78 protein-coding genes are annotated in these 81428 nt (G+C 68.1%); 17 read left to right on the top strand and 61 right to left on the bottom strand.

From position 1 onward, the window contains the following. The first annotated feature begins 168 nt into the window (after window positions 1-168). On the top strand, window positions 169-1092 hold the full coding sequence (locus tag QM591_RS11635; RefSeq protein WP_415132560.1) for a 5'-3' exonuclease: 924 nt from the start codon (window positions 169-171) through the stop codon (window positions 1090-1092). Window positions 1093-1126: 34 nt separating this feature from the next. Here QM591_RS11635 and QM591_RS11630 read toward each other — a convergent pair whose 3' ends face one another. From QM591_RS11630 to trpD, 3 genes are all read right to left on the bottom strand, one after another. Continuing rightward, window positions 1127-2116 (bottom strand): PHP domain-containing protein, encoded by a 990-nt coding sequence (locus QM591_RS11630; RefSeq protein WP_415132559.1) that lies wholly within the window; start codon window positions 2114-2116, stop codon window positions 1127-1129. A gap of 71 nt (window positions 2117-2187) precedes the next feature. Further along, window positions 2188-2679 carry an aromatic ring-opening dioxygenase LigA gene (locus QM591_RS11625; protein ID WP_415132558.1) on the bottom strand — a complete coding sequence of 164 codons (492 nt, stop codon included), beginning with the start codon at window positions 2677-2679 and terminating at the stop codon, window positions 2188-2190. 122 nt (window positions 2680-2801) lie between these two features. Continuing rightward, window positions 2802-3854: an anthranilate phosphoribosyltransferase gene (gene trpD / locus QM591_RS11620; RefSeq protein ID WP_415132557.1), complete on the bottom strand. Its 1053-nt coding sequence runs from the start codon at window positions 3852-3854 to the stop codon at window positions 2802-2804. A 130-nt stretch (window positions 3855-3984) separates the two neighbouring features. Between trpD and QM591_RS11615 the strand changes: the two genes are divergently transcribed. From QM591_RS11615 to QM591_RS11595, 5 genes are all read left to right on the top strand, one after another. Further along, window positions 3985-4620 carry a cytochrome c oxidase subunit 3 gene (locus QM591_RS11615; RefSeq protein ID WP_415132556.1) on the top strand — a complete coding sequence of 212 codons (636 nt, stop codon included), beginning with the start codon at window positions 3985-3987 and terminating at the stop codon, window positions 4618-4620. A 22-nt stretch (window positions 4621-4642) separates the two neighbouring features. Then, on the top strand, window positions 4643-5446 hold the full coding sequence (locus tag QM591_RS11610) for a c-type cytochrome (protein ID WP_415132555.1): 804 nt from the start codon (window positions 4643-4645) through the stop codon (window positions 5444-5446). A gap of 47 nt (window positions 5447-5493) precedes the next feature. Further along, a complete protein-coding gene (locus tag QM591_RS11605; protein ID WP_415132554.1) occupies window positions 5494-6573 on the top strand; it encodes a Rieske 2Fe-2S domain-containing protein in 1080 nt (359 codons plus the stop codon). Further along, window positions 6570-8420: a cytochrome b gene (locus tag QM591_RS11600; RefSeq protein WP_415132553.1), complete on the top strand. Its 1851-nt coding sequence runs from the start codon at window positions 6570-6572 to the stop codon at window positions 8418-8420. The genes QM591_RS11605 and QM591_RS11600 overlap by 4 nt, the downstream gene beginning before the upstream one ends. A gap of 81 nt (window positions 8421-8501) precedes the next feature. Beyond that, the gene (locus QM591_RS11595; RefSeq protein ID WP_415132552.1) at window positions 8502-8915 is read left to right on the top strand and encodes a rhodanese-like domain-containing protein; all 414 of its coding nucleotides are present in this window, start codon (window positions 8502-8504) and stop codon (window positions 8913-8915) included. Window positions 8916-8920: 5 nt separating this feature from the next. Here QM591_RS11595 and QM591_RS11590 read toward each other — a convergent pair whose 3' ends face one another. From QM591_RS11590 to QM591_RS11565, 6 genes are all read right to left on the bottom strand, one after another. Next, complete coding sequence (locus tag QM591_RS11590) at window positions 8921-9712, bottom strand: PP2C family protein-serine/threonine phosphatase (protein WP_415132551.1); 792 nt, start codon at window positions 9710-9712, stop codon at window positions 8921-8923. Between the two features lie 4 nt (window positions 9713-9716). Then, the gene (locus tag QM591_RS11585; protein WP_415132550.1) at window positions 9717-10151 is read right to left on the bottom strand and encodes a cytochrome c oxidase subunit 4; all 435 of its coding nucleotides are present in this window, start codon (window positions 10149-10151) and stop codon (window positions 9717-9719) included. Then, a complete protein-coding gene (gene ctaD, locus QM591_RS11580) occupies window positions 10152-11915 on the bottom strand; it encodes a cytochrome c oxidase subunit I (RefSeq protein ID WP_415132549.1) in 1764 nt (587 codons plus the stop codon). It abuts the gene before it with no gap. Continuing rightward, window positions 11915-12814 carry a cytochrome c oxidase subunit II gene (gene coxB, locus QM591_RS11575; RefSeq protein WP_415132563.1) on the bottom strand — a complete coding sequence of 300 codons (900 nt, stop codon included), beginning with the start codon at window positions 12812-12814 and terminating at the stop codon, window positions 11915-11917. The genes ctaD and coxB overlap by 1 nt, the downstream gene beginning before the upstream one ends. A gap of 115 nt (window positions 12815-12929) precedes the next feature. Continuing rightward, on the bottom strand, window positions 12930-13298 hold the full coding sequence (gene erpA / locus QM591_RS11570) for an iron-sulfur cluster insertion protein ErpA (RefSeq protein ID WP_067159526.1): 369 nt from the start codon (window positions 13296-13298) through the stop codon (window positions 12930-12932). Window positions 13299-13421: 123 nt separating this feature from the next. Continuing rightward, on the bottom strand, window positions 13422-14816 hold the full coding sequence (locus QM591_RS11565; RefSeq protein WP_415132548.1) for a dipeptidase: 1395 nt from the start codon (window positions 14814-14816) through the stop codon (window positions 13422-13424). Between the two features lie 48 nt (window positions 14817-14864). Between QM591_RS11565 and QM591_RS11560 the strand changes: the two genes are divergently transcribed. After that, complete coding sequence (locus QM591_RS11560) at window positions 14865-15431, top strand: DUF3043 domain-containing protein (RefSeq protein WP_067159519.1); 567 nt, start codon at window positions 14865-14867, stop codon at window positions 15429-15431. A gap of 21 nt (window positions 15432-15452) precedes the next feature. On the opposite strand, the gene QM591_RS11555 is transcribed toward QM591_RS11560, so the two are convergent. From QM591_RS11555 to dnaE, 5 genes are all read right to left on the bottom strand, one after another. Next, window positions 15453-16496: a quinone-dependent dihydroorotate dehydrogenase gene (locus QM591_RS11555; protein ID WP_415132547.1), complete on the bottom strand. Its 1044-nt coding sequence runs from the start codon at window positions 16494-16496 to the stop codon at window positions 15453-15455. Window positions 16497-16563: 67 nt separating this feature from the next. Beyond that, window positions 16564-17034, bottom strand: a complete 471-nt coding sequence (gene nrdR / locus QM591_RS11550; protein ID WP_415132546.1) for a transcriptional regulator NrdR — start codon at window positions 17032-17034, stop codon at window positions 16564-16566. A 9-nt stretch (window positions 17035-17043) separates the two neighbouring features. Further along, window positions 17044-18357, bottom strand: coding sequence for a histidinol dehydrogenase (hisD, locus tag QM591_RS11545; RefSeq protein WP_415132545.1), 1314 nt, complete (start codon window positions 18355-18357; stop codon window positions 17044-17046). A 45-nt stretch (window positions 18358-18402) separates the two neighbouring features. Further along, on the bottom strand, window positions 18403-19359 hold the full coding sequence (locus tag QM591_RS11540) for a hypothetical protein (protein ID WP_415132544.1): 957 nt from the start codon (window positions 19357-19359) through the stop codon (window positions 18403-18405). A 60-nt stretch (window positions 19360-19419) separates the two neighbouring features. After that, window positions 19420-22890, bottom strand: coding sequence for a DNA polymerase III subunit alpha (gene dnaE / locus QM591_RS11535; RefSeq protein ID WP_415132562.1), 3471 nt, complete (start codon window positions 22888-22890; stop codon window positions 19420-19422). Between the two features lie 171 nt (window positions 22891-23061). Between dnaE and QM591_RS11530 the strand changes: the two genes are divergently transcribed. After that, entirely contained in the window at window positions 23062-23535 is a 474-nt protein-coding gene (locus tag QM591_RS11530) for an NUDIX hydrolase (RefSeq protein WP_415132543.1), read from the top strand. A 40-nt stretch (window positions 23536-23575) separates the two neighbouring features. On the opposite strand, the gene QM591_RS11525 is transcribed toward QM591_RS11530, so the two are convergent. The 20 genes from QM591_RS11525 to QM591_RS11430 all read right to left on the bottom strand — a co-directional run bounded on the left by QM591_RS11525 (window position 23576) and on the right by QM591_RS11430 (window position 42753). Further along, window positions 23576-24202 (bottom strand): GNAT family N-acetyltransferase, encoded by a 627-nt coding sequence (locus QM591_RS11525; RefSeq protein ID WP_415132542.1) that lies wholly within the window; start codon window positions 24200-24202, stop codon window positions 23576-23578. A 49-nt stretch (window positions 24203-24251) separates the two neighbouring features. Next, on the bottom strand, window positions 24252-25172 hold the full coding sequence (locus QM591_RS11520) for an RluA family pseudouridine synthase (RefSeq protein ID WP_415132541.1): 921 nt from the start codon (window positions 25170-25172) through the stop codon (window positions 24252-24254). 1 nt (window position 25173) lies between these two features. Further along, window positions 25174-25770 (bottom strand): signal peptidase II, encoded by a 597-nt coding sequence (gene lspA / locus QM591_RS11515; protein ID WP_415132540.1) that lies wholly within the window; start codon window positions 25768-25770, stop codon window positions 25174-25176. 10 nt (window positions 25771-25780) lie between these two features. After that, on the bottom strand, window positions 25781-26392 hold the full coding sequence (locus QM591_RS11510) for a DivIVA domain-containing protein (RefSeq protein ID WP_415132539.1): 612 nt from the start codon (window positions 26390-26392) through the stop codon (window positions 25781-25783). Window positions 26393-26512: 120 nt separating this feature from the next. After that, window positions 26513-26815 carry a YggT family protein gene (locus tag QM591_RS11505; RefSeq protein WP_415132538.1) on the bottom strand — a complete coding sequence of 101 codons (303 nt, stop codon included), beginning with the start codon at window positions 26813-26815 and terminating at the stop codon, window positions 26513-26515. A 2-nt stretch (window positions 26816-26817) separates the two neighbouring features. Then, on the bottom strand, window positions 26818-27276 hold the full coding sequence (locus tag QM591_RS11500) for a cell division protein SepF (protein WP_067159494.1): 459 nt from the start codon (window positions 27274-27276) through the stop codon (window positions 26818-26820). Between the two features lie 31 nt (window positions 27277-27307). Beyond that, on the bottom strand, window positions 27308-27994 hold the full coding sequence (locus tag QM591_RS11495; RefSeq protein WP_415132537.1) for a YggS family pyridoxal phosphate-dependent enzyme: 687 nt from the start codon (window positions 27992-27994) through the stop codon (window positions 27308-27310). Continuing rightward, window positions 27995-29131 carry a cell division protein FtsZ gene (gene ftsZ / locus QM591_RS11490; protein WP_415132536.1) on the bottom strand — a complete coding sequence of 379 codons (1137 nt, stop codon included), beginning with the start codon at window positions 29129-29131 and terminating at the stop codon, window positions 27995-27997. 221 nt (window positions 29132-29352) lie between these two features. Beyond that, window positions 29353-30336, bottom strand: a complete 984-nt coding sequence (locus QM591_RS11485; RefSeq protein ID WP_415132535.1) for an FtsQ-type POTRA domain-containing protein — start codon at window positions 30334-30336, stop codon at window positions 29353-29355. A gap of 3 nt (window positions 30337-30339) precedes the next feature. Further along, the gene (gene murC / locus QM591_RS11480) at window positions 30340-31758 is read right to left on the bottom strand and encodes a UDP-N-acetylmuramate--L-alanine ligase (protein ID WP_415132534.1); all 1419 of its coding nucleotides are present in this window, start codon (window positions 31756-31758) and stop codon (window positions 30340-30342) included. An 83-nt stretch (window positions 31759-31841) separates the two neighbouring features. After that, window positions 31842-32933, bottom strand: a complete 1092-nt coding sequence (locus QM591_RS11475; protein ID WP_415132533.1) for a UDP-N-acetylglucosamine--N-acetylmuramyl-(pentapeptide) pyrophosphoryl-undecaprenol N-acetylglucosamine transferase — start codon at window positions 32931-32933, stop codon at window positions 31842-31844. Further along, entirely contained in the window at window positions 32930-34174 is a 1245-nt protein-coding gene (ftsW, locus tag QM591_RS11470) for a putative lipid II flippase FtsW (protein WP_415132532.1), read from the bottom strand. The genes QM591_RS11475 and ftsW overlap by 4 nt, the downstream gene beginning before the upstream one ends. Then, window positions 34140-35705 carry a UDP-N-acetylmuramoyl-L-alanine--D-glutamate ligase gene (gene murD / locus QM591_RS11465; protein WP_415132531.1) on the bottom strand — a complete coding sequence of 522 codons (1566 nt, stop codon included), beginning with the start codon at window positions 35703-35705 and terminating at the stop codon, window positions 34140-34142. The genes ftsW and murD overlap by 35 nt, the downstream gene beginning before the upstream one ends. Continuing rightward, complete coding sequence (gene mraY, locus QM591_RS11460; protein WP_415132530.1) at window positions 35702-36811, bottom strand: phospho-N-acetylmuramoyl-pentapeptide-transferase; 1110 nt, start codon at window positions 36809-36811, stop codon at window positions 35702-35704. The genes murD and mraY overlap by 4 nt, the downstream gene beginning before the upstream one ends. After that, a complete protein-coding gene (locus tag QM591_RS11455; protein WP_415132529.1) occupies window positions 36808-38220 on the bottom strand; it encodes a UDP-N-acetylmuramoyl-tripeptide--D-alanyl-D-alanine ligase in 1413 nt (470 codons plus the stop codon). The genes mraY and QM591_RS11455 overlap by 4 nt, the downstream gene beginning before the upstream one ends. A gap of 27 nt (window positions 38221-38247) precedes the next feature. Continuing rightward, the gene (locus tag QM591_RS11450; protein ID WP_415132528.1) at window positions 38248-40065 is read right to left on the bottom strand and encodes a peptidoglycan D,D-transpeptidase FtsI family protein; all 1818 of its coding nucleotides are present in this window, start codon (window positions 40063-40065) and stop codon (window positions 38248-38250) included. Window positions 40066-40069: 4 nt separating this feature from the next. Next, the gene (locus QM591_RS11445; RefSeq protein WP_415132527.1) at window positions 40070-40654 is read right to left on the bottom strand and encodes a hypothetical protein; all 585 of its coding nucleotides are present in this window, start codon (window positions 40652-40654) and stop codon (window positions 40070-40072) included. Beyond that, window positions 40651-41613, bottom strand: coding sequence for a 16S rRNA (cytosine(1402)-N(4))-methyltransferase RsmH (gene rsmH / locus QM591_RS11440; protein WP_415132526.1), 963 nt, complete (start codon window positions 41611-41613; stop codon window positions 40651-40653). Before rsmH ends, QM591_RS11445 begins: the two co-directional genes overlap by 4 nt. A gap of 107 nt (window positions 41614-41720) precedes the next feature. Continuing rightward, window positions 41721-42152, bottom strand: a complete 432-nt coding sequence (gene mraZ / locus QM591_RS11435; protein ID WP_067159458.1) for a division/cell wall cluster transcriptional repressor MraZ — start codon at window positions 42150-42152, stop codon at window positions 41721-41723. 217 nt (window positions 42153-42369) lie between these two features. Then, window positions 42370-42753, bottom strand: coding sequence for a DUF3040 domain-containing protein (locus tag QM591_RS11430; RefSeq protein ID WP_415132525.1), 384 nt, complete (start codon window positions 42751-42753; stop codon window positions 42370-42372). Window positions 42754-42820: 67 nt separating this feature from the next. On the opposite strand from QM591_RS11430, the gene QM591_RS11425 reads away from it, so the two are divergent. After that, window positions 42821-43912, top strand: a complete 1092-nt coding sequence (locus QM591_RS11425) for a polyprenyl synthetase family protein (RefSeq protein WP_415132524.1) — start codon at window positions 42821-42823, stop codon at window positions 43910-43912. A gap of 6 nt (window positions 43913-43918) precedes the next feature. Here QM591_RS11425 and QM591_RS11420 read toward each other — a convergent pair whose 3' ends face one another. Further along, the gene (locus QM591_RS11420; protein ID WP_415132523.1) at window positions 43919-44266 is read right to left on the bottom strand and encodes an Rv2175c family DNA-binding protein; all 348 of its coding nucleotides are present in this window, start codon (window positions 44264-44266) and stop codon (window positions 43919-43921) included. 184 nt (window positions 44267-44450) lie between these two features. Here QM591_RS11420 and QM591_RS11415 point away from each other — a divergent pair, with 184 nt between their 5' ends. Continuing rightward, entirely contained in the window at window positions 44451-45506 is a 1056-nt protein-coding gene (locus QM591_RS11415) for a LysM peptidoglycan-binding domain-containing protein (protein WP_415132522.1), read from the top strand. Window positions 45507-45570: 64 nt separating this feature from the next. Next, window positions 45571-47511: a Stk1 family PASTA domain-containing Ser/Thr kinase gene (gene pknB, locus QM591_RS11410; RefSeq protein ID WP_415132521.1), complete on the top strand. Its 1941-nt coding sequence runs from the start codon at window positions 45571-45573 to the stop codon at window positions 47509-47511. 1 nt (window position 47512) lies between these two features. Here pknB and QM591_RS11405 read toward each other — a convergent pair whose 3' ends face one another. From QM591_RS11405 to QM591_RS11395, 3 genes are read right to left on the bottom strand one after another with little or no spacing between them, the layout of a single operon-like run. Further along, window positions 47513-48850 (bottom strand): class II 3-deoxy-7-phosphoheptulonate synthase, encoded by a 1338-nt coding sequence (locus QM591_RS11405; RefSeq protein WP_415132520.1) that lies wholly within the window; start codon window positions 48848-48850, stop codon window positions 47513-47515. A 58-nt stretch (window positions 48851-48908) separates the two neighbouring features. Beyond that, window positions 48909-49595, bottom strand: coding sequence for a lysophospholipid acyltransferase family protein (locus QM591_RS11400; protein WP_415132519.1), 687 nt, complete (start codon window positions 49593-49595; stop codon window positions 48909-48911). A 3-nt stretch (window positions 49596-49598) separates the two neighbouring features. After that, window positions 49599-50534, bottom strand: coding sequence for an ROK family protein (locus tag QM591_RS11395; protein WP_415132518.1), 936 nt, complete (start codon window positions 50532-50534; stop codon window positions 49599-49601). A gap of 160 nt (window positions 50535-50694) precedes the next feature. Here QM591_RS11395 and QM591_RS11390 point away from each other — a divergent pair, with 160 nt between their 5' ends. Beyond that, window positions 50695-52527 carry an AMP-dependent synthetase/ligase gene (locus QM591_RS11390; RefSeq protein ID WP_415132517.1) on the top strand — a complete coding sequence of 611 codons (1833 nt, stop codon included), beginning with the start codon at window positions 50695-50697 and terminating at the stop codon, window positions 52525-52527. A gap of 91 nt (window positions 52528-52618) precedes the next feature. On the opposite strand, the gene def is transcribed toward QM591_RS11390, so the two are convergent. From def to QM591_RS11375, 3 genes are all read right to left on the bottom strand, one after another. Beyond that, window positions 52619-53110 (bottom strand): peptide deformylase, encoded by a 492-nt coding sequence (gene def / locus QM591_RS11385; RefSeq protein WP_415132516.1) that lies wholly within the window; start codon window positions 53108-53110, stop codon window positions 52619-52621. Beyond that, window positions 53110-54417 (bottom strand): MinD/ParA family ATP-binding protein, encoded by a 1308-nt coding sequence (locus QM591_RS11380; protein ID WP_415132515.1) that lies wholly within the window; start codon window positions 54415-54417, stop codon window positions 53110-53112. The genes def and QM591_RS11380 overlap by 1 nt, the downstream gene beginning before the upstream one ends. A gap of 68 nt (window positions 54418-54485) precedes the next feature. After that, window positions 54486-57893, bottom strand: coding sequence for a pyruvate carboxylase (locus QM591_RS11375; protein ID WP_415132514.1), 3408 nt, complete (start codon window positions 57891-57893; stop codon window positions 54486-54488). 112 nt (window positions 57894-58005) lie between these two features. Here QM591_RS11375 and QM591_RS11370 point away from each other — a divergent pair, with 112 nt between their 5' ends. Next, the gene (locus QM591_RS11370; protein ID WP_067159421.1) at window positions 58006-58815 is read left to right on the top strand and encodes a ParA family protein; all 810 of its coding nucleotides are present in this window, start codon (window positions 58006-58008) and stop codon (window positions 58813-58815) included. Window positions 58816-58836: 21 nt separating this feature from the next. On the opposite strand, the gene QM591_RS11365 is transcribed toward QM591_RS11370, so the two are convergent. The 3 genes from QM591_RS11365 to QM591_RS11355 form a co-directional block, all read right to left on the bottom strand. Continuing rightward, window positions 58837-59382, bottom strand: a complete 546-nt coding sequence (locus QM591_RS11365; RefSeq protein WP_067159418.1) for a MerR family transcriptional regulator — start codon at window positions 59380-59382, stop codon at window positions 58837-58839. Window positions 59383-59479: 97 nt separating this feature from the next. After that, complete coding sequence (locus QM591_RS11360; RefSeq protein ID WP_415132513.1) at window positions 59480-60157, bottom strand: MerR family transcriptional regulator; 678 nt, start codon at window positions 60155-60157, stop codon at window positions 59480-59482. Continuing rightward, window positions 60154-60636, bottom strand: a complete 483-nt coding sequence (locus QM591_RS11355) for an FHA domain-containing protein (protein WP_415132512.1) — start codon at window positions 60634-60636, stop codon at window positions 60154-60156. Before QM591_RS11355 ends, QM591_RS11360 begins: the two co-directional genes overlap by 4 nt. A gap of 230 nt (window positions 60637-60866) precedes the next feature. On the opposite strand from QM591_RS11355, the gene QM591_RS11350 reads away from it, so the two are divergent. Both QM591_RS11350 and lpdA read left to right on the top strand, forming a co-directional pair. Then, window positions 60867-61472: a copper resistance CopC family protein gene (locus tag QM591_RS11350; protein WP_415132511.1), complete on the top strand. Its 606-nt coding sequence runs from the start codon at window positions 60867-60869 to the stop codon at window positions 61470-61472. Window positions 61473-61481: 9 nt separating this feature from the next. Then, window positions 61482-62882 carry a dihydrolipoyl dehydrogenase gene (lpdA, locus tag QM591_RS11345; RefSeq protein ID WP_067159409.1) on the top strand — a complete coding sequence of 467 codons (1401 nt, stop codon included), beginning with the start codon at window positions 61482-61484 and terminating at the stop codon, window positions 62880-62882. Between the two features lie 138 nt (window positions 62883-63020). On the opposite strand, the gene QM591_RS11340 is transcribed toward lpdA, so the two are convergent. Then, complete coding sequence (locus tag QM591_RS11340) at window positions 63021-63653, bottom strand: CYTH domain-containing protein (RefSeq protein WP_415132510.1); 633 nt, start codon at window positions 63651-63653, stop codon at window positions 63021-63023. 1 nt (window position 63654) lies between these two features. Further along, window positions 63655-63882, bottom strand: coding sequence for a response regulator (locus tag QM591_RS11335; RefSeq protein ID WP_415132509.1), 228 nt, complete (start codon window positions 63880-63882; stop codon window positions 63655-63657). A gap of 71 nt (window positions 63883-63953) precedes the next feature. On the opposite strand from QM591_RS11335, the gene QM591_RS11330 reads away from it, so the two are divergent. After that, window positions 63954-64685 (top strand): glutamine amidotransferase, encoded by a 732-nt coding sequence (locus tag QM591_RS11330; RefSeq protein ID WP_415132508.1) that lies wholly within the window; start codon window positions 63954-63956, stop codon window positions 64683-64685. 10 nt (window positions 64686-64695) lie between these two features. Here the strand turns inward: QM591_RS11330 and QM591_RS11325 are convergent, their stop codons facing one another. Both QM591_RS11325 and QM591_RS11320 read right to left on the bottom strand, forming a co-directional pair. Next, window positions 64696-67170, bottom strand: a complete 2475-nt coding sequence (locus tag QM591_RS11325) for a glycogen/starch/alpha-glucan phosphorylase (RefSeq protein WP_415132561.1) — start codon at window positions 67168-67170, stop codon at window positions 64696-64698. Window positions 67171-67276: 106 nt separating this feature from the next. Then, complete coding sequence (locus QM591_RS11320) at window positions 67277-68335, bottom strand: YihY/virulence factor BrkB family protein (RefSeq protein WP_415132507.1); 1059 nt, start codon at window positions 68333-68335, stop codon at window positions 67277-67279. A 167-nt stretch (window positions 68336-68502) separates the two neighbouring features. On the opposite strand from QM591_RS11320, the gene QM591_RS11315 reads away from it, so the two are divergent. Continuing rightward, on the top strand, window positions 68503-70170 hold the full coding sequence (locus tag QM591_RS11315; protein ID WP_415132506.1) for a GspE/PulE family protein: 1668 nt from the start codon (window positions 68503-68505) through the stop codon (window positions 70168-70170). Between the two features lie 96 nt (window positions 70171-70266). Here the strand turns inward: QM591_RS11315 and QM591_RS11310 are convergent, their stop codons facing one another. From QM591_RS11310 to QM591_RS11250, 13 genes are all read right to left on the bottom strand, one after another. Then, entirely contained in the window at window positions 70267-71505 is a 1239-nt protein-coding gene (locus QM591_RS11310; RefSeq protein ID WP_415132505.1) for a type II secretion system F family protein, read from the bottom strand. Then, window positions 71505-72650 (bottom strand): type IV pilus twitching motility protein PilT, encoded by a 1146-nt coding sequence (locus QM591_RS11305; RefSeq protein WP_415132504.1) that lies wholly within the window; start codon window positions 72648-72650, stop codon window positions 71505-71507. The genes QM591_RS11310 and QM591_RS11305 overlap by 1 nt, the downstream gene beginning before the upstream one ends. Next, window positions 72647-73393, bottom strand: coding sequence for a hypothetical protein (locus QM591_RS11300; protein ID WP_415132503.1), 747 nt, complete (start codon window positions 73391-73393; stop codon window positions 72647-72649). Before QM591_RS11300 ends, QM591_RS11305 begins: the two co-directional genes overlap by 4 nt. A 3-nt stretch (window positions 73394-73396) precedes the next feature. After that, entirely contained in the window at window positions 73397-74041 is a 645-nt protein-coding gene (locus QM591_RS11295; RefSeq protein ID WP_415132502.1) for a hypothetical protein, read from the bottom strand. Then, window positions 74038-75105 (bottom strand): pilus assembly protein PilM, encoded by a 1068-nt coding sequence (gene pilM, locus QM591_RS11290; RefSeq protein WP_415132501.1) that lies wholly within the window; start codon window positions 75103-75105, stop codon window positions 74038-74040. The genes QM591_RS11295 and pilM overlap by 4 nt, the downstream gene beginning before the upstream one ends. A gap of 28 nt (window positions 75106-75133) precedes the next feature. After that, on the bottom strand, window positions 75134-75958 hold the full coding sequence (locus QM591_RS11285; protein WP_415132500.1) for a prepilin peptidase: 825 nt from the start codon (window positions 75956-75958) through the stop codon (window positions 75134-75136). Then, the gene (locus tag QM591_RS11280; protein ID WP_415132499.1) at window positions 75955-77607 is read right to left on the bottom strand and encodes a type IV pilus modification PilV family protein; all 1653 of its coding nucleotides are present in this window, start codon (window positions 77605-77607) and stop codon (window positions 75955-75957) included. Before QM591_RS11280 ends, QM591_RS11285 begins: the two co-directional genes overlap by 4 nt. Then, on the bottom strand, window positions 77598-78134 hold the full coding sequence (locus QM591_RS11275) for a type II secretion system protein (protein ID WP_415132498.1): 537 nt from the start codon (window positions 78132-78134) through the stop codon (window positions 77598-77600). The genes QM591_RS11280 and QM591_RS11275 overlap by 10 nt, the downstream gene beginning before the upstream one ends. Beyond that, window positions 78131-78541: a type IV pilus modification PilV family protein gene (locus QM591_RS11270; protein ID WP_415132497.1), complete on the bottom strand. Its 411-nt coding sequence runs from the start codon at window positions 78539-78541 to the stop codon at window positions 78131-78133. The genes QM591_RS11275 and QM591_RS11270 overlap by 4 nt, the downstream gene beginning before the upstream one ends. A gap of 94 nt (window positions 78542-78635) precedes the next feature. Further along, on the bottom strand, window positions 78636-79043 hold the full coding sequence (locus QM591_RS11265) for a type IV pilin protein (protein ID WP_415132496.1): 408 nt from the start codon (window positions 79041-79043) through the stop codon (window positions 78636-78638). Window positions 79044-79323: 280 nt separating this feature from the next. Continuing rightward, on the bottom strand, window positions 79324-79620 hold the full coding sequence (locus tag QM591_RS11260; protein WP_415132495.1) for a DUF1905 domain-containing protein: 297 nt from the start codon (window positions 79618-79620) through the stop codon (window positions 79324-79326). 43 nt (window positions 79621-79663) lie between these two features. Beyond that, a complete protein-coding gene (locus tag QM591_RS11255) occupies window positions 79664-80647 on the bottom strand; it encodes an aldo/keto reductase (protein ID WP_415132494.1) in 984 nt (327 codons plus the stop codon). A 44-nt stretch (window positions 80648-80691) separates the two neighbouring features. Continuing rightward, on the bottom strand, window positions 80692-81428 hold a 737-nt coding region (locus QM591_RS11250; RefSeq protein ID WP_415132493.1), incomplete at its 5' end, for an HNH endonuclease signature motif containing protein.

The raw sequence follows: 81428 nt of genomic DNA, 5'->3' as shown, positions 1-81428 counted from the left end.
GGATGGACCCGCGTCCCCGGACTACTCGACATCCCCGCCCACACCACCCGCATCACCATCCTCGAAGCCCACACCGCCCTCGTCCAACACACCTGCCACGAAACCCCCCACGCCCCCGGCTGCTAACACCCACTCCATCGGACAGGACCGCCGTGACAGGATGACTGCGTGACCGACCGCCTCATGCTCCTCGACACCGCGTCGCTGTACTTCCGCGCGTTCTACGGCGTCCCAGACTCCGTCGTCGGTCCCGACGGACGGCCGATCAACGCCGCGCGTGGGCTCCTGGACATGATCGCGAAGCTCGTTGCGCTCTATGAGCCCACCCACCTCATCGCCTGCTGGGACGACGACTGGCGCCCGCAGTGGCGGGTCGACCTCATTCCCAGTTACAAGGCGCATCGCGTGGCCGAAGAGGTTCTGACGGCTCCCGACGTCGAAGTCGTCCCCGACCCGCTCGAGCACCAGATCCCCGCGATCCGTGAGGAGCTGCGCGCGCTTCGCATCCCCGTGGTCGGTGTCTCCCACCACGAGGCCGACGATGTGATCGGCACGTACGCGACCATCGCGACGATCCCCGTCGACGTGGTCACGGGTGACAGGGACCTGTTTCAGCTCATCGACGACGATCGCGACGTACGGGTCATCTACACCGGTCGCGGGATGAGCAACCTCGAGGTCCACACCGGCGACACGACGACCGCGAAGTATGGCATCGCACCTTCCCAGTACGCCGATTTCGCGGTCCTGCGCGGTGATCCCTCTGACGGGCTCCCCGGAGTGGCCGGCATCGGCGAGAAGACGGCCACCACTCTGCTGGCCCGATACGGCGACCTCGCCGGCATCGTCGAAGCCGCGTCGGGCGACGAAGGAATGAGCGCCGGCGTTCGCGCCAAGCTCCTCGCCGCAGCTGACTATCTCGCCGTCGCCCCGCAGGTGGTCGCCGTCGTGCGCGACCTGGCGCTCCCCGTCGGGATAGACGAGGCTCGGATCACCCGCGCCAACGATTCGGCGATCGCGTCCGTCGCCGACAAGTGGGGACTCGGCGCATCCCTCACTCGCGCGACGGACGCGCTCGCAGCTCGAAGCTGACGTCGCGTCCGGCCGATGCGCCGCGTCGAGGCAATCAGTGGGACTCGGTCCATGCACGCAACCGTTCGCGTGACCACGTCGTGACGATGCGATCCGGCGGCACGCCGAGCCGCTCCGCACGTGCAGCGCCTTCGTCGAGCAGGCCCAACTGGCCGGGTGCATGCGCATCGGAGTCGATGGCGAACAGGCACCCCGCCTGCATCGCCGTTCGGATGAGCTCGTCGGGCGGGTCCTCCCGCTCGGGACGCGAGTTGATCTCAACGGCCACACCATGCGCCGCGCACGCGGCGAAGACCTCGGCGGCGTCGAACTCGGAGGGCGGCCTCGTCCCTCTCTCACCCCGCACGAGGCGGCCCGTCACATGGCCGAGCACGTCGACCTGCGGCTGGGACACCGCGCGCACGAGCCGTGCCGTCATCCGCGACCGCTCCATCTGGAGCGACGAGTGGACGGACGCGACCACGATGTCGAGCTCGTCGAGGAGCCCGGTGTCTTGGTCGAGCCCTCCGTCATCGAGGATGTCCACTTCGATTCCGCTGAGCAGGGTGAAGTCGTCGAACCGGAACCCGGCGACCACGGTGAGCTGTTCGCGCAAGCGTTCCGCGGACAGCCCGCGGGCAACCCTCAACCGGGGCGAGTGATCGGTGAGGGCGAGATAGTCATGGCCGAGTGCCCGTGCGGCCTCGACCATCAGGTCAATGCCCGTCTGCCCGTCCGACCACTCCGAATGAGCGTGCAAGTCTCCCCGCAGCATCCCGCGGAGGCTGGACTGCGGCCGCGAGTCCGCGTCTCTCAGCTCTGCCAGATACCGGGGCACGCCCCCCTCGAGTGCCTCGCGGATGACGGCGAGGGAGGAGTCGCCGATCCCCTTCCGGCGGCGAAGCGCAGCCGTATCGGCGAGCTCCTCAGGCCTGAGGCCTTCGATCGCACGCGCCGCCGCGCGAAATGCCTTCGATCGATACCGCGAGGCTCTCTCGCGCTCCAACAGCGTCGCGATCTCGTTCAGCGCGTCGATCGGCTCCATCGCCGCCTCCTCTGATCGGTGGGAAAAACCGAACGGGCCCGCGCCATCAGCGCGGGCCCGTTCGGTCGGGGTCAGCTCGTGACTGCGGAACGCCTGACGACGACCGGGACTCGGGCCAGGCGGTAGAGCGCCGCACCGAAGATGATCGACAAGAATCCGATCCCCATCGCGAAGGCGGCGACACCGAAAGAGACGACCGACGTGAACAAGGATGCGCGCAGGAACGACGCGTTCATCATCGTCGCGCGCACCGGGTCCTCACGGTCGAGCTCGGCGTAGGTCTTGCCGCCCGAGGCCTCGAGCGCGTGGTGCTGAATGATGTCGGCCTGCACGAACGCCGTGAGCGGGCCGGCGACGACCTGCCCCTGGAAAGCGGCGGCATCGTCGGGAACCACGATGTTCTCCGCGCGCAACTGGCTCGACACCATGGTCCACACCACGACGCCGACGACGATCAGAGCGATACCTCCCAGGATGCCGAGGACTCCGGCGACCTTGACGAACCCGACCTTCTTGGCGGGCGGCTCGAGGGTGTCGACCGTGGCGGCTGATTCTTCGGACATGGGGGAAGGGTCCTCTCTGGAGATGACTCGTCCGGGTCACCGGACGGTGATCTCACGGTAGCGGCCCCCGTCTCGGACGACCAGAGAGCGCTCCCGGGAAAAACCCCTGCCGAAAGGAGGGGTCAGCGGCGGGTCGCCTCGACCCATGCCTCGAGGGTCGCGCTCGCTCTGCCCGTGTCGATGGCCTCCGCCGCGCGGTCCTTCGCGACAGCGAGTCGCTCGATGATCGGGGTCTGCACCTGGGTCGCGTCCTGGAACAGTTCGAACGCGACGATGCCCGCGGCGGCGTTCAGCAGCACGATGTCTCGCACCGCACCCTGCTCTCCGCCGAAGACGTCGCGCACGATGCGAGCGTTGTGCGCAGCGTCACCTCCGAGGAGGTCGTCGATGTCGGCGAGCGGGATGCCGATGTCGCGCGGATCGAGGTCGTGCTCATGGATGTCGCCGCGAGAGATCTCCCAGAGGCGACTGTGTCCCGTCGTCGTGAGCTCATCCAGGCCATCATCTCCGCGGAAGACGAGTGCCGTGGCCCCTCTCGTCCGGAACACGCCGGTGATCAGGGGCACTCGGTCCAAGTGCGCCACGCCGACGGCGTTCGCCTCCGCACGAGCCGGGTTGCACAGCGGGCCGAGGAAGTTGAAGACGGTGGGGACTCCGAGCTCGGTGCGCGTCGGTCCCGCGTGCCGGAATCCCGGGTGGAAGGCCGACGCGAACGCGAACGTGATTCCGACCTCCTCGAGGACCTCGGCGACGCGCTCGGGCGGAAGGCTCAGATCGATGCCGAGGGCACCCAGCACATCCGAGGATCCCGACGACGAGCTGGCGGCGCGATTGCCGTGCTTGACGACCGGAACGCCCGAGGCCGCGGCGACGATCGCCGACATCGTGGAGATGTTGACCGTGCCGAAGCGGTCCCCGCCCGTACCCACGATGTCGAGCACCGCAGCGGGCACCGGGAGCGGGAGCGCCGCCTCCAGGATGGCGTCGCGGAAACCGACGATCTCATCGACGGTCTCCCCCTTGGCGCGCAGGGCCACCAAGAATCCGGCGAGCTGCGACGGCGTCGCCGCACCCGACATCACCTGTCGCATCGCCCAGGTCGACTCGGAGACGCTCAGGTCGCGACGCGCGAGGAGGTTCGTGAGGATCTCGGGCCACGAGTACAGCTCCGCCATGAGGACCGATCCTATCGGCAGTCTCACGGCAGCTTCACGGCGGGTATCGATCCGATTCCGATCCCCTCCGAAAGTCGAACCCACCTTCAGGGATGAGGAAACCACTCCCGGAATCAGCCATAATGAATGCGTGACGACCACTCCAGCGACCTATTCCCAAGCCTTGCGCTCCGTCAAGCGTCCGGACCCGGTCGCCGTCGGAACCATCGTCTGGCTCGGCAGCGAAGTCATGTTCTTCGCCGGCTTGTTCGCCATCTACTTCACGCTCCGCAACGCATCGCCGGAGCTGTGGGCCGACCGCACCGAGCTGCTGAACATCCCGTTCGCCGCCGTGAACACGATGATCCTGGTGCTCTCCTCCTTTACCGCTCAGGCCGGCGTCTTCGCCGCCGAGCGCTTCCAGCCCTACCGCAAGGGCTCGATCTGGCAGTTCCGTCAGTGGGGCATGGTCGAGTGGTTCTTCCTCACCTTCATCATGGGTGCGGTGTTCGTCTCCGGCCAGGTGTGGGAGTACGCAACCCTCGTCGCCGAGGGCATGCCCATCAGCGCCGACTCCTACGCGTCGGCCTTCTATCTGGCCACCGGCTTCCACGCCCTCCACGTCACTGGTGGTCTGATCGCCTTCCTCCTCGTGATCGGTCGCGCCTACGCGGTCAAGAACTTCGGACGCAAGGAGATGACCACCTCGATCGTCGTGTCGTACTACTGGCACTTCGTCGACGTCGTCTGGATCGTCCTGTTCATCGTCATCTACTTCGTCAAGTAACAGAGCGGAGCTGAGTACCTCCATGGCATCGAAGACCACGCGTCGCCAGACCGGACGCCGCAGCAAGTGGGCCGCCGCCGCCTTGATCGGCATCGGCCTGCTCGTCAGCGGTGGCGTCTACGCCGGCGCGTCCGCCGCGATGGCCGCCACTGAGCCCGCCACTGCCGCATCGACGACCCTGACCGTCGATGACGGCCAGAAGCTGTTCCAGGCCAACTGCGCCACCTGCCACGGCCTGAACATGGAGGGCACCCCGGACGGGCCGTCTCTCTACGGCGTGGGTGAGCTGGCCGTCGAGTTCCAGATGTCCACGGGACGCATGCCGCTGCAGATGCAGGGACCGCAGGCTCCGCAAAAGCCGGTTCAGTTCACCGAGGAGCAGATCAAGGCGATCGCCGCCTGGGTGCAGTCGACCTCGCCCGGCCCCTCCTACCCGGCCGAGAGGATCCTCGATGGCGAGGGCGACGTCGCCAACGGCGCCGAGCTCTTCCGTATCAACTGTGCGATGTGCCACAACGTGGCCGCTGCGGGAGGCGCCCTCACCGAGGGCAAGTACGCCCCGGCGCTCACCTCCACGAGCCCGCTGCACATCTACGCCGCGATGGTCACCGGTCCGCAGAACATGCCGGTCTTCAACGACATGACGCTCACGACGGATGAGAAGCGTGACATCATCTCGGCGCTCATGTGGATGCAGCAGAACGAATCGGCGGGCGGCTTCTCGCTCGGCTCGCTCGGCCCGGTCTCCGAGGGCCTGTTCATCTGGATCTTCGGCATCGGCGCGCTGATCGGACTCACCGTGTGGATCACGGCGAAGTCGAACTGAGCGACGGCCACGACAACACTTCACTGACGCAACGTACGAGGAGCACCATGGCACACGAGGAAGACGCGCTCGAGCACGAGAGGGCTTCGTGGAAGCCCTCCACCGGGCTCGCGGTCGCGGTTCCCGACCCCGTGCAGAACCCCGGTCTGCCGCCGCATCGGGCACGCACGACCGACAAGGACCCCGCCGCCATGAAGCGCGCGGTCCGCACGGTGTACACCCTCTTCTATCTCTCCCTCGCGGGCAGCATCTGGGCTATTGCGGCCTACATGCTCTTCCCCATCGAGAGCGGACAGATCGTCGACATCCGTCACAACAACCTGTTCGTCGGCCTCGGTATCGCCCTGGCCCTCTTCGCGATCGGCGTCGGCGCCATCCACTGGTCGAAGGCGATCATGTCGGACAAGGAGCACATCGAGCCCCGTCACGCCACCCGCGGACGCGACACCACTCGAGAGGGCGCCGTCCAGGCATTCCGTGAGGCGAACGAGGAGTCCGGATTCGGTCGCAGAGCCGTCATCCGCAACTCGCTCATCGCCGCGCTCGTCGCGTCGGTCGCGCCCGGCATCGTGCTCTTCCGCGGCCTCGCTCCGCAGAACACACCCAAGAACCCGATCGCCGGCGACCCGGTGGCCCTTCTCAGCCACACCATGTGGAAGAAGGGCATGCGCCTGGCTCACGACCCGAGCGGCGAGCCGATCCGGGCCGCAGACCTCACCCTCGGCTCCGCCGTGCACGTGATCCCTGAGCCGCTCGCGAAGATGAGCCACCACGAGGGCTACCTCGAGGAGAAGGCCAAGGCGATCGTGCTCCTCATGCGTCTCCTGCCTGAGCAGCTGCCCGCAGAGCACAACAAGCTCGAGTGGTCGTACGACGGCATCGTCGCCTACTCCAAGGTCTGCACCCACGTCGGCTGCCCCGTGGCCCTGTACGAGCAGCAGACGCATCACCTCCTGTGCCCCTGCCACCAGTCGCAGTTCGATGTCTCGCGCTCCGCCGCGGTCATCTTCGGACCCGCCGCGCGCCCCTTGCCGCAGCTTCCGATCACCGTCGACGCGGATGGCTACCTCATCGCGCAGGACGATTTCCACGAACCTGTCGGCCCGAGCTTCTGGGAGCGCCATTGAGCACCGCCACTGTCACTGAGACAGGAACACAGAACCCCGGCGCGCAGAACAGCTCGACGGAGAAGCCGCTCGGCGGTCGATTCGTCGCCGGCGCGGCCAACTACATCGACGAACGCACGAGCCTCTCGGGACTCGTGAAGGAGCTGGGTCGGAAGATCTTTCCGGATCACTGGTCCTTCATGCTCGGCGAGATCGCGCTGTGGAGCTTCGTCGTGGTCCTGCTGTCGGGAACCTTCCTGACCTTCTTCTTCCAGGCCTCCATGGTCGAGACGCACTACGAAGGCGCCTACGTCCCCATGGTCGGTGTGGAGATGTCGGCGGCACTGGATTCGACGCTGCGGATCTCGTTCGACATCCGAGGCGGACTCCTCGTCCGTCAGATCCACCACTGGGCGGCTCTCGTATTCGTCGCGGGGATCGGCGTGCACATGCTGCGCGTCTTCTTCACCGGCGCCTTCCGCAAGCCGCGCGAGCTCAACTGGGTGATCGGCTTCATCCTCTTCATCCTTGCGATGGGTGAGGGCTTCACTGGCTACTCGCTCCCCGACGACCTGCTCTCGGGCAACGGCCTGCGGATCATCGATGGCATGATCAAGGGCATTCCGCTGATCGGTACCTGGACATCGTTCCTCCTCTTCGGCGGCGAGTTCCCCGGCACCGATATCGTCGGTCGCCTCTACGTCCTGCACATCCTGCTGCTCCCTGCGATCCTCGTGGCGCTGCTCGCCGTTCACCTCATGTTGATGATCGTGAACAAGCACACGCAGTTCGCCGGTCCCGGCCGCACGAACAGCAACGTCGTGGGCTACCCGATGATGCCGGTCTACATGTCCAAGATGGGCGGCTTCTTCTTCATCACGTTCGGCGTTATCGTCCTCATCGCCGCTCTGTTCACGATCAACCCGATCTGGAACTACGGACCGTACGACCCGTCACCGGTGTCGGCCGGCACGCAGCCCGACTGGTACATCGGATTCGCCGACGGCGCCCTGCGTCTCGTGCCGCCGCACCTCGAGTTCGTGCTGTTCGACCGCACGTGGTCGTTCAACATCCTGATCCCGCTCGGCGGCCTCGGACTGTTCATCGTCCTGGTCATGCTGTACCCGTTCATCGAGGCGTGGATCACGGGTGACAAGCGCGAGCACCACATCGCTCAGCGCCCGCGCCACGCGCCCACGCGCACCGCGATCGGCGTCGCCGGAGTGATCTTCTACGCCGTGCTGTGGGCTGCGGCCTCGTCGGACATCATCGCCACGCACTTCCATCTGACGATGGAAGGAGTCATCCACACGCTGCAGGCACTGCTGATCCTCGGTCCGATCTTCGGGTACTTCATCACCAAGCGCATCGCACTCGCGCTGCAGAAGAAGGATCGTGAGATCGCCCTGCACGGCTACGAGTCGGGCCGCATCGTGCGCCTCCCCGGAGGCGAGTACATCGAGGTGCACCAGCCGGTCGACGAGTACGAGCTCGTCAAGCTGGTCGACTTCGAGACCAATGCTCCTCTCGTGGTGCGTCCGAACGACCGCGGCCGCATCCCGTGGCACGAGAACCTGCGGGCCTCGCTGTCGCGCTGGTTCTTCGAAGACCGGCTTGTGCCTCTCACCCAGGCCGACATCGACGAGGCACGCGCTCACCAGCACCACACGCTCGACCACATCGCCGAAGAAGAGGCGGCCGAGCTCCAGGGCGCGCACGAGCGTGCCGGCGCTCCCGACGCACCGCTTCACCCGATCGACGACGGGCACAACAGCGAGACGGCCAACCGGCCCTCGAACGTGATCGTCCCCGACGAGGACGGCGAGGGCACCAAGAAGTCAAAGAAGAAGAAGGACAGCGACGACTGATCTTCCGACGCGGCAGGATTGCGGCGAGGAGTGGCCGAGAAGCCCTCCTCGCCGCTTTCTCTTTGGCCGTAACGTCGAAGCATGTCTGATGCCTTGACGCACTTCGAGAACAAGCTCCAGCACGAGACCGACGCCTCCGATCTCTACGCCGCGCAACGCGCCGGCGACGCCGTGATCGTCGTCGATGTCCGCAGCCGTGACGCGTGGGATCAGGGACACATCGTCGGGGCCCACCACATCCCCTACCGAGAGATCGCCTCTCGCGCTGCGTCGGAGATCGACCCGACCGCTCGCGTCGTCGTGTACTGCTGGAGCCCGGGGTGCAATGCGGGCGCCAAGGGCGCCGCTGAGTTCGCGCGGCTCGGCTACGACGTACGCGAGATGATCGGCGGCTACGAGTACTGGGTGCGCGAGGGCTATCCGACAGAGGGGGCGATGGGACCACTCCCCCGCATGTTCGACCCGCTCGTGATGTGGGTGCGTCCCGAGGCCTGATCGATTCAGCCCGCGGCGAGCTGCTCTTGGAAGCGCGTGGCTGCGGCGCCCGCCCAGACGGGCGGCAGCAGGCTCGGAACGCCGTCGACCACGTCGCAGACGAGCGCAGTCACGTTGTCCCGGGAGCCGGCCTCCAGCGCGACCTCCACGAGACGGTCGGCGACCTCCTGCACGCGCGCCGTCGTGTCACTCACGACCTCGGCGATGGCATCGTCGTTCAGGTAGTCGCTGACTCCATCGCTGCAGAGGACCCATCGATCTCCGCTCACAGGCGCTCGCTCGACGACACGCACGACGTCGGCGGCGTCACCCCGCAGTGAAGCGGTGATGATGTTGCGACGCGGATGAGTCATCGCATCGGCGGGAGCGACGATTCCTTGGTCCACCAGATTCTGTACGAAGGAGTCGTCACGTGTCTGGCGGATGAGGTGCGACTGCCTCAGCAGATAGGCGCGGGAATCGCCGGTATGGGCGAGCAGAAGGGCACCCGACGCGTCGAACCAGACACCGGTGAAGGTCGTCGCCATGCCGGCCAGGGCAGGATCCCGACGCACGTGTGCGCCCAGATCCCAGTTCGCGCCGCGAAGGCGCATGGCGAAGTCGTCGACGCCACGAAGCTCGGGACCGAACGCAACCAGCCGATGCAACAATGCCGCGGAGGCAAGATCGCCAGCGGGACCCCCACCCACACCATCGGCCACCGCAGCGCCCCACGGCGCGGCGAACGCCGCATCCTGGTTGTCCTCGCGATGCGGCCCCACGTCGGAGCGGACACCGACTCGGAGTCGGAAGGTCATCCGATCAGCGAGCGAAGTAACCGCGGTAGTACTCGTAGACCCAGCCGACGATCGCCACGACGAACACGGCGACACCGATCGGCAGGAGGAACGTTCCCACCGCGAGTCCGACGATCGCCAGCGCTGCGGAGAAGGCGAGCACGAGCGGCCACCACGACCAGGGGCTGAACTCACCGAGCTCGGGATCGCCGTCGTCGATGTCCGATGTGAGCACATCTTCGGGGAGCTCGCCACCCTGTGCCTTGTGCACGCGGTCGACGTAGAACGCGATCATCGCGGACATGAAGACGGTGAACAGCAGCGCGGTGGAGCCGACCCACTCGATGGCGTTGTACCACGGCACCTGGGAGTGCTCGATGATGTTCCAGCCGGTGTAGACCACCGTGATCAGCAGGAAGAAGACGCCGAGGACCCACCAGAGGTTGACGTTGGTCTTCACTTACTTCACCTCTCCCTCGGCGAGGTCGACGACCGGGGCATCGGGCGCATCCTTCGCCGGACCGACGCCGACCGGCAGTCCTGCCTCGGGATGATTGAGGTCGAACGCCGGACGCTCGCTGCGGATACGCGGGATCGACGTGAAGTTGTGCCGCGGCGGCGGGCAGCTTGTCGCCCACTCCAGCGAGCCGCCGTAGCCCCACGGATCGTTCACGGTCACCTTCGGGGCCTTGCGTGCGGTGAGCCACACGTTGAGGAAGAACGGAATCATCGAGGCGCCGAGGATCATCGCTCCCACGGTGGAGATCTGGTTACCCAGGGTCCATCCGTCCGCAGCCGAGTAGTCGGCGTAACGACGGACCATGCCGTCGACACCCAGCCAGTGCTGGATCAGGAACGTCATGTGGAATCCGATGAACAGCATCCAGAAGTGGACCATACCGAGACGCTCGTTGAGCATCCGTCCCGTCCACTTGGGCCACCAGAAGTAGAAGCCGGCGAACATCGCGAACACCACGGTGCCGAAGACGACGTAGTGGAAGTGGGCGACAACGAAGTACGAGTCCGAGGTGTGGAAGGTCAGCGGCGGCGAGGCCAGGATGACGCCGGTCAGACCACCGAAGACGAACGACACGAGGAACCCGAGCGTGAACACCATGGGCGTCTCGAAGGTCACCGAGCCACGCCACATCGTGCCGATCCAGTTGAAGATCTTCACGCCCGTCGGTACCGCGATCAGCATCGTCATGAACGCGAAGAACGGCAACAGCACGGCGCCGGTGACGTACATGTGGTGCGCCCAGACGGAGACCGAGAGCGCAGCGATCGCGATCGTCGCGTACACCAGCGTCTTGTACCCGAAGATCGGCTTGCGGCTGAACACCGGCAGGATCTCGGAGACGATGCCGAAGAACGGCAGCGCGATGATGTAGACCTCAGGGTGACCGAAGAACCAGAAGAGGTGCTGCCACAGGAGCACTCCCCCGTTGGCAGGGTCATAGATGTGGGCGCCGAGCACGCGATCGGCGGCGGCAGCGAAGATCGCCGCCGCGAGCACAGGGAACGCCATCAGGATCAGGATGCTCGTGACGAGCGTGTTCCACGAGAAGATCGGCAGACGCCACATCGTCATTCCGGGTGCACGCATCGTGATGATCGTCGTGATGAAGTTCACGGCACCGAGGATGGTTCCGAAACCGCTCATTCCGAGGCCGAGCATCCACAGGTTCCCGCCGGCGCCCGGCGAGAAGCTGGCATTGGCCAGCGGCTGGTACGCGAACCAGCCGAACGCGGCCGCGCCCTGAGGTGTCAGGAAGCCGGCGATCGCGATCAGGGATCCGAAGATGAACAGCCACAGCGCGAACGCGTTCAGCCGCGGGAAGGCGACGTCGGGAGCTCCGAGCTGAAGCGGCAGGATCGCGTTGGCGAAGCCCGCGAACAGCGGTGTCGCGAACATCAGCAGCATGATCGTGCCGTGCATCGTGAACAGCTGGTTGTACTGCTCCTTGGTCGGGAGGACCTGCATGCCCGGCTCGAAGAGCTCTGCACGGATGATCAGGGCCATCACGCCACCGAGCAGGAAGAACAGCACGGAGGCGATCAGGTACATGTACCCGATCGTCTTGTGGTCGGTCGACGTGATCCACTTGACGATCACGTTGCCCTTCTGCTCGACCCGGGACGAGCTCAACAGAGCCGCCTGACGCGGGGGCAAGGTGGTCGGACGGCTGAGCGTCTCACCCTGGGGCGGAAGCGTCGTCGCCATCAGTGGTCTCCCTCGGACTCGGAGTTCCCGCTCGTACCGGGAAGGTTCTGGAGGCGGTCGTAGGCGTCGTTGATGTCGCCCGTCTGCCCGGCCTCACGCAGCGATGCCAGATAGGCGTCGTACTCGGCCTGCTCGACGACCTTGACCTTGAACAGCATCATCGAGTGGTACTGGCCGCAGAGCTCGGCGCACTTGCCGTCGTACTCGCCGACGCGGGTCGGCGTGAAGGACCAGTAGTTGTCCTTGCCGATGTACATGTCCTTCTTGTAGAGGAAGTCGATGATCCAGAAGGAGTGGATGACGTCGCGCGAGACGAGCTTGAGCTTCACTTCCTTGTCGACCGGAAGGTACAAGGTCGGCAGTTCGCTGGTGACGTCGCCCTTCTCGTTGGTCTGCGCCTGGACGCCCATGGTCCAGACCGCGTCGGACGCGTCTTCGCAGTCGCTCCCCGTGTACTGGAAGTCCCACGCCCACTGCTTTCCGATGGCGGTGATGCAGGCGTCGGGGTTCTCGTACTGGTCCTCGAGGATCGCCTGGTCGCGGGCGGTGAAGGCGAAGAAACCGACGACGAGGATCAGCGGCACGATCGTGTAGAAGATCTCGATCGGCATGTTGTAGCGCATCTGCACGGGAAGACCCGACTGACCCCGGCGCCGGCGGTAGGCGATCGCCGCGAAGGCCATGAGCGCCCACGTGATGACACCGACGACCAGGAGCACGATCCACGAGTTGACCCACAGGCCCGAGACCATCTGCGTGTGGTTCGTCGCCTGGGTTCCGTCGTCGGTGAAGCCGGGGAGGTACCCGTTCAGCTCGGTCGGCGTGCAGGCCGCGAGGGCGATCGCCGAAGCGACTCCCAGCGGGATTGCGGCCCAGCGGAGGCGACGTTTGACGCGCACGGTGCACCTTTCGGGGTCATGAAGGTCGAACATCAGCCAGTCTAGGGCAACCTCCCACGCGATTCAGGCCATCCGCCCAGGATGTCCCGACTCTCGGAGGGGGCGCCGCGCGCGATCAGTGGAAGCTGTCGCCGCACGCGCAGCTGCCCGCCGCGTTGGGGTTGTCGATCGTGAACCCCTGCTCCGAGATCGTGTCCTTGAAGTCGATGGTCGCGCCCTCCAGATAGGGCACCGACATGTCGTCGACGATGACCTCGACGCCGTCGAAATCGACCGCCTTGTCGCCGTCGAGGAAGCGCTCGTCGAAATAGAGCTGGTAGATGAGTCCGGAGCATCCGCCCGGCTGGACGGCGACGCGAAGACGCAGATCGTCGCGGTTCTCCTGGTGCAGCAGGTTCTTGACCTTCGCGGCCGCGGCGTCGGTCAGCGCGACTCCGTGCGCGGGGGCCGTGTCGGATGCGGTGGTCGTGGCGATGTCGGTCATGGCTCTCCCGATGGTCGGGCCGTCAGTGCCTTTGAGAGGCGGGGACGGCGGGATGACTCGATTCTACGCGGCCCGGTCCTTGCGAGGCCCGAGCGACGCCGATCACCCCTGGGCGCCGGCCTCTCAGAGCGTGGTCGACTCGAGCCCCTCCAGGAGGAGCGCTTCGGACACGAGCGCGTGGCGGAAGGTGTCGATGTGGAGCGACTCGTTGGGGCTGTGTGCGCGGGCGTGCGGGTCCTCGACCCCGGTGACCAGGATCTGCGCGCCGGGGAACTCCCGCACGAGATCCGCGATGAAGGGGATGGAACCACCGACGCCGATGTCGACCGGGGAGACGCCGTACCCCTCGGCGAGGGCCTCACGGGCCTGCGCGACCGCCCATCCGCTCGTGTCGACGAGGAAGGCATCACCGAGATCGACGTCGTGGAAGGAGACCTCGGCGCCGAACGGAGCGTTCTTCGTGAGGTGCGCCTGCACGGCCGCGAACGCGTCCTCCGCCCGCTGCCCCGGCGCGACACGCACACTGATCACGACCGACAACTCCGGGGTGAGCGTGTTGGAGGCGTTGCGGACGGAGGGGAAGTCGATCCCCGTGACCGTGACGGATGGCTTGTTCCAGATGCGGCTGAGGATCGTCCCCCGTCCGATCGGACTCACGCCGTCGGGGATCCCGGCCTCGTCGCGCAGCGTGGCCTCGTCGTATTCGGGCGTGTCCGCGTCGCGCTCGTGAAGGCCCGCGACGGCGACGGCGCCGTCGTCGTCCCAGATCGTGGCGAGGAGCTTGACGGTGGCGAGCATCGCGTCGGGCACTGCTCCCCCGAACATTCCGGAGTGCGATGCATGGTCCAGGGTCTTCACGTGCATGCGGAATCGCGCGTTGCCGCGCAACGACACCGTCACGGCGGGTGTGGCGGCATCCCAGTTGCCGGAGTCGGCGACGACGATCACGTCGGCGCGGAGGGCGTCGGCGTTGTCGGCCAGGAACTGAGCGAACGACCCGGAGCCGGCCTCCTCCTCCCCCTCGATGAAGAGGTTGATGCCGAGGTCGAAGTCCGTTCCGACGGCATCGATGAAGGCGCGGAGCGCACCGACGTGCGCCATGACTCCGGCCTTGTCATCGGCGGCGCCCCGACCGTAGATGCGGCCATTGCGCACCGTCGGCTCGAACGCCGGGGACTCCCAGAGCTCTTCGTCACCGATCGGCTGCACATCGTGGTGGGCATAGAGGAGGATCGTCGGACGACCGTTGCGCGCACGTCGCGTGGCGAGGACGGCGGGCATCCCTTCCTCGCCGGTCGCTGCCACGCGCGCGGTCTTCACCTCGACCGTGTCGAAGATACCGATGCCCTCGACGAGCGTCTTGACCGCCTCGGCCGAACGCTCGACCTCGGCGCGCTCGAACCCGGGGAAGGCGACCGACGGAATCCGCACGAGCGCACCCAAATCGGCGAGGGCAGAGGGGACGGCAGCGTCGGCAGCGGAGCGCACGCGCTCACGCCGGGAGAGTTCGGAGGTCATACGGGTAATCTTAGAAGGCACACTCTCCACCGAACCGAGGTTGCTCCCGTGGCCAAGACTCCCGCCGCTCCCACGCCCGACACCGAGCCCAGCGCTCCCGCAGGGCCCGGCAAGAACCGCCCGACCCCGACGCGGGCCGAGCGGGAGGCCGCACGCAAGCGTCCTCTCGTCGCTGACACGAAGGAGGCGCGCGCCCGAGCGAAGTCCGAGCTCGCCGCCCAGCGCGAGAAGGCCCGAATCGGGATGGCCAACGGAGACGAGCGCTATCTGCCCGTCCGAGACAAAGGACCGCAGCGCCGGTTCGTGCGCGACTTCGTCGACGCCGGCTGGCACATCGGAGAGCTCGTGATGCCGCTGATGATCGTCGTGATCCTGTTGAGCCTCATCCCCAACCCGGCGATCGTCTACTACGGGTTCATCGGGCTGTGGGTGTTCATCCTCTTCGTCATCGGCGACATGATCATCACCGGAACGCGCGTGAAGAAGCTCGGGACGCAGAAGTGGGGCGACCGACGCGAGAAGGGCCTGGGCTGGTACGCGGCGATGCGCACGATCCAGATGCGCTTCATGCGTCTGCCGAAGCCTCAGGTCCGCCGCGGAGAGCGACCGGCCTGATCCGGACGGTCGCCAGCAGCCCTATCGCGTGGCGGCGACGTTGCGTTGCCGGCGAAGTCCGCGATTGATCTGACGCGCCCACAGCGGGCCGCGATAGATGAAGCCGGTGTAGCCCTGAACGAGGTCTGCGCCGGCGTCGAGACGCTCCTGCACGTCGCTGGCCGTCTCCACTCCTCCCGCAGCGATGATGCAGAAGTCCTCGGGGACGACCGACCGCACCCGCCGCAGTACCTCGAGGGCGCGGGCGCGAAGCGGAGGGCCGGACAGTCCTCCGGCGCCGGCGCGCTCGACGACGGCCGGATCGGTCTCCAGTCCGTCGCGCGAAATGGTCGTGTTCGTCGCGATCAGTCCCGCCAGCCCCAGCTCCGCCGCGAGCCGGGCGATCGACTCGACCTCATCGTCCGAGAGGTCCGGCGCGATCTTCACGAGCAGCGGCGTGGCAGCGGCGGCATCACGCACGGCGGACAGCAAGGGCCGCAGCGTCTCGACGGCCTGAAGCCCCCGCAGTCCCGGGGTGTTCGGAGAGGAGACGTTGACGACCAGGTAGTCGGCGAGAGCGGCCACGAGGGCGGTGCTCGCGACGTAGTCCGCGGTCGCTGCGTCGACGTCGACGACTCGGCTCTTGCCGATGTTGACGCCGATCACGGGACGCCTCCGGCGGCGGCGGAGCCGTTCGAGCCGGACGGCGACGGCGGCGGCCCCGTCGTTGTTGAACCCCATCCTGTTGATGAGCGCCCGGTCGGGAATCAAGCGGAACAGCCGCGGACGAGGGTTCCCCTCCTGCGCGATGGCCGTGATCGTGCCGATCTCGACGTGTCCGAAGCCCAATGCACGCAACCCGGTCACCGCCACCGCGTTCTTGTCGAACCCTGCGGCGACACCGAACGGGGAGTCGAAGGTCAGTCCCAGCGCGTGGGTCTGAAGAGCGGGATCGGGACGCGTGATCGTGCGCACGACCGGAGCGACCGGCCACACACCGAAAGCACGGATCACCGGCATGACGAGGTGGTGAGCCCTCTCGGGATCCATGTGGGCGAAGACGGTACGGAAGATGAAGGGATACATCGGCTCTCAGCCTAGGCCTCGCGCCCGCCGCGAACGGACAGACGTGGGCCGGGACAAACGCTGGTGCTCACTCCCGAGGCGACCGTGCACGCACGTGGTCCGCGCGGAGTTGCGCGATCGACGACTCGAAATCCTCGAGGGAGTCGAACGCCTGATAGACGCTCGCGAACCGGAGGTAGGCGACCTCGTCGAGCTCCCGCAGCGGCCCGAGGATGGCCAGGCCGATCTCGTTCGTGTCGATCTGCGACGAGCCGGTCTGTCGGACCGCCTCCTCGACCGCTTGCGCGAGCACCGCGAGATCCGAGTCGGTGACCGGGCGACCCTGGCAGGCCTTGCGGACCCCCGACATCACCTTCTCACGGCTGAACGGCTCGATCACACCGGAGCGCTTGATGACGTTGAGGCTCGCGGTCTCGATGGTCGAGAAGCGGCCTCCGCACTCCGGGCACTGGCGACGACGGCGAATGCTCAGGCCATCGTCGCTCGTTCGGGAGTCGATCACGCGGGAATCGGGATGACGACAGAACGGGCAATGCATGAGTTCAGCCTACGGCGCGCTCGCCGCGTCGAAGCGCGTCGTCACAGCGGCACCGTGCGCCGGCAATGCCTCCGCGGTCGACAGGGCGACGATGTCGTCCTGCACCTGTGCGAGCGCGTCGCGGTCGTAGGCGATGACCTGCTGGGGACGCAGGAAGGTCGATGCCGAGAGACCCGACGCATAGCGCGCCTGTCCCCCCGTCGGGAGCACATGATTGCTCCCGGCCAGATAGTCGCCGAGGCTGACCGGCGAGTGATCACCGACGAAGACCGCTCCGGCGTTGACGAAATCATCGACACGAGGGTCCCTCAGGTGCAGCTCGAGGTGCTCGGGAGCGTACGCATTGCTGAAGGCGGTCGCGGTGGCGAGGTCGTCGACGAGGACGATCGCCGACTGCGGACCGACGAGTGCCTGGCTGACACGCTCTCGGTGCTCGGTGCCCGTCGCCAACGCCTCCACCTCGACGGCGACAGCGTGAGCCAGTTCTTCCGACGCGGTCACGAGCACCGCCGCGGCCTGCTCATCGTGCTCGGCCTGGCTGACGAGGTCGGCGGCGACCCACCGCGGTTGAGCGCTGTCATCAGCGACGATGAGGATCTCGGTGGCCCCCGCCTCCGAGTCGGTGCCGACGCGACCGGCCACCACGCGCTTGGCGAGTGCGACGAAGTTGTTGCCCGGCCCGGAGATCACATCCACCGGCGCGAGTCCGATGCCGTCGACGCCGTAGGCGTATGCACCGATCGCGCCCGCGCCTCCCATGGCGTAGACCTCCGTCACCTCGAGCAGCCGCGCGGCGGCGAGGATGACAGGGTGCACGCGACCACCGTGATCCCGCTGCGGCGGGGAGGCGAGCGCGACCTCGGCGACCCCCGCGACGTGGGCGGGAACGACGTTCATCACGACGCTGGACGGGTAGACCGCCTTGCCACCCGGCACGTACACCCCGACGCGCTGGACGGGACGCCAGCGCTGTTCCACCCGCGCGCCGGGCGCGATCTCGGTGACGACCGGTGGCGGCACCTGCGCCTCGGAAGCTCGGCGGACGCGAGCGATCGCTTCCTCGAGTGCGCGTCGCACGTCGAGGTCGAGGTCCGCCAGCGCCTCGTCGAGGTGCGCCTGCGGCACCCGGATGGCGTGCCCGGTGACGCCATCAAAGCGCTCGGCCTGCTCTCGCAGCGCCGCCTCGCCGCGTCCGGCCACATCGTGGACGATACGGGCGGCCGTGGCGAAGGCCTCGTCCCGCGCCGCAGCGGCGCGAGGAACGGCGGCACTCAGATCGGTCGGCGTGAGAACGCGACCGCGCAGATCGATCGTGCGGAGCATCGTTCCAGCGTAGCGGCGCGACGAGACAGGACGCGCCCGCGGGCGTCAGCCGCGCGTCACACCAGACACGTCGGTGAGGACTCCCACGCGCCCGTCTTCGTGCCGGATGACGAAGCTCGAGCCACGGTCTTCGATCACCAGCGCCCACGCGGTCGGTCCGACGGTGAAGATCGGGAGTCCGTCTTCGTCCACGACCTCGCGCTCCTCAGGGGCAAGGGCCCAGAACGCCTGGCTGGCCGGTGGAGCGGTCTCGACCGCGCCCGTGTCTGTCTGGGGCGCGAACGCGTCGTACGACGCATGCGATTCTGCGCTGGCCACATCGGCGACCACCGGGGCCACGATCCGCTGCTGCGCCGGCCGCGGGACGACCGCGCGGACGGGCCGAGCGTTCCTGTGGGCAGGCACCTCGGTTCGCTGGTGGAAGTCCTGGTCGAAGGGGCGGATGAACGGGGCCAGAACGGTCAGGAAGACCCCCGCCGTCATCAGGAAGAACTCGACCCAGACGACCCAGCTGCTCAGCCAGACACCGGTCTGAATGCCCCGCGTGATATTGGTCCACAGGATGCCCAGCCACACGACGGCCGAGACCGAGAAGGCAACGGAGGCGAACTGATCGACCGCCAGCGAGCCGACTCGACGAATCCCATCCGGCGAGAAGCGCCGCAGGACGATGAGGAACACCGCGACCGTGGGCACGCCGATCGTCAGGATCCAGTCGATCCCCGAGCTCCAGACCGAGCCGAACGGCAACGCGACCGAGGACAGGCCGGTGTCGACCCACACGGAGAAGAACGAGAAGATGAACGCGAGTGCCCAGACGCCCAGCAGGACGACCTCCCGCAGTGAGAAGGGTCCAACTCCATAGATAGGCTCTGACTCCGAGTCCGTGGTCGTCGACGTGTCGTCGACGCCGAGATCCTGATCCGGGTCGGACGCGACGGGCTCGTCGATGCGGTCGCCGGCTTCGTCTTCGTGTCGGGGGGAGGTGTGCTCGTCGCTCACGACATGGTCCTCTCGGGGGTCGACTGTTCGGTCCAGGAGATCCTACTCGGGGTGTGCTGCTCAGCCGAGGCACTGCGGGCCGAGGAGACCCTTGAGCTCGCCGTAGAGGTCCACCGTCACCGAGACGGGGTGCGGCACTTCGAACACCTTTGCCGTGCTCCCCTTGTGCAGCTTGAGCGTGACCTCCGTGGTGCCGGGGTGGCGTCCGAGGACCTCCGCCAACTGGGAGATCGTCGTCTCGGTCGCGCGGTGCTCCGGCATCATCAGGATCAACGGTCCGGACTCGTCGACTGCGCCGAGATCGGGGACGAAGGCAGACTGTCCGTGGAGATTCAATCCGTCGTCGCGGCGCGACACGCGACCCCGAACGACGAGGATCGCGTCGGACTGCAGCAGCGACTGGAACTCCGTGTAGGTCTTGCCCATGAACATCACGGTGACCTCGCCGTCGAAGTCCTCGACGGTGATCATGCCGTACGGATTTCCGCTCTGTTTCGCCACGCGGTGCTGCACGCTGGTGACCAGACCCGCCACCGTCACCTGGTCTCCGTCGTTGACGTCGTCCGATGACAAAAGGTCGTGGATCGAGGTGCTGGCGTGCTTCGCCAGGGGGATCTCCAGACCCGCCAAGGGGTGATCGGATACGTAGAGACCGAGCATCTCGCGCTCGAAGGCGAGCTTGTCCTTCTTCGTCCATTCGGGACGCTCCGGCACCTTCTGGACCTGTTGCGGCTCGTCGTCGCCCCACAGGCTGTCGAAGTCGAACCCGACCTCCCCGTTGGCCTCTCGGCGCTTGTCGAGCACTGCCTGCTCGGTCGCGTCCTCGTGGATCTCGATGAGCGCACGGCGGGTCGCGCCGAGCGAATCGAAAGCGCCGGCCTTGATGAGCGACTCCACGGTGCGCTTGTTCGTGACGTGAGGGGGAACCCGGGCGAGGAAGTCGTGGAAGCTGCTGTAAGGCGCCTCGGCGCGCGCCGCGACGATGCCATCGACGACGTTGGCGCCGACGTTTCGAACCGCGCCCAGGCCGAAACGGATGTCCTCGCCGACGGCGGCGAAGAAGCGGATCGACTCACTGACGTCGGGCGGCAGCACCCGGATTCCCATGCGGCGGCACTCGTTGAGGTAGACCGCCATCTTGTCCTTGGAATCGCCGACGCTCGTCAGGAGCGCAGCCATGTACTCCGCCGGGTAGTGCGCTTTGAGGTACGCGGTCCAGTAAGACACGAGACCGTACGCCGCGGAGTGCGCTTTGTTGAAGGCGTAGTCCGAGAACGGCAGCAGGATCTCCCACAGCTTGGCCACGGCTTCATCCGAGTAGCCGTTGGCTCGCATCCCGGCCTGGAAGCCCTCGAACTGTTTGTCGAGCTCCGACTTCTTCTTCTTGCCCATCGCGCGGCGGAGGATGTCTGCCTGTCCCAGGCTGAAGCCGGCGACCCGTTGCGCGATCGCCATCACCTGCTCCTGATAGATGATGAGCCCGTAGCTGGTGTCGAGGATGTCGGCGAGGGACTCCTCGAACTCTTTGTGGATGGGCGTGATCTCCTGGAGGCCGTTCTTGCGGAGGGCGTAGTTGGTGTGGGAGTTGGCCCCCATGGGTCCCGGGCGGTACAGCGCGATGACGGCGGAGATGTCCTCGAAGTTGTCGGGCCTCATCAGTCGCAGGAGCGACCGCATCGGCCCGCCGTCGAGCTGGAACACGCCCAGCGTGTCACCGCGGGCGAGGAGGTCGTAGGAGGCCTTGTCATCCAGCGTGAGATCTTCGAGGACCAGCTCCTCGCCACGGTTGGCTCGGATGTTGTCGAGGGCGTCATCGATGATCGTGAGGTTGCGCAGCCCCAGGAAGTCCATCTTGATGAGGCCCAGCGCTTCACATGACGGGTAGTCGAACTGCGTGACGATCTGGCCGTCCTGCTCCCGCTTCATGATCGGGATGATGTCGATGAGCGGCTCGCTCGACATGATCACGCCGGCGGCGTGGACGCCCCACTGCCGCTTGAGGTTCTCCAGCCCGACCGCGGTGTCGAAGACGGTCTTGGCCTCGGGGTCGGTCTCGATGACCGCGCGGAACTCGCTGGCCTCTTTGTAGCGCGGGTGCTGAGGATCGAACATCCCCCCGAGAGGCATGTCCTTGCCCATGACCGCCGGAGGCATCGCCTTGGTGAGCTTCTCCCCCATGCTGAAGGGGAACCCCAGGACACGACCGGCGTCTTTGAGTGCCTGCTTCGCCTTGATCGTGCCGTAGGTGACGATCTGCGCGACGCGCTCGTCACCGTACTTCTCGGTCACATACTGGATGACTTCGCCACGGCGACGGTCGTCGAAGTCGACGTCGAAGTCGGGCATGGAGACGCGGTCGGGGTTGAGGAAGCGCTCGAAGATCAGACCGTGCTGGAGCGGGTCGAGGTCGGTGATGCGCATGGCGTACGCCGCCATGGAACCGGCCCCCGAACCACGCCCGGGGCCGACGCGGATGCCGTGGTCCTTGGCCCAGTTGATGAAGTCGGCGACCACGAGGAAGTAGCCCGGGAACCCCATCTGCACGATGACGCTCGTCTCGTACTCCGCCTGTTTGCGCACCTCGTCGGGGATCCCCGCGGGATACCGGTACTCGAGGCCCTTCTCGACCTCCTTGATGAACCAACTCTCCTCGGTCTCGCCGTCGGGAACCGGGTAGCGCGGCATGTAGTTCGCGGAGGTGTTGAACTCGACCTCGCAGCGTTCGGCGATCAGCAGAGTGGAGTCGCACGCCTCGGGGTGGTCGCGGAAGACCTGACGCATCTCCGCGGGCGACTTCACGTAATAGCCATCGCCGTCGAACTTGAAGCGCTTGGGGTCGTCGAGGGTCGAGCCCGACTGCACGCACAACAGGGCCGCATGACTGGTCGCGTCGTGCTGGTGCGTGTAGTGGAGGTCGTTGGTGGCGACGAGCGGGATGGAGAGGTCCTTCGAGATGCGGAGCAGGTCACTCATCACGCGACGCTCGATCGACAGCCCGTGGTCCATGATCTCGGCGAAGTAGTTGTCCTTGCCGAAGATGTCTTGGAACTCGGCGGCCGCTGCTCGCGCGGCATCGTACTGACCGAGCCGCAGCCGCGTCTGAATCTCGCCGGAGGGGCATCCCGTCGTGGCGATCAATCCTTCGCTGTAGGTCTGCAGGAGCTCACGGTCCATGCGGGGCTTGAAGTAGTACCCCTCGATCGACGCCTTCGAGCTCAGCCGGAAGAGATTGTGCATCCCCGTCGTGGACTCCGACAACAGCGTCATGTGCGTGTACGCGCCCGAGCCCGACACGTCGTCGTCGCTTTGGTCCGGACCGCCCCACCGCACTCGCGACTTGTCGCTGCGGTGCGTCCCGGGCGTGACATACGCCTCGATCCCGATGATGGGCTTGATGCCGGCGTCCTTGGCGGCGCGGTAGAACTCGAAGGCCGCGAAGGTGTTGCCATGGTCGGTGACGGCGATGGCCGGCATTCCCAGCCGCACAGCCTCTTGGACCATCGATCCGATGCGCGCGGCCCCGTCGAGCATCGAGTACTCGCTGTGAACGTGCAGGTGAACGAAGGAGTCGGATGCCACGTACCGAGTCTACGAAGAGCGTCCGACAACGCGGCCGATCGGGCGCGGTGGCCGTCGAGCTCGCCTTACCTTCGAGTTGACGGTGAAGGTTGGCGAGCGCCGGCTCGGCCTACGCTGTTGTCCATGACCACCCCCGACTTCGTCCTGTCCCTGCGCGAGAAAGTCGGTCACGCTCCCTTGCCGCTCGTCGGCGTCACCGCGGTGGTGTTCAAAGATGAGAAGGTGCTCCTCGGTCGCCGTGCCGACAACGGCGCCTGGCAGTGCGTCTCCGGGATCGTCGAGCCGGGCGAAGAGCCCGCCGACACCGCCGTGCGCGAATGCCGCGAGGAAGCCGGTGTCGACGTACGGGCGACGCGTCTCGCGCTGGTCCAGCAGCTGCCCCGGGTGACGTACGCCAACGGCGACCACGTGGACTACCTAGACCTCGTGTTCCGATGCGACTGGGTGTCGGGTGAGCCTCATCCCGCCGATGGAGAGCTGACCGACGTCGGGTGGTATGGGCTCGGCGAGTTGGTCGAGGTCGACCAGCAGCACGTACGCAAGATCGCCCTGGCGATCGCCGAAGACGATCCCGCTTCGTTCCACGGTGGCCGTTGACCGGTGATCGGTCGGGCACTCTCGTCTGCCGACGACCTCGTCACGTCAGCGAGAGACGCATGACCACGCGCGGAAAGCCGTTCAGCACCGAGGTCGTCTCCGCCACGGCCTGAAAGCCGGCCTTCTCGAAGAGCGCGCGCGTGCCGACGTACGCCATCGTGAGGTCGACCCTGCTCCCGTGGTTGTCGACCGGGTACCCCTCGATCGCCGGCGCACCCTGGGCACGGGCGTAGTCCACAGCCCCCGCGAGGAGATCGTGAGAGATGCCCTTCCCTCGCCATCCGGGTCGCACGCGGATGCACCACACGCTCCACACATCGAGGTCATCGACGTGTGGGATGCGACGATTCGTCGCGAAGCTCGTGTCGGCTCGCCGATGCACGGCGGCCCATCCGACGACCTCGTCGGCCGCGTACGCGAGGACTCCCGGCGGGCCCTCCCTCAGAAGCTCTCGAACCCGGTCGCCGCGCGCGGCACCCCGTAGTTGCCGATTCTCCTTGTTCGGGATCCGATAGCTCAGACACCAGCAGACGTTGGAAGTGGGCTTCTTCGGGCCGACCAAGGTCGCGATGTCGTCGAAGCGCTCTGCCGGCCGCACGACGATGCCCGATCCCTGCGCTGCCGAGGCGCCGACAGCGCCACCTGTCACCTCGCCGCATTCCTCCATGTCGGCATCCTCCCGCGGGCCACCGACATCGCGGCCGGGTCGTCGAGCGTCAGTCTCCGCGCAGGGTCTCCAAGGCATGGGCGAGATCTGCGGGATAGTCGGAGACGAATGACACCCACTCCCCCGTTGCGGGGTGGTGGAACGAGAGCTCTCGCGCGTGCAGCCACTGGCGAGTGAGCCCGAGTCGCGCCGACAGGGTCGGATCCGAGCCGTAGAGCGGGTCACCGACACACGGGTGCCGATGCGCCGCCATGTGCACCCGGATCTGGTGCGTGCGCCCGGTCTCGAGGTGGATCTCCAGAAGCGAGGCCCCGGGGAACGCCTCCAGCGTCTCGTAGTGGGTCACCGACTCCTTGCCATCGGGGACGACCGCGAACTTCCAAGAATGCGACGGATGCCGCCCGATCGGAGCGTCGATCGTGCCGGCCAGCGGATCGGGGTGGCCCTGAACGACGGCGTGGTAGATCTTGTCCACCTCGCGTTCCTTGAAGGCCCGCTTGAGCGCCGTGTACGCGGTCTCGCTCTTGGCGACGACCATGAGCCCGCTCGTGCCGACGTCGAGACGATGGACGATGCCCTGTCGCTCCGCGGCGCCGGTCGTCGCGATCCGGAAGCCCGCCGCCGACAGCGCACCCAGCACCGTCGGTCCTTCCCATCCGACCGAGGGATGTGCGGCAACTCCCGCGGGCTTGTCCACGACGACGAAGTCGTCATCGTCGTATGTGATTCCCAGGTCGGGCACCGCGGTGGGAACGACGACGGGATCCCGACGCTCGGTCCACTCCACCTCGAGCCACGAACCCGCGCGGAGCCGGTCGGACTTGCCCACCGCGTGGCCATCCATCACGACGCCACCCTGCTCGGCGACCTCGGCTGCGAAAGTGCGCGAAAATCCGAGCATCTTGGCCAGCGCAGCGTCGACGCGCGAGCCGTCGAGGCCGTCGGGAACCGGCAGCGATCGTGCAGGCACGTCAGTCCCGATCGCTGCCGGCGTCGACCGACTCACCGGCGACGACGTCGTCGTCCGTGGCGCGCCTGGTACGCACCTCACGGGTGCCGTCCAGTCGCAGTCCGACGAGAACGAGAACGGCGACGCCGATCATCATCGTCACGATGAACATGTCGGCCACGTTGTAGATCGCGGGCATCATCCAGGGAGTGTGGATGAAGTCGATGACGTGCCCGACGGGGAATCCAGGCTCTCGTACGATCCTGTCGGTGAGGTTGCCGAGGATGCCGCCGAGGAGAAGTCCCAACACGACGGACCACCAGCGCGAGCGAACGCGTGTGACGGCGAGCACCACGATCGCCACGGCGGCGGCCGCCAGCACGATCGTGAAGACCCACGTGACCTCCTCACCGAGTGAGAAGGCCGCTCCGGGGTTACGCGTGAGGTAGAACTGCAGGAAGTCTCCCCACACCCGCACGGGCTCCTGGTACGGAAGGTCGCGCAGAGCGGTGTTCTTGGACAACTGATCGGCGGCCAGCACCAGCACCGCGAGAAGAGCGATGGTGATGCCGGCCGCCGCAGCACGACCCTGGGAGGGTCGGAGATCGGGGACCGTCAAAGGGCGCGGCCTAGTGACCGGCGGACGAGACGGGCGTCGCACCCGAGGACGAGCCGGCCACGTCGAGATCGCGCAGCTTCTCCTCGATGAAGCCGCGGAGCTGCGAGCGGTAGTCCCGCTCGAACTGACGGAGCTCGCTGATGCGCGTCTCGAGCGTCGTGCGCTCGCTCTCCAGGCGCGCCATCTCGTCGCGGCCCTTGGCCTCGGCCTCGGCGACGATCGCCGCAGCCTGGGCCTGAGCCTCCGAGATGAGCTTGTCGCGCTGAGCCTGACCCTCGGCGACGTGCTCGTCGTGCAGACGCTGAGCGAGTTCGATGATGCCGGCAGAGGCCGCTGCCGGAGCGGACTCCGAAGCGGGGGCCTCGGCCACGGGAGCGGGGGCAGGAGCAGGCACCTCCTCGACGACGGGCGCCTCCTCGGCGACGGGAGCGGCCTGCGTCGGCGCTGCGCCCGACTCGTAGGCGGCGAGCTTGGCCTTCAGCTCCTCGTTCTCGGCGATCGTCTTGCGCCATTCGACGACGATCTCATCGAGGAAGTCGTCCACCTCGTCGGGGTCGAACCCCTCCTTGAAACGGACGTGCTGGAACTGCTTGGTGACGACGTCTTCAGGAGTCAGAGCCATAGTGTTTCCTCTTTCAAAGCTTCACGACGGGGCCGTATGCGGGCGACCCGCGGTCGGCGAGCCGTACCCGAACAGCATAGTCCGGGACCTCCCACGGTGCGAAGAAGGCCGGGTGGGTGCTCACGCACGCATGAGCACCCCGGTGATCGACAGCAACACGAAGCAGCAGAGCATCGTGAGGGGGAATCCGAGGTCGAGGGCCACGGGGCCGAGCCGCAGTGGCGGTACGAGTCTGCGAAAGAACTTCACGGGCGGATCGGTCACGGTGTACACGATCTCGGCGAGGACGAGCACGAATCCCCGCGGGCGCCATTCCCGGTTGAACAGGGGAATGTACTCGAAGATGACGCGCGCGAGGAGCGTGAGGATGTAGATGACCAGCAGCGTGTTGGCGATGCCGGCGACGAGGCGGACGACCTCCACGACTACGGGACGAAGGGCGCCGATTCGGGATCGGCCTGAGCCACCGCTCCCTCACCGGACACCGCGATGTTCTCGGGCGAGAGGAGGAAGACCTTGCTGGTGACGCGCTCGATGCGCCCGAAGAGCCCCAGCGACAGACCACTGGCGAAGTCGACGAGCCGCCGAGCGTCGGCGTCGCTCATCTGCGAGAGATTGATGATGACCGGCACGCCGTCCCGGAATGCCTCCGCGATGCCCTGAGCGTCACGGTACTGCTTGGGATGCACGGTGAGGATCTCGCTGACGGTGCCGGCGGCCGGCTGTCGAACGACCGCGGGGCGGTGGATCGGAGTCACCGGAGCGGTCTTCTCGACAGGCTTGTCTCGCCGCGGCGCGGGCGTTGCCGCAGCCGGCTCGTCATAGACCTCTTCCTCGTCGGCGAGGCCCAGGTACACCATGGTCTTCTTGAGCGGGTTCGACATCGCATCCTCCGTTTGCTCGTCTGTTTCGAGGTTAACCGCGCACCGGGCGCGGTCCCGTGATTGCCGAGCCGATCCGCAGGTGTGTCGCACCCGCGGCGATCGCCTCGGTGAAGTCTCCGGACATGCCCGCCGAGATCGCCGACGCTGCCGGCACGACGGCGCGAACGCGAGCGGACACCTCCGCCAAGCGTTCGAACGCGCGCGCCGGAGACTCCTCCAGCGGCGCGACCGCCATGACGCCCAGCAACACCAGCGAAGGGCAGTTCCCGGCGATGTGCTCCGCGAGCTCGGCGGCGGCGGCGGGGGCGACACCCCCGCGAGCGGAGTCGTCGGTGAGGTTCACCTGGACGAAGACGCCGAGTGGCGACTCCGCCTCCGGGTCGGCGGCGTGCAGCGCGTCGGCCAGCCGGGTGCGGTCGACGGAGTGGACGACGTCGGCCGCCGCGCGCACCGCGCGCGCCTTCTTCGTCTGCACCTGCCCCACGAAGTGCCACGTGAGGTCGGTCATCTCGGGAAGCACCGCCCGCTTCTGCGAGAGCTCCTGCTGGCGGCTCTCGCCGACGTCCCGCACTCCGAGAGTCCGCAACGCCGCGATGAGCTCCGGCGGGTGGAACTTGGTGACGACGACCCTCGTGAGCTCACTCGGGTCGCGCCCGACCGCCCTCGCCGCCTCGGCAATGCGGGCGTCGAGGGCGGCGAGGCGTTCGGCGAGCTCCACTTACTTCAGGAAGTCGGGTACGTCGAGGTCGTCGTCGCCGAACACGGAGTCGTTGGACGTCGAGGCCGTCACGCTGACCGACTGCTTCTCCTCGAGGACGGGAACCTCTCGCGCCGCTTCGTCGGCGGGGACGGCCGGGATCACGGGGGTTGCCCGCTCGACCGACATCGGTTCGATGCGCGCCTGCGGCTCACCGCCGTCGAAGCCGGCCGCGATGACGGTGACCCGCACCTCATCACCCAGCGTGTCGTCGATGACCGTTCCGAAGATGATGTTCGCCTCGGGGTGTGCGGCCTCCTTGACCAACTGCGCCGCATCGTTGATCTCGAAGATGCCGAGGTTGGAGCCACCCTGGATGGACAAGAGGACGCCGTGGGCGCCTTCGATCGACGCTTCGAGGAGCGGCGACTCGACCGCCAGCTCGGCTGCCTTGATGGCCCGATCCGCGCCCCGCGCCGATCCGATGCCCATGAGCGCGGACCCTGCCCCCTGCATGACCGACTTGACGTCGGCGAAGTCGAGGTTGATGAGACCCGGCGTGGTGATGAGGTCGGTGATGCCCTGCACACCGGCCAGCAGCACCTGGTCGGCCGTGGCGAACGCCTCGATCATCGAGATGCCGCGGTCGCTGATCTCCAGGAGACGGTCGTTGGGGACGACGATGAGCGTGTCGACCTCTTCCTTCAGCTTGGCGACGCCCGCCTCTGCCTGACTTTGGCGACGGCGTCCCTCGAAGGAGAAGGGCTTGGTGACCACACCGATCGTCAGCGCACCGATCGACTTGGCGATCCGCGCGACGACGGGCGCCCCCCCGGTTCCGGTTCCACCGCCCTCGCCTGCGGTGACGAAGACCATGTCGGCCCCCGCGAGCGCTTCCTCGATCTCCTCCGCGTGATCCTCCGCCGCGCGGCGGCCGACCTCCGGGTCGGCTCCCGCGCCGAGCCCGCGGGTGAGTTCACGGCCCACGTCGAGCTTGACGTCGGCGTCGCTCATCAGCAGCGCTTGCGCGTCGGTGTTCACCGCGATGAACTCGACGCCTCGCAGGCCGAGCTCGATCATCCGGTTGACGGCGTTCACGCCGCCACCGCCCACACCGACGACCTTGATCACGGCGAGGTAGTTCTGGTTCTGGCTCATGCCGGCCTCCGTATCGTCCCGAACCTCTGTCTCGGCGCATCCTGGTCGCACACGGGGCGAACGGCTCTCGCCACCACGGTGCTCAACCTTCAACCTCAACCAGAGGTTTAAAGAATTGCCGAGTATGTATTTCTTGAATTGAAGGTATGCGTCAGGAGCAGCCTGCACCGCGAGGCGGCGGGCGTGTCGCGAATCGCGAGGAGAAAACTCGCGCGGCCTCGTCAGCGCACCACGACGGCGCGCGGGGAGGACACGTCGTAGAGCGACACCTCGGAGGGCGGCCTCTCGATCATGATTCGTTCGAGAGTCAACGCCTTGAGAGCGGACTCGCTGGCGTTGCCCCACACGACGTCGGTGTCGGTGGCGCCGAGGGTCAGCGTCACGTCGTTGGGGGTCGTCGCCGTGAGAGCCGTGACCTGGCTCCGCACGTCCTCGGGGAGCGACCGGAACACCGTGCCCACCGCCTCGAAAGCAGCCGAGGTGACGCCGCCGGGAACGCTGATCGTCGGATGATCCTTCGGGCGGTCAGGCGTCGTGGACAACGCGACGCCCGCGGCATCGACGAGCGTGTAGCCGGCGGCGGACTTGATCGAGCCGATCGGCAGACGCTCGACGATGCGCACCACGAGCTCGTGCGGCGGCCGGGCCTCGAGCGTGTAGGTTTCCACGAGAGGGAACGCGACCAGCGCCGCCTTCACCTCACCGGAGTCGACGAGCGCGAGCGGTCTGCCGATCTGACTCGCCAACGCCCGCTCCACGGCGCCCGCGTCCAGCTGCGAGGCACCGACGACCTTCACGCGCTCCACCGCGAACAGGGGACTGTACGCGGCCCCGACCGACAGGGCGACGAGGAGCAGGACCGCGGACACCAAGACGATCCACGCCATCCGACGACGACGCTGACGGGCCGTGAAGCGACGGACCTCCGCACGCAGGGCGCGTCGACGGGCACGCGCAGCCGCCCAGACATCACGGACACCGAGCGGCGGGTCGGCGGCGGACTCCTCGTCCTCTCCCGGCGTGGGCGCGAACGGGACGATCTCTGCGAGATCGTCCTCGGCGACGAAGCCGTCGCTCTCCTGGGCGTCCGGAGAGTATCCGTCCGCAGGTGCGGCCCCCGGAGGAGTGAGGCTTCGGACATCCAGATCGACATCGCGAGGGCGTGACTCCCGCTCGGGCGGGGGTAGCGGCGTCGGCCGGCGCACGTGTCAGTCCTGCTCGCCCGGCGAGGATCGGGTCGACTGCAATGCCTGCAACACCTGAGGGATGATCAGGTAGACATTCCCGCACCCGAGCGTGACGACATAGTCGCCCTCACGCGCCACCGACGCCGTGTAGTCGGCCGCGTCCTGCCAGTCGGCGACGTACCTGACCTTGGAGGAGTCAGCGAACGCCTCGGAGACCAGTTCGCCCGTCACACCCGGGACGGGGTCTTCGCGGGCGCCGTAGACGTCGAGCACCACGGTGTGATCGGCGAACGACTCGAGCACCTCCGCGAACTCCCGATACATCTGTTGTGTACGCGAGTAGGTGTGAGGCTGGTGGACGGCGATGATGCGTCCGGACCCGACGACGGTGCGCGCTGCTTCGAGCGCGGCGGCCACCTCGGTCGGATGGTGGGCATAGTCGTCGTAGACGCTCACGCCGCGTTCGACGCCGTGGAGCTCGAACCGGCGCACGGTGCCGCCGAACGACTCGACCGCGCGCGCCGCTGCCTCGAGCCCGTGTCCGAGGGTGAGGAGGACAGCGATCGCCCCCGCCGCGTTGATCGCATTGTGGGCTCCCGGAACGGCCAACTGGACCTGCGCGCTCTCCTCGCCGTGGAGCACGGTGAAGGAGACGGGCCCGTCGGTGGTCACCGCGGCGATCCGGACGTCGGCCTCGGCGGAGGAACCGAAACTGACCACGCGGGAGTGGGTGAGCTCACGAGCGACCCGTCGCGCCCCCGCATCGTCGGCGGAGATCACGACGGCCTCTCGTGCCGCGTCAGCGAAGCGCACGAAGCCCTCGAAGAAGGCGTCGCCGCTCCCCCAATGGTCCAGATGATCGGGGTCGACGTTGGTGATGAGAGCGACCGAGGTGTCGTACAGCAGGAAGGTCCCGTCGGACTCGTCGGCCTCGATCACGAAGAGCTCATCGGAGCCCGTGCCGCTGGAGACTCCCAGGTCGGCGATCACGCCGCCGTTGACGAACGTCGGCGCGGTTCCGAGGGCTCGGAGGGCGGTGACGATCATGCCCGTCGATGTGGTCTTGCCGTGCGCACCGGCGACCGAGACGAGCCGGCGTCCACCGATCAGCCAATACAGGGCCTGGGAACGGTGGATCACGGGGAGCCCCCGCTGCTTCGCGAGCACGAACTCCGGGTTCTCCGGCCAGATGGCGCCGGTATGGACGACGGCATCGACATCATCGGGCAGGTGTGCCGCGTCATGTCCCACGAACACCTCGGCGCCGCGCGCCGCGAGCGCCTGCAGCGCGGCGCTGTCCGCGCGGTCAGAGCCCGACACGCGGATGCCCCGGTCCAGGAACATTCCCGCGAGGCCGGACATCCCCGACCCCCCGATGCCGATGAAGTGCGCAGCGGTGATGGTCTCGGGAATCGGGAGGCTCAGGTCGGGTCGAATCATGGCCCGTCAAGTCTAGGTCGCCCTCGTCGGCGGACGGCGGCGCGGCGCGCTGGCACACCGTCCCGCGCGGGGGCCGGTTTCCGTCAGCGCGCGAGGGCCTCATCGATGAGGGCGATGACGTTCTCGGTGCCCTCGCGTGTTCCGACCGCGGCGCTGGCGGCGGTCATACGCGAGAGGGCCTCCGCATCGCCGAGGAGCGGAACCAGCTCGGAGCGCAGTCTCGCCGCGGTCAGCTCGCCATCGGGGATCACCCGCGCCGCGCCGGCGCGCACGGCGGCGGCGGCGTTGAGCGCCTGCTCCCCGTTGCCGACGGCGTAGGGGACATAGACCGCGGGGAGGGACAGAGCGCTGATCTCACTGACCGTGGCCGCCCCCGCCCGGGAGAGCACGACGTCGGCGAGGGCGAACGCCAGATCCATCCGATCGATGTAGGGCACAACGCGATACCGCGCATCGCCCGGATCGACGATCTCGTCGCGCTCCCCCGCCGCGTGGAGGACCTGCCAGCCCGCGTCGACGATCGCGGACCAGGCGCCGTCCATCGCCGCGTTGAGTCGGCGGGCGCCCAGTGACCCCCCGAACACCAGGAGGGTGGGGCGGGCCGGATCGAGGCCGAAGTGTTCTCCCGCCTCCGCGCGCCGCCCGCTGCGATCGAGGTCAACGATCTCGCGCCGCAAGGGCATCCCGACGACGCGTGCGCGCGCCAGCGGGGTGCCTTCGAAGACCACTCCGGTCGCGGCGGCCCGCCTCGCGCCGAGCACGTTGGCCAGCCCCGGCTTAGCGTTGGCCTCGTGCACGATGAACGGCACGTGCTCACGACGCGCGGCGACGTAGGCCGGAGCGGACGCGTATCCGCCGAACCCCACCACCACGTCCACGTGGCGCTCACGGATGTACCGACGCACCTGCCTCACCGCGCGGGAGAAACGAACCGGGAAACGCGCCGCCGCGAGGTCGGGTCGGCGGGGGAAGGGCACCTTGTCGACGATCAGCAGCTCGTACCCGCGCTGGGGAACGAGGCGAGACTCAAGACCCTCCCGCGTGCCGAGAACCAGGACGACGTCGTCGGCGGATCGGGCCCGGAGGCCGTCAGCGACGGCCAAGAGAGGGTTGACGTGACCCGCGGTGCCCCCGCCGGCGAGGAGATATGTCGTGGAAGAAGAGCCCGTCGTCACCGCACCGAGCCTACCGGGCGCCCCGACGGCCGAACGGACGGCGTCGCGGGCAGCGATCGGCTGAACGAGAGGAGGACGCCGCAGGCCATGAGCACCGAGAGCAGCGACGTGCCCCCCTGGGACATGAACGGCAGCGGCACACCGAGGACCGGGAACACGCGCAGCACGACGCCGATGTTCACGAGGGCCTGGCCGACGATCCAGACGGTGATCCCTCCCGCAGCGATCCGGATGAACGGGTCGTTCGTCTTCCGGATGACGTGGAAGGTGCCCACGGCGAAGAGCGTGAACAGCCCCAGGACCACGATGCAGCCGATCAGCCCGAGCTCCTCCCCCACGATCGCGAAGATGTAGTCGTGCTCCGCCGCCGGAAGCCAGTCGTACTTCTCGCGAGAGTTTCCGAGGCCCAAGCCGAACAGCCCTCCGCCGGCGAGGCCCCACACACCGTGCAGCGCCTGGTAGCAGTCGCCCGTCGCGGCCGAGTAGCACGCGAGCGAATCGACGTTGAGGAAGCTCATGATTCGGCGCATGCGGTCGGGGCTCGTGACGGCGAACACCGCTGCCGCCACGACGACGCCGATGAGCGGCAGAAGGAAGATCCGGAGCTTCACCCCGGAGAAGAACAGGCATCCCAGCAGCACAGCCATGAGAACGAGGCCGGTCCCCAGGTCGCCGCTTCCCACCGCGACGAGTCCGATCACGAGCGCGCCGACCGGCACCACCGGGATGAAGACGTGACGCCACAGCCCGAGGAGGGTCTGCTTCCGGTACAGGACGTAGCCGAGCCACAGGGCGAGGCTGAGCTTGAGGAACTCGGACGGCTGCATCTGCGCTCCGGCGATCGAGATCCAGTTCGTGTTGCCGTCGTTGTAGATGCCGATGCCCGGCACGAAGACGAGCATCTGCAGACAGATCGCGCCGATCAATGCCGGCCAGGCGATCCGTTTCCAGAACGTCACCGGGAATCGGCTCAAGACGAACATGAGCGGAACGCCGAGGAGCGCGAACATCCCCTGCTTGATGACGACCTCGAACGGGGAGGAACCGGCCGAGATCGACTTCGCCATCGTGGCGGAGAGCACCATCACGAGACCGAAGATCGTGAGGATGAGCGCCGTCGATGCGATCAGCAGGAACTCGTTCGGCACCGGCGCGAAAGCTCGGCCGAGTGACACCCTGGCCGCGAATCCGCGAGAAGCGGCGGTCTCAGTCGTGGTGGAAGGGCGGTCGGTCGTCGTCACCAGCACCCTCCTGCTTCTGTTCGGCCCGAGCGAGCCATGCGTGCACCGCGGCCGCGAACCGGTGACCACGGTCGGCGTACGACGTGAACTGGTCGAACGATGCCGCCGCGGGAGCGAGGAGGACGGTGTCCCCCGTTCCCGCCACACGTGCCGCCAGCTCGACGACCTGCGCCATGACGTCTTCAGTCTGAACGTGGTCGACCTCGTAGAGCGGAACCGCTGGCGCGTGTCGCTCGAACGCTGCGACGATCTCGGCCCGCTCGACGCCGATCACGATGGCAGCCTTCGCCGCGGGTCCGCGCTGCGCGACGAGGTCGGCGATGTCGACGCCTTTCAGCAGGCCGCCGACGACCCAGACCGCGCCGGGGTAGGCCGCGAGCGATGACGACGCCGCATGCGGATTGGTCGCCTTGGAATCGTCGACCCAAGTGACGCCGTCCGCGACGGCGATCACCTCGATGCGGTGGGGATCGAGGCGGAACGACTGCAATGCGGCGCGGATGGCCCCGGGGGCGACGCCGCACGAGCGCGCCAGTGCCGCGGCGGCGAGGATGTTCGCGACCACGTGGGGCGCGGACAGACCCCTCTCGTGAAGTTCGGCGAGCGTCGTCAACTCGAGCGCGCTCGTGTGTCTGTCGTCGAGGAAGGCGCGGTCGACGAGGATGCCGTCGACGACGCCGAGATCACTGGGTCCGGGCACGCCGAGATCGAATCCGATCGCGCGGCAGCCCTCGACGACGTCGGCCTCCTCGACCATCGTGCGCGTGGCGAGGTCGCTCTTATTGTAGACGCAGGCGACCCGCACGTTGTCGTACACGACGGCCTTCGCCGCACGATACGCCTCGAAGCTGCCATGCCACTCCAGGTGGTCCTCCGCGAGATTGAGGCACACGCTGGCGTGGGGCGACACCCGGCGGACGCCGGCCTGCTGCCCGAGATACCAGAGCTGGTGGCTGGAGACCTCCACCACGAGGACGTCGAAGCCCTGCGGGTCGCGCACGGCGTCGAGGACGGGAATGCCGATGTTTCCGCAGGGAGCCGCGCGCAGGCCACCAGCGGCGAGCATGGACGCAGTCAACTGCGTCGTCGTGGTCTTGCCGTTGGTTCCGGTGATGAGGATCCAGTCGGCGGGCTCCCCGTCCGCACGGGTGACCTTGTCCCGCACGCGCCACGCGAGCTCGATGTCACCCCAGACTGCGATGTCCGCCTCGCGCGCCCACGTGATGACGGGGTGATGAGGGGGGAAGCCGGGAGAGGCGACGATGACGTCGGGAGCGAACATCCGCAGCTCGTCCGGCACCTGGGCGAGGTCACCGGTCCACAGGCGCGCCCCGATGACCGGGAGAAGCCGCCGATACTCCTCGTCGGCCGTCTCGGTGACCACGAGCACGTCGGCACCCAGTTCGGCCACCGTGTCGGCGACCGAGAACCCCGTGACCGAGAGCCCCAGGACAGCCACGCGGAGCCCGCGCCAATCGGCGTGCCAGCTCGTGAGTGCGTCGAGGCGCTCGTGACGGGAGTCCGCGCTCATAGCGCCGCGAGCCAGGCCACGTAGAAGAGGCCGACGCCGGTGACGGCAAGCATTCCGGCGATGATCCACATCCTGACGACGATCGTGATCTCCGGCCACCCGCGCATCTCGAGGTGATGGTGGAACGGGCTCATGAGGAAGAGGCGCTTTCCGCCGGTCGCCTTGAAGTAGTACCGCTGCAGGATCACCGAGCCGGGGCCGATGATGAAGACACCCGCGATGATGACCGCGAGGATCTCGGTGCGGGAGAGGACCGCCATCGCCACGACGACACCGCCGATGGCCATCGATCCGACGTCACCCATGAAGATCTTCGCCTTCGGCGCGTTCCACCAGAGGAAGCCCACCAGCGCCCCGACGAACGAGGCGGCAATGATCGTCAGGCCCATCGGGTCGCGCGTGGGATAGCAGGCGTTGGCATAGGCATCGACGAGGGCCGCGGTGTGGCAGCGCTGCTGGAACTGCCAGAACGTCACGAGGCTGTAGGCGGACACGGTGAAGATGCCGGCACCGGTGGCCAAGCCGTCGAGGCCATCCGTGAGGTTCGTCGCGTTCGACCAGGCGACCGACATGAAGGAGATCCACGCCAAGTAGAGGATCCAGCCCACCACTGCGCCGAGCGCCATGAACGACAGGGCCGGGATGTCGCGGAAGAACGAGATGTAGGGAGAGGCCGGGGTCTCTCCCCAGCTGTTCGGGAAGTTCAGGGCGAGGATGGCGAACGGCACGGCGACGAGGATCTGGCCGACCACCTTGCGCCATCCCGAGAGGCCGAGGCTCCGCTGCTGGCGCACCTTCATGTAGTCGTCGATGAAGCCGACGAGACCGAGACCGACCATCATCCAGATGACGAGGAGACCTGACGTCGTGGGCGGGGTTCCTCCGGCGAAGCTGCCGACGAAGTAGCCCGTCAGCGATCCCAGGATGAAGACGATGCCACCCATCGTGGGCGTTCCGCGTTTGGTCTGGTGATTCGGATTGTGGCCGTCTTCCGGCGTGCGGATGACCTGGCCCCAGCCGAGCTTCTCGAACAGCCGGATGAACAGCGGGGTGAGAAAGAGCGTGAAGGCCAGGGAGATCGTCGCGGCGGCAAGCAGTGATCTCACGAGAACGATTCTCCCAGACGATCGCCGAGGTGACGGAGCCCGGCCGAGTTCGACGACTTCACGAGCACGCGGTCACCCTCGCGGAGTTCGGTGAGGAGGTAGTCGTACGCTTCGTCCTGCGTCTCGAAGAACACCGCCTCACCGTCCCAGGAGCCCTCCCCGATCGCGGCGAGATAGAGCCGTCGCGCCGCGGCGCCGATCACGACGATCCGTTCGAATCGCAACCGCACCGCGAGCAGACCGACTCGATCGTGCTCCTCGCCGGCCTGCTCTCCGAGCTCGCTCATCGCGCCGAGCACGGCCACCTTGCGCTCCCCCGGTCCGGCGATCTGCGCGATCGTGCGGAGGGCGGCGGCCATCGAGTCGGGGCTCGCGTTGTAGGCGTCGTTGATGATCCGTACGCGCTCCGAGCCCAGCGGCTGCATCCGCCACCTCTCGGCGACCTCGACCGTCTCCAGCCGCGCGATCGCGGTGGCCAGCGGCACGCCGAGCACCCCGGCGACCGACAAGGCGGCCAACGCGTTCATCACGTGGTGCTCCCCCAGCACCTGCAGCCGGAGAGGCAGACTCTCGGTCTCCGTCACGATCGTGCACGACGTTCCGGCGGGGGTCACCTCGACGTCGTCGGCGCGCATCTGTGCGCGCGCCGACCTCCCGAACCATCGCACCTCGACGCCGCGGGCAGCGGCGACCTCGGCCATCGCGGCCACGCGCGGATCGTCGGCGTTGAGCACGGCGACACCGCCGGGCCGCGTCGCCTCGACGAGCTCGGTCTTGGCCCGCTGGGTCGCCTCGACGCCGCCGAAGCCTCCCGCGTGCGCGAGTCCCACCATGAGGACGGCACTGACGTCGGGAGTGACGAGCCCGGCGAGCTCGGCGATGCGTCCGATGCGCGAGGCCCCGAACTCGCTGACCAGGAAGCGTGTCGACTCGGTCACCCGGAGCATCGTGACCGGAGCGCCGACCTCGTTGTTGAACGAGTTGCGAGGAGCCACCGTCTCGCCTTCGCCCCCGAGGATCCGGGCGAGCATGTTCTTCGTGGTCGTCTTGCCGTTCGACCCGGTGATCCCGACGACCCGCAGAGCGCCGTGCGCGCGCACCCGCGCAACGACCTCGCGCGCGAGGGCCGCCAGAGCGGAGACGGCATCGGCCACGACGATCTGGCTGACGGGGACGTCGACACGGTGTTCCACGATCGCGACCGCGGCACCGGCGGCGACTGCTGCCTCCACGAAACGGTGGCCGTCGGTCGTCTCGCCGCGCTTGGCGACGAACACACCGCCGGGAGTCATCTCCCGCGAGTCGGTGTCGACGACGCCGGAGACGATCGTCTCCGCGTCGTCGCCGCCGGCGGGATGCAGGGTCCCCCCGACCGCGGCCGCCATCTCGGCGAGCGTCATCGAGATCATGTGCTGTGCTCCTCGTCCGCGCCCGAGCTACTTCGTGACCGGGAGCAGGGGTGTCTCGGACCCGGACGGCATGATGCGGTAGTGCGTGAGCACTTGAGTCATCGCCTTGGTGAAGACCGAGCGGTTGGCCGACGACATCCGCTCCTTCTTGGGCTCGTCGAAGACCGTCAGTACAACGTACTGCGGATCCTCGGCGGGGGCGTAACCGACGAGGGACGTGAAGTACAGGTTCTTCTTGTACCCGCCCTTGCCGTCGTAGATCTGCGCCGTGCCCGTCTTTCCCGCCATCCGATACCCGTCGATCTTCACGTCGTCGGCGAGCGTGCCCTGCGCGAACACGTTCTCCAGCATCTGGCTGACCTGACTGGCCGTCTCCTTCTTGATCACGCGGACAGGCTCAGGGAGATCGGGGGTGACCACCGTGCCGTCCGCCTTCGTGCACGACTCCACGAGTTGCGCCGGCATGCGGACACCACCGTTCGCGATCGTCTGATACACACTGGCGACCTGCGTCGCCGTGACGGTGAAGGCCTGACCGAACGTGGTGGTGTAGTAGGTCTGGTTGTCCCAGTCGGCGGGCTTGAGGCGGAAGCCCAGCTGCTCGGGCTCCCCCGACCAGTTGAGGCCCTGGGGCTGTCCCACGCCGAACTTCGTCAGATAGTCGAAGCGCGTCTGCGGGTCGACCTTCGCACCGAACTGCGACATCGCCACGTTCGAGGAGCGGACCAGTCCACCGGTCAGGGTCAGTGTCTCCGTGGCGTGCTGGTCGGAGTCGTTGATGACGGCGCCGTTGGGGAAGGTCATGCGCGAGGGGGTCTTGACGCTGGACAGCGGTGTGAGCCCCGCGGCCTCGATGGCCGTCGCCGCAGTGACCGGCTTGAAGGTCGAGCCGGGCTCGTACGAGAACCGCGCGAGGCGCGACGCACGGTCATCGGCGTCCGAGGCAGCGGGATCATTGGGGTCGACCGTCGGAGTCTCGGCGAAGGCACGGATCTTGCCCGTGGCCACCTCCATCACGATGATGCCGCCCCAGTTGGCGTTGTAGCGCTTGGTCTCCTCGGCGATGAGCTGTTGCATGTACCACTGGAGATCGGAGTCGATCGTGAGGGTCAGGGTACCGCCGTCCACGGCGGGCTTCTCGACTTCGGTGCCCGGGATTCGAACGCCGTCACGGCCGCGCTGGAAGGTGACCGATCCCGCCTTCGGATCCAGGCAGCTGTTCTGCAGCTTCTCCACGCCTTCGAGAGGCTTTCCGTCGGAACTGACGAACCCGATGACGTTGCCGGCCACGGCACCGTCGGGATAAGTCCGCGACGCGACGGGCGGGAAGCTCAGGAACGGCAGGCCGAGATCGGCGAGAGCGCGATAGGTCTCGGTGGATACGTTGCGCGTGACGGGCGCCCAGCGCGCCTTCGGGTTCTTCGCGAGGGCGTCCACCACGATCGCGGTGACGTCTTCGGGTGACTGCCCCGTGACGGCGGCGATGCGGGCGGCGAGCTCGGGCCAGGCGACCTTCTCGTTCTTTCCGTCCGCACCCTTGACGATGTCGCCGTTCTCGTCACGCTTGTCGATCCCGTTCGCCGCGAGCATCGGGTCGATCTCGACGTCGTAACGCAGGGTGCTGGTGGCCAGCACCCTGCCCCCTTCGTCGACGATGTTGCCTCGCGTACCGGCCAGAGTGATGCTCGTCTGCGTCGCCTTCTCCTTCTGGGCGGCGATGTGCCCTTCGGCATTGACGACCTGGATGTCGACGAGACGGACGACGAAGACCGCGATGACCGCCAGCACGACCATCAGTGCGGTCACGGTGCGGCGGCGGGGGCTGCGGGTGGCGCGAGTGGTCATAGTCTCAATGCGTGTTCGGGGTCGGCAGACCGTCGGCGATGGCAGGAGGGGATGCGGGGTTCACGACGACGCTCTGCTCGGAGGCCTTGTGGGCACCCAGACTCGCGTCGGGGTCGGTGACGAGCGGGATGCCGCTGAGGAGTTCGTTGGAGACGGCGGCCTTCTTGAGCGCCTCGATGCTGGAGGTCGTCGTGGCCTTCTTGCCGCTGCCGACCAACGCGCCGTCGCTGAGCCGGAGATAGTTGGGGGCTTGTCCGGTGACCATTCCGAGCGCGGCGGCATTCGCCGCCAGGTACTGGGGGGAGCTGAGGCCCGCGACCTCGTCCTGCAGGATCTGCTTCTGCCACTGCACGCTCCGCTGCTCCGTGGTCAGCGAGCGCAACTCGTAGGAGCTCTGCGTCGTCAGGATCGAGAGCCCCATCTGCGCGCCGGCGATCGTGAGAGCGCCGAGGACGGCGACGAGGCCGTAGACCAGGCGCGGCTTCCGGCGCGGGGCCGCCTGCGAGACGGCGTGGAGCCGGCGCTCGGGCCCAGGAAGCGGAAGGGGATGTGCGCCGAAGACGTCTTCCTCTGCGAGGTTGGTGCTCATGCCGCGGCCTCCCGGACTCGTTCCGCCGCGCGCAGCCGTACCGGCGTCGCGCGCGGATTGCGGGCGCGTTCCTCGTCTGAGGCGAGCTCCGCGCCCCTCACGAGCAGCCGGAAGCGGGGGGCGTGCTCGGGCAGCTCGACTGGCAGGTCGCGCGGAGCCGTCGAGGCGGTCGCCGACGCGAACACGCGCTTGACGAGACGATCCTCGAGCGACTGATACGAGAGGACGACGATGCGCCCGCCGACGGGCAGGAGCTCGAGCGCGGCGGGGATCGCCGCCTCCAAGGCGGCCAGTTCCCGATTGACCTCGATCCGCAGTGCCTGGAAGACCCGCTTGGCCGGGTGGCCCGACTTCTCGCGCTGGACGGCGGCGGGGGTGGCGGCGATCAAGACGTCCACGAGGTCCGACGACCGCAGCAGCGGCCGCGACTGTCGAGCAGCGATGATGGCGCGCGCGTAGCGCCCCGCGAGCTTCTCTTCGCCGTAGCGTTCGAAGATCCGTCGAAGGTCGCCTTCGCCGTATCCCGCGACGATGTCAGCCGCGGTCGTGCCGCTGGTCTGGTCCATGCGCATGTCCAGCGGCGCGTCCTGCGCGTACGCGAACCCACGATCCGCTTCGTCCAGCTGGAGTGAGGACACCCCCAGGTCGAAGAGGATCCCGTGCACCCGAGAGACACCGACCGAGGCGACGGCCTCGGAGATGCCGTCGTAGACGGTGTGCACCAGCTGTACCCGGTCGCCGAAGCGGGAGAGGCGCTCCCCCGCGATCCGCAGAGCATCGGTGTCGCGGTCGAGTCCTATCAGGCGGGCGTGCGGGAAGCGCTCGAGCAAGGCCTCCGAGTGTCCGCCCATCCCCTCAGTGGCATCGACGATGACCGCGTCGTCGCGGTCGAGCGCCGGTGCGAGGAGCTCGACGCACCGTTCGAGGAGGACGGGGGTATGGATGTCGCGCGGGTTCATGATCGTCGACCTGTGCTGCGTCCGACCCGGAGCCCGGATCCCCATCCGCTCCGACCTGGCACCGGGGAAGTGTGTCAGGGCGTGCGGCTGGGAGTCGGGGCCACGGCTCAGAAGAGCCCGGGGATCACCTCCTGCTCCATCTCCGAGTAGCTGTCTTCGTTTCCTTCGGCGTAGGCGTTCCATGCCTCGGCGTCCCAGATCTCGGCGTGCGCACCGACGCCGGTCACGACGAGTTCGCGTCCGAGGTTGGCGTAGGTGCGCAGGTGCGGCGGGATGGTGATCCGGCTCTGCCCGTCCGGCTTCTCGTCGCTCGCTCCCGAGAGGAACATGCGCTGGAAGTCGCGGGCCTGCTTGTTGGTCAGCGGCGCTTCGCGGATCCGTTCGTAGACGCGCTCGAACTCCTTCGTGCTGAAGACGTAGAGGCACCGTTCCTGTCCCCGGGTGACGACGACGCCGTCTCCCAGATCGGTGCGGAACTTCGCCGGCAGGATGACGCGGCCCTTGTCGTCGAGCTTCGGGGTGTACGTGCCCAACAGCATCGCGTCCCACCCCCTTCTCCGCCCGGCCGCCTGAAGTACGCGCCACTTTACTCCACTTTCCTCCACTTTCCTATCGATTCGTGGCCGCGCCGCACCCGCGCCCTCCCCCGACGGCGGAGGTCGCTGCACGACGGGTGACGTCGAGGTCGCTGCGCGCACAAAAAAAGCACCGACCCGAAGGTCGGTGCTGTAAGGGGTTCTCCGTCGGAGAAGGATCTCATCCTTCGCCGCGGCGTCGATCCCATCGATCGTTCATGCGATCCATGAAGCTGCCGCCGCTCGCCCTCGTCGGACCCGTGGCGGTGGGCTTGCGCGTTCCCTGGGAACGGGGTCGCGCGGAGCCACCACGCGTGGGGGTGGCCGCCAGCACGACGCCCGCGACCATCACGAGGAAAGCGATCACGCCCACGATGATGAGGGAGGTCGAGACGCCGACGACGAGGCCGGCGACACCGACGAGCACGAGAACGCTGCCGTAGACGATGTTGCGGTAGCTGAGGGACTGACCTTCACGAGGCGCGCTGACGACATCGGCGTCGTTGTGCATGAGATGGCGCTCCATCTCGTCCAGCAGACGCTGCTCCTGCTCTGACAGTGGCATGCATCCCCCTCTTGAAGTGTCGAGTGGTCTCGATTGTACGCGGGTGCCCGAGAACTAGGCTAGGCCCGTGATGCCTTCGGTGGACCTGATCGAGCTCGTTTCCCAGCGGATGGAGAGGTTTGCCGAAGACCGCATCGAGGAGGCTGCTGAGCTGGGCCCCGACGCCGTCGCATTCGTGCGTACTGCCGCCGAGACGATCACAGGTGGCAAACGTCTGCGCGGCCGCTTCTGTCTCACCGGCTGGTGGGCCGTCGCGGGGGTGTCGCGACGCGGCGTGACCGAGGTCGACCCCGCCGCGGTCGCGGCAGCCGCGGCGCTGGAGATCTTCCATGCCGCGGCCCTCGTGCACGACGATCTGATCGACAACTCCGACACGCGCCGAGGTCGCCCCGCCGCACACCGGGCGCTCGAATCTGGACATGGCGCACGGGGATGGAACGGGGACGGAGCAACCTACGGACGTTCGGCGGCGATCCTCCTCGGAGACCTCCTGGTGGCGTGGAGCGACGACCTCCTCGAGGAGGGCATCCGGCACAGCGACACCGCCGCAGCGGCCAGGCTCGAGTACGCGCGCATGCGCCGCGAGGTGACGGTCGGCCAGCTGCTCGACCTCGCCGAGGAGGCCGCGGCCCTGTCGGTGGACGACGCGGAGCACGCCGATCGCGCCCTCCGCGTCGCGACCTACAAATCCGCCCGCTACAGCGTGCTGCAGCCGCTCCTGATCGGCGCCGAACTGGCGGGTGCCACGCAGCACCAGCGGGAGGCGCTGGGCCGATTCGGCCTGCCGATCGGGCTCGCCTTCCAGCTTCGCGACGACGTTCTGGGGGTGTTCGGCGACAGCTCCGTCACCGGAAAACCCTCGGGAGACGACCTCCGCGAGGGGAAGCGCACTCTCCTCATCGCGTTCACGCGCGAGACTCTGGCCACGGGTGCTCGACACACCCTCGACGAGCTGTTGGGCGACCCGGACCTCGACGAGGAACAGATCTCGTCCCTCCAACGCACGATCATCGACTCCGGCGCGCTCGCACGCGTCGAGGACCTGATCTCGGACTACGCCGTGGAGGCCGATCGCGCCCTGCGCGGCGCAGCCCTCGACAACGCCGCAGTGGGCGCGCTCCGCGACCTCGCCCGGGCCGCCGTTGCTCGAACGTCCTGAGGTCGCTCAGGCGAGCGCTTGAGCGATGCGTCGCACCTCGCTCTTGCGACCCGCGCGGAGCGACTCGATGGGTGCGTGACCGAGGGACTCGTCCTCGGTGAGCAACCAGTCGATCAGCTCGTCGTCGGAGAAGCCTGCGTCCTGGAGCACGATCACGGTCCCGCGGAGCGACGTGACCGGGCGGCCGTCGAGGAGGAAGGCAGCGGGCACCTGGGGAGCACCGTGGCGACGCGAGGCCACCAGGTGCTTCTCGTCGAGCAGCCGGCGGATGCGCCCGAGCGGTTCCCCCGTCAGAGCGACGAGGTCGGGGAGGGTCAGCCAGTCGGTGGGAAACGTCGGAGTCGAGCCGGTCACCCCTCCACTATCGCATTCCGAGCAGTGACGAAGCGCTCGCCGCTCGGGAACGGTCGCTCGACCGCACAGGCCGCACCGGTCGGGAACATTACAGAAATCACATCTTTCACTTGTGCCACTTTGATTGACTCACTTTCACTTCCGTGACAGCGTTTTCGAGGTCCACGAGGAGGGAAGATCACCTATGAGACGCTTGCCGGCGCTGTCCACGTCCACCGGATCCGTCGCCGTCTGGGGCACGATCGCTCTCTCCGTCAGCGGCTCCCCCGGCGCGGCCGCGGCGGTCTCCGGCGAGACCACGGATACGGCGACCCGGACCATCGCCGCGGTCGGCAGGGCCGTCACGGCCTCCGCGTCTGCGATCGCGACGGCGCCCACGGCTCGCACGCCGCGCACCTACACCGTCGTTCGCGGCGACACCGTCAGCGCCATCGCCGCGGCGCACGGACTCCGTACCGCCGACGTGCTGGCCTGGAACGGTCTGGGGTGGCGATCGATCATCCACCCCGGTGACGTCCTGCGGCTCACCGCGGCGGAGAACGGGACGGGGTCGGCGGGCGCCGCGAAGCCCTCGAAGAGCTCGACGCAGGCATCGCACACCTCCTCCACCTCGCACACCGTGCGCCCCGGAGACACCCTTTGGGCGATCGCCGCACGACACGACTGCTCGCTTGCGGCGCTTCTGCGGGCCAACGATCTCACGACCGGCGCGATCATCTACCCGGGCGAGAAGCTCACGATCCCGGGACGCAGCTCGTCGGCCAAGCCTGCGGCGGTCCGTCCCGCGACCGCGCCCACCCCGTCCTCGCCCAAGGATGCGATGCGCGGGACGCGACTGGATGCGGAACAGACGAAGAATGCCCGCGTGATCATCGCCGTCGGACGCGAACGCGGAGTCTCCGACCGAGGGATCGCGATCGCCCTCGCCACCGCGATGGTCGAGTCGTGGCTCCGCAACCTCGACTACGGCACGTACGACTCCCTGGGGCTGTTCCAGCAGCGTCCGAGCACGGGATGGGGAACGCCGGATCAGGTGCGCGATCCGCGACGTGCGGCGGCGGCCTTCTTCGGCGGCTCCGACGATCCCAACGGCTCGGATACCCGCGGGCTGCTCGACATCGCGGGGTGGGAGGAGATGGGGTTCAGCGAGGCCGCCCAGGCGGTGCAGCGCTCGGCCTACCCGCACCGCTACGGTCAGTGGGAGTCACAGGCCTACGAATGGCTGGCACGGTTGGGCTGACCGGCTCTCGCCGCGGGGCGAGCCGCTGCCCGGACTCCTCGCTCGGGCTCCGTAGACTCGACGCGTGAGCACGGGCCAGCAGACGGATCCGCTGATCGGCCGCCTGGTCGACAGTCGGTACCGCGTACGCGCCCGCATCGCGCGCGGCGGGATGGCGACCGTCTACGTCGCCACCGACCTCCGCCTCGAGCGCCGCGTCGCGCTCAAAGTGATGCACGGTCACCTCTCCGACGACACCGTCTTCCAGAGTCGGTTCATCCAAGAGGCCCGCGCGGCCGCCCGCCTGGCCGACCCCCACGTCGTCAACGTCTTCGACCAGGGGCAGGACGACGACCTGGCCTACCTCGTGATGGAGTACCTGCCCGGCATCACGCTCCGGGAGCTGCTCCGCGAGCAGCGTCGCCTCTCCATCCCCCAGACGATCACGATCATGGATGCCGTCCTCTCCGGCTTGTCTGCGGCGCACCGGGCAGGAATCGTCCATCGCGACGTGAAGCCGGAGAACGTGCTGCTCGCCGAGGACGGGCGGATCAAGATCGGCGACTTCGGTTTGGCGCGGGCGACCAGCGCGAACACCGCGACCGGCCAGATGCTGCTCGGGACGATCGCCTACCTCGCCCCCGAGCTGGTCACGCGCGGCACGGCCGATGCTCGCAGCGACATCTACGCCCTCGGCATCATGCTGTACGAGATGCTCACGGGCGAACAGCCCTACAAGGGCGAGCAGCCGATGCAGATCGCCTACCAGCACGCCACCGACTCGGTCCCGCGCCCGAGCGTGCGCAATCCCGGCGTTCCGGAACAGCTCGACGAGCTGGTGCTGTGGGCGACGGAGAGACAACCCGACGAACGTCCGGTCGACGCGCGAGAGATGCTCGACCGCTTACGTGACATCGAGAAGGAGTTGGGGATCCATCCCCAAGTGGTGCGGTCCACCGCCGTGGGGGTCACCGCCGGAGACGGAACGGCTCCGTCGGGCGAACTCACCAAGGTGCTGCCCGGATCCTTCACGGCACCGGTCGTCACGACCGACGTCGACAACGCCACGAAGCTCCGACGGCGCGCGCGTCGGCGCGCGGTCACGGGCGCGTGGCTGCTCGTGCTCGTCCTGCTCCTTGCCGCAGCGGGTGCCGGAACCGGGTGGTGGTTCGGTTCGGGTCCCGGTGCCCTCGTGAGCGTGCCGGATCTTCGCGGCAAGAGCTTCGACGAGGCCGCCGCCGAGCTCCGCAGCCACGAACTCACCGCCGTGCAGGAGGGGCAGAACAGCCTCGACGTCGCCGAGGGCGACACCATCCGCACCGACCCCGAGCCGGGGACCCGAGTGGAGAAGCGGGCACCGGTGACCGTCATCGTCTCACTCGGACCGGCCGAGGTCACGCTTCCGACGCTCGAGAACAAGACCGTGGAGACGGTGACGCAGCTGCTGCGCGACGCGCACATCAACGTCGCGCTCTCGAACCCCTACTTCACGTCGTTCGACGAGGATCACGTGGTCCGCGTGTTCATCACGCAAGCGGGCGTCGAAGACCCCATCCCGTGCGCGCAGGGCTGCACCGTGCTCCAGGGATCCAGCGCGGAGATCCGTTACTCGCTCGGGCCCGTTCCCGATGTCGTGGGCGATACCGAGGCCGATGCGACGTCCACCCTCAAGAAGGTCGACCTGAAGGTCACCACGACGCAGGAATACAGCACGTCGGTCGAGAAGGGCCGCGTCATCCGGATGCAGGAGCGCAAGGGCGGCGGATCGTGGCGGCCCGGCGAGACGGTCACGCTGGTCGTCTCGCGCGGACCGCAGCTGTTCGAAGTCCCCGACGTGCGCGGGATGACCCGCGACCGCGCCGTGCAGACGCTGACCGACGCCGGCTTCGAGGTGAGCGGCGTGGTCTTCCCGTGGAACATCGCGCAGAACGACCTGACGGAGGTCGTCTCTCAGAGTCCTGACGCGAAGACGCTGCAGCAGCGCGGCACCACGATCACCATCTCGATCGACGTCCGCCGCGGCTGAGTCAGCGCTTCTCGAGCTCCTCCGCGACGAGGAACGCCAGTTCGAGCGACTGCATGTGGTTCAAGCGCGGGTCGCACAGGGACTCGTAGCGGGTGGCGAGGGTCGCCTCGTCGATCATCTCGGAACCCCCGAGGCACTCGGTGACGTCGTCGCCAGTGAGCTCCACGTGGATCCCGCCCGGGAAGGTTCCCACCGCACGGTGCGCCTCGAAGAAGCCGCGCACCTCGTCGACGACGTCGTCGAAGCGCCGGGTCTTGTATCCCGTGGGCGTCGTGATGCCGTTCCCGTGCATCGGATCGGTGACCCACAACGGCGTCGCGCCGGAATCCTTGACCGCTTCGAGAAGCGGCGGCAGGGCGTCGCGGATCTTGCCGGCACCCATGCGGGTGATGAACGTGAGCCGACCGGGCTCGCGCTCGGGGTCGAGCTTGTCGATCAGAGCGAGAGCAGTGTCGGTGGAGGTGGTCGGACCGAGCTTCACCCCGATGGGGTTGCGGATCTTGGAGAAGTAGTCGACGTGCGCTCCGTCGAGATCGCGGGTGCGCTCGCCGATCCAGAGGAAATGAGCCGAGGTGTTGTACGGGGTCCCGGTACGCGAATCGATGCGGGTCATCGGTCGCTCGTAGTCCATCAGGAGGCCCTCGTGGCCGGTGTAGAACTCCACTCCGCGCAGCTCGTCGAAGTTGGCGCCGGCCGCCTCCATGAACTTGATCGCGCGGTCGATCTCCGTCGCCAGCCGTTCGTAGCGCACGTTGGCCGGGTTCTTCGCAAAGCCCTGGTTCCAGCTGTGCACTTCGCGCAGGTCGGCAAAACCACCCTGCGTGAACGCGCGGATGAGGTTCAGCGTCGACGCCGCCGTGTGGTAGCCCTTGAGGAGCCGGCCGGGGTCGGCGGCACGGGAGGCCTCCGTGAAGTCGTATCCGTTGACGATGTCGCCGCGGTAGGCGGGAAGGGTGACATCTCCCCGGGTCTCGGTGTCGCTCGATCGCGGCTTGGCGAACTGGCCCGCCATCCGTCCCATCTTCACGACCGGCATCGATGCGCCATACGTGAGGACGACCGCCATCTGCAGCACCGTCTTGATGCGGTTGCGGATCTGCTCCGCCGTGGCCCCGGCGAACGTCTCGGCGCAGTCGCCTCCCTGGAGGAGGAAGGCACGACCGCTCGCTGCTCGCGCGAGCCGCTCCCGCAGGTTGTCGACCTCGCCCGCGAATACGAGCGGCGGGAGCGAGGCGATCTCGTCAGAGACCGCGGCCACCGCGTCGAGATCTGACCAGGACGGCTGCTGCTTGATCGGGAGCGAGCGCCAGTTGTCGAGCGCATCGAGCGTTACGGGCATCCGCTCAGTCTAGTGGCGTGCGCGACGCGGTCCGCCCCCTGTGACAGGCCCCACGACCTCAGGCCGAAGCCGGGCGTCGGTCCTTCACTGTCGAGGCGTAGACGTCGTCGTACTCCTGCTCGCCCAGGCGCTGCAGGGCCACCATGATCTCGTCGGTGATGGAGCGGAGGATGTAGCGATCCCCTTCCATCCCGTGGAAGCGACTGAAGTCCAACGGTTCACCGATCACCATGCCGACCCGCCCGATCCTCGGGATCGACCGACCGATCGGCATCACGGTGCCGGTGTCGACCATGACGACCGGGATCACCGGCACCCGCGCCTCGAGCGCCATGCGGGCAAGCCCCGTCCTCCCCCGATAGAGCTTGCCGTCGGGGCTCCGCGTGCCTTCCGGATAGATCCCGAGCAGGTCACCGCGACCGAGCACCTGCAGCCCGGTGTTGAGCGAGGCCTCGGAGGCCTTGCCTCCGGTACGGTCGATCGGGATCTGGCCCGTCGCCTTCATGAACATCCGGGTCGACCAGCCCTTGATGCCCTTCCCGGTGAAGTAGTCACTCTTGGCGAGGAACGACATGGGGCGATCGATCATGAGAGGCAGGAAGATCGAGTCGCTCACCGACAGGTGGTTACTGGCCAGAATCGCCGCGCCGGAACTCGGGACGTTGCTGCGTCCGACGATCCACGGCCGGAAGATCGCCTTGACGATCGGTCCGATCACGACGTACTTCATGAACCAGTAGAACATCCATCACCCCCGAAGACGGGCGAGGTCGGCGACGCCGATCATTCCGGCGTCGTTGCCGAGAGTCGCGATCGCAAAGCCCGCGACGGGGCGGTCGCCATAGCCGGGAAGCGACGTCTCGTACGCGAGGCGAACGGGGTGGAGCAGGCGCTCACCGAGGTCCGCCACGCCCCCGCCGATCACGAAGAGCTCGGGATCGAGGACCGCCTGGAACTCGCCACAGGCCTCACCGAGGGCCGTCGCGACGCGTCGGACGGCTTCGAGTGCTCCGGGGTCGTCGTCCGCGACGAGCCTTGCCATCTCCGCACCCGGGACGATGCCGCGAGCGTCCTGCGCCTCGGCGAGACGCGCGCCGATACCGCCCGCCGCCGCGATGTCGGCGATCTCGCGCTGGAGGGCACGGCCGGACGCGTACTGCTCGAGGCATCCGTTCTGGCCGCATCCGCACGGACGGCCGCCGCGGATGAAGCGGATGTGGCCCAGCTCTCCGCCGATGCCGTTTCCTCCGACCAGCAGAGTGCCATCGATGACGACGGCACCTCCGACGCCTGTGCCGAGGGTCAGCATGACCAGGTTGGCGCAACCGCGGCCGGCTCCGAAGCGGTACTCCCCCCACCCCGCGGCGTTGGCGTCGTTCTCGAGGGTCACCGGGCGCCCGATGCGCGCCTCGAGCTCGGCACGAAGCGGCTCGTTGCGCCAGTCGATGTTGGGAGCGTGGATGATGATCGATCGCGTCGCGTCGATGAAGCCCGCTGCCGCGACGCCCACGGAGTGGATCTCGTGCCGTTGCGCGAGGTCCCGCACCATCACTGCGACCGCGTCGGCGAGCTCCGCCGGCCGGTCGGGGGTGCTCACGCGCAGCTGCTCGATGATCGAGCCATCCTCTGCGACAACGCCCCCAGCGATCTTCGTGCCGCCGATGTCGATGCCGACGCTGTGCACGCTGCTCCTCTCGCGCCGGCGCGGACCGCACGGCATCCGCAGAAGTCTAGTCCGCGCCCTGACGCCGCCGCGCGCCGCTGGACCGGGTATCAGCGCAAGCTACACTCGATCCCAACCCGTCACTTCCGACGCTGTACCGGTACCGAAGGAGTTGCCGCCCATGAGCGCCGTCCAATTCGAAGTCCCCGCGGTCGTCCCCGCCGACCCGGAAGCAAACACCACCGATCTGCTCGTCGAGCGAGTGAAGGCCACTCCCTCTCTCGCGCTGTTCGCCGTTCCCGACGGCGACGGCTGGCGCGACATCAGTGCCGCTGAGTTCCAGCGCGAGGTCATCCTGCTCGCGAAAGGGCTGGCCGCCGCAGGAGTGCAGCCGGGCGACAAGATCGGCTACATCGCGCGGACCACGTATGAGTGGACGCTCGTCGACTTCGCCCTCTTCTTCGCCGGGGCAGTCATGGTCCCGATCTACGAGACGAGCTCTGCCTCCCAGATCAGCTGGATCCTCTCGGACTCCGGCGCGGTCGCCGTGATCGCCGAGTCCGAGGAGCATGCTGCCCGCATCGCCGAGATCCGTGAGGAGATCCCGCTCGTGCGCGAGTTGTGGACCTCCGCGGCGGGCGATCTCGATACCCTGCGTGGCCGCGCGGGGGAAGTGACCGACGAGGAGATCGAACGTCGCCGCAATCTGGCCGTCGGCTCGGACATCGCCACCCTGATCTACACGTCGGGCTCCACCGGACGGCCCAAGGGATGCGTCCTCACCCACAGCAACTTCGTCGAACTGGCGCGCAACTCCGCGAAGGCCCTCGCCGAGGTCGTGGAGACCCCGGGCGCCTCGACCCTGTTGTTCATCACGACGGCGCACGTCTTCGCTCGATTCATCTCCATCCTGGACATCCATGCGGGCGTCAAGACGGGTCACCAGCCCGACACCAAGCAGCTGCTGCCCGCGCTCGGCTCGTTCAAGCCCACGTTCCTCCTGGCCGTGCCACGCGTCTTCGAGAAGGTGTACAACTCCGCCGAGCAGAAGGCAGAAGCGGGCGGCAAGGGCAACATCTTCCGCGCGGCGGCCCGTACCGCCATCGAGCACTCGCGACTGCAGCAGGACGGGGCGAAGATCCCCTTCCTCACCAAGATCAAGTTCGCCCTGTTCGACAAGCTGGTCTACAGCAAGCTGCGAGAGGCCATGGGCGGACGGGTGACCTACGCCGTCTCGGGCTCGGCTCCGCTGGGAGCACGGCTCGGCCACTTCTTCCACAGCCTCGGCGTCACGATCCTCGAGGGCTACGGTCTCACCGAGACCACGGCGCCGGCGACGGTCAATCTCGCGACCAAGTCGAAGATCGGCACCGTCGGTCCCGTCCTTCCCGGCGTCGGCATCCGCCTGGGCGAGGACGGCGAGATCGAAGTGCGCGGCATCAACGTCTTCAAGGAGTACTGGCGCAACCCCGAGGCGACCGCCGAGGCCTTCGACGACGGGTGGTTCCGCACCGGTGACATCGGATCCTTCGATGCCGAGGGATTCCTCACCATCACGGGCCGCAAGAAGGAGATCATCGTCACCGCGGGCGGCAAGAACGTCGCCCCCGCCGCGCTCGAAGATCCGATCCGAGCGAACCCGATCGTGGGTCAGGTCGTGGTCGTCGGCGACCAGAAGCCGTTCGTCTCGGCGCTCGTCACTCTCGACCCGGAGATGCTGCCCACGTGGCTGTCGAACAACGAGCTGCCCGCCGACATGTCGCTCGCGGACGCTGCGAAGGACCCGAAGGTGCGCGCTGAGGTCCAGCGGGCGATCGACATCGCCAACAAGTCGGTGTCGCGAGCGGAGTCGATCCGCAAGTTCGTGATCCTCGACACGGAGTGGACCGAGGCCAGCGGGCATCTCACGCCCAAGATGAGCATCAAGCGGAACGTGATCCTCGCCGACTTCGCACCGCAGATCGAGGAGCTCTACAGCGTTCCGGTCACCACGACCAACGTTCCGCTGGGCTGATCAGGCCGACAGGTCGGCCGACAAGACAACGGGCCGAAGAGGGAGATCTTCGGCCCGTTGTCTTGTACGCCTGCTCCGACGGGAACGGGGACTAGAACCAGTCGGACTCCCGCACTTGGCGCATCGCGACCCGGCGCGTCTCGGGGTCGAGGCGCTGCAGATACACCATTCCGTCGAGATGGTCGGTCTCGTGCTGGAGCGCCTGCGCGAGCAGTCCGTCACCCTCGAGCACCACCTCGTTGCCGTCGAGGTCGATCCCGACCACTTTGGCGTGCGGGTACCGGGGGGTGTCGTGCCAGAGCCCGGGAACCGACAGGCACCCCTCCCCGGTCGGCTGGGGCTCCCCCGAGACCTCGACGAGCTCGGGATTGAGGATGTAGCCGATGTCGCCGTCGATGTTGTAACTGAAGGCGCGCACCCCGACCCCGATCTGTGGGGCGGCGACACCCGCGCGTCCCGGGAGTTCCACGGTGTCGAGAAGGTCCTGGACCAGCGCACGCACGCCGTCGTCGATCTGCTCCACCGGCGAGGCGACGGCACGCAGAACGGGGTCGCCGAACAGGCGGATCGCTCGAACCGTCATCAGACGGCCGTCGCGATGCGCAGGCCTTCGACGACAGTGGCCGCGAGCTCGCGGGCGGCCAGTCGCGTTGCGGGCTGAAGGTCGCGGAAGGAGATCGCGCTCCCGGCCGCGAGGTGCGCGTCGTAGGGCATACGGACGACGGTCCGCACGCGGGTGCCGAAGTGGGACTCCAGCTCGGAGGCCCGCACAAGAGGCGTCCCCGGGCGCGCCGTGTTGAGGACGACGACGGCGTTTCGGACCTGATCCTCGAAACCGTTCGTCTCCAGCCACGTCAGCGTCTCCGACGCCAGGCGCGCCTCGTCGACGCTGAGTCCGGCGACGACGACCAGCACATCGGCGAGCTCGAGGGTCGCCTCCATGACGGAGTGCACGACGCCGGTGCCGGTGTCGGTGAGGACGATGGAGTAGTAGTGCGCTGCGACGGAGGCGACGTCGTGGTAATCGCGGTCGTTGAACGCCTCGGAGACGCGCGGGTCGGCATCGGACGCGAGGACGTCCAGACGGGTCTCGTCCCGCGCGACGATGCCCGAGAGGTCGTTGAACCCGACGACGTCGCCGCGCGTGCGGACGAGGTCCCGGACCGTCTTTCCGCTGGAGCGACCGATGCGATCCGAGAGGGTTCCCCGGTCGGGGTTCGCGTCGATCGCGATCACGCGGTCGTCCCGCGCGTCCGCGAGCGCCATCCCCAGAAGAGTCGACACGGTCGTCTTTCCGACGCCGCCCTTGCGCGAGAGGACCGGGACGAACTTCGCACCGCCACCCAGCGGCGCCGCGATGCGACGATCGAGGGCCTTGCGCGCGCGAGCGCGCTTGCTGTCCCCGAGGTTCAGGCGGCGCGCCGTCGCAGAGTAGACGAACCGCTGCCATCCCCCCTCGGGCTCCGGGCGCACGACATGCGCGGGGTCCAGAAGCCGGTCGGCGGTCAGCAGGTCGGAGGTCTCCCGTCCTGCCTCGAACTCGCCGAGTCGACGAGACTGCAGCGGCACGTCGGCGGTACGGGGGTGGACCCGTTCCACCGCGTGCTTCGCGTCGTGGTCGTCGAGGTGGTGGGCCTCGCGCCGGGTGGACGGCGGTCCGTCGGAGTCGACGGCGTCGTCGAGCACCTCGGCGTCGATCGGTGCGGCAGCGATCGCCACGCCCTCGTCGGGCAGCAGGTCGTCGTCCTCGTCGCTCAACGACGGCAGGCTCACGTCGACCTGTGCCGTCGCACCACGGACCAACCCGATGCCGGCGGTGTCGATGCTGCCGGTGGTCAGCACACCGTTCTCGAGGTCGTCGGGCGTCTTGTCGTTGCGGTCAGGCGTCACTGCTGTTCACTCCAGGTGGTCTCCGGGCCGCAAAACGCGCAGATCGCGTCGCGGCCCAGGGAGCAAGGCTACTCGGAGGGCCGGATGACGACCAAAAGATCGCCGGCCTCCACCTGCGCGGTCGCCGCGATCACGAGGCGCTCGATCACCCCGCCGACGGGAGCGGTGATGGCCGCCTCCATCTTCATCGCCTCGATCGAGGCGACCGGCTGACCGGCGGTCACGACGTCGCCCTCCGCGGTCTTGAGCGTCACGACGCCCGAGAAGGGCGCCGCGACCTGACCGGGCCGCGACGTGTCGGCCTTCTCCGCCTGACGGGCTTCGACGGCGATGCTGCGGTCCCGAACGAAGACGGGGCGGAGCTGACCGTTGAGGGTCGCCATGACCGTGCGCATGCCCTTGTCGTCGGCCTCGCCGATCGCCTCGAGCCCGACGTACAGCTGCACGCCGCGGTCGATCTCCACGACGTGCTCCGACCCGGGGAGCAGGCCGTAGAGGTAGTCCGCGGTGTCCAGCACGCTGAGGTCGCCGTAGGTGGCACGGGTATCGCGATAGGTACGCGTGGGTCCGGGGAAGAGCAGTTCGTTCAGCTTGCCGCGACGGGAGGCCGAATCGCCCTTCAGGGCGGCCTGATCCTCCGCCGTGATGTCGGCGACGGCGATCTTGGCCTCGCGCCCCTGGAGCACCTTGCTCCGGAACGGCTCCGGCCACCCGCCCGGAAGGTCCCCCAGCTCCCCCGCCATGAATCCGACGACCGAGTCGGGGACGTCGTACTTCTCGGGATTGCGCGCGAAGTCGGCCGGGTCGGCCTTGACGGCCGCCAGGTGGAGCGCCAGATCACCGACGACCTTCGAGGACGGGGTGACCTTGGGGACCCGGCCGAGAATCTCGTTGGCGGCCGCGTACATGTCCTCGATCAGCTCGAAGTCGTCGGCCAAGCCGAGTGCGATCGCCTGCTGTCGCAGGTTCGAGAGCTGCCCGCCCGGGATCTCGTGACGGTAGACGCGTCCGGTGGGGCCCGGAAGGCCGGACTCGAAGGGTCGGTACAGGTGACGAACCGCCTCCCAGTACGGTTCGAGGTCGGACACCGCGCGCAGGTCGATTCCCGTGTCGCGCTCGGTGTGCGCCAGCGCGGCGACGAGGGCCGACAGCGACGGCTGACTGGTCGTTCCCGCCATCGGAGCGGCAGCGGCATCCACCGCGTCGGCGCCGGCCGCACTCGCAGCGAGCAGGGTCGCGAGCTGTCCGCCCGCCGTGTCGTGCGTGTGCACGTGTACGGGCGCGTCGAACCGCTCCCGCAGAGCGGTGACCAGGCGCGTGGCGGCCGCAGGTCGCAGGAGACCGGCCATGTCCTTGATCGCGAGCACGTGCGCGCCGCTCTCGATGATCTGCTCCGCCAGTCGCAGGTAGTAGTCGAGTGTGTAGAGCTCTTCCGCGGGGTCGAGGAGATCACCGGTGTAGCAGAGCGCGACCTCGGCAACCGCACGGCCGGTCTGCAACACGGCCTCGACCGCCGGACGCATCTGCGACACGTCGTTGAGCGCGTCGAAGATGCGGAAGATGTCGACGCCGGAGGCGACGGCCTCGTCGATGAAGGCATCGGTGACCGCCGTGGGGTAGGGCGTGTATCCGACGGTGTTGCGTCCGCGCAGCAGCATCTGGATCGCGACGTTGGGAAGCGCGGTGCGCAGCGCGTCGAGACGCTCCCACGGATCCTCCCCCAGGAAGCGCAGCGCGACATCGTAGGTGGCGCCGCCCCAGGCCTCGACCGACAACAGCTGCGGCGTGGCGCGGGCCACGTAGGGGGCCACCTTCACGAGGTCGCGGGTGCGCACCCGCGTCGCGAGAAGGGACTGGTGGGCATCGCGGAACGTGGTCTCGGTCACGGCGAGGGCCGTCTGCGCGCGGAGGGCGGCGGCGAATCCCGCCGGGCCGAGCTCGAGCAGCCGCTGGCGGGATCCCGCGACGGGCTCGACGCCCAGGTCCACCGCGGGGAGCTTGGACGCAGGGTCGACGGTGAGCGGGTTCTCACCGTTCGGACGGTTCACGGTGACGTCGGCCAGCCACGCCATGATCTTCGAGCCGCGGTCCTTGGACTCCCGGCCGGTGAGGAGCTCCGGCCGTTCGTCGATGAAGGCGGTGCTGAGGTCGCCGGCGACGAACGCGGGATCGTCGAGCACCTGCTGGAGGAAGGGGATGTTCGTCGTGACGCCGCGGATGCGGAACTCCGCCAGGGCGCGACGAGAGCGGATGACGGCCGCCTCGAAATCCCGTCCGCGGCAGGTGAGCTTGGCCAGCATCGAATCGAAGTGAGGGCTCACTTGGGAGCCGGCCGCCGTGGTGCCGCCGTCGAGGCGGATCCCGGCGCCTCCCGGCGAACGGTAGGTAGTGATCTTGCCGGTGTCGGGGCGGAAGCCCTGAGTCGGATCCTCGGTCGTGATCCGGCACTGGAGCGCCGCACCACGCAGCCGGATCTGCTCCTGACGCAGCCCCAGGTCATCCAGCGACTCCCCCGCGGCGATACGCATCTGCGACTGCACGAGGTCGACGTCGGTGACCTCCTCCGTGACCGTGTGCTCGACCTGGATGCGCGGGTTCATCTCGATGAAGACGACCTCGCCAGTGCGTGGCCCCGCCGTCTCGAGGAGGAACTCCACGGTCCCGGCGTTCTGGTATCCGATCGAGCGGGCGAAGGCCACGGCGTGGCGGTGGAGAGCGTCTCGGACGTCGTCGGCCAGGTTGGGGGCCGGGGCGATCTCGACGACCTTCTGGTGTCGGCGCTGCACGGAGCAGTCGCGCTCGAAGAGATGGACCGTGTGCCCGGCGCCGTCGGCGAGGATCTGCACCTCGACGTGACGGGGGCGCTGGACGGCCTGCTCGAGGAAGACGCGCGAGTCGCCGAAGGCGCTGCCCGCTTCGCGCATGGCCTCCGCGAGAGCGGGGGCCAGCTGCTCGGGCGCCTCGACTCGTCGCATCCCCCGCCCGCCGCCGCCAGCGACCGCTTTGACGAAGATCGGGAAGCCGATCTCGTCGGCCCGCGCGACGAGGGCGTCGACGTCGTCGGAGGCCCCGGTGGAGCGGAGGACCGGAACGCCCGCGGCGATCGCGTGCTCCTTGGCGGTCACCTTGTTGCCCGCCATCTCCAGCACGTGTGACGGCGGTCCGATGAAAGTGATCCCGGCCTCGGCGGCGCGCGCGGCCAACTCGGGGTTCTCGGAGAGGAACCCGTAGCCGGGGTAGATCGCATCGGCTCCGCTCTCCAGGGCGACGCGAATGATCTCCGACACGTCGAGGTAGGAGCGGACGGGCTGGCCCTTGGTGCCGATCTCGTACGCTTCGTCGGCCTTCAAACGGTGGAGGGAGTATCGATCTTCGTACGGGTAGACGGCGACCGTGCGGGCACCCAGTTCGAAGGCGGCGCGAAACGCGCGGATCGCGATCTCGCCGCGATTGGCAACCAGGATCTTTCGGAACATACGCACCTCACGTGTGATGACCGGGGCGCACAGTTCATCGGACGCCCGAATGCCGCAGACGCCGGGGCGCCTGAGTGTGCTCACAGCCTAGGGGAAGGTAACGTAGAGCCTCGTGCACGTACTCTCCGTCAGCTCACTTAAGGGGGGGGTCGGGAAGACGACCGTGACACTCGGACTCGCCTCCGCGGCGTTCGCTCGAGGTGTCCGAACCCTCGTCGTCGACCTGGACCCGCAGTCCGACGTGTCGACGGGGATGGACATCCAGGTCGCCGGGCGCTTGAACATCGCCGATGTGCTGGCCAATCCCAAGGAGAAGGTGGTCCGTCAGGCGATCACCTCCAGCGGCTGGGCGAAAGTGCACCCCGGCACGATCGACGTCCTCATCGGCAGCCCGTCCGCGATCAACTTCGACGGCCCGCACCCCAGCGTCCGCGACGTATGGAAGCTCGAGGAGGCGCTCGCGACGATCGAGGCCGACTACGACCTCGTGCTCGTCGACTGCGCTCCCTCGCTCAACGCACTCACGCGCACGGCGTGGGCAGCGAGCGACCGCGTGATCGTCGTCACGGAGCCGGGTCTCTTCTCGGTCGCCGCCGCTGACCGAGCCCTTCGCGCGATCGAGGAGATCCGGCGCGGCCTCTCTCCCCGCCTCCAGCCCCTGGGCATCGTCGTCAACCGCGTGCGTCCGCAGTCGATCGAGCACCAGTTCCGCATCAAGGAGCTGCGCGACATGTTCGGCCCGCTCGTGCTGTCACCTCAGCTTCCCGAACGTACGTCGCTTCAGCAGGCCCAGGGCGCCGCCAAGCCCCTCCACATCTGGCCCGGCGACTCCGCGCAAGAGCTCGCGGGCGATTTCGACGCGCTGTTGGACCGCGTCATGCGGACCGGGCGCATTCCGGTCGCGGGCGAAGCGCGAGCCTGAGGGGCGAACGGCTCCGGTGGCTTACGCCGACCGGACCGCGCGACGAGCGGCGAGCTCGTCGACCGGGTCGGGCACCTGCGGGTCGAAGTCGAGGAGCGTCGACTCCACTTCGTGCAGGACCTTGCCCACGGCGATGCCGAAGACGCCTTGCCCGCGGCTGACCAAGTCGATGACCTCGTCGTTCGAGGTGCAGAGGTAGACCGATGCGCCGTCGCTCATGAGCGTCGTGCCGGCGAGGTCGCGGATGCCCGCCGCCCGCAACTGCTCGACCGCGGTGCGGATCTGCTGCAGCGAGATTCCGGTGTCGAGAAGACGCTTGACGAGCTTGAGGACGAGGATGTCGCGGAAACCGTAGAGACGCTGCGAGCCGGACCCGGAGGCGCCGCGGACGGTGGGCTCGACGAGCTCGGTACGCGCCCAGTAATCGAGCTGACGATAGGTGATGCCTGCGGCACGAGCGGCGACGGCGCCCCGATATCCGACCTCGTCGTCCATCTGCGGGAGGCCGTCGGTGAAGAGCAGTTCAGTGGTGAACTGCGGCTCGCCGATCGCGTCGTGCGCGGTCATTTCGCCTCCTGCGTTGTGGTGGTTCGCTTCCACGCTAGAGGAGGGAGGGGCACCCGGCAACGACATCGGGCTCTCACGCCTCGGCGTGTCGCGGCGGTCAGGGAGCCAGACGCTCCAGTGCGGCCTGCACGAGGCCGGCGCGCAGCTCGTCGATTCGGCGCACGAGCTCCGGAGCCACCTCGTGTGCGCGAGCGCGCGAAGCCGGATCGGATTTGCGCAGGAGCGGTGCCAGCGCGCTCTCCACGAGCGCGACGTCACGCTCGGCGGCCTGCCGCAGTGTGCGTAGATGCCGCGGCTGGATTCCGTGGGCATCGAGCGCCACGAGAGCGCGCAGGGTTGCCAGAGCCCGCTCGTCGAACGTGTCTGCCGCAGGCAGGAGTCCGGCGCTGATCGCCTCGCTGAGAAGCGACGTGCTCGCCTCCGCCTCGGACACGAGCTCGTCACGACGATACCGACGCGCCGCGTGCACGATGGAGGCGGGCATGCTCGCCAGCTCCCCCGTCGGGTCGTCGAGGTACTCACGAATGCGCGCCAACGGAATGCCGTAATCCCGTTGCATCGTGAGGGTCGTGCGGAGGCGCTCGACGTCGGTCGGAGAGAACTTACGGTAACCGGAGTCGGTGCGCACCGGCGATACGATGCCCTGCACTTCGAGGTAGCGGAGTTTGCTCGCGCTCAGCAAGGGGAACTCCGGCGTCAGGCGCGCGAGAACCTGACCGATGCTGAGGTGTCCCGCCGACGCCGCGCGACCGCGAGAAGCTGCGGCCGGGCTCACCCGGCGTGCTCGCGATCGACCGGCGACGCGAAGAAGTTGAGACGGAACTTGCCGATGCGTAGCTCGGCTCCATCGGTGAGGACCGCCCGGTCGACGCGCTCGCCGTTGACGTAGGTACCGTTCAGGGACCGCTGGTCCACGAGCTCGAAGACCGTTCCGGAACGATTGAGCTCCGCGTGACGGCGGGACACCGTGACGTCGTCGAAGAAGATGTCCGCCTCGGGGTGGCGTCCCACGGTGGTGACATCGGTGTCCAGTAGATATCGCGCTCCGGCCGTCGGGCCCGAGCGGACGAGCAGCATAGCGGAGCGGGACGGCAGCGCTGCGATCGCTTCGCGCTCGACCTCGCTCAGCTCGCTTCCGAACGGGATGAAGGACAGATCCGAATCGTGGCCAAACGTCTGCGTCGTGTCGTGAGAGACGCGCTCGTGCGGTTCGGCTCCACGCCGGATGTCGTCGGGTCGACGGTTCTCGTCCACGGTGGCCTCCTCCTCATTCACCCTAACCGATCGGCCGCTCCCCCTGAGCGTGAGTTCGTGCTCGGGACACTCTCGAGCGGGGTCCGCGGGCGCTCCCCCAGCCTGACGGATTCGCGGCTCGACGACAAGCCGCAGAACACCTCCCTCTGCCGCCGCGACGGACTCCGCCCAGGGGAGGAGTGGGCGGACTCGCCGCGACTCCCCCAGAGTCGATCGGTAGGGTCGATCGGGTGACGACCCCTGCTGCTCTTGCTTCCTCCGCCTCCCCCGCCCGAACCGGACGACGACTCCGCCTGGCAGCCGTGCTCGCGCTCGCGGCGGCGCTGGTCACAGGTTCCGCCGCGTCGCCGGCGTTCGCACACGACGAGCTGGTGGGGTCCGACCCCGCCGTGGGATCGGAGGTCGCCGAGATGCCTGCGGAGATCACGCTCACCTTCAGCGGTGTGCTCCTGACCGGAGACGGGACCACCGACGTCGTCGTGACCGACGCCTCAGGAACGGAGCTGACCACCGAACCCCCCGTGGTCGACGGAGTCCGTGTCATCCAGCCCATCAGCGGCTCCGCGTCCGGAGAGATCACTGTCACCTGGCGTGTGGTCTCCAGTGACGGACACCCCATCTCCGACCAGTTCGGCTTCGTGGTCGCGGGCACGAGCACCGGCTCCACGACGGAGCCCGCCGACCCCGTCTCCCCGTCTCCGAGTGCGCAAGGCACCGACGCGGGGACGGACGGCATGGAGCTCCTGCCGGTGTGGATCGTGGTGGGCGTGGTGGCGGTCGTGGCGGTGTTCTTCGTCGTGCTCCTGACGCGGAGACGGGGCCCGCGCGAGGACTAGGCTGGGAGCATGCCTCATTTCAATGTCGTCGTCCTCGGTGCCGGCCCTGGTGGCTACGTCGCAGCGGTCCGCGCCGCACAGCTCGGACTGTCCACGGCCATCATCGAAGAGAAGTACTGGGGAGGCGTCTGCCTCAACGTCGGCTGCATCCCCTCTAAGGCGCTGCTGAAGAACGCGGAGATCGCGCACACGCTGAAGCACAAGGCCGACTTCTTCGGCATCTCGGGTGAGTTCACCCTCGACTTCGGCGTCGCCTGGGACCGCAGTCGTGAGGTCGCCGACGGACGCGTCAAGGGCATCCACTACCTGATGAAGAAGAACAAGGTCACCGAGTTCGAGGGACGCGGCTCGTTCACGGGCCCCAAGGCGATCACGGTCACCAAGTCCGACGGCCAGGTCGAAGAGGTCACCTTCGACAACGTCATCATCGCGACCGGTTCGACCGTCCGCCTCCTTCCCGGCGTCACCCTGAGCGAGAACGTCGTCACCTACGAGGAACAGATCCTCTCCCGCGAGCTGCCGTCGTCGATCGTCATCGTCGGCGCGGGCGCGATCGGCATGGAGTTCGCCTACGTGCTCTCCAACTACGGCGTCAAGGTCACGATCATCGAGTTCCTCGACCGCGCGCTGCCCAACGAGGACGCCGACGTGTCCAAGGAGATCGCGCGCCAGTACAAGAACTACGGCATCGACCTCTTGGTCTCCACGAAGGTGGAGACCGTGGTCGACTCGGGCGACAAGGTGACGGTCACCTACACGGACAACAAGAGCGGCGCGAGCGGCCAGATCGAGGCGGACAAGGTCCTCATGTCGATCGGCTTCGCTCCCCGCATCGACGGATTCGGGCTCGAGAACACCGGCGTCAAGGTCAGCGACCGCGGCGCCATCGAGATCGACGACCACATGCGCACGAACGTCGAGGGGATCTACGCGATCGGCGACGTGACCGCCAAGCTGCAGCTGGCTCACGTGGCCGAGGCTCAGGGTGTCGTGGCGGCGGAGACGATCGGCGGCGCTGAGACCATGACGCTCGGCGACTACAAGATGATGCCCCGTGCGACGTTCTGCTCTCCCCAGGTCGCCTCGTTCGGCTACACCGAGGCGCAGTACAAGGAGACGGGCCGCGAGTACAAGGTGGCGACCTTCCCGTTCATGGCCAACGGCAAGGCGCACGGTCTCGGCGAGCCGGTCGGCTTCGTCAAGCTGATCGCCGACGCCGAGCACCTGGAGCTCGTCGGTGGCCACCTCATCGGACCCGATGTGTCGGAGCTCCTCCCCGAGCTCACCCTCGCGCAGAAGTGGGACCTCACGGCGCTCGAGCTCGCACGCAACGTCCACACCCACCCGACGCTGTCCGAGGCCCTTCAGGAGGCCTTCCACGGCCTCGCCGGGCACATGATCAACTTCTGATCGAATGGCCCCGCGTCCCGAGAACGGGTAACCTGGGCCTCCACCCACTGACGCCGCCCCACCGAAGCCGGGGGCGGCGTCAGTGTCGTTCGGGCAAAGTGTCGCCTGGCCGGACCTCTCTCCGCCCGCAGCACCGCGTCAGTGACCGAGGGCGCGGCCGAGTTTGGACGACGACGAGGAGACGCGGCCTCCGGCGGCGATGACCAGGGCATCGGCGGCGCGGAAGAACTCATCGCGCGCGGAGCCCTCCTGCGGACCCCGCGGTCCGAGCTCGAGCTCCCACTCGCGCCACCGCGTCTGCCGAGCCGCATGGAGGTCGTCTGCGAGGACCCGATCATCGACGAACTCGGCGACGAGCTCGCCATCGGCATCGACCAGTGCGAAGGCACGCCTCTGATTGCGCACACGCGCGATCGGAGCGAACGGGGGCTCCGCCGACGACGCGACCTCTGCGACGACCTCCGCGGGCACCGGCTCCGCGGAGCCGCCTCCCTCACCGCCGATCGTGAGCGGCCACCGTGTCTCGAGCTTGCCCTCGGGAGTGGACCGCTTCACGTGCCAGCCGCTGTCCGGGCCGCCCTCGCGGCGTCGGACGGCGATCGCCGACCGCGCGAGCGCACCGTCGATCGTGTCGAAGTAGGTGGCATCGAGCGAGCGCGACTCCGGCTCCCGCACCAGAGCGACGCCCGGGAGAGCGCTCCAGTCAGGGAGCGGGCTGTCGTCGTCGACGTCGTACTTGCGCTCGATCTCCAGCGAGTGCTCGGCGACCAAGTCAGTCGTCGCGACCGTCGGGATCGGGGTCGATGTCGTCCTGCGCCTCGACGTAGCGATAATCGGCGGACGTGGGGCCGTCGCCGTCGCCCGTGTTCTCCGCCTCGCCCGCGCGCTCATAGACCACCTGGGTCTCACTGTAGGGCAGGATCAACTGGTCCTGAGTCACGTCGTCGACCGGGATGAGCTGTCCGTCGAGGGGACCGCCGTGCAGGCGCGCAATTGCCATGATGACCTCCGCTTCCCACCCTAGCCCCCGCGTCACGGCTTCCCCGTCGCGACGCATAGACTCGACAGCCGATGAAACCCTTCCTACTGCTGGCCACCCGCGCCGAAGACGTCCCCGCCGACGAGGAGTACGCCCTCTTCCTGCGCTTCACCGGGCTGAGCGAGGACCAGCTCGTCCGGATGCGCCTGGAAGCGAGCCCACTCGGCCCCATCGACCTCGACGAGTGGTCGGGCATCTTCGTCGGGGGCGGTCCCTTCAACGCGTCGGACCGCGATGAGGACAAGAGTGATGTGCAACGACGCGTCGAGGCCGAGTTCCGCACGCTCCTGGACGACGTCGTGGCCCGAGACTTCCCCTTCCTCGGAGCCTGCTACGGGGTCGGGACTCTCGGCGCGCATCAGGGCGCCGTGATCGATCGCACGTATCGTGAGCCGATCAGCGTCATCGAGATCGAGCGGACGCCCGAGGGCGCCGCCGACCCGCTCCTTGCCGCACTCCCCGACCGGTTCACCGCGTTCGTCGGTCACAAGGAGGCGATCACGGTGCTCCCGCCCTCGGCGACCCTGCTCGCGCGCGGCGACGCCTGCCCCGTGCAGATGTTCCGGGTGGGACAGAACGTGTACGCGACGCAGTTCCATCCCGAGCTGGACGTGGCGGGGATCACGACCCGCATCCACGCCTACGCCGACCACGGCTACTTCGGCGCCGACGAGCTCCACCTCACCCTTGCCGCCGTCCGCCGCGCTCCCGTGACGCACACGTCCTCGATCCTCCGGGCCTTCGTCGAGCGTTACGCCCGGTGAGCCCCGGACGTCAGAGGACGGGTGGGGTGTGCCAGATGCGCTCGATGTAGTCGCGCATCGAACGGTCCGAGGAGAAGAACCCGCACCGGGCGACGTTGAGGATCGCCGAGCGCGTCCACGCGTCCTGGTCCTGGTACGCGGCGTCGACCGTGGCCTGCGCCTGGATGTAGGACGAGTAGTCGGCGAGGACCATGAAGCGGTCGTCGTACAGGAGGTTCGAGACGATCGGCTCGAACACGCGCTTGTCGCCGCCGGAGAAGGCGCCCGAGGCGATGAGATCGATCGCCCGCCGCAGGCCCTCGTCCGCCTGATAGAAGTCGGCCGGCCGGTAGCCGCGGGCCCACAGCGCTTCGACCTCCGGCTCGCTCATGCCGAAGAGGAAGAAGTTGTCGTCGCCGACCAGCTCGCGGATCTCGACGTTGGCGCCGTCATCCGTGCCGATCGTCAAGGCGCCGTTGAGCGCGAACTTCATGTTGCCCGTCCCCGACGCCTCCTTGCCGGCGAGCGAGATCTGCTCGGAGAGGTCGGCGGCGGGAATGACGCGCTCCGCGAGGGTGACGTTGTAGTTCGGCGGGAAGAGGACCTTCAGCCGGTCGGCGACGCGAGGATCGGCGTTGACGACCGAGCCGACCGCGTTGATCAGGTGGATGATCTGCTTGGCCATGACGTACCCGGGCGCCGCCTTGGCGCCGAAGATGAACGTGCGCGGCTGGATGTCGGCGACGTCGACGCGCCCCGACACGATCCCTTCGTACGCGGTGACGATGTGGAGCAGCTTGAGCATCTGACGCTTGTACTCGTGCAGACGCTTGACCATGACGTCGAGCATGTGCCCGTCGCTGACATCGAACCCGTCGCGGACGTGGAGGACGTGGGAGAGCCGGCGCTTGTTGGCGGCCTTGACCTCGCGGAACCGCGCGCGGAACTCCGGATCCTCCGCATAGGACTCGAGCTCGCGGAGGCGCTCCAGGTCGGTGATCCAGCCCGTGCCGAGCGCCTCGGTGATCAGGCCCGACAGCTCGGGGTTGGCGAGCCGGACGAACCGGCGCGGCGTGACGCCGTTGGTGACGTTGGTGAACTTGCCCGGGTAGAACTCGTTGAAGTCGGGCAGGACCTTGTCGCGCAGGAGCTGGGAATGCAGTTCCGCGACGCCGTTGACCTTCGCCCCGGCGACCGTGGCGAGGTAGGCCATCCGCACGGAGCGGACCGGCACCTCTCCGATGATCGACATGTTGCGGATCCGCATCTCGTCGTCGCCGAAGCGCTCCCGTACGGCGGCGAGGAACTCGTCGTTGATCCGGTAGATGATCTCCAGATGCCGAGGAAGCAACCGGCCGAGCAGGTCGACCGGCCACACCTCGAGCGCCTCGGGAAGCAGCGTGTGGCACGTGTAGGCGAAGCAACCTTGCGTGATCTTCCAGGCCTCGTCCCACTCGAGCTTCTTCTCGTCGACCAGCACGCGCATGAGCTCGGGCACGGCGATGACGGGGTGGGTGTCGTTGAGCTGGAAGATCACGCGGTCCGGGAGCCCGGCGAGATCGAAACCGTCGGCGAGCTGGTGCTGGAGGAAGTCGGCGATGGAGGCGGCCACGAAGAAGTACTGCTGCTGGAGGCGCAGCTCCTTGCCCTGGGGCGTGGAGTCTTCCGGATAGAGCACCTTGGAGATGTTCTCGGCGAACGTCTGCGCCCGTACCGCCTCCTCGTAGTCGCCGGAGTTGAAGACGCGCAGGTCGAAGGAGTCGGTGGCCTTCGCGCTCCAGAGGCGGAGGGTGTTGACACGGCCGTTCTGGTAGCCGGGGACCATGTAGTTGTAGGGCAGCGCCTGCACATTCCAGCCGGGGATCCAGCGGCTGCGGAGCACACCGTCATCGTCGTAGGTCTCGGTGTGACCGCCGAAGGAGATCTCCTGAGCAGCTTCGGGGTGCGGGAACTCCCACGGGGTGTCCATCGCAAGCCAGGCGTCGGGCTGCTCGACCTGCTGACCGTCGACGAAGGTCTGACGGAAGATGCCGTACTCGTAGCGGATGCCGTAGCCGATGTTGGGGACGCTCAAGGTGGCGAGGGAGTCGATGAAGCACGCGGCGAGGCGTCCGAGACCGCCGTTACCCAGCCCCGGCTCCACCTCCTGAGCGCGCAGCTCGTCGATGTCGATCCCGCATGCCGCCATCGCCTCCGTGGCGATGTCGGTGAGGCCCGAGGCCAACAGGTTGTTGTCGAGCTGTCTGCCGAGGAGGTACTCCGCGGAGAGATAGCAGACACCCTTGGCCTGCTGTTCGCGCTGACGGCGCTGGTCTTCGAGCCAGCGCGCCATGAGGTAATCCCGCACCGTCATGGCGAACGCGTAGTAGCGGTCGGTGACACTCGACGCCGACAGCGGCACGCCGCGTTCGTAGTTGAGGTTGCGGAGGAACTGGCGGACGAATCCGTCGACCGAACTGGCCGGTCCGGTCACGGGAGCCAGCGCGAGCGGGTGGGTGGCATGCAGCGGGTGCGACGCGGACGCCGCGGCGAAGTCGTTCTCGGGCACCTTACGAAGGTACACACTCGGACGAGGCTGCCCGATCCCCTCGGGCCGTGATCGCGATCAGTGTTTACACACTCGACGCATTCTCGTCTTCGGACCGCGACTTCCCCTCCGCGGACCGCGCCTTCTCGTCCGCCTCCCGCGCGGCGTCGTCGGCATCGGCGCGGGCCTTCTCCAGCTCAGCCGTCGCGACCCGGACCTCGTCTTCGGCGCGCTGGACCCGGCGAGCCAGGAAGGTGTCCGCCCCGTGCCGCGCCCGCACCCGGTCGTGTCGCTCGGCGACGCCTTCGAGGATGTAGGCGCTCGCGATCAGGATGACCTGCGCCGACAGGTTGACCCACAGCAGCAAGGCGATGAGCGACGCGAACGACGCCAGCAGCGGGTTGGATGTCGCCCCGCCGACGAACAGTCCGGAGAGGGTCTGCAGGACCGTCAGCCCCGCGGCACCCAGCAGCGCTCCCGCCCACAGCGACCGCCCGTCGGCGCGCACGCCCGAGAGGATCCGGAAGAGCGCGGCGACCGCGACGGCATCGAGCGCGAACGTCACGACGATGGCGAGCGATCGCGTGCCCCACGACAGCAGTGGATGGTCCTCGGGGAGGCCGATCCATCCCGCCACGACGCCGAGCCCGGCCGTCCCCAGCACGGTCATCGCCGCGGAAGCCCCGAGAGCGAGGGCGGCACCGATCGCGACGCCGAGGTTCCGAAGGATCACGGCCCACCAGACGAGGTCGTCGGTCGGGCGATCGGCGATCACGTGCAGCGCCGTGCGAAGCGACCCGATCGCGCCGATCGCGGCGCCGACGAGACCGAGCAAGGAGAGGATTCCCGCGATCGACAGGCCGGCCGGAATGGCGACAGCGTCGGGGGTGATGATGCCGTCGGGTCCGACGAGCCCCGGGATCGCGCGATCGATCGCTTCGAGCAGCGCGTTCCAGGCCTCCTTGTCGCCGGCGAGCCAGAGCGCGGCGATCGAGAACCCGAGCAGCACCGCGGCGAAGATGCTGAAGAGGGCCCGATACGTGACGCTGTCCGCCAGCAGGGGGCCACGATGTTCGCTGTACCGCAGAAACGCACGGACGGGCTTCAGCGAGAGGGCTCGAGCGGTCAGTCGCGCGACATCCATGCCGCCCACCCTAGGCGACAGTCACCACGGCGGATCGGGGGTTGACGTGGGTCGGGTGAGGGAGCAAGACGATGTCCGCCAACCACTTCTGTCACAGGAATCACGTTGATCTCGTTCTTTCACACCCGCGCGAGGAGGCATACGATACTTCGAGGGAAAGGGGCGCCGTGAAGGGACTCGCGGAAAGCCTGGTGCGCACCGGGGCGATCAGCGCGGAGGTGGTGTCCGACGTCGTCGCCGAAGTGGGCGAGGGAGCGGAGCTCCGGCGCCGGCTCCTGGATGCGGGACTGGTCTCGGAACGCCAGCTGGCGCAGGCGATCGCGCGTCAGACCGGTCTCGCCTTCGTCGACCTCTCGGATGTGGACCTCTCCCCGGACATCGTCTCGGCGGTCCCGGCCGCCCTCTGCCGCCGCTACCAGGTGATCCCCGTGGGCCGCGGCCGACGAAGCCTCACCGTCGGAATGGCCGATCCGACCGACCTCATCGCGATCGACGACATCACCACGGCCACCGAGCTGAACGTGCGACCCGTCGTGGTCGCCGCCGATGCGCTGGAGGCGGCCTTCGCGCGCCTGCTGCGTTCCGACGAGGAACTGCTGGATCTGTCCGAGCAGATCGGCGAGATCGCCGCCTCCGACGGAACGGGAGGCACCGAGTCCATCGAGGAGCAGGTCGACGACGCTCCTGTGGTCCGGTTCGTCAACCTGCTCATCGCACAAGCGATCAACGACCGGGCCAGCGACATCCATATCGAGCCGGGCGAGAAGTTCCTCACGGTGCGGTACCGCATCGACGGCGTCCTCCACGAGATGCAACGCGCCGACCGCGCCATCCAGGACGGCGTGATCTCACGACTGAAGATCATGTCGGCGATCGACATCGCCGAACGCCGCCGCCCTCAGGACGGGCGACTCTCGGTTCATCACGACGGTCGCCAGATCGATCTGCGCCTCGCGACCCTGCCCACGGTGTGGGGCGAGAAGATCGTCATGCGGATCCTCGACAGCTCCGCGCAGTCGCTGTCGATGAGCGACCTGCGGTTCTCGCTCCGCAACGAACAGAAGTTCCGCGCCGCGATCGGCAGACCCCACGGGATGGTGCTCGTGACGGGACCGACGGGGTCGGGGAAGTCGACGACGCTCTACACGGCGCTGGGGGCCGTCGCCAACCCGCGGATCAACGTGATCACGGTCGAGGACCCCGTGGAGTACCGGATCGCCGGCATCAACCAGGTGCAGGTCAACCAGCGCGCCGGCATGACGTTCCAGGCAGCGTTGCGCTCCATCCTCCGTTCGGACCCCGACGTCGTCCTCGTCGGAGAGATCCGCGACAAGGAGACCGCCACGATCTCCATCGAGGCGGCGCTGACCGGACACCTCGTCCTGTCGACCCTGCACACCAACGATGCACCCAGCGCCCTCACCCGTCTCGTGGAGATCGGCTGCGAGCCCTACCTCGTGGGCACCGCCCTGTCAGCCGTGGTGGCGCAGCGACTCGCCCGGCGGCTGTGCATGAAGTGTCGGGAGAGCTATCCGGAAAGCCCCGACGTGCTCGCCTCGGTGGGCTTTCCGCACAATCCGCTCGATCCCCCCGTGCTGTATCGCGCGGTCGGCTGCCCCGAGTGCTCCGGCACGGGGTACCGCGGACGCGTGGCTCTGCATGAGGTGATGGAGGTGACCGAACGCCTCGAGCAGCTCGTCGTGTCGCACGCGACGGGCTCGGAACTGCGCGCGACGGCGATCGACGAGGGCCTGGTGTCGCTCCGCGAGGACGGCTTCGCCAAAGTGTCGGAAGGGATCACGACGATCGAGGAGATCCTGCGCGTCTCGCTCTGACGACGCGAGCGAGGCCGAGTTCGCCAGAGGCGATCGCAAGAGGAAGCGGGGCGTGCGTCCCTCCCCAGTTCCGCACGCCCCGCCGTTGTGGGAAACCTATCCGGATTGGCCCAGCTCGCCGTAGATGGAGAAGATCGGCAGATACAGGGAGACCACCATTCCGCCGATGATGATCCCGATCCCCACGATGAGGATCGGCTCGATCGAGGACGTCAACTGCTCGGTCGCGGTCTGCACTTCGCCCTCGTAGAAGTCGGCGATGCTGGCCAACATGTCGGGGAGCGTGCCGGACTCCTCACCGACCGCGGCCATTTGCGCGACCATCGGCGGGAAGACCTCGGCCTTGGCGAGTGGCGTGGAGAAGGACTTGCCCTGGCGCACCGATTCCTGGACGGCCCGCACGGCTTGTTCGATCCGGTAGTTGTTCGAGGCCGCGCCGACGATCGCGAGCGCTTGGACGAGCGGCACGCCCGCGTTGAGCATCATCGACAGTCCGCGGCTGAAGCGGGCGACGGCGATCTTCGTGGCGAGGGGACCGAACACCGGCATGCGGAGCTTGAGCGGATCGACGACCCGGCGGACGGCGTCGGAGGTGCGGAACCTCATCCACCAGATCGAGAACGCGATCCCGAGCACGATGAGGGTCGGCAGTGCCCACACCATGCTGTGCGAGATCGAGACGATGATCTGGGTGGGGACCGGCAACTCCGACCCGAGGTTCGCGAACATGCCCTCGAACACCGGGACGACGAAAGTCACCATCGCGATGACGCCGACGATCGCGATGCTGAGGACGATGAGGGGGTAGGTCGTCGCCGAGCGGATCTTGTCCTGCAGTTCGGCCTCGTTCTTGTACGTCTCGGCGATCGTGCTGAGCGACTGCCCGAGGAACCCCCCCGACTCCCCCACGCGGACCATGCTCACCATGAGCGGCGGAAAGACGCTCGGGTGCTGACCGAGAGCAGCCGAGAACGCCGATCCGGACTCGACGGCCGCGTGCACCTTGACGAGGGCGTCGCGCAGCTGAGCATCCTCGGCCTGGTCGATGAGGATCGACAGCGTGCGCATGAGGGGCAGTCCGGCGTTGATGAGCCCCGCCATCTGCTTGGCGAACACGGCGAGGGTGGCGACCTTCACGCGCTTGACGAAGCCCGGGATCGTGATCTCGCGGTGCAGCCCCGTCTTGGAGGTGAGGGTCACTTCCAGCGGCGTCAGCCCCTGCGCGCGCAGCTTCGCGGCGACGGCGCCCTGACTGGATGCCTCCAGCGTCCCCTTCACGATGCCGCCGCCGGTCGTGTCGACGGCGCGGTACGCGTACTCCTCGACGAGCGGCATCAGTGGCCCCACCCGCTCGCCGAGCGCTCCGATGCGTGCATGGTCCAGGCCTCCGCGTCGTAGTCGGCGGGGCGCACCTTCGTCTCGTCGAAGCTGCGCGGATCCTCGGCGATCTCGCGAGCCAGGGTCAGCGAGATGGACCCGTCGGCGACGAGGCGCTGCAGGTCTTGATCGAGGGTGTGCATGCCGACGGATCCTCCGGCCTGCAGCATCGAGTAGATCTGGCTGATCTCGCCCTCGCGGATGAGGTTGGCGATGGCGGGAGTGTTGACCAGCACTTCGGTGGCGATCACGCGTCCCTCCGACTGCGCCCGGGGAAGGAGCGTCTGGGTGATGATGCCCCGGAGCGTGTCGCCCAACTGCGTGCGGATCTGGTTCTGCTGATCGGACGGAAACGCGTCGACGATGCGGTTGATCGACTTCGCGGCGCTCTGCGTGTGCAGGGTCGAGAGGACGAGGTGACCGGTCTCGGCCGCCGTGAGCGCCGTGGAGATCGACTCCTGGTCACGGAGCTCCCCGATCAGGATGATGTCGGGGTCTTGGCGGAGCACACGGCGCAAGGCCTCAGAGAACGACGCGGTGTCACTGCCGATCTCCCGCTGATGGATCAGCGCCCGCTTGCTCGTGTGCTGGAACTCCACGGGGTCTTCCACCGTGACGATGTGCGCGGGCTTGCTCCGATTGACGACGTCGATCATCGAGGCGAGCGTGGTCGACTTCCCCGAGCCGGTCGGCCCCGTCACCAGTACGAGACCACGCGGCTTCATCACGAGTTCGGCGGCGATCCGCGGAACCCCGAGCTCCTCGAAGCTCTTGATCCGTTCCGGGATGAAACGCAGTGCCACGGCCACCCGACCGAGCTGGCGGAACACGTTCACGCGGAACCGGGCCACCTCGGGCACCGTGATCGACAGGTCGACTTCGCCCGAGGCGCGAAACTCTGCGACCTGTTCCGGGGTGAGGATGCCTCCGATCGCCGATTCGAGCCAGTTCGCGCTCGTCGGACTCTCGAATCCGGGGACGAGTGCGAGGTCGCCGTCGATCCGGATCTGCGGAGGATGGTCGGCGGTGAGGTGGACGTCGGACGCGCGGAGGTCGGCCGCGACGCGCAGCAGGGCGTCGAGCGGAGAGGTGTCGGCGATCATGGTGCCTCCGTCTGGAAGAAGGTCAGGGCGGTCACGGTGAGCTCTTTGTCGTCGGTGGAGAGCTTCACGGAGAACAGCAGCCGGGGCCCGCGCCCGAGCGCGTCGACGAAGGCCGCCATCCGGCTCGCGCGGTCGGCGAGGGCGTTGCCGTCGAGTTGCCCGGAGCCGCCGCTGTCCCCGGTGTCCGTGTAGGAAGCGGTGAGATCGATCACGATCGTCACGAGAACCTGTTGCTGCGGAGACGCGGGATCGCCGGTCGGAGTCGCCGGCGCGGAGGTCGGGTCGTCGGACGTGCCCTCGGCGACGGCGTCAGTCGCCTCCGGCGTCGCCCCCTCCGCCGCCTCTGCCGCGGGATCGGCCGGCGCGGGGGCCGCATCGTCCTCGGTGATCGACGTGCGCTCGGCCCACGGCACCGGATCACCGATCGTCACCGACTTCACCTGGACGTCGACGGTGCGCGCGGCGTCGGAGACGAGCTGCTGCACGTCGTCGAGCTGCGGGGCGGCGGCGATCTCACGGCGGAGCTCCGTGAGATCGCTGTCGACGCCGCTGATCGTCTCCCCGGCCCGCGACAGCTGAGCGATCTGCTGCTCGTAGACGTCGTTGGCGTTCTCGACCGTGGTCGTCTGGGCATCCGTGCTCTGCGCCGTCCCGTACATCGGCAACGCGATGGCCACGATCCCGGCGACCAGCAGAGCCAGGACGGTGAGCACTCCGGCCAGGTTGATGAGCTGCCTGTTCATCCCTCAGCCCTCCTCCGCCTCGTAGGCGCCGGTGTACACCGACTGGTCGAGGGTCACCGAGATGTCGTGACGGTAGACGCCCTCTTCGAGGGTCTGGGTCCATCCGTCGACGTCGGTGGCGCCGGGAAGCGTGCGCAGTCGACGGATCACCGGCACGATGTCAGCGGGGTCTGTGCTCGTGAGGATGATGTGGCCATAGACGCCGACCTGGGTCGTGGGATCGTCGCCCTGGGGAACGGGACCTGGGGAGAGCTCGACATCGGCGATCGAGACGCCGGCGGGCAGACGAGCGGCGACCGCACCGAGCACGATCGACCACCGCACGTCCGCCGCCATGGCACGGGACCGGAAGTCGGACAGACTCTGCTGCAGGTCGAGTTTCTGCCGCACGGGTTGAAGGGCAGAGAGGTCGGAGAGGAGCTGAGTGGTGTGCGCGTTGGCGGCGGAGAGGCGCTGCGCGGCCATCGTCTGCAAGCCGAACGCCGCGGCGCTCAGGAGCGCGACCGTGAGGAGGGTCGCACCCAGACCCCACGCCCAGCGACGGAGAAGACCCGCACGTTCCCGGCGGTCGATCGCGGCGCGCGGCATGAGGTTGACGTGCGCAGGCCCGCCGAGGACGAGAGCCGATGAGGTGGATCGTGCCGTCATGCTCGCGCCCCCGCTCCGGCAAGGCCGCCCGTCGTGAGCAGGTCGACGTCGAGATCGCCGGCCGGGATCGCCAGCGTCGAGGCGGTCACCGTCGAAAGGCCCACCAGTTCCACCGGCATCGGCAGACTCGCCGCCAGCGCGTCTCCGATGCCCGGGACGACAGCCCCGGCCCCGCTGACCAGCACGCGGTTGACCGGTGCGTCGGCGGAGCGATCCGCGTAGAAGCGCAGCGTGCTCCCGAGGCGCGAGACGACGACGCCGATCTCCGCGTCGGTCATCGACACGGGGCGGACCGTTCCTCGGAGGTCCGCCCGGCGACGCACCACCGGAGCTCCCACCGCGACCAGTTCCGCCGCCTCCTCGAAGCGGGGCGCCTCGGCGTCCACCTCGGTGTCCGACGCCGACTCGGCGAGGGCGGAGCGCGCGCGGACGGCCGCCGTGGCGATCTCCATCGGGATGATGCGCACGAAGCGCGGAACCCCGTCGCGCATCACCACGACGTAGCTCGTGTGGTCGCCCAGGTGCAGAGCCGCCACGGTCTCCCCCGGCGCCGCGAGCGCGCTGACGGCGCGCGTGAGCGCGAACGGTGCCAGATCGACGCTGTCGACGGTCAGCTTCGCACGGGAGACAGCGGTCACGAGCTCATCGACGGTCTCGGCGACCGCCGCGACGAGCAGGCCGGAGACCTGGTCGTCCACCTGCGAGACGGGGTAGAAATCGAGCACTGCCTGATCGGCCGGGACCGGCAGGAGGTCCTGGACCTGAAACGGCAGGGCTTGGGCGAGCAGATCGGGTCGCATCGCCTGGGTGGTGTAGTCGCGGACCAGGATTCGACGGCTTCCGATGCCGAGCACGACACGACGACCCGTGATCTTGGCGCGCGACCACAACTGACGCAGAGCCAGGACGACCGCATCGGTGTCGAAGACCTCCGAGTCCTTCGCGGCCCCCTCCGGAAGCGGGACAGAGCCGAACGCGACGACCCGCGGGGAGCGCCCGGTGGACATCTCCACTGCCCGCACGCTCTCCTCGGTGATCTCAAGTCCTACGACCGTCTTCGCCATCCGCTGTTCTCCTCTCTCCGACTCCGGCTCAGCCGACGGTCAGGGCTCCCACGTACCACTGCGCGATCTGAGGACCCACGGCGATGCCGATCCACGCGCCCGCGATCATCCAGGGCCCGAAGGGGACGGCGGTTCGGCGCGTCGCCCGCCGGGTCGCGATGAGCACGAGCCCGAAGACGCCGCCGAGCACGAACGCGGCGAACGCTCCCACGGCAAGGGCACCCCACCCGATCCAGCCGAGCGCCATTCCCAGCACGCCGGCGAGCTTCACGTCTCCGCCGCCCATCCCCCCGGGACGCACCGCTCGCAGCAGCGCGTAGAAGGCGAACAGGGCGGCGCCCGACAGGGCAGCGCGCAGGAGCGACTCCCCCGGCGCGCCCAGGAGCCAAGCCACGACGAACAGAAGGGCGATCACGACGTAGGAGGGAAGGACGATGGCGTTGGGGAGCCGATGGGTGTCGAGGTCGATCAGGGCGAGGGCGATGCTGATGGCCGCGAGGTAGAGGTAGGCGACCAGGGAGACGACACCGCCCGGGTCGACGGTGCTGGCGCGGTCGCCGACGATCCAGACGACGGCGAGGAACGCCAGTGCGGTCGCAGCCTCCACGAGCGGATAGCGGGCCGAGATCGGTCCCCCGCACGCGGCGCACCGGCCTCGGAGGGCCAGCCACGAGACGATCGGCACGTTCTGCCACGGCGTGACCGGACGATCGCATTCCGGGCAGCGGCTTTCGCGCGTGAGCGGGACGCCGGCGGGAACGCGCGCGACCACCACATTGAGGAAGGAGCCGATGACGAGTCCGAACGCCGCCGTGAAGACGAGCGCCAGCCCCCACCACGATGCGGCGGTCATGGTGTCGTGGCCACATCGTGCGTGGACAGGAGCGTGAAGGTCGTCGCGCCGGTGCCGCCCTCGGTGCCCGGCCACGGCTCGACGTCCTTGCCGAAGTCGTAGCCGGGGATGTGGCGAGGAGCGAAGGCGACCTTCACACCGCCGCCGAAGGCCAGCTGGCCGGAGTACACCTGGCCGCGAAAGGTCGCCGGGCTGCTGTTGAACTTCATCTGGCACGGCGTGTAGATGTAGATCGCGATCTTCGGGTCGACACTCGAGTCGTTGAGCTGTTCCGACCCCTTCGCCGGAAGGGTGCATTGCGGCCCCGCGACGGTCGGCTGGCCGTCGGGGGTGATGAGGAAGATCGTGTGGGGGTTTCCGTCGGCGCTGGCGAACTTGGTACCGGAGAGATACCAGTGCGTCGCGATGACGGCGATGTCCTTGTTGACCTTGACCTCTTTCTTGGCGCCACCCGCGTTCGTGTCGAACCCTCCGCTGCACTGGCGGATGTCGAAGATCATGGGGCTCGTCAAGGAGCCCGCCAGAGAGGTCACGTCGGCGCTGTTGCCGGACCACTTCTCGCACGCTGCCCCCGACACCGTGGTGAGCTTATAGCCCTCGGCGGCCCAGGCTGCGGGGGGTGTGGATGAGTTGACCGGCGTGAAGGTCACGTCCTGCCAGTCGGGAATCTCGGGGAGGGTCGGCGCCGCCAGCGCCGCGTCCTTGACCAGGGCCCCCTTGACGATCTGATTGGCGGGTGTGCCCCAGATGCCGTAGCTGCCCTTGTAGCGGAAGTTCCCGTTGATCGTGCCGCTTCCGAGGGTGCTGGTGCCCGATCCCGAGGCGGTGACGCTTCCGTAGACCGTGCCATTGTTCAGGGTGAAGGTACCGCCGAGGAAGGCGTTGCCGCCCGAGGATCCGGCCGTCGTGCCGATCGTCCCGGCGATGTTGTGGCTGTCGTTCTTGGGGGCGATGAGGGAGCCCTTGATCGTGCCGCCGTTGACGTTCGCCTTGTCGCCGATGTAGGCGTTGCCCTCGACCGTGCAGCCCGAATCGAGCTGCAGCGCGCCGGTCTTGGTGTAGATGTCGCCGGGGAACACCGATCCCGAGCCGCACTCGATCTTGCCCGTGGATGCGTAGACACCGGCCGAGCCGACGAAGTCGTCGATGCCGACCTCGCTGTGCGCGGCGTCGAAGACGTAGGAGTTGAGCCGGGTGCTCATGCCGTAGGTGTAGAACAGGCCGGGTCCCCCCTGCGTCGGCAGGGCCGCGTCCTCGGCCATCGAGAAGACCGCCTGTCGCGTGGCCGCCTCGGCACCGACGCGGGCCGTGGTCCGGAGCGTGGCGATCCCGGCGCCGCAGACGAGCGTGTAGGAGTAGGTGGGGCTGCTTGCGCCATTGACCTTCGCCGACCCGCCGGCCGCTCCGCACACGAGGGTGCCGTTCTCCAAGCGCACCGTCTGCGCGGCGATGCCGGCGTCGACGGCCGCCTGCACCTTCGCGCGGTTGCTGGATCCGGTGAGCATGCCGGTCGTGTTGACGATGACGGCGGACAAGGCCAGGGCACCCACGGTGAGCACCAGCATCACGATGAGCACCGTGATCAGCGTGGAGCCGTCGTCGTCGCCCGGGAGCCGTCGCCTGCGCGATGGAGAGAGAGTCACCAGCATGCGGGCCCTCCTCCCTGGACGACCTGAGCGGCCGCGCCGCTGGTGACCGTGACGGAGACGTCGCCGCGCGTCATGCGCAGTCCCAGCGAGATACGAGTGCCGGACGAGCTGAAGGCGGCTCCACTGGTGAACGTGCCGCGCACTCCGGACGCGATCGGGGTCCACGTGGCCGACGACACCGGACGGGCCGACGCTCCCGAGCTGTAGCGCAGTTGGCCGGCATCGAGCTGCCACGCGCGGCACTGCCACGTCGCGCCGTCGGCACCGAGCACTTTGGCATCCAGGCGCATCCCGCCGGCACTAACGCGCGTGACGGTCGCGTCGCGCACGCTCTCGGTCACCCCGGCGGTGACGGCGTTGAGCTCGGCCGTCGCGGAGTTTCGCGCCGACGCCTGCTGCTGCGCCGTCCACCCGTTGACGAAGACCGCGGCCACGACGGACAGCAGGATCCCGGAGACGACGATGACGACCAGGAGCTCGATCAGCGACATGCCCGACTCTTGGGACGAGGACGATGGCACGCTCATGGCGCGCCCACCCGCACCTGGGAGGCGAGCGTCGTGACGACGCGGCCGGCGTCGGACACCGTCACCGCGACGGGAAGCGAGGCCGGGTAGGTCGCGGGGCAGGCCGACACCCCGACGGTCACTCTCGCCGTGAACCCGCTCGCCGCGTCGGTGACCGCCGGCGCGGCGGCCCGGGCGAGGAGGTCGGCACAGCGCGTCGTGGTCGTGCCGGGCGTCGCGGGAAAGGCGGCCTGGATCTTGGCGAGCTCATCGCGGCCGAATGAGGTCGCCGACAGCGCAGTGCGATTGTCGACGCTGCGCTGCGACAAGCCGATCATCAGCGGCAGGACACCGAGTGAGAGAACGGCGAGCAGGAGCATGGCGACCACGACCTCGACGAGGCTGACGCCGTCATCGCGCGCGAGCACGGGCACCTCCGGGGGGGGACGAGGTGTGGGACGGGGAGAGACGTCGAGGCCGGCCCGTACGGGTCGGGCCGGCCTCGCGGCGTAGTGCTGGAACTTACGGCGTGGTGGTCGGCGCCGGCGTGCAGCCCGGGCCCGACTCCTTGTTGGGGGTCACACCGGCGTAGGTGACGACGACACAGATGTCGTCGATGTCGGTGATCGTCGTGTCCTTCAACGCGACGTTGGTCGCGTCGCCGGTCTTGAGGTTGTTGAGGTCGACCGCGTTGGCTGCGGTGCCCTTCGCCATCTGGGCGGCGGCCTGGGTCGCGCCGTTGGCGGCGACAGTCGCAGCAGCGTTGTCTTTGGCCTGCTGCTGGATGTTGAGGAAGATCGGGATGGCGACGGCGGCGAGGATGCCGAGGATTACCACTACGACGATCAGTTCGATGAGCGAGAAGCCCTCGTCACCGGTCTCCTCGCGACGGGCCTTCTCAGCCTGGACATAGTTGCGGAAAGTGCGCATGAGCGTGCCTTCTCCTTGGGGGGTGTGAACAGGACGCCGACACACGTGTGCACTCGTTGGGGGGTGTGCACATCTGGGGGGATCTCGGATCCGGGGGGAGTTACCGAGACATGTGCCGGTTGGTTCGAGAGGCCCGCCGCGAGGACGTTACTCCCTCTCCACCACCAATCATTAGAGGTCTCTCATGTTGTTGTCAATGAGATTTCTGAGAGAAATGTGAAATCTGTGTTTCCTGAGGTAGCGCTCGGGTGTCCGGGCTCGCGAGCGGACTGACGCGGCCTCACGAATCGAAGATCTCCAGGCGCACCGCTACCACGCCCTCGTCAGCGATCCCCTCCGCGATCCGGACCGAACGCTTGAGGGGCAGCACGTAGGCGCTGCGCTCCGCATCGGGGAAGATCGACGTGCGCCAGCTCGACGATCCCACCTGCGCGCGCACGGCGACGGCGCCGAATCCCCGCGGCGGACGCGGGATCTCCCGGACGTCGTCGGAGAGCTCCGAGGGCAGGGCGACGAAGTACCAGTCGTCGGAGCGGGCCTCCCACCGGAAGACGGGCGCCGTGAACTCGACGATCACGAGGCCGGCTCGCGGGTCGTCAGGGGCGATGCGCCCGGGGCCGCTACCACTGCGGGTGGATCTCGGCGCGCAGCAGCCGATCGTAGACGTCGCGCACGGCCGCGTCGAAGGCCGTGAGGTCGGCCTCGAGGTCACCGGCGGCGGCGTTGGCCCGCGCCTGCGCAGGGGTACGCGCCCCGGGGATCACGCTCGTCACTCCCGGGAGCGCGGCGATCCACGCGAGCGTGGCGGCAGGGAGCGACATTCCGGCAGGCAGAGCCGCGCTGAGCTCGGACACGGCCTGGAGCCCCGTCTCGAAGTCGACGCCGGAGAAGGTCTCCCCCTTGTCGAACGCTTCGCCGTGGCGGTTGTAGGTGCGGTGATCGTTGGCGGCGAAGCGCGTGTCGGCGGAGTACTTTCCGCTGAGGAGGCCCGAGGCCAGGGGCACGCGGGCGAAGACCGCGACGCCCGCGGCGGCGGCCCGGGGCAGCACCTCGTCGAGAGGCTTCAGCCGGAACGGGTTGACGATGATCTGCAGGTTGCTGAGCCGGGGCTGGCGAAGTGCCGAGAGGGCCTGGGCGGTCGTCTCGACGGAGACGCCATACGCCGCGATGGCGCCGTCGTCGACGAGGGCGTCGAGGGCCTCGTACGTCGCGTCGTCGTCGATCACGGCCGACGGCGGGCAGTGCAGCTGGACCAGATCGAGGGTGTCGACACCCAGGTTCCGGCGCGAGCGGTCGGTCCAGGCGCGGAAGTTCTCGGGCGTGTAGTTCTCGGGGACCTGGTCCTGGCGGCGCCCCATCTTGGTGGCGACGGTGATGCCGTGGCCCGGCCGGTCGGCGAGGAATCGGCCGATCAGCGACTCGCTCCGTCCGTCGCCGTAGACGTCGGCAGTGTCGAAGAGGGTCACCCCCGCGCCCACCGACGCGTCGAGGATCGCGAACGCGTCGGCTTCGTCGACATCACCCCAATCGGCTCCGAGCTGCCAAGTGCCGAGACCGATGGACGACACCGACCGGCCGGTGGATGCGAGGGCGCGAGTATGCATGGCTCCAGCCTAGAAGCGGGCAGGGACACCGGTAGCGATGCCGATCAGAACGGGGGCGGATCGGTGTCGGCCACGGGCGCGGCTCCGTCGGCGGCGAACACGAGAGTGCGAGCCGGGGCGTCTGGGTAGTCACGCCCGAGGGGACTCGTCCAGTGAAGAACCCCATCGGGAGTCTGCGTGACCCGCCACGCCGAACGGTGCTTCAGTGTGTGATGCCGTCGGCAGAGGTGAGCGAGGTTCATGACCTCGGTCGGACCGTCGTGCTCCCGCGCCACCGTGTGGTCGATATCACATCGGCGAACCGGAACCCGGCATCCCGGGAATCGGCAGTGCTCGTCCCGGACACTCAGAATGCGACGCAGGTGCTCGCTGGGCCGGTATCGATCGACGGCGAGAACACCGCCGCTGATGGGGTGGGTGAGCACCCGATCCCATCCGGGCGCGGTTCGGGCCAGCCGGAGGGCCGTCGCGGTGTCGATCGGCGAGCGCCCGACCAGTGACGCCGGAGTGACATCGTGGCCGAGGGCGGTGAGGACAGGGACGGTGACCTGCACGTGCGCGACGATCGCCTCGGCCTCGGGAACGGAGGCGTGGGAGATCTCGGGAGTCGCGTGGCCTGTGAGCAGCAGGTCGGCGAAAGCGTCGGCGCGGAGCTGTCCGATCCCGCGGGTGTCGGGCGCGACGACGTCGTTGAAGAGGACGCCGCCGCCGCCCCCGTCGCGGGCGTCGCCCCCGTCGCGGGCCGTGCTCCCAGCGGCGCGCGCGGCGATCTCGCGTCGCG

This window comes from Microbacterium sp., assembly GCF_047607225.1.
Taxonomy (GTDB): Bacteria; Actinomycetota; Actinomycetes; order Actinomycetales; family Microbacteriaceae; genus Microbacterium.
This window is presented reverse-complemented; position numbering and strand designations above follow the sequence as displayed.

Coding starts and splice junctions, on each gene's coding strand:
- QM591_RS11630 (WP_415132559.1), bottom strand. CDS start 2,116: ATGGAGCCGATCGACGCGCTGAACGAGATCGCGACGCTGTTGGAGCGC.
- QM591_RS11625 (WP_415132558.1), bottom strand. CDS start 2,679: ATGTCCGAAGAATCAGCCGCCACGGTCGACACCCTCGAGCCGCCCGCC.
- trpD (WP_415132557.1), bottom strand. CDS start 3,854: ATGGCGGAGCTGTACTCGTGGCCCGAGATCCTCACGAACCTCCTCGCG.
- QM591_RS11610 (WP_415132555.1), top strand. CDS start 4,643: ATGGCATCGAAGACCACGCGTCGCCAGACCGGACGCCGCAGCAAGTGG.
- QM591_RS11605 (WP_415132554.1), top strand. CDS start 5,494: ATGGCACACGAGGAAGACGCGCTCGAGCACGAGAGGGCTTCGTGGAAG.
- QM591_RS11595 (WP_415132552.1), top strand. CDS start 8,502: ATGTCTGATGCCTTGACGCACTTCGAGAACAAGCTCCAGCACGAGACC.
- QM591_RS11590 (WP_415132551.1), bottom strand. CDS start 9,712: ATGACCTTCCGACTCCGAGTCGGTGTCCGCTCCGACGTGGGGCCGCAT.
- ctaD (WP_415132549.1), bottom strand. CDS start 11,915: ATGGCGACGACGCTTCCGCCCCAGGGTGAGACGCTCAGCCGTCCGACC.
- erpA (WP_067159526.1), bottom strand. CDS start 13,298: ATGACCGACATCGCCACGACCACCGCATCCGACACGGCCCCCGCGCAC.
- QM591_RS11565 (WP_415132548.1), bottom strand. CDS start 14,816: ATGACCTCCGAACTCTCCCGGCGTGAGCGCGTGCGCTCCGCTGCCGAC.
- QM591_RS11555 (WP_415132547.1), bottom strand. CDS start 16,496: ATGTATCCCTTCATCTTCCGTACCGTCTTCGCCCACATGGATCCCGAG.
- nrdR (WP_415132546.1), bottom strand. CDS start 17,034: ATGCATTGCCCGTTCTGTCGTCATCCCGATTCCCGCGTGATCGACTCC.
- hisD (WP_415132545.1), bottom strand. CDS start 18,357: ATGCTCCGCACGATCGATCTGCGCGGTCGCGTTCTCACGCCGACCGAT.
- dnaE (WP_415132562.1), bottom strand. CDS start 22,890: ATGCTCGACGGGGCCGCGCGCATCGGATCGATGGTCCAAGAGGCTGTG.
- QM591_RS11530 (WP_415132543.1), top strand. CDS start 23,062: ATGACCACCCCCGACTTCGTCCTGTCCCTGCGCGAGAAAGTCGGTCAC.
- QM591_RS11525 (WP_415132542.1), bottom strand. CDS start 24,202: ATGGAGGAATGCGGCGAGGTGACAGGTGGCGCTGTCGGCGCCTCGGCA.
- QM591_RS11510 (WP_415132539.1), bottom strand. CDS start 26,392: ATGGCTCTGACTCCTGAAGACGTCGTCACCAAGCAGTTCCAGCACGTC.
- QM591_RS11500 (WP_067159494.1), bottom strand. CDS start 27,276: ATGTCGAACCCGCTCAAGAAGACCATGGTGTACCTGGGCCTCGCCGAC.
- ftsZ (WP_415132536.1), bottom strand. CDS start 29,131: ATGAGCCAGAACCAGAACTACCTCGCCGTGATCAAGGTCGTCGGTGTG.
- murC (WP_415132534.1), bottom strand. CDS start 31,758: ATGATTCGACCCGACCTGAGCCTCCCGATTCCCGAGACCATCACCGCT.
- murD (WP_415132531.1), bottom strand. CDS start 35,705: ATGAGCGCGGACTCCCGTCACGAGCGCCTCGACGCACTCACGAGCTGG.
- QM591_RS11455 (WP_415132529.1), bottom strand. CDS start 38,220: ATGATCTCGATGACGCTCGCCGAGATGGCGGCCGCGGTCGGGGGGACC.
- QM591_RS11450 (WP_415132528.1), bottom strand. CDS start 40,065: ATGACCACTCGCGCCACCCGCAGCCCCCGCCGCCGCACCGTGACCGCA.
- QM591_RS11445 (WP_415132527.1), bottom strand. CDS start 40,654: ATGAGCACCAACCTCGCAGAGGAAGACGTCTTCGGCGCACATCCCCTT.
- rsmH (WP_415132526.1), bottom strand. CDS start 41,613: ATGAACCCGCGCGACATCCATACCCCCGTCCTCCTCGAACGGTGCGTC.
- mraZ (WP_067159458.1), bottom strand. CDS start 42,152: ATGCTGTTGGGCACGTACACCCCGAAGCTCGACGACAAGGGCCGCGTC.
- QM591_RS11430 (WP_415132525.1), bottom strand. CDS start 42,753: ATGCCACTGTCAGAGCAGGAGCAGCGTCTGCTGGACGAGATGGAGCGC.
- QM591_RS11415 (WP_415132522.1), top strand. CDS start 44,451: ATGAGACGCTTGCCGGCGCTGTCCACGTCCACCGGATCCGTCGCCGTC.
- QM591_RS11405 (WP_415132520.1), bottom strand. CDS start 48,850: ATGCCCGTAACGCTCGATGCGCTCGACAACTGGCGCTCGCTCCCGATC.
- QM591_RS11400 (WP_415132519.1), bottom strand. CDS start 49,595: ATGTTCTACTGGTTCATGAAGTACGTCGTGATCGGACCGATCGTCAAG.
- QM591_RS11390 (WP_415132517.1), top strand. CDS start 50,695: ATGAGCGCCGTCCAATTCGAAGTCCCCGCGGTCGTCCCCGCCGACCCG.
- def (WP_415132516.1), bottom strand. CDS start 53,110: ATGACGGTTCGAGCGATCCGCCTGTTCGGCGACCCCGTTCTGCGTGCC.
- QM591_RS11375 (WP_415132514.1), bottom strand. CDS start 57,893: ATGTTCCGAAAGATCCTGGTTGCCAATCGCGGCGAGATCGCGATCCGC.
- QM591_RS11365 (WP_067159418.1), bottom strand. CDS start 59,382: ATGACCGCGCACGACGCGATCGGCGAGCCGCAGTTCACCACTGAACTG.
- lpdA (WP_067159409.1), top strand. CDS start 61,482: ATGCCTCATTTCAATGTCGTCGTCCTCGGTGCCGGCCCTGGTGGCTAC.
- QM591_RS11335 (WP_415132509.1), bottom strand. CDS start 63,882: ATGGCAATTGCGCGCCTGCACGGCGGTCCCCTCGACGGACAGCTCATC.
- QM591_RS11330 (WP_415132508.1), top strand. CDS start 63,954: ATGAAACCCTTCCTACTGCTGGCCACCCGCGCCGAAGACGTCCCCGCC.
- QM591_RS11320 (WP_415132507.1), bottom strand. CDS start 68,335: ATGGATGTCGCGCGACTGACCGCTCGAGCCCTCTCGCTGAAGCCCGTC.
- QM591_RS11310 (WP_415132505.1), bottom strand. CDS start 71,505: ATGCCGCTCGTCGAGGAGTACGCGTACCGCGCCGTCGACACGACCGGC.
- QM591_RS11305 (WP_415132504.1), bottom strand. CDS start 72,650: ATGATCGCCGACACCTCTCCGCTCGACGCCCTGCTGCGCGTCGCGGCC.
- QM591_RS11300 (WP_415132503.1), bottom strand. CDS start 73,393: ATGAACAGGCAGCTCATCAACCTGGCCGGAGTGCTCACCGTCCTGGCT.
- QM591_RS11295 (WP_415132502.1), bottom strand. CDS start 74,041: ATGACGGCACGATCCACCTCATCGGCTCTCGTCCTCGGCGGGCCTGCG.
- pilM (WP_415132501.1), bottom strand. CDS start 75,105: ATGGCGAAGACGGTCGTAGGACTTGAGATCACCGAGGAGAGCGTGCGG.
- QM591_RS11285 (WP_415132500.1), bottom strand. CDS start 75,958: ATGACCGCCGCATCGTGGTGGGGGCTGGCGCTCGTCTTCACGGCGGCG.
- QM591_RS11280 (WP_415132499.1), bottom strand. CDS start 77,607: ATGCTGGTGACTCTCTCTCCATCGCGCAGGCGACGGCTCCCGGGCGAC.
- QM591_RS11275 (WP_415132498.1), bottom strand. CDS start 78,134: ATGAGCGTGCCATCGTCCTCGTCCCAAGAGTCGGGCATGTCGCTGATC.
- QM591_RS11265 (WP_415132496.1), bottom strand. CDS start 79,043: ATGCGCACTTTCCGCAACTATGTCCAGGCTGAGAAGGCCCGTCGCGAG.
- QM591_RS11255 (WP_415132494.1), bottom strand. CDS start 80,647: ATGCATACTCGCGCCCTCGCATCCACCGGCCGGTCGGTGTCGTCCATC.